Source organism: Leisingera sp. ANG-M7 (assembly GCF_000813965.1).
Lineage (GTDB): Bacteria > Pseudomonadota > Alphaproteobacteria > Rhodobacterales > Rhodobacteraceae > Leisingera.
The window spans coordinates 55,769-166,734 of record NZ_JWLI01000013.1; the positions used below are offsets into that span (position 1 = coordinate 55,769).

The 110,966-nt window shown below is 64.7% G+C and carries 106 protein-coding genes and 2 tRNA genes (1 of these 108 cut by a window edge); 43 read left to right on the forward strand and 65 right to left on the reverse strand.

Going from position 1 to position 110,966, the window contains the following annotated elements:
- Window positions 1–68: 68 nt before the first annotated feature.
- The 8 genes from RA26_RS15770 to RA26_RS22995 all read right to left on the reverse strand — a co-directional run bounded on the left by RA26_RS15770 (window position 69) and on the right by RA26_RS22995 (window position 4,908).
- The gene (locus RA26_RS15770; protein ID WP_039185160.1) at window positions 69–1,085 is read right to left on the reverse strand and encodes a tyrosine-type recombinase/integrase; all 1,017 of its coding nucleotides are present in this window, start codon (window positions 1,083–1,085) and stop codon (window positions 69–71) included.
- A gap of 269 nt (window positions 1,086–1,354) precedes the next feature.
- Window positions 1,355–1,429, reverse strand: a tRNA-Phe gene (locus tag RA26_RS15775).
- Window positions 1,430–1,510: 81 nt separating this feature from the next.
- Entirely contained in the window at window positions 1,511–1,714 is a 204-nt protein-coding gene (locus RA26_RS15780; protein ID WP_039185162.1) for a DNA gyrase inhibitor YacG, read from the reverse strand.
- Window positions 1,711–2,733 (reverse strand): ribonuclease E/G, encoded by a 1,023-nt coding sequence (locus RA26_RS15785; protein WP_039185164.1) that lies wholly within the window; start codon window positions 2,731–2,733, stop codon window positions 1,711–1,713. Before RA26_RS15785 ends, RA26_RS15780 begins: the two co-directional genes overlap by 4 nt.
- Window positions 2,730–3,311, reverse strand: a complete 582-nt coding sequence (locus tag RA26_RS15790; protein ID WP_039185167.1) for a Maf family protein — start codon at window positions 3,309–3,311, stop codon at window positions 2,730–2,732. Before RA26_RS15790 ends, RA26_RS15785 begins: the two co-directional genes overlap by 4 nt.
- A gap of 208 nt (window positions 3,312–3,519) precedes the next feature.
- The gene (gene infA, locus RA26_RS15795; protein WP_005978431.1) at window positions 3,520–3,738 is read right to left on the reverse strand and encodes a translation initiation factor IF-1; all 219 of its coding nucleotides are present in this window, start codon (window positions 3,736–3,738) and stop codon (window positions 3,520–3,522) included.
- An 83-nt stretch (window positions 3,739–3,821) separates the two neighbouring features.
- A complete protein-coding gene (locus RA26_RS15800; RefSeq protein WP_039185170.1) occupies window positions 3,822–4,700 on the reverse strand; it encodes a carbon-nitrogen hydrolase family protein in 879 nt (292 codons plus the stop codon).
- A 61-nt stretch (window positions 4,701–4,761) separates the two neighbouring features.
- Window positions 4,762–4,908 (reverse strand): hypothetical protein, encoded by a 147-nt coding sequence (locus RA26_RS22995; protein ID WP_193747629.1) that lies wholly within the window; start codon window positions 4,906–4,908, stop codon window positions 4,762–4,764.
- Window positions 4,909–4,956: 48 nt separating this feature from the next.
- Between RA26_RS22995 and RA26_RS15805 the strand changes: the two genes are divergently transcribed.
- Window positions 4,957–5,877 carry a hypothetical protein gene (locus RA26_RS15805; RefSeq protein ID WP_039185175.1) on the forward strand — a complete coding sequence of 307 codons (921 nt, stop codon included), beginning with the start codon at window positions 4,957–4,959 and terminating at the stop codon, window positions 5,875–5,877.
- A gap of 39 nt (window positions 5,878–5,916) precedes the next feature.
- On the opposite strand, the gene RA26_RS15810 is transcribed toward RA26_RS15805, so the two are convergent.
- Genes RA26_RS15810 through RA26_RS15825 form a run of 4 tightly spaced genes read right to left on the reverse strand, consistent with a single transcriptional unit; the run spans window position 5,917 to window position 7,837 of the window.
- Window positions 5,917–6,504, reverse strand: a complete 588-nt coding sequence (locus RA26_RS15810) for a GNAT family N-acetyltransferase (RefSeq protein ID WP_039185178.1) — start codon at window positions 6,502–6,504, stop codon at window positions 5,917–5,919.
- Window positions 6,501–6,899, reverse strand: a complete 399-nt coding sequence (locus RA26_RS15815; protein ID WP_039185182.1) for a ketosteroid isomerase-related protein — start codon at window positions 6,897–6,899, stop codon at window positions 6,501–6,503. Before RA26_RS15815 ends, RA26_RS15810 begins: the two co-directional genes overlap by 4 nt.
- On the reverse strand, window positions 6,896–7,354 hold the full coding sequence (locus RA26_RS15820) for an arsenate-mycothiol transferase ArsC (RefSeq protein ID WP_019295067.1): 459 nt from the start codon (window positions 7,352–7,354) through the stop codon (window positions 6,896–6,898). The genes RA26_RS15815 and RA26_RS15820 overlap by 4 nt, the downstream gene beginning before the upstream one ends.
- A 3-nt stretch (window positions 7,355–7,357) precedes the next feature.
- Entirely contained in the window at window positions 7,358–7,837 is a 480-nt protein-coding gene (locus RA26_RS15825) for a UPF0262 family protein (RefSeq protein WP_039185183.1), read from the reverse strand.
- 160 nt (window positions 7,838–7,997) lie between these two features.
- On the opposite strand from RA26_RS15825, the gene RA26_RS15830 reads away from it, so the two are divergent.
- Window positions 7,998–8,756, forward strand: a complete 759-nt coding sequence (locus RA26_RS15830) for an SDR family oxidoreductase (RefSeq protein WP_039185185.1) — start codon at window positions 7,998–8,000, stop codon at window positions 8,754–8,756.
- A gap of 81 nt (window positions 8,757–8,837) precedes the next feature.
- On the opposite strand, the gene hisD is transcribed toward RA26_RS15830, so the two are convergent.
- From hisD to RA26_RS23000, 5 genes are all read right to left on the reverse strand, one after another.
- On the reverse strand, window positions 8,838–10,139 hold the full coding sequence (gene hisD / locus RA26_RS15835; RefSeq protein ID WP_039185187.1) for a histidinol dehydrogenase: 1,302 nt from the start codon (window positions 10,137–10,139) through the stop codon (window positions 8,838–8,840).
- 157 nt (window positions 10,140–10,296) lie between these two features.
- Window positions 10,297–10,809: a GNAT family N-acetyltransferase gene (locus RA26_RS15840; protein WP_039185190.1), complete on the reverse strand. Its 513-nt coding sequence runs from the start codon at window positions 10,807–10,809 to the stop codon at window positions 10,297–10,299.
- Window positions 10,810–10,812: 3 nt separating this feature from the next.
- Window positions 10,813–11,289 (reverse strand): DUF2948 family protein, encoded by a 477-nt coding sequence (locus RA26_RS15845; RefSeq protein ID WP_039185192.1) that lies wholly within the window; start codon window positions 11,287–11,289, stop codon window positions 10,813–10,815.
- Window positions 11,286–12,557, reverse strand: coding sequence for a UDP-N-acetylglucosamine 1-carboxyvinyltransferase (murA, locus tag RA26_RS15850; RefSeq protein WP_039185195.1), 1,272 nt, complete (start codon window positions 12,555–12,557; stop codon window positions 11,286–11,288). Before murA ends, RA26_RS15845 begins: the two co-directional genes overlap by 4 nt.
- Window positions 12,558–12,563: 6 nt before the next feature.
- Entirely contained in the window at window positions 12,564–12,719 is a 156-nt protein-coding gene (locus RA26_RS23000) for a hypothetical protein (protein ID WP_193747630.1), read from the reverse strand.
- A gap of 85 nt (window positions 12,720–12,804) precedes the next feature.
- On the opposite strand from RA26_RS23000, the gene RA26_RS15855 reads away from it, so the two are divergent.
- From RA26_RS15855 to RA26_RS15885, 8 genes are all read left to right on the forward strand, one after another.
- A tRNA-Thr gene (locus RA26_RS15855) sits at window positions 12,805–12,879 on the forward strand.
- Window positions 12,880–13,269: 390 nt separating this feature from the next.
- Window positions 13,270–13,395: a hypothetical protein gene (locus RA26_RS23365; RefSeq protein ID WP_275041645.1), complete on the forward strand. Its 126-nt coding sequence runs from the start codon at window positions 13,270–13,272 to the stop codon at window positions 13,393–13,395.
- Window positions 13,396–13,475: 80 nt separating this feature from the next.
- Entirely contained in the window at window positions 13,476–13,625 is a 150-nt protein-coding gene (gene napE / locus RA26_RS15860) for a periplasmic nitrate reductase, NapE protein (protein WP_039185196.1), read from the forward strand.
- Between the two features lie 12 nt (window positions 13,626–13,637).
- The gene (locus tag RA26_RS15865; RefSeq protein ID WP_039185199.1) at window positions 13,638–14,153 is read left to right on the forward strand and encodes a ferredoxin-type protein NapF; all 516 of its coding nucleotides are present in this window, start codon (window positions 13,638–13,640) and stop codon (window positions 14,151–14,153) included.
- Entirely contained in the window at window positions 14,150–14,428 is a 279-nt protein-coding gene (locus RA26_RS15870; protein ID WP_019295057.1) for a chaperone NapD, read from the forward strand. The genes RA26_RS15865 and RA26_RS15870 overlap by 4 nt, the downstream gene beginning before the upstream one ends.
- Window positions 14,425–16,923 (forward strand): nitrate reductase catalytic subunit NapA, encoded by a 2,499-nt coding sequence (napA, locus tag RA26_RS15875; RefSeq protein WP_039146835.1) that lies wholly within the window; start codon window positions 14,425–14,427, stop codon window positions 16,921–16,923. The genes RA26_RS15870 and napA overlap by 4 nt, the downstream gene beginning before the upstream one ends.
- A gap of 8 nt (window positions 16,924–16,931) precedes the next feature.
- Window positions 16,932–17,414, forward strand: a complete 483-nt coding sequence (locus RA26_RS15880) for a nitrate reductase cytochrome c-type subunit (protein ID WP_039185202.1) — start codon at window positions 16,932–16,934, stop codon at window positions 17,412–17,414.
- Window positions 17,414–18,082, forward strand: a complete 669-nt coding sequence (locus RA26_RS15885) for a NapC/NirT family cytochrome c (protein ID WP_039185205.1) — start codon at window positions 17,414–17,416, stop codon at window positions 18,080–18,082. Before RA26_RS15880 ends, RA26_RS15885 begins: the two co-directional genes overlap by 1 nt.
- Window positions 18,083–18,163: 81 nt before the next feature.
- Here RA26_RS15885 and trhO read toward each other — a convergent pair whose 3' ends face one another.
- The gene (gene trhO, locus RA26_RS15890; RefSeq protein ID WP_039185208.1) at window positions 18,164–19,075 is read right to left on the reverse strand and encodes an oxygen-dependent tRNA uridine(34) hydroxylase TrhO; all 912 of its coding nucleotides are present in this window, start codon (window positions 19,073–19,075) and stop codon (window positions 18,164–18,166) included.
- Between the two features lie 178 nt (window positions 19,076–19,253).
- On the opposite strand from trhO, the gene pncA reads away from it, so the two are divergent.
- The 3 genes from pncA (at window position 19,254) to pncB (ending at window position 23,533) form a co-directional block, all read left to right on the forward strand.
- Window positions 19,254–19,850: a bifunctional nicotinamidase/pyrazinamidase gene (gene pncA, locus RA26_RS15895; protein WP_039185211.1), complete on the forward strand. Its 597-nt coding sequence runs from the start codon at window positions 19,254–19,256 to the stop codon at window positions 19,848–19,850.
- 69 nt (window positions 19,851–19,919) lie between these two features.
- Window positions 19,920–22,181, forward strand: coding sequence for a hybrid sensor histidine kinase/response regulator (locus RA26_RS15900; protein WP_039185212.1), 2,262 nt, complete (start codon window positions 19,920–19,922; stop codon window positions 22,179–22,181).
- Window positions 22,182–22,243: 62 nt separating this feature from the next.
- Window positions 22,244–23,533 (forward strand): nicotinate phosphoribosyltransferase, encoded by a 1,290-nt coding sequence (gene pncB, locus RA26_RS15905; protein ID WP_039185214.1) that lies wholly within the window; start codon window positions 22,244–22,246, stop codon window positions 23,531–23,533.
- Between the two features lie 119 nt (window positions 23,534–23,652).
- On the opposite strand, the gene RA26_RS15910 is transcribed toward pncB, so the two are convergent.
- The 4 genes from RA26_RS15910 to RA26_RS15925 are packed head-to-tail and all read right to left on the reverse strand — an operon-like array spanning window position 23,653 to window position 28,460.
- On the reverse strand, window positions 23,653–25,104 hold the full coding sequence (locus tag RA26_RS15910) for an aldehyde dehydrogenase family protein (protein ID WP_039185216.1): 1,452 nt from the start codon (window positions 25,102–25,104) through the stop codon (window positions 23,653–23,655).
- The gene (locus RA26_RS15915) at window positions 25,097–26,704 is read right to left on the reverse strand and encodes an ABC transporter ATP-binding protein (RefSeq protein WP_039185218.1); all 1,608 of its coding nucleotides are present in this window, start codon (window positions 26,702–26,704) and stop codon (window positions 25,097–25,099) included. The genes RA26_RS15910 and RA26_RS15915 overlap by 8 nt, the downstream gene beginning before the upstream one ends.
- Window positions 26,701–27,516: an ABC transporter permease gene (locus tag RA26_RS15920; RefSeq protein WP_039185221.1), complete on the reverse strand. Its 816-nt coding sequence runs from the start codon at window positions 27,514–27,516 to the stop codon at window positions 26,701–26,703. The genes RA26_RS15915 and RA26_RS15920 overlap by 4 nt, the downstream gene beginning before the upstream one ends.
- Window positions 27,513–28,460, reverse strand: a complete 948-nt coding sequence (locus tag RA26_RS15925; protein ID WP_039185444.1) for an ABC transporter permease — start codon at window positions 28,458–28,460, stop codon at window positions 27,513–27,515. The genes RA26_RS15920 and RA26_RS15925 overlap by 4 nt, the downstream gene beginning before the upstream one ends.
- A gap of 139 nt (window positions 28,461–28,599) precedes the next feature.
- Between RA26_RS15925 and RA26_RS15930 the strand changes: the two genes are divergently transcribed.
- Window positions 28,600–29,721, forward strand: coding sequence for an acetoin utilization protein AcuC (locus tag RA26_RS15930; protein WP_152612644.1), 1,122 nt, complete (start codon window positions 28,600–28,602; stop codon window positions 29,719–29,721).
- A gap of 39 nt (window positions 29,722–29,760) precedes the next feature.
- Here RA26_RS15930 and RA26_RS15935 read toward each other — a convergent pair whose 3' ends face one another.
- Together RA26_RS15935 and RA26_RS15940 are read right to left on the reverse strand one after the other, a co-directional pair.
- Window positions 29,761–30,843: a hypothetical protein gene (locus RA26_RS15935; protein WP_039185225.1), complete on the reverse strand. Its 1,083-nt coding sequence runs from the start codon at window positions 30,841–30,843 to the stop codon at window positions 29,761–29,763.
- Between the two features lie 65 nt (window positions 30,844–30,908).
- Window positions 30,909–32,387, reverse strand: coding sequence for an ABC transporter substrate-binding protein (locus RA26_RS15940; protein ID WP_039185228.1), 1,479 nt, complete (start codon window positions 32,385–32,387; stop codon window positions 30,909–30,911).
- Between the two features lie 166 nt (window positions 32,388–32,553).
- Here RA26_RS15940 and panB point away from each other — a divergent pair, with 166 nt between their 5' ends.
- From panB to glpK, 3 genes are all read left to right on the forward strand, one after another.
- Entirely contained in the window at window positions 32,554–33,384 is an 831-nt protein-coding gene (gene panB / locus RA26_RS15945; protein ID WP_039185231.1) for a 3-methyl-2-oxobutanoate hydroxymethyltransferase, read from the forward strand.
- An 8-nt stretch (window positions 33,385–33,392) separates the two neighbouring features.
- Window positions 33,393–34,253 carry a pantoate--beta-alanine ligase gene (gene panC / locus RA26_RS15950; protein ID WP_039185446.1) on the forward strand — a complete coding sequence of 287 codons (861 nt, stop codon included), beginning with the start codon at window positions 33,393–33,395 and terminating at the stop codon, window positions 34,251–34,253.
- 67 nt (window positions 34,254–34,320) lie between these two features.
- The gene (gene glpK, locus RA26_RS15955) at window positions 34,321–35,811 is read left to right on the forward strand and encodes a glycerol kinase GlpK (RefSeq protein ID WP_039185233.1); all 1,491 of its coding nucleotides are present in this window, start codon (window positions 34,321–34,323) and stop codon (window positions 35,809–35,811) included.
- Between the two features lie 248 nt (window positions 35,812–36,059).
- Here glpK and RA26_RS15960 read toward each other — a convergent pair whose 3' ends face one another.
- The 12 genes from RA26_RS15960 to RA26_RS16015 form a co-directional block, all read right to left on the reverse strand.
- Window positions 36,060–37,316, reverse strand: a complete 1,257-nt coding sequence (locus RA26_RS15960; protein WP_039185237.1) for a flavin-dependent oxidoreductase — start codon at window positions 37,314–37,316, stop codon at window positions 36,060–36,062.
- Between the two features lie 78 nt (window positions 37,317–37,394).
- Window positions 37,395–37,937, reverse strand: coding sequence for an isopentenyl-diphosphate Delta-isomerase (gene idi, locus RA26_RS15965; RefSeq protein ID WP_039185239.1), 543 nt, complete (start codon window positions 37,935–37,937; stop codon window positions 37,395–37,397).
- A 153-nt stretch (window positions 37,938–38,090) separates the two neighbouring features.
- On the reverse strand, window positions 38,091–38,567 hold the full coding sequence (locus RA26_RS15970; RefSeq protein WP_039185242.1) for a c-type cytochrome: 477 nt from the start codon (window positions 38,565–38,567) through the stop codon (window positions 38,091–38,093).
- A gap of 109 nt (window positions 38,568–38,676) precedes the next feature.
- On the reverse strand, window positions 38,677–39,699 hold the full coding sequence (locus RA26_RS15975; RefSeq protein WP_039185246.1) for a P1 family peptidase: 1,023 nt from the start codon (window positions 39,697–39,699) through the stop codon (window positions 38,677–38,679).
- An 81-nt stretch (window positions 39,700–39,780) separates the two neighbouring features.
- The gene (locus RA26_RS15980; RefSeq protein ID WP_039185248.1) at window positions 39,781–40,134 is read right to left on the reverse strand and encodes a cupin domain-containing protein; all 354 of its coding nucleotides are present in this window, start codon (window positions 40,132–40,134) and stop codon (window positions 39,781–39,783) included.
- A complete protein-coding gene (locus RA26_RS15985) occupies window positions 40,131–40,877 on the reverse strand; it encodes an SDR family oxidoreductase (RefSeq protein WP_039185250.1) in 747 nt (248 codons plus the stop codon). The genes RA26_RS15980 and RA26_RS15985 overlap by 4 nt, the downstream gene beginning before the upstream one ends.
- 75 nt (window positions 40,878–40,952) lie before the next feature.
- Window positions 40,953–41,372: an alternative ribosome rescue aminoacyl-tRNA hydrolase ArfB gene (gene arfB / locus RA26_RS15990; protein WP_039185252.1), complete on the reverse strand. Its 420-nt coding sequence runs from the start codon at window positions 41,370–41,372 to the stop codon at window positions 40,953–40,955.
- A gap of 263 nt (window positions 41,373–41,635) precedes the next feature.
- Window positions 41,636–42,271 (reverse strand): queuosine precursor transporter, encoded by a 636-nt coding sequence (locus RA26_RS15995; RefSeq protein ID WP_039185253.1) that lies wholly within the window; start codon window positions 42,269–42,271, stop codon window positions 41,636–41,638.
- A 196-nt stretch (window positions 42,272–42,467) separates the two neighbouring features.
- Window positions 42,468–43,379: an esterase-like activity of phytase family protein gene (locus tag RA26_RS16000; RefSeq protein WP_039185254.1), complete on the reverse strand. Its 912-nt coding sequence runs from the start codon at window positions 43,377–43,379 to the stop codon at window positions 42,468–42,470.
- A complete protein-coding gene (gene mepA, locus RA26_RS16005) occupies window positions 43,352–44,221 on the reverse strand; it encodes a penicillin-insensitive murein endopeptidase (protein ID WP_039185256.1) in 870 nt (289 codons plus the stop codon). The genes RA26_RS16000 and mepA overlap by 28 nt, the downstream gene beginning before the upstream one ends.
- On the reverse strand, window positions 44,218–45,582 hold the full coding sequence (locus RA26_RS16010; RefSeq protein WP_039185257.1) for an MFS transporter: 1,365 nt from the start codon (window positions 45,580–45,582) through the stop codon (window positions 44,218–44,220). Before RA26_RS16010 ends, mepA begins: the two co-directional genes overlap by 4 nt.
- A gap of 79 nt (window positions 45,583–45,661) precedes the next feature.
- Complete coding sequence (locus tag RA26_RS16015) at window positions 45,662–46,210, reverse strand: acyl-CoA thioesterase (RefSeq protein WP_039185258.1); 549 nt, start codon at window positions 46,208–46,210, stop codon at window positions 45,662–45,664.
- Between the two features lie 133 nt (window positions 46,211–46,343).
- Between RA26_RS16015 and RA26_RS16020 the strand changes: the two genes are divergently transcribed.
- The 3 genes from RA26_RS16020 (at window position 46,344) to yaaA (ending at window position 49,608) form a co-directional block, all read left to right on the forward strand.
- Window positions 46,344–46,631, forward strand: a complete 288-nt coding sequence (locus RA26_RS16020) for a YggT family protein (protein WP_019295027.1) — start codon at window positions 46,344–46,346, stop codon at window positions 46,629–46,631.
- Window positions 46,632–46,756: 125 nt separating this feature from the next.
- Entirely contained in the window at window positions 46,757–48,814 is a 2,058-nt protein-coding gene (gene recQ, locus RA26_RS16025; RefSeq protein ID WP_052272452.1) for a DNA helicase RecQ, read from the forward strand.
- Window positions 48,815–48,843: 29 nt separating this feature from the next.
- Entirely contained in the window at window positions 48,844–49,608 is a 765-nt protein-coding gene (gene yaaA, locus RA26_RS16030) for a peroxide stress protein YaaA (protein ID WP_039185260.1), read from the forward strand.
- 238 nt (window positions 49,609–49,846) lie between these two features.
- Here yaaA and RA26_RS16035 read toward each other — a convergent pair whose 3' ends face one another.
- On the reverse strand, window positions 49,847–52,150 hold the full coding sequence (locus tag RA26_RS16035) for a response regulator (protein WP_039185262.1): 2,304 nt from the start codon (window positions 52,148–52,150) through the stop codon (window positions 49,847–49,849).
- Window positions 52,151–52,300: 150 nt separating this feature from the next.
- On the opposite strand from RA26_RS16035, the gene RA26_RS16040 reads away from it, so the two are divergent.
- From RA26_RS16040 to RA26_RS16050, 3 genes are all read left to right on the forward strand, one after another.
- Window positions 52,301–57,751, forward strand: a complete 5,451-nt coding sequence (locus tag RA26_RS16040) for an alpha-2-macroglobulin family protein (protein ID WP_152612645.1) — start codon at window positions 52,301–52,303, stop codon at window positions 57,749–57,751.
- A 146-nt stretch (window positions 57,752–57,897) separates the two neighbouring features.
- On the forward strand, window positions 57,898–59,895 hold the full coding sequence (gene pbpC / locus RA26_RS16045) for a penicillin-binding protein 1C (protein ID WP_241482665.1): 1,998 nt from the start codon (window positions 57,898–57,900) through the stop codon (window positions 59,893–59,895).
- A gap of 27 nt (window positions 59,896–59,922) precedes the next feature.
- Window positions 59,923–60,771, forward strand: coding sequence for a 2-keto-4-pentenoate hydratase (locus RA26_RS16050; RefSeq protein WP_039185264.1), 849 nt, complete (start codon window positions 59,923–59,925; stop codon window positions 60,769–60,771).
- Window positions 60,772–60,916: 145 nt separating this feature from the next.
- On the opposite strand, the gene RA26_RS16055 is transcribed toward RA26_RS16050, so the two are convergent.
- From RA26_RS16055 to RA26_RS16070, 4 genes are read right to left on the reverse strand one after another with little or no spacing between them, the layout of a single operon-like run.
- Window positions 60,917–62,959 carry a membrane protein gene (locus tag RA26_RS16055; RefSeq protein ID WP_039185266.1) on the reverse strand — a complete coding sequence of 681 codons (2,043 nt, stop codon included), beginning with the start codon at window positions 62,957–62,959 and terminating at the stop codon, window positions 60,917–60,919.
- A gap of 10 nt (window positions 62,960–62,969) precedes the next feature.
- Window positions 62,970–65,777 carry a DUF4159 domain-containing protein gene (locus RA26_RS16060; RefSeq protein ID WP_039185267.1) on the reverse strand — a complete coding sequence of 936 codons (2,808 nt, stop codon included), beginning with the start codon at window positions 65,775–65,777 and terminating at the stop codon, window positions 62,970–62,972.
- Window positions 65,774–66,667 (reverse strand): DUF58 domain-containing protein, encoded by an 894-nt coding sequence (locus RA26_RS16065; RefSeq protein ID WP_039185270.1) that lies wholly within the window; start codon window positions 66,665–66,667, stop codon window positions 65,774–65,776. The genes RA26_RS16060 and RA26_RS16065 overlap by 4 nt, the downstream gene beginning before the upstream one ends.
- Window positions 66,664–67,671 carry an AAA family ATPase gene (locus RA26_RS16070; protein ID WP_039185272.1) on the reverse strand — a complete coding sequence of 336 codons (1,008 nt, stop codon included), beginning with the start codon at window positions 67,669–67,671 and terminating at the stop codon, window positions 66,664–66,666. Before RA26_RS16070 ends, RA26_RS16065 begins: the two co-directional genes overlap by 4 nt.
- 64 nt (window positions 67,672–67,735) lie before the next feature.
- On the opposite strand from RA26_RS16070, the gene RA26_RS16075 reads away from it, so the two are divergent.
- Window positions 67,736–68,320, forward strand: coding sequence for a DUF1285 domain-containing protein (locus tag RA26_RS16075; RefSeq protein ID WP_039185274.1), 585 nt, complete (start codon window positions 67,736–67,738; stop codon window positions 68,318–68,320).
- 3 nt (window positions 68,321–68,323) lie between these two features.
- Here the strand turns inward: RA26_RS16075 and RA26_RS16080 are convergent, their stop codons facing one another.
- Entirely contained in the window at window positions 68,324–68,638 is a 315-nt protein-coding gene (locus RA26_RS16080; protein WP_039185276.1) for a cupin domain-containing protein, read from the reverse strand.
- Window positions 68,639–68,851: 213 nt separating this feature from the next.
- On the opposite strand from RA26_RS16080, the gene RA26_RS16085 reads away from it, so the two are divergent.
- From RA26_RS16085 to RA26_RS16095, 3 genes are all read left to right on the forward strand, one after another.
- Window positions 68,852–69,604 carry a hydroxypyruvate isomerase family protein gene (locus tag RA26_RS16085; protein ID WP_039185278.1) on the forward strand — a complete coding sequence of 251 codons (753 nt, stop codon included), beginning with the start codon at window positions 68,852–68,854 and terminating at the stop codon, window positions 69,602–69,604.
- A gap of 106 nt (window positions 69,605–69,710) precedes the next feature.
- Window positions 69,711–69,947 (forward strand): DUF2798 domain-containing protein, encoded by a 237-nt coding sequence (locus RA26_RS16090; RefSeq protein WP_039185451.1) that lies wholly within the window; start codon window positions 69,711–69,713, stop codon window positions 69,945–69,947.
- Window positions 69,948–70,037: 90 nt separating this feature from the next.
- Window positions 70,038–70,274, forward strand: a complete 237-nt coding sequence (locus RA26_RS16095) for a DUF2798 domain-containing protein (protein WP_039185280.1) — start codon at window positions 70,038–70,040, stop codon at window positions 70,272–70,274.
- Between the two features lie 339 nt (window positions 70,275–70,613).
- On the opposite strand, the gene polA is transcribed toward RA26_RS16095, so the two are convergent.
- Window positions 70,614–73,421 carry a DNA polymerase I gene (polA, locus tag RA26_RS16100; protein ID WP_039185282.1) on the reverse strand — a complete coding sequence of 936 codons (2,808 nt, stop codon included), beginning with the start codon at window positions 73,419–73,421 and terminating at the stop codon, window positions 70,614–70,616.
- A 187-nt stretch (window positions 73,422–73,608) separates the two neighbouring features.
- Between polA and RA26_RS16105 the strand changes: the two genes are divergently transcribed.
- Window positions 73,609–73,974, forward strand: a complete 366-nt coding sequence (locus tag RA26_RS16105) for a hypothetical protein (protein WP_152612646.1) — start codon at window positions 73,609–73,611, stop codon at window positions 73,972–73,974.
- A gap of 19 nt (window positions 73,975–73,993) precedes the next feature.
- Here the strand turns inward: RA26_RS16105 and RA26_RS16110 are convergent, their stop codons facing one another.
- Entirely contained in the window at window positions 73,994–74,479 is a 486-nt protein-coding gene (locus tag RA26_RS16110) for a flavodoxin family protein (RefSeq protein WP_039185286.1), read from the reverse strand.
- Window positions 74,480–74,610: 131 nt separating this feature from the next.
- The gene (locus RA26_RS16115; protein ID WP_039185289.1) at window positions 74,611–74,793 is read right to left on the reverse strand and encodes a zinc-finger domain-containing protein; all 183 of its coding nucleotides are present in this window, start codon (window positions 74,791–74,793) and stop codon (window positions 74,611–74,613) included.
- A 71-nt stretch (window positions 74,794–74,864) separates the two neighbouring features.
- Here RA26_RS16115 and RA26_RS16120 point away from each other — a divergent pair, with 71 nt between their 5' ends.
- Entirely contained in the window at window positions 74,865–75,794 is a 930-nt protein-coding gene (locus tag RA26_RS16120) for an ABC transporter ATP-binding protein (RefSeq protein ID WP_039185292.1), read from the forward strand.
- Between the two features lie 92 nt (window positions 75,795–75,886).
- Here the strand turns inward: RA26_RS16120 and RA26_RS22740 are convergent, their stop codons facing one another.
- Both RA26_RS22740 and RA26_RS16125 read right to left on the reverse strand, forming a co-directional pair.
- On the reverse strand, window positions 75,887–76,189 hold the full coding sequence (locus tag RA26_RS22740) for a hypothetical protein (RefSeq protein ID WP_152612647.1): 303 nt from the start codon (window positions 76,187–76,189) through the stop codon (window positions 75,887–75,889).
- 128 nt (window positions 76,190–76,317) lie between these two features.
- The gene (locus RA26_RS16125; protein WP_039185295.1) at window positions 76,318–76,782 is read right to left on the reverse strand and encodes a DUF1203 domain-containing protein; all 465 of its coding nucleotides are present in this window, start codon (window positions 76,780–76,782) and stop codon (window positions 76,318–76,320) included.
- Window positions 76,783–77,003: 221 nt separating this feature from the next.
- On the opposite strand from RA26_RS16125, the gene RA26_RS16130 reads away from it, so the two are divergent.
- From RA26_RS16130 to RA26_RS16155, 6 genes are all read left to right on the forward strand, one after another.
- Window positions 77,004–79,931 carry an error-prone DNA polymerase gene (locus tag RA26_RS16130; protein ID WP_039185298.1) on the forward strand — a complete coding sequence of 976 codons (2,928 nt, stop codon included), beginning with the start codon at window positions 77,004–77,006 and terminating at the stop codon, window positions 79,929–79,931.
- A gap of 147 nt (window positions 79,932–80,078) precedes the next feature.
- Window positions 80,079–81,596: a 2,3-bisphosphoglycerate-independent phosphoglycerate mutase gene (gpmI, locus tag RA26_RS16135; protein ID WP_039185299.1), complete on the forward strand. Its 1,518-nt coding sequence runs from the start codon at window positions 80,079–80,081 to the stop codon at window positions 81,594–81,596.
- Window positions 81,593–82,726 carry a murein hydrolase activator EnvC family protein gene (locus RA26_RS16140; protein ID WP_039185303.1) on the forward strand — a complete coding sequence of 378 codons (1,134 nt, stop codon included), beginning with the start codon at window positions 81,593–81,595 and terminating at the stop codon, window positions 82,724–82,726. Before gpmI ends, RA26_RS16140 begins: the two co-directional genes overlap by 4 nt.
- Before the next feature lie 7 nt (window positions 82,727–82,733).
- On the forward strand, window positions 82,734–84,068 hold the full coding sequence (locus tag RA26_RS16145) for a S41 family peptidase (RefSeq protein WP_039185453.1): 1,335 nt from the start codon (window positions 82,734–82,736) through the stop codon (window positions 84,066–84,068).
- A gap of 1,086 nt (window positions 84,069–85,154) precedes the next feature.
- Window positions 85,155–86,219, forward strand: a complete 1,065-nt coding sequence (locus RA26_RS16150) for a bifunctional transcriptional activator/DNA repair enzyme AdaA (protein WP_039185305.1) — start codon at window positions 85,155–85,157, stop codon at window positions 86,217–86,219.
- Window positions 86,216–86,959, forward strand: coding sequence for an isocitrate lyase/PEP mutase family protein (locus RA26_RS16155; RefSeq protein WP_039185308.1), 744 nt, complete (start codon window positions 86,216–86,218; stop codon window positions 86,957–86,959). Before RA26_RS16150 ends, RA26_RS16155 begins: the two co-directional genes overlap by 4 nt.
- Window positions 86,960–86,977: 18 nt before the next feature.
- Here RA26_RS16155 and RA26_RS16160 read toward each other — a convergent pair whose 3' ends face one another.
- From RA26_RS16160 to RA26_RS16170, 3 genes are all read right to left on the reverse strand, one after another.
- Window positions 86,978–87,355 (reverse strand): hypothetical protein, encoded by a 378-nt coding sequence (locus RA26_RS16160; protein WP_039185311.1) that lies wholly within the window; start codon window positions 87,353–87,355, stop codon window positions 86,978–86,980.
- 27 nt (window positions 87,356–87,382) lie between these two features.
- Window positions 87,383–88,144, reverse strand: coding sequence for a DUF6478 family protein (locus tag RA26_RS16165; RefSeq protein ID WP_039185313.1), 762 nt, complete (start codon window positions 88,142–88,144; stop codon window positions 87,383–87,385).
- 82 nt (window positions 88,145–88,226) lie between these two features.
- The gene (locus RA26_RS16170) at window positions 88,227–88,919 is read right to left on the reverse strand and encodes a hypothetical protein (RefSeq protein ID WP_241482666.1); all 693 of its coding nucleotides are present in this window, start codon (window positions 88,917–88,919) and stop codon (window positions 88,227–88,229) included.
- 297 nt (window positions 88,920–89,216) lie between these two features.
- Between RA26_RS16170 and RA26_RS16175 the strand changes: the two genes are divergently transcribed.
- The 3 genes from RA26_RS16175 (at window position 89,217) to RA26_RS16185 (ending at window position 92,501) form a co-directional block, all read left to right on the forward strand.
- On the forward strand, window positions 89,217–90,107 hold the full coding sequence (locus RA26_RS16175) for a CPBP family intramembrane glutamic endopeptidase (RefSeq protein WP_039185316.1): 891 nt from the start codon (window positions 89,217–89,219) through the stop codon (window positions 90,105–90,107).
- Window positions 90,108–90,170: 63 nt separating this feature from the next.
- Window positions 90,171–91,121, forward strand: a complete 951-nt coding sequence (gene accD / locus RA26_RS16180) for an acetyl-CoA carboxylase, carboxyltransferase subunit beta (RefSeq protein ID WP_039185319.1) — start codon at window positions 90,171–90,173, stop codon at window positions 91,119–91,121.
- Window positions 91,122–91,232: 111 nt separating this feature from the next.
- Window positions 91,233–92,501 carry a bifunctional folylpolyglutamate synthase/dihydrofolate synthase gene (locus RA26_RS16185; protein WP_039185325.1) on the forward strand — a complete coding sequence of 423 codons (1,269 nt, stop codon included), beginning with the start codon at window positions 91,233–91,235 and terminating at the stop codon, window positions 92,499–92,501.
- 227 nt (window positions 92,502–92,728) lie between these two features.
- On the opposite strand, the gene RA26_RS16190 is transcribed toward RA26_RS16185, so the two are convergent.
- From RA26_RS16190 to RA26_RS16215, 6 genes are all read right to left on the reverse strand, one after another.
- Window positions 92,729–93,634 carry a bestrophin family protein gene (locus tag RA26_RS16190; RefSeq protein ID WP_039185327.1) on the reverse strand — a complete coding sequence of 302 codons (906 nt, stop codon included), beginning with the start codon at window positions 93,632–93,634 and terminating at the stop codon, window positions 92,729–92,731.
- On the reverse strand, window positions 93,631–94,707 hold the full coding sequence (gene zapE, locus RA26_RS16195) for a cell division protein ZapE (RefSeq protein ID WP_039185330.1): 1,077 nt from the start codon (window positions 94,705–94,707) through the stop codon (window positions 93,631–93,633). The genes RA26_RS16190 and zapE overlap by 4 nt, the downstream gene beginning before the upstream one ends.
- 65 nt (window positions 94,708–94,772) lie before the next feature.
- Window positions 94,773–95,669: a hypothetical protein gene (locus RA26_RS16200; RefSeq protein WP_039185333.1), complete on the reverse strand. Its 897-nt coding sequence runs from the start codon at window positions 95,667–95,669 to the stop codon at window positions 94,773–94,775.
- A 9-nt stretch (window positions 95,670–95,678) separates the two neighbouring features.
- Window positions 95,679–96,251, reverse strand: a complete 573-nt coding sequence (locus RA26_RS16205; protein WP_039185335.1) for an acyltransferase — start codon at window positions 96,249–96,251, stop codon at window positions 95,679–95,681.
- Entirely contained in the window at window positions 96,251–97,396 is a 1,146-nt protein-coding gene (gene rffA, locus RA26_RS16210; protein WP_039185337.1) for a dTDP-4-amino-4,6-dideoxygalactose transaminase, read from the reverse strand. Before rffA ends, RA26_RS16205 begins: the two co-directional genes overlap by 1 nt.
- A gap of 324 nt (window positions 97,397–97,720) precedes the next feature.
- Window positions 97,721–98,284, reverse strand: a complete 564-nt coding sequence (locus tag RA26_RS16215) for a carboxymuconolactone decarboxylase family protein (RefSeq protein ID WP_039185338.1) — start codon at window positions 98,282–98,284, stop codon at window positions 97,721–97,723.
- A gap of 157 nt (window positions 98,285–98,441) precedes the next feature.
- On the opposite strand from RA26_RS16215, the gene RA26_RS16220 reads away from it, so the two are divergent.
- Both RA26_RS16220 and RA26_RS16225 read left to right on the forward strand, forming a co-directional pair.
- A complete protein-coding gene (locus RA26_RS16220; protein WP_039185339.1) occupies window positions 98,442–99,044 on the forward strand; it encodes a TetR/AcrR family transcriptional regulator in 603 nt (200 codons plus the stop codon).
- A 129-nt stretch (window positions 99,045–99,173) separates the two neighbouring features.
- Entirely contained in the window at window positions 99,174–100,424 is a 1,251-nt protein-coding gene (locus tag RA26_RS16225; RefSeq protein ID WP_039185340.1) for an MFS transporter, read from the forward strand.
- An 84-nt stretch (window positions 100,425–100,508) separates the two neighbouring features.
- Here the strand turns inward: RA26_RS16225 and RA26_RS16230 are convergent, their stop codons facing one another.
- The 4 genes from RA26_RS16230 to RA26_RS16245 are packed head-to-tail and all read right to left on the reverse strand — an operon-like array spanning window position 100,509 to window position 103,971.
- The gene (locus tag RA26_RS16230; protein WP_039185342.1) at window positions 100,509–101,438 is read right to left on the reverse strand and encodes an alpha/beta fold hydrolase; all 930 of its coding nucleotides are present in this window, start codon (window positions 101,436–101,438) and stop codon (window positions 100,509–100,511) included.
- On the reverse strand, window positions 101,435–102,352 hold the full coding sequence (locus RA26_RS16235) for an ornithine cyclodeaminase family protein (RefSeq protein ID WP_039185344.1): 918 nt from the start codon (window positions 102,350–102,352) through the stop codon (window positions 101,435–101,437). The genes RA26_RS16230 and RA26_RS16235 overlap by 4 nt, the downstream gene beginning before the upstream one ends.
- A 30-nt stretch (window positions 102,353–102,382) precedes the next feature.
- Entirely contained in the window at window positions 102,383–103,003 is a 621-nt protein-coding gene (locus RA26_RS16240; protein ID WP_039185346.1) for an HAD family hydrolase, read from the reverse strand.
- 5 nt (window positions 103,004–103,008) lie between these two features.
- On the reverse strand, window positions 103,009–103,971 hold the full coding sequence (locus RA26_RS16245) for a DMT family transporter (protein ID WP_039185348.1): 963 nt from the start codon (window positions 103,969–103,971) through the stop codon (window positions 103,009–103,011).
- A 385-nt stretch (window positions 103,972–104,356) separates the two neighbouring features.
- Between RA26_RS16245 and RA26_RS16250 the strand changes: the two genes are divergently transcribed.
- A complete protein-coding gene (locus RA26_RS16250) occupies window positions 104,357–104,650 on the forward strand; it encodes a hypothetical protein (RefSeq protein WP_039185350.1) in 294 nt (97 codons plus the stop codon).
- Between the two features lie 33 nt (window positions 104,651–104,683).
- Here the strand turns inward: RA26_RS16250 and RA26_RS16255 are convergent, their stop codons facing one another.
- Genes RA26_RS16255 through fghA form a run of 3 tightly spaced genes read right to left on the reverse strand, consistent with a single transcriptional unit; the run spans window position 104,684 to window position 107,492 of the window.
- Entirely contained in the window at window positions 104,684–105,142 is a 459-nt protein-coding gene (locus RA26_RS16255) for a YaiI/YqxD family protein (RefSeq protein WP_039185352.1), read from the reverse strand.
- Window positions 105,139–106,641: a Si-specific NAD(P)(+) transhydrogenase gene (gene sthA, locus RA26_RS16260; protein ID WP_039185355.1), complete on the reverse strand. Its 1,503-nt coding sequence runs from the start codon at window positions 106,639–106,641 to the stop codon at window positions 105,139–105,141. The genes RA26_RS16255 and sthA overlap by 4 nt, the downstream gene beginning before the upstream one ends.
- A 17-nt stretch (window positions 106,642–106,658) precedes the next feature.
- A complete protein-coding gene (fghA, locus tag RA26_RS16265; protein ID WP_039185358.1) occupies window positions 106,659–107,492 on the reverse strand; it encodes an S-formylglutathione hydrolase in 834 nt (277 codons plus the stop codon).
- Window positions 107,493–107,669: 177 nt separating this feature from the next.
- On the opposite strand from fghA, the gene RA26_RS16270 reads away from it, so the two are divergent.
- A complete protein-coding gene (locus tag RA26_RS16270) occupies window positions 107,670–108,062 on the forward strand; it encodes a cupin domain-containing protein (RefSeq protein ID WP_446720180.1) in 393 nt (130 codons plus the stop codon).
- 9 nt (window positions 108,063–108,071) lie between these two features.
- On the opposite strand, the gene RA26_RS16275 is transcribed toward RA26_RS16270, so the two are convergent.
- Window positions 108,072–109,007, reverse strand: coding sequence for an AEC family transporter (locus RA26_RS16275; protein ID WP_039185360.1), 936 nt, complete (start codon window positions 109,005–109,007; stop codon window positions 108,072–108,074).
- A 271-nt stretch (window positions 109,008–109,278) separates the two neighbouring features.
- Entirely contained in the window at window positions 109,279–110,253 is a 975-nt protein-coding gene (mbfA, locus tag RA26_RS16280; RefSeq protein ID WP_039185362.1) for an iron exporter MbfA, read from the reverse strand.
- 137 nt (window positions 110,254–110,390) lie between these two features.
- Here mbfA and RA26_RS16285 point away from each other — a divergent pair, with 137 nt between their 5' ends.
- Window positions 110,391–110,966, forward strand: the 5' portion of a protein-coding gene (locus tag RA26_RS16285) for a TetR/AcrR family transcriptional regulator (protein ID WP_039185363.1). Its footprint extends 42 nt past the window's final position; only the first 576 of its 618 coding nucleotides appear in the window; the start codon lies at window positions 110,391–110,393; its stop codon lies off the right edge, out of view.

Here is a 110,966-nt window from a genome sequence, read left to right on the forward strand (position 1 = left end):
CTCAAAGTGAGTATCCACTGCACACCAGCTCAGCGACCGCTTCGGCAACACCAAACTAGCGTCGTTCCTCAGTCATCCCCACGGATCTGAAGATTTTCGATCAGCTCTTTCGTCGGGGCCATATTCTTCAGGTAGAAGCGCTCCAGCTGGTCCACCGACGTGCCAGCATTCTTGGCCAGGGTGTAGAGGTTCACCTTGCCCTGAGACCCTCTGAGGCGTGCCTGGATAGCATAGTGGCGCAGGGAGTATGGTGACAGCTTCCTGTCCTCATCCAGCAGCTCAGCCTTTTCCAGGATATGGTTGAACAGGCGGCGGGCCGTGTTGATGGCTGTCCTGCGGTTAGAATATTCCGGCATCCACACATAGCCGTTCCGATCCGGGCCACTCTCGTCGAACGGGTTCAGGGTCCCCTGGTAGAGGGGAACAGCCAAAGGCATGGTCACACTGGTGCGCCCGCCGGTTTTGCCGCCACGGACGTTCATTTCCAAGTGCGGCGGGTCGCCTTTGATCTGAATATCTTTGTGCTTCAGCCCGAACAGCTCGCCCTCTGTAGGCCGGAGGAACGTGTGAACGACAAAGCGGAACATCTTGGCGTGGTGGCCGGTGATCTGGACGCCACGGACGACATCCCCACGCTTGGCGCATTCGCCAGCAGCCTTCATGAACCGCTTGTACTCGTCGTCAGTAAAGGTATGGCGGGGCGTGTCCACGGTCTTCTGCTTAGGCATCACCGGCAGAACGTTCAGAATGCCGTCTTCCACCGCCAGAGTCAGAACTTTGCGTATGATGATTGTGTGTTTGGCCTTGGTCGATTCCGCCAACCGCTTTGGCCGATTCTCGTCCAGATGAATCAGGTAATCCCGAACCTTGCCGGTGGTGATCTTCGTGACGTCATACTTACCGAAATAGCAGATCAGCCCGTCCTTCGACCGGTTCAGCAGCTTGTTGTCCCCATCCGACCACTTGGACTTGCCCTTCTGAATGCCCATCAGCTTCTTGGCATAGTGTTCGAAGCTGGTGGCTTTCTTCTGAGCATGGTCGCTGTTGGCCTTGCTGCGGTATGAGTCGGCAAACTCATAGGCCACTTCAATTGCATCCAGCCTCGATGTCTCCTTGGACGACCGGTGGACATATTTCCCTGCCAGGGGGTCTCTGAAGCGGATGTAGTAGTAAGGGGTGCGACCTGTCTTGTAGATCGCCAGCCCCTTCCGGAGGTGTTTGATCGTTGTAATTCGATTTTCGGAATCTTTGGCCAAACCGAGCCCATATGAGAAGTGTATAACCGTGTATAACTTTTAGAGTCGGCTCCGATGATCATCAACGGGCGAAATTCTTCAGTTATATCAGAGTGTTATGGTGCCCGGGGGCGGAATCGAACCACCGACACGAGGATTTTCAATCCACTGCTCTACCCCTGAGCTACCCGGGCACGGGAAGGCTGATTGCCTTGGGTGGGGGCCTTCTATGCTCTGGGCGCGGCGGTGTCCAGAGGGTTTTTCAAAGAAAATCGCTAATGGCGTGTCTGCTGCGGCTTTTCTTCGGATGCCCGCGCGCGTTCCGCTTCTTCCAAAGCGTTTTCAATGTCTTCCGGGTCCTGGCTGGGCACCGCATAGGCGCCGGTCAGCCATTTCCCCAGGTCGATATCGGCGCAGCGCTTGGAGCAGAACGGGCGGTAGTTCTGTTGCGATTCCCCGCCGCAGACCGGACAGCTCATTTCAGCACCTCGCTCAGGGCAATCCGGCCGCGCTTGCGCTGCAATTCGTAGTGGCCAAGGTTGGTCCAGCCTGCCAGCACAGTTTCCTCGGAATCCGCCCGGAAAGCGGCACGAAGCGCGGTTTCAAACCCCCGGCGGTCCTTCTTTGGCATCGGAGCCAGGTCCAGCACGATCTGGCCGCCCAGGCCGCGCACCCGCAAGGCGCGGGGCAGGATCTTGGCAGCTGCCATATTGGCCTTCAGACCCGCCGCCATTGAGGTGTCGGACCCGGTGTTCACATCCACTGCCACCAGGGCGCGGGTCGGTTCGATGTACAGGAAGGCACCACCCGCCAGCGGCTCGCGGATGCCGCGTGCGGTGTCCAGAGCATCGAGCACGCCGAGGCGCTCAAACCCGCCAGGCTCGCGCTCCACGTCGGCGGGATCGACCCAGTCCCGCCAGGCCAGCAGATGCGGCGTGTCGCCTTCTGCCAGAACTTCCGGATCAGCCCCTTCGTCCTGCATCACTTGTGCCGCCAGCGCCGCCATTGCGGCCACGTCCTCGGCGATCTCTTCGCTGTCCGCACCGGCGCAGGCAGAGCGCAGGATCAGCCCGTAACCTGACTCACCCATCTCCTCATGGGCAATCTCCAGCAGCCGGTCACGCTCGTCCTCATCGCGGATACTGCGTGAGATATTCAGGCCCGGGGCCTCCGGCGTCACGATGGCATAGCGGCTCTTGAACAAGAGCTTCTGAGACACCGGAATGGCTTTGCCCGGCTCGGCGAAGCCGGACACTTGCACCAGGATCATCTGGCCCGGTGCCAGCCCCTTGACCTGGCGCAGGAAGGCCGGGCCGTCAGGCGTGGTCAGGAACATGCCGCCCTGGCCCTTGACCGGCCGGTCGGCGCGGGCGCGGTAGATGGTGCCGGGGGCAGGGGCATCGCTTTCGACCAGAAAGTCCTCCAGCTTGCCGTCCACCATAAGTGCTGCGGCTTCGCGGTCCTGGATGTGGTCGAGAATGATGGTGCGGCCCTTCATGCGGCGGCCTCCTGATAAAGCGGCAGGCCGGCGGCGCGCAGCAGGTTTGCGGTTTCAGAGAGCGGCAGCCCGACGATCCCGGTGAAGGATCCGCTGATCCACGGAATAAAGGCGCCCGCAGGCCCCTGAATGGCATAGGCGCCGGCCTTGCCCTCCCAGTCGCCGGTGGTGAGATAGGCGTTCAGTTCCTCGTCTGAGAGGTTTTTCATCTTCACCTGGCTGACCACGTCTTTTTCCCAGACGCGGTCCCCGCGGCGCACCGCAACGGCGGTGATCACCCGGTGGCGGCGGCCGGAAAGCGCCAGCAGAAACTCGGCGGCCTCGCCCGCATCGCGCGGTTTGCCCAGGATGCGGCGGCCAAGCGCAACGGTGGTGTCGGCGCAGAGAACAATATCGTCCGCCGCTGCTGGAACAGCTTCGGTCTTTTCCCGCGTGACCCGGGCGCAATAGGCGCGCGGCAGCTCGCCCTTTAGCGGTGTTTCGTCAGTTTCCGGCGGCCGCACAGCGTCGGGGTGCACGCCAAGTTGCGCCAGCAATTGCAGCCGGCGCGGGCTGCCTGATCCCAGAATGAATGCCATGCCGTGGCCCTCTTACCTCTTTGCGCCTGTCATAAGGCGAAATCCGCCAGCAGGAAAGCGGGCCGGGCCGTTTCCTCTTGCCTGAAATATCCCCGTCCCACTGCCTGGCAGGCGGCTTCGCCGCCGAGAAGGGGGGCGGCCGCCAGGCCGCTTCAAAACAAAAGCCCGGCAGAGTGCCGGGCCTTGATATTTCTTCCAGATCAAACGCTTACTTGAAGCGGTAGTTGATCCGGCCCTTGGTCAGGTCATAGGGGGTCATTTCCACCTGGACCTTGTCGCCAGCCAGAACACGGATGCGGTTCTTGCGCATCTTGCCTGCCGTGTGCGCGATGATCTCATGGCCGTTCTCAAGCTCGACCCGAAACGTCGCGTTAGGCAGGAGTTCCTTCACGACACCGGGAAATTCGAGCGTATCTTCCTTGGCCATGTTGTCTCCATCGTTGGGTTAACCCGCAAACTGCGGGACGTGCGCTTAAATGGGGTCATTTTCCCAATAATTCAAGGGCTCAATCAGCAAACTGCGGCCTTTGTGACCGATTTCACGCGAGGTATCTGCTCCTCCCAGTGCAGCCGGTTCAGCACGCCGCCATCCGCCCTTACATGGGCGATCGCTTCCAGGTCCGCTTCGCCGTAGGTCCAGCCCGGCTGGTTCAGCGCGCCCTCAGACAGCACCCCGGTACCGGGGAAGCCCTTGTCCGGCGGGCCGAAAATGCCACCGGTGCCGGTGTTCATGTCCACGGCTTCCGACCATTCATTGGCCCCGGTAATAGAGGCCATGGCGGTCACGCACTGGTTTTCAAGTGCCCGCGACATCGCGCCGATACGCACCCGCCAATAACCGGCCAGCGCCTCGGTGCAGGAGGGGACGAGAATCACGTCTGTCTCCGCCAGCGCGCGGCCCAGCAAGGGGAACTCGCTGTCATAGCAGATCAGCACCCCGATTCTCCCCAGGGCCGTGTCGAAGATCTTGAGCGGCCCGCCGCCCATGATGCCCCAATCCTCGCGCTCGAACCGGGTCATGATCTGCTTGTCCTGATGGTCCCGCTTGCCTGTGGGGGTGTAAAGCTCCGCCCGGTTTACTGGCCGGTCCAGTCCGGTGTTCACCGGGGCGGAGGCACCCAGGATAAGCACACCGTGTTCTGCAGCCAGTTTCAGGTGCAGCGCAGCCGCATCCTGCATCTTTTCTGACACCGAATGGATCGACTGTTCCAGATCTCCGGCAACCGTCGCGCCATCCAGCGTTGACAGCTCCATCGCGCCGTATTCGGGGAACACCAGCAGCTCGGCGCCATTACCGGCGGCCTCTGCAACCCAGGCGGCCAGCTTGTCTTCATATTGTGCCCAGCTGTCGAGCCAGTCGAGCGGATAGGCGGCGGTGGCAATTTTCATGCGGTCTCTCCGGCGGTCAGCGACCGCATCCCGGTGCGGTCATATTGCAGGAGTGCCCGCCCTAACGGCTCTGCGCAAGGCTGTGCGGCCCCTTGGTTTCATCCGGCGCCGGGCGCGCAGGAAAAAATCTCAAACAAAATGCACATTTTTGCAACGGAAACAGCCGGGTGCTGCGTTTCACCTTGGTGCTGCCCGGCAATTTGGCCATTCTCGCAGGCAGCGGATCATTTGATTTATTGAAAGAAGGACCACTCCCTTGGCGACCAAGCTTGATGACAAGAACCTGAAGGGCGTTATTGCCGACATCCCGAAAAAAGGCTTCCGCACCAAATTCTGGCGTGAATACCGTGCCGGCGCCTGCAAAGGCAGCGGTGTCGGTAAATACATGGACCTGCTGGAGAAACTGGGGGTGCCGCCGTCTGGCGACCCGGCCAAGGCGGATCTGGATAACATGCCGGAAATCGTTCAGGCCTTCAGCATGCTGGCCAACGCGATGCTCAAGGCGCGCGGCAAATGCGGCAAGCTGCAGTCCCACAGCCGGGAGCTGTGCCTGGCCTATGCCAAGCAGATCGAAAAACGTGAAGACGCGGCGGCAGATCTTGCCCGTAATGCGGACAAGATCAAGCAGAAGCAAATGGCGCAGCAGCTGAAGGCCGAGAAGGCCAACGAGGAAACCGACAAGCACCTGGCCAAGCTCAAGAAAGAGCACGAGGAAACCCGCAAGCTGATCCTCAAGGAAATCAAGGCGGCTGAGGTGCGCGGCAAGAAGATTGAGGCTGCCTGTCTGGATATTTCCAAGGATGTGAACGCTGCGCTGGCCAAATTGGACGCGATCAAGAAGGCTTGGAAAACCGCCTACAATAAGGAGGGCGCGGACCGCTCCAAAATCGAAGCCCAGGCCGACAAGGGCATTCGCGACCTGACCAAGGCCTACAAGATCGACGCGCATGCAAAGAACGTGAAGGGCGCCCTGCCCAAGCTGTTCAAGGAACTGGCCGAGAACTACAAGCAGTTCAAACAGGAAGACTTCAGCAAGAAGGAATATGTTGCGGCCGGCAAGGCGGTGACAGCGGCCAAGCGCACATTTGATGACGCCCGCGATTCCGTGAAGCTGTACGCAACTCAGCAGAAGATTGCGTTGGAAGAAGTGCAGGCGGCGCGGCCTGAAGGCGTCTGAACCAAAACAGACAGGCGCCCGTGCGGGCGCCTGTTTCCGTTACAGGTCCCGGATCCAGAATTGCAGCGGCTTGCTGGTTTCGCCGGGCTGATCCACATCCTTCCAGGAAAAATGCGCGATGGCGCCCTCCAGCGGGGCATAGCCGCGCTTGCGCCAGAACGGATCCAGCGGCGCGTAGTTCCCAGGTTGCATTGGATGATCCGCTGGGCGCTGCACGCTGCAAAACGCCGCCTTCTTGAACCCGTGCTTGCGGGCATGCGCTTCGCGCGCGTCAAAGAACCCGTGGCCCACGCCATGCCCGCGGTATTCCGGCAGCAGCACGGATTCGGCGCAATAGAAGACGTCATTCAGGTCAATTCCAGTGCCCTCAAACGCCGCTGCAAAATCATCCGCATGATCCGCCAGCGGCGCACCGGTGGAGGCGCCCACCAGAGTCTCGCCGTCAAAGGCCCCGACCACCACGGCGCGGGCGCTGTCGCGGTAGCTTTGCAGGTACTCCCGCTCATAGGCCGGATCGCCGTCGTACAGATACGGCCAGACGTGGAACACCTTGATCCGCAGGCGTGCCACATCGTCCAGCGCGGCCTCCAGCGCCGCGCCGGTCATCGCTGCAACCCGGATGGTCATCCGGCTGAGACCTGCGCGATCCAGTCCGCCAGGTTGTAATAGGTGGTGACGCGGGAAATCTTGCCGTCCTTCAGCTCAAAGAACGAGCCCGCAGGCAGGCGGTAGGTCTGCCCCTTGGCCTCGGGCAGGCCCTCATCCGTTTGCAGGTAAGTGCCGTTCACGATGAATTCCGCCGCCGCGCGGCTTCCGCCCTCTGCGGAAAAGATCACCATATCGGTAAGCTCTTCTTTGTAGCAGCGGTCCATATGGGCGCAGAACTCCGCGAATTTCTCCTTGCCCACCCGGATTTTGCCCTCGTTCACGTGATGGGCGATCTGCTCATCCAGGCAGTCCAGCATGGTGTCCGTGTCGCCGGCATTGAAGGCCGCGAAATAGCGCGCGATTGTATCGGTCATGTTCTCTCCGTCGGTTCACCCCAGCGGTTTTTCAGGTGCTGGATGATTTGATCCCGTGTTTGACGGTAGATATCTAGCTTGGCCTGCCGTGTCTCGCCGAGCCCGGTAGGGTCCATTATCGGCCAATATTCGACATCGAGGTGAAAAAAACGGGTCAGTTCCAGCGCCCGGCGCTGGCTGGCGGGCGACAGCGCCACCACCAGGTCAAAGGACGACAGGTCGTCGCCCCAGCGCTCCATCTCGTCAAAGGAGCGCGACCGGTGCCGCGACAGTTCGACATCGATCTCCTGGCACACCGCGATGGAGAAGCCGTCGATCTCCATGTCGTTCTTGACCCCGGCCGACTGCACATAGGTGCCGGTGCCATAGAATTTCTTCATGATGCCCTCCGCCATCGGAGAGCGGACCGAATTGTGGTCGCAACAGAACAGAACGGACTGCGGCAGCTCCTCCACGCGTCAGCCTCCGAAGTGCAGGACGCAGATCAGGGTGAACAGGCGGCGGGCGGTGTCGGTGTCGACCTCCGCTTTGCCTTCCAGCCTTTCCTGCAGAACCCGGCTGCCTTCGTTGTGGATGCCGCGCCGCGCCATGTCGATGGTCTCGATCTGGCTTGGTGGCATTGTCTTTACTGCGGTAAAATAGCTTTCGCAGATCTGGTAGTAGTCTTTGACGACCTGCCGGAATGGCGACAGCGAAAGATGGAACTCCGCCGCCTTTTCCCCGCCTTCGGTGTTGATATCAAAAACCAGCCGCTTGTCGCGGATTGCCAGCCCCAGGTGGTAGGGGCCAGCCGGAATATCGCGGTCTTCCCGTTGCGGCAGGGCAAAGCTGTTGTCCTCGATCAGGTCATAGATCGCCACCTTGCGCTCCTGCTCGATCTCGGGCGTCGGGGGCGGCAGGTTGCGGTCGTCAAGTTCGATATGGCTGATGCGGCTCATGGGGCTTTGTCTCTGATATGCGCAGGGGCGTCCGGCCATGAGTATCGCACCGCTCCGCCTGGGGCAATGCAGCAGCGGGCGTCAAACGCCTGCCCGTTTGCGGCAGTGCTTGACAGGCCACGCCCTCGCGACCAGCCTGCCGCCAGCAGGAGACAGCCACATGACAGCCCTTGAACAGTTTTCCCTCCATGGCCGCCGCGCGCTGGTGACCGGCTCCACTGACGGCCTCGGCTTCGCCGCGGCCCGCCTGCTGGCTGAGGCCGGGGCCGAGGTCTGGATCAATGGGCGCAGCCGGGCGCGGGTAGAAGATGCGCTCGCCAGGATGCCCGGCACCGCCCACACGCTGGTGCTGGACATCGCCGATGAAAATGCCGCCACTGCGGCAATGGCGCAGATCGCGCAGCAGGGCGGGCTCGACATCCTGGTCAACAACGTCGGCCAGCGCGACCGGCGCAGCCTGCCGGAATTCACCCGCGCCGATCTGCAAAAGCTGTGGGAGGTCGATCTGGTTTCGCCCTTCCGGCTGTCCCAGATGGCGGCGGCGCAGATGGCGCCCAAGGGCTGGGGCCGGATCATCAACATCTCGTCGATTGCCGGCCTCATCGCGCAACCGGGCGACGCCGCCTATACCACTGCCAAGGCCGGCATCAACGGTATGACCCGGGCACTGGCGGCAGAGCTTGGCGCTCAGGGAATTACCGTGAACGCAATTGCCCCGGGGTTCTTCAAAACCGCACCCAATATGGCTGCTGCTGCAGACCCTGCGATTGCAGAGAAGCTGAAAAACGCTACTGCACTGGGCCGCTGGGGCGAGCCGGAGGAATTGGCACCCGCCATCCTGTTCCTCGCATCACCTGCTGCGTCTTATATCACCGGGCAGGTGCTTGCTGTGGATGGCGGATATACTACGCACTATTGACAGTGCGCAGTGCTTCTTCTGGCCCCAAATATCCCGGGGTGAATGCGCGGCACGCGCAGAGGGGCAGCGCCCCTCCCAGCCTCAGCCGTTCAGCGCATCCAGACGTGCAGTCACGGACAGCCCGTGTGCCTCCAGACTCTCGCTTTTTGCCAGAACTTCTGCTGCAGGACCAATGGCGCGCAGCGAGTCCGGTGTCATCTGGCTAAGCGTCGTGCGCTTGAGAAAATCCATCACCGACAGGCCTGAAGAGAAGCGGGCTGAGCGTGCCGTCGGCAGCACATGGTTCGGGCCGCCGACATAATCGCCGATTGCTTCGGGTGTGTATTGGCCCAGGAAGATGGCACCCGCATGCACCGTCTTTTCGCTCAGGGCCACCGGATCGGCGACGCACAACTCCAAGTGCTCCGGCGCAATGCGGTTCGACAGCGCTGCGGCTTCATCAAGATCCCGCACCGTGATCACCGCGCCGAAGTCGCGCCAGGAGGCCCCGGCAATGGCGCGGCGCTCCAGCGTTTCCAGACGCTTCTCCACCGCCTCAGCCACCGCACGGCCAAAGGCTTCGTCGTCGGTAATCAGGAGCGACTGGGCGCTTTCGTCGTGTTCAGCCTGGCTCATCAGGTCCAGCGCGATCCAGTCCGGGTTGTTGTCCTTGTCCGCGATCACCAGGATTTCCGACGGGCCCGCAATCATGTCGATGCCAACCTTGCCGAACACCCGCCGCTTGGCCGCGGCGACAAATGCGTTGCCGGGGCCGGTGATCTTGTCGACCGGCGCGATTGTTTCAGTGCCATAGGCCAGCGCCGCCACCGCCTGCGCGCCGCCGACGCGGTATATCTCATCGACACCCGCCAACCGCGCCGCCAGCAGCACCAGCGGGTTCACTTGCCCGTCCGGCGTCGGCACCGTGATGGCCAGCCGCTCAACGCCCGCAACCTTGGCCGGGATCGCATTCATCAGCACCGAAGACGGGTAGGAGGCCAGCCCGCCCGGCACATACAGCCCGGCAGCAGAGACCGCCGACCAGCGCCAGCCCAGCGTTGCGCCGCTCTCGTCCGTCCACTGCGCATCCTTCGGCATCTGACGGCTGTGATAGGCGCGGATACGCTCCGCCGCCAGTTCCAGCGCTTCGCGTTCTTCAGCGGAAACCTCGGCGATGGCTGCATCCACCGCCGCCTCGGTAAAGCGCAGCTGCGCCGGGTCCAGTTCCAGCCGGTCGAACTTCGCCGTCAGCTCCACCAGCGCGGCATCGCCACGTGCGCGGACATCAGCGATGATCCCGGCCACGGTGGCGTCCACATCCGGGCTGTCCTCGCGCTTGGCGCCCAGCAGTGCAGTGAAGGACTGTTCAAAACCGGACTCAGAGGTGTTCAGAAACTGCGGCATCGGGATCTCCTTTGACCCCCGCATATCCGCATGGGCGCAGAGCCTCAAGAATTATGCGGGCCGGCGGTGCAATTGGACGCAAGCAGCAAGGGCGCTGCCCTTTTTGGCCTGGCGGCCAATTCAACCCGGGGTGCTCCGGACCAGAAAGAAGCGCAGCTCAGCGCAAAGCTTTACGCATCGGGATGCAGGGGGTTGCGCAGCACCCGCCGGTCTCCTCCGTGGCCTCCCAGCCGTGCTTGCGGTAGAAGTCCAGCGCTGTCCGGGTGGCGTCAAGGCGGCCCTCAGCATGGCCTTGCCGCTGCAGTTCCGCCTCCAGATGCGCGAGCATGGCGGTGCCAGTGCCCCGGCCGGCTGCGGCAGGGGCGACGTAAAGCAGGGAGATGGAGCCGTCCGGAGACAGCCCGCCCACGGCAACGGCCTCTCCGCCATGTTCAGCCAGCCAGTAGCACCCGGGTCCGGCGATCAAGCCGCGGATCTGCTCCGGCGTCTTGTCGACAGTCCATGCCGCGATGCGGGCGGCATCACCGCCGTGATCGGCCTGGCATAGACCGCGGATCGAGGCGATGAGCACCCGGCTGATGGCGAAGACATCAAAAACCGTGGCGCGGCGGATTTCCAGCGGTGCCGCCGGGGCGGCAAAGGCCTGGGAAATGCCGCGCTTGTTCTGCATGGCTCAGGCGCCGTGGTCCGGGGCCTTGCCAGACGGCGCCTGGTAAGGGCGGGTAACATCGCGCAGGGACACTTCCAGCGCTTCGACTGACAGGCGCAGGGCGCCGTCGCCGGCAAGGGTGAGTAGCACCTGGCCCGCACCATCCTCGCCCGGCTCGAAAGTGATCGAGAGCAGCGACAGGATCACGTCCTTATCCTTGCGGTCCACACCTTGCGAGGACACACCCAGCACGTTGTCGATCACCAGCAGCGACTGCACTCTTTCATAGGACCGGCCGCGGCGCTCGGCTGCGTCGCGGTCTTCCCAGCGGAACCGGTTCACCAGCAGCGCAAAGCGGCGCTCAGACGCGCGCCAGGTCATCTCGGTCACCGGAAGCACCGCGTCCTGCAGCAGCGAGGACAAGACTTTAAGGTCCTCTCCCTCCAGCGCGCCCAGATTCAGCGGCGCCTCGCGGCCGTCCTCGAAGCTGGCATCTGTCATGACTGTTCCTTAATCCGCTCGATTTTTGCACCGACACCGGACAGCTTGCGCACCACATGCTCATAGCCGCGGTCCAGGTGGTAGACCCGGCTGACCTTGGTTTCGCCTTCTGCCGCCATGCCGGCCAGAATCAGCGAGACAGAGGCGCGCAGGTCGGTGGCCATCACCGGCGCACCCTTCAGCTTCTCGACGCCGGTGACGGTGGCGTGGCCGCCGTGCACTTCGATCTCGGCGCCCATGCGCACCAGCTCCGGCGCATGCATAAAGCGGTTCTCAAAGATCTTCTCTTCCAGAACCGAGGTGCCTTCGGCGGTGCACATCAGCGCCATCATTTGCGCCTGCAGGTCGGTGGGGAAGCCGGGGAAGGGTTCGGTCACCACATCCACCGCGCGCACCCGGCCGTTCTTGCGGCAGACGGTCAGGCTGTTTTCGTTTTCGGTGATTTCAATGCCAGCGGCCTCCAGCTTGGCGCAGAAGCTTTCCAGCAGGCTGCGGCGGCCGCCCAGCAGCTCCACCTCGCCGCCGCAGATCGCGGGGGCCAGCATATAGGTGCCCAGTTCGATCCGGTCGGTCACCACCTGGTGGGTGGCGCCATGCAGCCGGTCGACGCCCTGGATGGTGATGTCGGGGGAGCCGTCGCCCTCAATCTGCGCACCCATCTTGCGCAGGCAATCGGCCAGATCGACGATTTCCGGCTCGCGCGCGGCGTTTTTGATGACGGTGGTGCCCTTGGCAAGTGTCGCCGCCATCATGATGTTCTCGGTCGCCCCGACGGAGGCAAAGCTCAGCTCCACCACCGCGCCTTTCAGGCCCTTGGGCGCCTTGGCATGCAGATAGCCGTCCTTCAGCTCAATCTCCGCCCCCAGCGCTTCCAGCCCGTGAATGTGCAGATCCATCGGGCGTGCACCGATGGCGCAGCCGCCGGGCAGTGACACAACAGCCTGGCCCAGCCGCGCCAGCATCGGACCCAGCACCAGGTTCGACGCGCGCATTTTCCGCACAATATCATAGTCGGCGACGTGGCTGGTCAGGTCATGGCTGGACATTGCCAGCACCTGGCCGTCCTGAAGGCTGGACACTTCGGCCCCCAGCGATTGCAGCAACAGCGTCATCGTCTTGATGTCGCTGAGGCGCGGCGCATTGGTCAGCGTCAGGGGCTCCTCGCTCAGCAAGGTTGCCGGCATCAGGGTGAGGCAGGCGTTCTTGGCGCCGGCAATCGGGATCTGCCCGTTCAGCGGGCCGTTGCCCGTTACCAGAATCGAATCCATCTGACGTTATTCTCCGCTCTTGCCCGTGTCCTGGTCCTGCTTGTCTGACCGCGCCTTGGCCTGTGCCTTGCGCCGGGCCATGTTAGCCTTGAGCGCTGCCTTCAGCCGGTCTTCGCGCGATGCAGCGGAACCGTCGTTTTTAGGTGATTTCTTCTCTGCCATAAGACTTCTCTAACTTAGTGCGAAAAAACCGTCCAGAATGCTCTTGCGCGCCTTCGCGTTTATGCCTAAAAGCCCCCTCACCGGCGCTGCTGTAGCTCAGAGGTAGAGCACTCCCTTGGTAAGGGAGAGGTCGAGAGTTCAATTCTCTCCAGCAGCACCATTAATCACTGAAATCGCTAAGTAATTTCGCATCAGATGGTGCAGCGCACTACCGTGTGTTCAGGGCTGATTTCTGCCTTTCCAAGGGTGCGGCGGGTCCTTGAGGAGACGTCTGGGAAGACAGTGCCGCTAAACGCGCCAGACGAATCGATGGCACGGATTCGGCGGTGCTGCCCAGCGCTGCGGACTGACCGCTCCCGACGCTGCAAATCCACCCAAAATCAAGTCCGTATCCGTCGCGGCATCACCGGTTTAGGCTCGCTGCCATGCGATAGATGCCGTCATGGCTGCCGAATCAGGCGCAGGCCGGTCTGTCCGGGCCTGATTGCGCCGTCGCAATTCAGTTTCAGCTTTTTGAATATTTATCTTTTTTAAAACAGCGGCCTGCGAAATGATTCAGATCAAGGTGGCGGCAACAGCACTTTTTGCATGGTGGCGCTGGCAGAGCCCAGCACGCAGGGGCGCGAAGATGTATCTGATTGCAACCTTTGATTGTTGTTCTGCTGAAATGGGTTAGGGTTTCCCTGCCATCGCCAGACAGATGAGCCGGTCTCGATCTGCTTTGGTGTATAATAGAAGCAGCCAAGGAGGACTCATATGTCCGAACAGCCAACCAAAGCCGAAGAGCGGAATACCTTTCTGTTCCTCGCGGTGATTCTGGCGCCGGTTCTGGCAGTGGGAATCGTCGGCGGATACGGCCTGATGATCTGGATCTCCCAGATCTTCCTGGGGCCGCCCACAGGTTAAGGGCCCAGGCCGATGCCAGCACACACCAGCACAGCCCCTTCGCGGCGCGCATTCCTGACCGGAAGGGTAGCCCGCCCGGATCCCGAGTTCCGCCCACCCTGGACGGATGAGGCCCGGGTGCAGGCCCATTGCACCAGCTGCAATGCCTGCGTGGAAAGCTGCCCGGAGAACATTATCGAGTTCGACAGCCGCAACCGACCGCGGATCAATTTCCGCGGCGGCGAATGCACCTTCTGCGCGGCTTGCGCCGAAGCCTGCCCCGAACCTGTGTTCGATCTGGAGCAGCCGGCGGCCTGGCCGGTCACGGTAGAGATCACCGGCAGCTGTCTGAACGCCGCCGGCATCGCTTGCCAGCTGTGCACCGATATCTGCGACCCGCGCGCCCTGCGGATGGACCTGTCGGTCCGCCCGGTCGGCGCCATTCAGGTGGACGCCGGCGCCTGCACCGGTTGCGGCGCTTGCCTTTCCGCTTGCCCGAACAACGCCATCGCGATCACCGATCCCCGCCAGCAAAGGAAGTCCGCGTGACAGAAGAAATCCATATCTCCAGCCTGCTGGTGCGCAGCGACCCGGCGCGGATGGAGGCCGTTCTGGCCGACATCAAATCCATGCCCCGCGCTGAAATTTCGCAAACCGATCCCTCGGGCAAGATCGTGGTCCTGTTCGAGGCCGACAGCGACCGGGCCATCGGCGATGCACTCGCCAAAATTCAGCTTCTCGACGGTGTCGCCAGTGCGGCGCTTGTCTTCCATCAAACCTGCGATGCGCAGGACCTCGCCATTGAAGAAGGAGTCCCCCAATGACCGGACTTACCCGCCGTGACGCCATCAAGGCGCAGGCCGCCGCCGCCGCGGCGCTTGCTGCCGGCCTGCCGGTTCCTGCGGCAGCGCAGAACCTTGTTACCGACGCAAACGTGACTGAGCTGAAATGGTCCAAGGCGGCCTGCCGCTTCTGCGGCACCGGCTGCTCGATCATGGTGGCCACCAAGGCCGGCCGCGTGGTCGCCACCCACGGCGACACCCAGGCAGAGGTCAACCGCGGCCTGAACTGCGTCAAGGGCTACTTCCTCTCGAAGATCATGTATGGCGCCGACCGCCTGACCACGCCGCTTTTGCGTAAAACCAACGGCGAATATGACAAGAACGGCGAATTCACCCCGGTTTCCTGGGATGAAGCCTTCGACATCATGGCCGAGAAGTGGAAGAAGACCCTGGCCGAGAAAGGCCCCGAGGGCATCGGCATGTTCGGCTCCGGCCAGTGGACCGTCTGGGAAGGCTATGCCGCATCCAAGCTGATGAAGGCGGGCTTCCGCTCCAACAACATCGACCCGAACGCGCGCCACTGCATGGCCTCTGCCGTGGGCGGCTTCATGCGCACTTTCGGCATCGACGAGCCGATGGGCTGCTATGACGACTTCGAGAACGCCGATGCCTTCGTGCTGTGGGGCTCGAACATGGCGGAGATGCACCCGATCCTGTGGACCCGCATCACCGACCGCCGCTTCAGCCATCCGCACGTCAAGGTGGCGGTGCTGTCAACCTTCACCCACCGCAGCTTCGACCTGGCGGACATCCCGGCGGTGTTCACCCCGCACACCGACCTGGTGATGCTGAACTACATCGCCAACTACATCATCCAGAACGGCGCGGTGAACGAGGACTTCGTCGCCAAGCACGTCAACTTCAAGCGCGGCAACCAGGACATCGGCTATGGCCTGCGCCCGGAGCACCCGCTGGAGCAGATGGCAGAGAACGCGGACAAGGCCGGCGGCGCCTCGGACATGACGTTTGAGGAATTTGCCGAGTTCGTCTCCGAGTACACGCTTGAAAAAGCGTCGGAAATGTCCGGCGTCCCGGCAGAGACCCTGGAGAAGATCGCCAAGCTCTATGCCGATCCGGATACCAAGGTCATGTCGCTCTGGACAATGGGCGTGAACCAGCACACCCGCGGTGTCTGGGTCAACAACATGATCTACAACATCCACCTGCTGACCGGTAAGATCTCCACTCCCGGCAACTCGCCGTTCTCGCTGACCGGCCAGCCCTCCGCCTGTGGCACCGCGCGCGAGGTCGGCACCTTTGCGCACCGCCTGCCCGCGGACATGGTGGTCAAGAACCCCGAGCACCGCGCCTATGCCGAGAAGATCTGGAAACTGCCTGAAGGCACCGTTCCGGGCTGGGTCGGCTCCCACGCGGTGAAACAGAACCGCGACCTGAAGGACGGCAAAATCAACTGCTACTGGGTTCAGGTGAACAACAACATGCAGGCCGCCCCCAACATGATGGAGGAAGGGCTGCCGGGCTACCGCAACCCCGACAACTTCATCGTGGTCTCGGACGCCTATCCGACGGTGACGGCTGAAGCTGCAGACCTGATCCTGCCCGCCGCCATGTGGGTAGAGAAGGAAGGCGCCTACGGCAACGCCGAGCGCCGCACCCAGTTCTGGTACCAGCTGGTCAACGCACCGGGTGAATCCAAGTCCGACCTGTGGCAGCTGGCGGAATTCTCCAAACGCTTCACCACCGATGAAGTCTGGCCGGCGGAAATCCTCGACGCCAATCCCGAATACAAGGGCAAGACCCTGTTCGAAGTGCTGTTTGCCAATGGAAAGGTCGATCAGTTCGAGCTGTCTGAAAAGGCCAAGGAATACGGCAACCACGAATCCGAGGACTTCGGCTTCTACATCCAGAAGGGCCTGTTCGAGGAATACGCCGAGTTCGGCCGCGGCAAGGCGCACGACCTGGCCCCGTTCGACACCTACCACGAGGTGCGCGGCCTGCGCTGGCCGGTGGTGGACGGCAAGGAAACCCGCTGGCGCTTCAAGGAAGGCTCCGACCCCTACGCGAAACCCGGATCGGACTATGATTTCTACGGCAAGCCCGACGGCAAGGCGGTGATCTTTGCGCTGCCCTACGAGCCGCCGGCGGAAAGCCCGGATGACGAATACCCGATGTGGCTGGCCACCGGCCGCGTGCTGGAGCACTGGCACTCTGGTTCCATGACCCAGCGGGTGCCGGAACTGTACCAGGCCGTCCCGGATGCGCTGTGCTACATGCACCCGGACGATGCCAAGGCGCAGGGCTTCCGGCGCGGCACCGAGGTGCGGATCATCTCGCGCCGCGGTGAAATCCGCACAAGGGTTGAGACCCGCGGCCGCAACAAGCCGCCCAAGGGTCTGGTCTTTGTGCCGTGGTTCGATGCGCGCCGGCTGATCAACAAGGTCACGCTGGACGCCACCGATCCGATCTCGAAACAGACGGATTTCAAGAAATGCGCAATCCGTATCGAAGCAGTGTGAGGCCCGTCATGAAACATCTCCGTCTCGCTATTCTGGCCGTTCCGGTCTTTCTGGCCTCGGCAGTTTTCGCCCAGGACGTTTCCCAGAATCAGGTCGCCACGCTGCGCAACACCGCGCCGCTGGACCAAGAGGGCGAAGCCACCCAGATCCCCGGCATCGTCAACACCGACATCCGCCAGGTGCGCAACTACCCGGATCAGCCGCCGCTGATCCCGCACAAGACCGACAACTACCAGGTCGATCTGAACTCCAACAAATGCCTGACCTGCCACAGCCGCACGGCCGTGGAGGTCAGCCAGGCGCCGATGATCTCTGTCACCCACTTCATGAACCGCGAGGGCCAGACCCTCGGCGCGGTCAGCCCTCGGCGCTATTTCTGCACCCAGTGCCACGTGGTGCAGACCAACGCCCGGCCGCTGGTCGAGAATGAGTTCGTCGATGTCGACAAGGTGATCGACTACGTCAAGGCACAGCAGGGCGGGGCGGACTGATGTGGGGTTTTCTGAAACGTCTCTGGTGGATCATCAGGCGGCCCAGCGCCTATTTCTCGCTCGGCTTTCTGACCATGGGCGGCTTTGTGATGGGGATTATTTTCTGGGGCGGATTCAACACCGCGCTTGAGGTCACCAACACAGAGGCCTTCTGCACCAGCTGCCACGAAATGCGCGACAACGTGTTCGAGGAGCTGAAGCCGACGATCCACTATTCCAACCGCTCCGGCGTGCGGGCCTCCTGTCCGGACTGCCACGTGCCGCACAACTGGACCAACAAGATCGCGCGCAAGATGCAGGCTTCCAAGGAGGTCTGGGGCAAGATCTTCGGCACCATCAACACGCGGGAGAAATTCCTGGAGCACCGGCTGGAACTGGCGCAGCACGAATGGGCGCGGCTTGAGGCGAATGACTCGCTGGAATGCCGCAACTGCCACTCGGATGAGTCAATGGACATCACCCGCCAGTCCAAGCGGGCCGCGGACGCGCATGAGCGCTTCCTGTTCACCGGCGAGAAGACCTGCATCAACTGCCACAAGGGCATCGCCCACCAGCTGCCCGACATGGCCGCAGCTGAAGGCGAGGATCACGCAGGCCTGCTGGCCCCGGCCCACGGTGAGGGCCTGCTGGCCAGCACCCGCAGCTACCTGGGCCTGAGCAGCGACTGACGCTGCCAGCCCCGCAAAACACGAAAAGGCCGCTGTCCCGATGGGCAGCGGCCTTTTTAGTGTCTGTTTTCAGGCTCAGCCTTACAGAGGGATGCTGCCCAGATGCTCCTCGCCGCGCGCGCGGGCCAGCTGCATCTGCTTCTGCCGCTCGCGGAACCGGACCTTGTCCTCTTCCGAGGTCTGATCGATGCACAGGTGGCAGCTGACGCCCTGCTCAAATTCGGGCCGCGCCTTGTCCTCCAGCAGGATCGGGCGGCGGCAGCCGTGGCACAGCTCATGCGGGCCTTCGACCAGCCCGTGGCCGACCGACACCCGGTTGTCGAACACAAAGCATTCGCCTTCCCAGGTGCTGTTCTCCGCCGGCATTTCCTCCAGGTAGCGCAGGATGCCGCCCTTCAGGTGATACACATCCTCCACCCCCTGGCCCAACAGGTAATTGGTCGACTTCTCGCAGCGGATGCCGCCGGTGCAGAACATCGCAACGCGCTTGTTGTGAAAGCGGTCCTTGTTCTCTTCCCACCAGGCGGGGAAATCGCGGAAAGACGCGGTCTTGGGGTCGATCGCGCCCTCGAAGGTGCCGATTGCCACTTCGTAGTCGTTGCGGGTGTCGATTAGCACCACATCGTCCTGCCGGATCAGGTCGTTCCACTCTTCCGGCTCGACGTAATGCCCGACAGAGGCCAGCGGATCGACGTCCGGCTGGCCCATCGTGACGATCTCTTTCTTCAGCCGCACTTTCATCTTGCCAAACGGCGGCTCGGCGGCGGTGGCCTCTTTCCATTCCAGCCCCGCACAGCCCGGCAGAGACTTGATATGCGCCAGCACCGCGTCGATGCCGGACCGAGGGCCTGCGATGGTGCCATTGATCCCTTCCTGCGCCAGCAGCAAGGAGCCTTTGACGTCCTGTGTCTGGCACAGGTCCAGCAGCGCCGGCCGGATCGCGGCGGGATCGGGGAAACGGGTGAAGTGATAGAGGGCAGCAATCGTGTACATGCCCCGCCCTTAGAACCATGCGCGAGGGTTTTCAAGTCAAAGAACCCGCCCCGCGGCACCAATAAAACAAGGGCTTTGGATGCATCTTTCCTGCCCTTCCGCGGTGTGCACCGCCAACAACAGTTCCCAAGGTCCGCCCGCACCGCTAGATATTGTGTGCGCAGTAAAGGAGATGCCGATGACCCAGGCCCTGATCGTTGTTGACGTGCAAAACGATTTCTGTCCCGGCGGCGCGCTGGCGGTGCCCGGCGGGGATGAGGTGGTGGAGCCGATCAACGCAATGATGGACCAGTTCGATGCCGTGATCCTGACACAGGATTGGCATCCGGCGGGGCATTCCTCCTTTGCCTCCTCGCATCCCGGCAAGTCGCCGTTTGAAACCACGGAAATGCCCTACGGCACCCAGGTGCTTTGGCCGGATCATTGTGTGCAAGGGTCCGATGGTGCCGCCTTTCACAAGGATCTGCGCACCGACGGCGACCTGATCATCCGCAAAGGCTTTCGCGCCGGGATCGACAGCTATTCCGGTTTTTTCGAGAATGACCAGACAACGCCCACCGGGCTGGAGGGATACCTGCGCAGCCGCGGCATCACAGGCGTGACACTGGCCGGGCTGGCCACCGATTTCTGCGTCGCCTTTACCGCGCTTGACGCGGCGCGGCTGGGGTTCGGCGTGACCGTGCAGCTGTCTGCTTGCCGTGCCATCGACCTGGAGGGCTCGCTTCAGACGGCGCTGTCGCAGATGGAACGCTCAGGGGTGGTTCTGCAATCCTGAGTTGAGGTTTCCAAATATTAACCAAATACGACTAACACTTGCAGGGAGTCCGGACAGCAAGGCTGACTGATGAACATAGGGAAGGGGCCGGTTGACGGCCCATTGGCCAGCTATGAAAGGAAGTACAGCTCGTTCGAGCTGATGATGCGCTATGCCAAGGGGCGGTCTAGAACCTTCTGGCCGCGCCAGGTCTTTGTGTTTGGTGTTTGCGTGCTGCTGGGGCTGGCAACGGACATTGCAATTGCTGCCATGGCGTTCGCGGCAGCCTTGATAGGCGACATCGCCGACAGTTACTGCCTGTGGCGCCTTCCGGCCCTGGCGGCGAAAGGTTTCCCTGAATCAAAACTGCGATTGCTGACAACGTTTTCCGCTGCTGTCTACGGCGCCGGAATGAGCATCTGCGCCACCTTGCCGTACTGGCCATGGGTGGAGGCCGGAATGGGCTCCGATCACCACCTGGACCTGCTGTTCTCCATCGCGGTTCTTGCAGGCATCGCAATGAATGCCGCAATCACCTTTCCTTACCACCGCGCGGCATCGCTTGTCTGGATGCTGTACTTCTGCACGGTCCCGGGCGTCATGCTCTGGGTCGATTCCACAGTGGGGGGAGGGATTACAACCGAATGGCTGCTGCATGCCGCCGGGGTCGCGACACTGACCGGCTATATGTTCTGGCTCGGGGCATACGGGCGCCGCACCTTTGAAAACACCCGCCAGTACAACCTCGCCACCGCCACCCAGCAGCAGGAGCTGGAAGCGGCAAACGCCCGCTTGCAGGAGCAGCAGATGGCGGCCCGGCGCCTGGCGCTGGTCGCGGAAAACGCCAATGACAGCGTGATGCTGATGGACCGGGAGGGGCGGATCACCTGGGTCAACGACAGTTTCACCCGTATCACCGGATACTCGTCAGAAGAAGCGCTGGGCCAGATGCCCGGCGATCTTCTGAACAGCGGCGAAACCGATCCCGGAACGATCAAGCTGCTGCAGGACAGTATCCGCTACGCCCAGCCGGTCCGGGTTGAAATCCGCAACCGCTGCAAGGACGGGCGCAAGGTCTGGATCGAAACCAGCCAGGTGCCGATGCTGAACAGCGACGGCAAACTGGAAACCCTGATTGCAGTGGAGCGCGACATTACCGCCGCCAAGGAAAACGCCCGCCAGCTGGAAAAGGCACGTGCCGCCGCTGAGGAGGGCGCCCGCGCCAAGTCGGACTTCCTGGCCACCATGAGCCACGAAATCCGCACCCCGATGAACGGGGTGATCGGCATGGCGCAGCTGTTGCGCGACAGCGGATTGAACGAAGATCAGGCGCTTTATGCCGATACCATTCTCAGTTCCGCCGACATGCTGCTGGCCCTGATCAACGATGTGCTCGACTTCTCCAAGATGGACGCTGAGGAACTCACGCTCAGCCCGGTCAACTTCGATCCCCGCACCTGTTTTGAAACCACCATCCGGCTGCTGCAGGCCCAGGCGGACGCCAAGGGGCTGGAACTGGCACTGGAGATCCAGGAAGACCTGCCTGCGCATCTGCACGGTGACGACCGGCGGATCCGGCAGATCCTGATGAACCTGGCCGGAAATGCCATCAAGTTCACCAAAAAGGGCCGGGTTTCGGTTTCGCTGGGCGGCGTGGCTGCGGCCGGCGGCTATGAGCTGACCTTCACGGTGACTGACACCGGCATCGGCATCGCCGAGGAAAAGCTGGGTGACGTGTTTGAGCGCTTCTCGCAGGCGGATGCCGCGATCAGCCGCCGCTTTGGCGGCACCGGCCTGGGGCTCGCCATCTCCCGCCGCCTGGCAGAGGCGATGGGCGGCAGCATCGCGGTTTCGTCCAAACTGGGCACCGGGTCCTGCTTTGCGGTGCGGTTGCACCTGCAGGACGCGCAGGCTGGTAATGCTGCGCAGCCGGAACCTGCAGATGCGCGCGACCCTTCAGCGCTGGGCGGGCTGCGGGTGCTGGTGGCAGAGGACAATGCCGTGAACCGGCTGCTGGTGGAGAAATTCCTGAGCGCAGCGCCTGTCGAACTGGCCTTCGCGCGCGATGGCCGCGAGGCGGTGGCACAGTTTGAATCCTTTGCGCCGGACGTCATCCTGATGGACATGTCTATGCCGGACATGGACGGGCTGGAAGCCACCCGCGCAATCCGCGCCTTGGTCCGGCCGCAGCCGGTGATTGTGGCGCTGACGGCCAATGCCTTTGATTCTGACCGCAAGGCCTGCCTAGCCGCGGGCATGGATGATTTCATGAGCAAACCCATCAGCAAACCCAAGCTTCTGGACCTGCTGGCCCGGCTGGCCCCGCAGGCGCAAAGCCGCCGCGCGGGCTGACCGCCTTGCCCCGGCTGCCGGGCTGTCCTATCAATCAGTGATCCTTATGCACGAGGCCGCCGGTGGACATTGCAACCCGCGTCTACAATCACAAATGGAAGATCGACCCGATCGTCCGGTCGCTGATTGATACTGATTTCTATAAGCTTCTGATGTGCCAGTCGGTGTTCCGCAACAAGCCGGACACCACCGTCACCTTTTCACTGATCAACCGCTCGGCGCATGTGCCGCTGGCCAAGCTGATCGACGAGGGCGAGCTGCGCGAACAGCTGGACCACATCCGCTCACTGTCCCTCAGCCGCGGCGAAAGCACCTGGCTCCGCGGCAACACCTTCTATGGCAAGCGGCAGATGTTCCGCCCCGACTTCATGGAGTGGTTCGAAGGGCTGCGCCTGCCGCCCTACCACCTGGAGCGCAAGGGTGATCAGTACGAACTGACGTTCGAGGGCAAGTGGCACGAGGTGATGCTGTGGGAAATCCCGGCACTCGCGGTGCTGATGGAGCTGCGCAGCCGGGCAGTGATCAACAGCATGGGCCGGTTTGAACTGCAGGTGCTGTACGCCCGCGCCATGACCCGCGTCTGGGAAAAGATCGAACGCTTGCGCGAGGTGGAGGAGCTCACCATCGCCGATTTCGGCACCCGCCGCCGCCATTCCTTCCTCTGGCAGGACTGGTGCGTGCAGGCGATGATCGAGGGGCTGGGCGACAAATTCACCGGCACCTCCAACTGTCTTATCGCTATGCGCCGCGAGGTGGAGGCGATCGGCACCAACGCCCATGAGCTGCCGATGGTCTATTCGGCGCTGGCAGAGAGTGACGCGGAACTGGCGCAGGCCCCCTACGACGTGCTGTCCGACTGGCATGATGAGCACGAGGGCAACCTGCGCATCATCCTGCCCGACACCTATGGCACCCAGGGATTCCTCGACCGCGCGCCGGACTGGCTGGCCGGCTGGACCGGCATCCGCATCGACAGCGGCGATCCGGCCAAGGGCGCCGAGGTGGCGATCAACTGGTGGAAAGCCCGCGGCGAGGATCCGGCAGAGAAACGGGTGATCTTCTCCGATGGCCTGGACGTGCAGCAGATCCAGGACCTGCACGCGCAGTTCTCGGACCGCACCAAGGTTTCCTTCGGCTGGGGCACGCTCTTGACCAACGACTTCCGCAAGCTGGTGCCGGATGACGCGCTGGCGCCGTTCTCGCTGGTCTGCAAGGCGGTTGCGGCCAACGGGCGGCCCACCGTGAAGCTGTCCGACAACCCGGAAAAGGCGATGGGTCCGGCAGAGGAAATCGTCCGCTACAAGCGTGTTTTCGGTGTCGGAGAGCAGGAACGGCAGGCGGTAATCGTTTGATAACACTTCGCCGGTCTAGCGGCGTGTATTCCTTGAAGAGGTACAATTAGTGGCAGCCTCTCTGCCCCAATGTTTCGCGCGCGAAACATTGGGGTAATAGTGCTGACCTAATTTCTACCCTAACCGTGATGCGCCGCCACGGTCTTCAGTTGCGAGAAACCGTAGAGCGCCTCAAACCCTTTTTCCCGCCCGTGGCCGGATTTTCCGACCCCGCCAAACGGCAGCTCCACCCCGCCGCCGGCGCCGTAGTTGTTGAGGAACACCTGGCCCGCGCGCAGGCGTTTTGCCAGCCGCATCTGCCGCGCCCCGTCGCGGGTCCAGACGCTGGCGACCAGGCCATAGTCGGTGGCATTGGCAATCCGCAGTGCGTCCTCCTCGGTGTCAAAGGGGATCAGCACCTGCACCGGGCCAAAGATCTCTTCGCGCGCCAGCACGTGATCCTCCGGCACATCGGCAAACAGGGTGGGGCGCACATAGGCGCCGCTTTCCGGGGCGTGCTCCACTATTGCCCCTTGCGCCGCCACCGGCAGGTCCGCGCCTTGTTTCAGGTAGTCCTCGACAATCTGCTTCTGCCGGCTGGAAATCAGCGGCCCGACCCGCAGGTCCTCTGCCGCCGGCCCCACGGTCAGCGCGCCATAGACTGCAGCCATCCGTGCCTTCACGTCTTCATAAATCCTGCGCTGCACCAGGATGCGCGAGGAGGCGGAACAGGTCTGGCCCGCGTTCTGGATGCCGGCGTTCACCAAAAACGGCAGGGCGGCTTCCAGATCTGCGTCGTCGAACACCAGCTGCGGGGACTTGCCGCCCAGCTCCAGCGTCACCGGCACCACATTGGCGCCCGCCGCCTGCTGCACCAGCGCGCCGGTTCTGACCGACCCGGTAAAGGAGATGTGATGCACGCCGGGATGCCCCGCCAGCGCCGCCCCGGCCTCTGCCCCCAGACCCGGCACCACGTTCAGCGCACCGGCGGGCAGCCCGGCCTCCATGGCGATATGGGCGAACGCCAGCGCGGTCAGGCAGGCCTCCTCCGCGGGTTTCAGCACGCAGGCGTTGCCCATTGCCAGCGCCGCCCCTACGGACCGGCCAATGATCTGCATCGGGTAATTCCAGGGCACGATATGCCCCGTCACCCCATGCGGCTCGCGCAGGGTATAGACGGTGTAGCCATCGAGATAGGGGATGGTCTCCCCCATCACCTTGTCCGCCGCGCCGCCGTAGAACTCGCAATAGCGCGCCAGCGCCACTGCGTCGGCGCGCGCCTGGGTCAGCGGCTTGCCCACGTCCATTGCCTCAATGGCGGCCAGCAGCTCCACCCGCTCCAGCACGAACTGGCCGATGCGGGTCAGGATGCGACCCCGCTCCAATGCGGTCATGCGGCCCCAGTCGCCGTCCAGCGCCGCCTCCGCCTCCAGCACTGCGGCCTCGATATCCGCCGCGCCGCCTCGGGGGATCTGGCAGATTTCGCTGCCGTCCGACGGGTTCACCAGCGGCAGAGTGCCGCCGCTGGCTGCGGGCAGCCACTTGCCGCCAATTAGGCAAAGCGCGGGATCGAACCAGAGGGGATCAGACATGCTGGGGGCTCCTTTCGGGATCGGAGAGATCGGGCAGCACCGGGGCTGCGGCAATCAGCTGGCGGGTGTAGGGGTGCTGCGGGTTAATGAACACGGCTTCGGTTTCGCCTTGCTCGACGATTTCGCCCTGTTTCATCACCAGGCAGCGGTCGGTGATCGTGCGCACCACGCTCAGGTCGTGGCTGATGAACAGGTAGGTCAGCGAGTAGGCCGCGCACAGCTCTGCCAGCAGGTCGAGTATGCGGGCGCGGACGGAGACGTCGAGGGCTGAGACCGCCTCGTCAAAGATGATCAGCTCCGGCCGTGTAATCAGGGCGCGGGCAATGGCGATGCGCTGGCGCTGGCCGCCGGAGAACTGGTGGATGTACTTGCCGGCATCCTCTGGTTTCAGCCCGACGGCAGTCAGGGTCTCGGCAATCAGATCTCTGCGCGCCGCCCCTGCCGGTGGATCTGGCAGTGTGTGGAACGGTTCAGTGATCAGCCGGTCCACGCGGTGGCGCGGGTTGAAGCTGCCGTAGGGGTCCTGGAACACCACCTGAACCTTGCGCCGAATCGCAGGTTTCAGGTGAGTCGTCACGGATTCCCCGTCCAACCGGATTTCTCCGCCCTGCAGCGGTTCCAAGCCAAGAATTGCCTTTGTTAGGGTCGATTTTCCGCAGCCCGACTCACCCACCAGTCCCAGCCGCTCACCGCGGTTCAGTGTGAAGGAGACATCCTTCACGGCGCGGAAGCTGCTAGGTTTGGCAAACAGCGAGGGGCGCGGTGTCTTGTAGTCGCGCACGGCGTTCCTGACCTCCAGCAAAGGTGCCGTGGCAGGTGGTTCCGGCAACGCCACCTGATGGCTGGAGGCTTCAAACAGCATCCGCGTGTAGGGATGGCGCATGTGGCGCAACAGCCAGTCCGTGTGGCCGGTCTCCACCACCTCGCCCTGGCGCATGACGGCAATCCGGTCCGCCAGATCCGCCACCACCGCCAGGTCGTGGGTGATGATCAGCAGTCCCATGCCATAGTCCTGCACCAGGTCCTTCAGCAGCGCCAGAATTTGCGCCTGGGTGGTCACGTCCAGCGCGGTTGTCGGTTCATCTGCAATCAGCAGCTTCGGGCGCAGGGCGATGGCCATCGCTATCACCACCCGCTGACGCTGGCCGCCCGACAGCTCGTGCGGATAGCGCGACAGCGGAAAGCGGTCAGAGGGCAGCCCGACCCGCTCCAGTACCTCCTGCGCGCGTGCCTCAGCCTGCGCGCGCGGCATTGCCTTGTGGATCAGGATGGTTTCCATCACCTGCGCGCCGATGGTTTTCACCGGGTTCAGCGCGGTCATCGGCTCCTGAAACACCATCCCGGCGGACTGGCCGCGGATGGTGCAAATGTGCGCTTCGGACTGCTCCAGCAGCTGGGTGCCGTCCAGGGTGACATATCCCTTGGCCTGCGCCAGTTCGGGCAGCAGTTGCATGATGGCCAGCGCGGTCATCGACTTGCCGGAGCCGCTTTCGCCGGTGACGGCAACAATTTCGCCGGGATCGACGTGAAGGGACACGTCCTTCAGCACCTGGAAGGCGCCGATGCTGACCGACAGATTGGTGACATCCAGCAGGGTCATGCGCGCGCCACCCTCAGTTTCGGATCCAGATAGTCGCGTAGGCCGTCACCCAGCAGGTTCAGCCCCAGCACAGTCAGGATGATTGCCATGCCGGGCACCAGGGCCAGATGCGGGGCAAAGCTGACCATGGTCTGCGCATCGGCCAGCATCCGCCCCCAGCTGGGGGTGGGCGGCTGCGCGCCAAGGCCGACATAGCTGAGGCCCGCCTCCGCCAGGATGCCGAGCGAGAACTGGATGGTGCCCTGCACGATCAGGAGGTTCATCACATTGGGCAGGATATGCTCAGCCGAGATCCGCGCCGCACCCTTGCCCGCGACGCGGGCGGCCAGGATGAACTCGCGTTCCCACAGGGACAGCGCCGCGCCGCGGGTGATGCGGGCAAAGACGGGGATGTTGAAGATGCCGATGGCGATGATGGCGTTGACGGCTCCTGCGCCCAGAACGGCGGTGATCAGGATGGCGATCACCAGCGAGGGGAAGGCAAAGACCAGATCGTTGCCGCGCATGATCAATTCATCCAGCCACGACCCCTTGCGCGCCGCGGCGGCCAGACCCAGCGGCACGCCTGCGCCCATGCCGATGCCGACGGCCACCAAGGCAACGGCGATGGAGGTGCGCGCGCCGACCATGATCATCGACATGAGGTCGCGGCCGAAATGATCGGTGCCCAGCCAGTGCTGTGCATTGGGTGTCTGCAGTTTGGCCGGGATGTTCATCGCCGCGTGGTCAAATGGGGTCCAGATGAAAGACAGTGCCGCTAGTAGCAGCACCAGAGAGGACAGCACGGCGCCAAGGATCAGGTTGCGGGTCATGTCCGGCTCCTGAGGCGCGGGTCCACCAGCGCATAGGCAAGGTCGACCAGGAAATTCACCGTGATGACGGCAAAGACCAAAAGCATCACCACTGATTCCACCACGATCAAATCGCGCGAGGAAATCGCCTGGAACACCAGCCGCCCGAGGCCGGGCAGGTAGAACACCTGTTCGATGATGATGGCGCCCGCCAGCAGGAAGGAGAACTGCAGCCCGATGATGGTCAGCACCGGGATCAAGGCATTGCGTACCCCGTGCCGCCACAGCGCCTGACGGCGGCTGAGGCCCTTGGCGCGGGCGGTGCGCATGAAATCTTCACCCAGAATGTCCAAGAGGGCAGAGCGCATCACCCGCGTCAGGATCGCCGCCTGCGGCAGGGCCAGCGCGATGGCGGGCAGGGTGAGCGCATGGAGACCGGCCCACAGCCCCGTGTCCCAGCCCGGAAACCCGCCAGCACCGAACCAGCGCAGGTTGATGGCAAACACCAGCACCAGCATCATCGCAAACCAGAAGTTCGGCACCGCAACCCCCAGCTGGGTTGCCCCCATCACCGCCATGTCACCCGGCTTGCCGCGGCGGGCGGCGGCGTAAATGCCCGCGGGAAAGGCAATCAGGGTCGACAGCGTCAGCGCATAAAGCGCCAGCGGCAGCGACACCCAAAGCCGGTCGGCGATCATCCCTGCGACCGGCGTGCGGTAGGTATAGGAGGTGCCGAAATCACCACTCAGCATCCCAGCGGCCCAGCTGAGGTAGCGGGCCAGTTTGCCCTGATCCAGCCCCAGCTCTGTCCGCAGTGCGGCGACGGTATCGGGCTGTGCATTGACCCCCAGCATGAAGGAAGCCGGATCACCCGGTGCCACCTCCACCACAAGGAAAATCACCAGCGAGGCAATAGCCAGGCTGAGAAACAGCGACACTAGGCGTTTCAGGGCATAACGCAGCATGGCTGCCACGTTAGGAGCCGGCGGAGGACGGGTCTAGTCTGCGGCAGAACGAAACCGGAGAAGGCAGGCAAAAAGGCGCAACGTCAAAGGGTTGAGGTGTGCCCTTTGGCATCCGGCAGAAACCGGCTATCACTGGGCCATGCTGTGCCGCCCCTTGTTCATCGGATCCGAAATCTACCGCGGCTCCTCCTATGGCCGCACCCATCCCTTGCGGGTGCCGCGGGTCTCGACCGTGATGGACCTGTCGCGTGCGCTGGGCTGGCTGCCGGACGCGGTCTATGTAAACTCCCCCCGCGCCAAACCTGCGGCGCTGGCTGCGTGGCACACACCCGAATATATCGCTGCGCTGCAGGCCGCGGAGGCGGCGCAGGAGGTCAGTGCAAAAGTGCGCGCGCGGCATCATCTGGGCACGATTTCGAACCCTGTGTTCCCGGAAATCTTCCGCCGCCCGGCCACCGCCGCGGGCGGGTCGATCCTGGCAGGGGAGCTGCTGGCGGATGGTGGCATTGTCTACAATCCGGCAGGCGGTACGCACCATGGGATGCCGGACCGCGCCAACGGGTTTTGCTATCTGAACGATCCGGTGCTGGCGATGCTGTCCCTGCGCCATCACGGCGCCCGGCGGATCGCATATGTGGACATCGACGCCCATCACGCCGACGGGGTGGAGCATGGATTTGCCGGCGACGCCGATTTGCTGATGATCTCGGTGCATGAGGAAAACCTCTGGCCCAAGACCGGCACGCTGGCCGATGACGCGGGCGGATCAGCGCTGAACCTGCCGGTGCCGCGGGGCTTCAACGATGACGAGATGGCGCATATCCGCGACGCGCTGATCCTGCCCGCGGTTGAGGCGTTTGGCCCGGATGCCATCGTGCTGCAATGCGGGGCGGATGCCGTCACCGAAGACCCGCTGCCGCATCTGGATCTGTCGAACAACGCCCATTGGGCGGTGGTGCGGGCGCTGATGGGAATGGCGCCGCGCTATCTGGTGCTGGGCGGCGGCGGCTATAATCCGTGGTCTGTGGGGCGGCTTTGGACCGGCGTCTGGGCTGCGCTGAACGGGTATAAGGTGCCGGAGAGGCTGCCTGCGGCAGGTGAGGCGGTACTGCGCGGGCTGGAGTTCAACGGCAACCGCCTGGGCCGCAACCCGCCGGAGCATTGGTTCACGACGCTGCGTGACCAGCCGCGGGGCGGGGAAGTGCGGCAGGAAATCCGGGAGCGCGTGGCCTATCTGCGGAACAGGCGTTTCAAGGGTTAGCGCGGTATCAGCGGAATGCCAGGCGCAGACCGCACCTCATTAAGATGTGACCAGGAACTTCAGCACTGCAAAGCCGACGATGGCCGCATAGCCGATGGGGTAGATCCACTTCAGCGCGTAGTTGTCGAGCTTCCGGGCCAGGGTCTCGCGCCCGGCCAGTTTAAGCCGGCGCAGCACCACATTGAAGACAATGACCGCACCGGTGGCAAGGAACATCCATTGCAGGACGAAATCAAGAAAGGTCAGGTATCCCAGCTTGGGCAGGTCCGCCGAAATCGCCCAGTTGAACGCCACAAAGACCAGCAGGTTCGCCCCCGAGATTTCGATCCGCTTGCGGTACTCGTCGAGGAAAAAGACCGACCAGCTGACGGCGATCAGCACGAGCATGGGGAGAAATACCCGGATCAGGTAGTAAGTGATGTGCCTGCTGCCCTCGAACACCAGCGTGATCTGGTCGCTGTCGTTCCCTGAAATCCCTTCGGCATTGGATTTGACCAGGCGTGCATTGCCAAGGATCCATTCCTCCTCGCCCAGCAGCCCGCCCAGCCCGGAATAGTCGTTCAGAGGGTGGTAGCGCACAAATTCCGCAGGCAGAACTGAGGCAACCTCGAATTGAAACCGCTGGGTGTCGAACGGGTATTTTCTGAAATCGAAATACGGGGCCTGCAGCGTCAGCGACGACTTTTCGACATAAACCACATGGCCGTCAGAGCGGACCCCGGCCGCGGATTGGTGGATCCAGCGGTTGGATTGCTGGTTCTGGATCACGAACACCGGGATGACAGCGCCGGCGGACTTGGCGTATTCCGCCAGGGCGTCGGGTTGGAAAATGCGGTAATTCCGCCCGAACGCGCCGGGATCAAAAGCCAGGGCCGGGTCTGTCCATTCGGCCCGGATGACCGCAACTGCACCATAATTTTCGGCTTTCTGGTCGACGTTGACGATCTGGTCGATCTTGATGCCAATGCCCACTTCCAGCGGTGTTTCCGGTGTACCGGTCAGACCTTCCAGGCTGCCTGAAAGCTCCGCCTGTGCGCTGGCGGTGCAGGCAAGGCAGGCAACACAAACCGCGGCCAGAGCCATAAGGCGGATGAGGGGCTGGAAGATACCGGAAACAATCATACTCAAGCTGCAATTCACAAGGGAAACCGCGAAGCCCGGCCAGCGAGGGCTTCGCGGCGGTACTGTTACTCCGCCCAGCTGAGTGCGCTGAGGTCGATGGCGGCAGTGGGCGCGTTTTCCCACAACCCCTGCAGCCCGGCCTTGGCCACACCCAGCTTGGCCAGCTGGAACAGGTAGCCGTTCACATAATCCGCCGCGATCATCTCCTGCGCCTCTTGCAGGATGGCGGTGCGGGCCTCCGGGTCGGTGGTGGTATTCAGCGTCGTCATCAGCTCCTGAAACGGCTTGCTGTCATACTGGAAGTAATAGTCTGGCCGGGCATAGATGCCGATGTCCATCGGCTCGGTATGGCTGATGATCGTGAGGCCGAAACTTTTGCCGCGGAACACGCTTTCCAGCCATTGCGCCCATTCCACGTTGATGATCTCGGCCTTGATCCCGACTGCCGCCAGCTGTGCGGCAACAATCTCGCCTCCGCGACGGGCATAGGATGGCGGCGGCAGGTGCAGGGTGGTCTCGAACCCGTCCGGGAAACCCGCCTCGGCCAGCAGCGCCTTGGCCTGTTCCGGGTCATAAGAGGAGCCCCCGGTCAGATCCTTGTACGCTGGGTTGTGCGGCGCGAAATGGGTGCCGATCGGGGTGCCGTAGCCGAACATGGCACCGTCGATGATCGCCTGCCGGTCGATCGCATGGGCCATGGCCTGCCGCACCCGGATGTCATCAAACGGCGGCTGCTTATTGTTGGTGGACAGGATCGTTTCGCCCTCGGTGGAGCCGACCAGCACCTGAAACCGCGGATCGGCGTCAAACTGGGGCAGGTTCTCCGGCGCCGGGAAATTGTCGAAGGCGTCGATATCCTCTGCCATCATCGCAGCGAACGCCGCGGTCGGGTCGGAGATGAACTTGAAGGTGGCAGAGGCCAGCGCTGGCTGTTCGCCCCAGTAGTCCGGGTTGCGCGCCAGCGTGATACGGTCGCCCTGCACCCATTCCTGGAAGGTATAGGCGCCGGTGCCGATGGGATTGGTCTTGATGTCTCCGATGCTTTCCGGTGCGACGATCACTGCATCGCCCCAGGCGAGGTTGAACAGCAGGCTGCCGTTTGGCGCCTCCAGCGTAATCTGCACCGTCTGCGGGTCTACCGCTTCCACCGCTGTGATCCCATCAAACAGCGCCTTCTGGGCATTGGTGCTGTCCTCCGCCCGGGCGCGGTCGAGAGAGAATTTCACGTCCGCCGCATCCATCGCGCTGCCGTCGTGAAAGGTCACGCCCTCGCGCAATTTGAATGTATAGACAATGCCGTCCCCGGAAATTTCCCAGCTCTCCGCCAGCCCGGGCACCACGGAGCCATCGCCCATGAAGCGCGTCAGCCCCTCAAAGATGTTGCTGTAGACCACCGAGTCGATGGCCTGCGCCGCGGCGCTGGTCGGGTCCAGATGCGGCGGTTCCAGCTGCAGGCCGATGGTGACGCTGTCCTTGGCCCAGGCGCCGCCCGCCACCAGCGCCAGCGCGGAACTGGCGGCAAAAACAAAGGATCTGAAACCCATCTGAAATCTCCCTGTGTGCAATCTGCGGGCCTGAAAACGGCGCCTATTGGAAACGAGTTTCCCTGTTTCCCGTGCGTAATCAAGGCCGGGCGGCATTTCGCGCACTGGAAGCACGCGGCGTTAATTGGTAATCCGTGTCCACTTACGAACCGCGGACAGGACAGCCATGAGCGCGACAGCCAAGAAACAGGCGCCCAACGCCGAAGACATCCGTGCCCGCAAGGGCGGCACCCCATTGGTGAGCCTGACGGCCTATACCACGCCGATGGCGCGGCTGATGGACAAGCATTGCGACTTCGTGCTGGTCGGCGACAGCGTCGGCATGGTGCTGCACGGGCTGACCTCCACGCTGGGCGTGACGATGGAAATGATGATCCTGCACGGCCAGGCGGTTGCGCGCGGTCTGAGCCAGGCGATGCTGGTCATCGATATGCCCTTCGGCTCCTACGAGGAAGGCCCGCAGCAGGCGTTCCGCAACGCCGCGCGGCTGATGGCGGAAACCGGCTGCGCCGCGGTCAAGCTGGAAGGCGGCGTCGAGATGGCCGAAACCATCCGCTTTTTGGTCAAGCGCGGCATCCCGGTGATGGCCCACATCGGCCTGACGCCGCAGTCGATCAACACCCTGGGCGGCTACAAGGTGCAGGGCCGCGATGCGCAAGGCGACGCCGTGCTGGCCGATGCCCGCGCGGTGGCAGATGCCGGAGCGTTTTCCGTGGTGCTGGAGAAGGTGCCGCAGAAACTGGCCGACAAGATTACCGCAGAGGTCGCAATTCCCACCATCGGCATCGGTGCCAGCGCCGGCTGTGACGGGCAGATCCTGGTGGTTGATGACATGCTGGGCTTCTTCACCGCCTTCAAACCGAAATTTGTCAAACGCTACACTGACCTTGGCCCGCTGGCAGAGGCCGGGATTGCCGAATACGCCGCCGAAGTGCGCGCCCGCAGCTTCCCCGCGGCAGAGCACGTCTTTGCCGATCAAGCGCCCTCCAAAGGATGAGTGCCGGCATGACCGCCCCGATCCTCCGCCGCCTGCCAGACCTGCGCGCCAAGACAGGTGAATGGCGCCGCAACGGTGAAACCATCGGTCTGGTGCCGACCATGGGCGCGCTGCACGCCGGCCATCTGTCGCTGGTGGAGGCCGCCAAACAGGCTTGCGACCGCGTGATCGTGACCATCTTCGTGAATCCCAAGCAGTTCAACAACCCGGAGGATCTGGCGAACTATCCGCGCACCGAGAACGAGGACGCGGAAAAGCTTGCCCCCTACGGTGTTGACCTGATCTATGTGCCGGACCCGGACCAGATCTACCCCGACGGCTATGCCACCAATGTTTCTGTTGGCGGCAGCATCACCGCGGTGATGGAAGGCCCCTTCCGCCCCGGACATTTCGATGGCGTGGCAACGGTGGTTGCCAAGCTGTTCCTGCAGACCAGCGCGGACAAGGCGTTCTTTGGCCAGAAGGACTATCAGCAGCTGATGGTGGTGACCCGCATGGCCCGTGATCTGGACATCCCGATTGAGGTCATTGGCTGCGAAACTGTGCGCGAGCCGTCGGGCCTCGCCATGTCCTCGCGCAATCTGCGCCTGTCGGAGGAGGCTTTGGCCAAGGCTGCGGCGTTGAATGCGGCCATGCGCGAAGCCGCCGCCAAGGCATCGGAGGGCGACTCCTGGGCGCCGCTGGAGGCCGCCGCGCGGCAGGCACTGGCTGAGGCAGGGTTTGGTGATGTGGAATATTTCGACCTGCGCTGCGCCGAAACGCTGGAGGCGCTGGACACTCCAACCCGTCCGGCACGCCTGCTGGCCGCGGCCTGGATGGATGGCATCCGCCTGATCGACAATATCGCAGTATCCAAACTAAAATTTTAGTAGGGGCTGGTAGCGGTAGCACCTTTGCGTTTATTGTCCCCGGTCAGAGGAGACTGGAGGGCAGCCGATGACCTATATTCTGGCAATTGATCAGGGCACCACGTCGACCCGGGCAATCCTGTTTGATGCAGGCATGCAGGTCGCGGGCACCGCGCAGCAGGAGTTCACACAGCATTACCCGCAAGCGGGCTGGGTGGAGCATGACCCGGAGGAGATCTGGGAAACCACCGTCGCGGTCTGCCGCAAGGTGATGGCGGATCTGGATGTCTCCGCCGCGGATATCGCGGGCATCGGCATCACCAACCAGCGCGAAACCACCGTGGTCTGGGACAAGGCCAGCGGCAAGGCGATCCACAACGCCATCGTCTGGCAGGACCGCCGCACCGCCGCCATCTGCGAGCAGCTGCGCGCGGCGGGCCACGCGGAAATGGTGGCGGACCGCACCGGGCTGCTGCTTGATCCCTATTTCTCCGGCACCAAGGTGAAATGGATCCTCGACACCGTTCCCGGCGCGCGCGACCGCGCCGCGGCAGGCGATCTGCTGTTTGGCACCGTGGACAGTTTCCTGATCTGGCGCCTGACCGGCGGTGCGTCGCATGTGACGGACGCCACCAATGCCGCGCGCACGTTGATGTATGACATCCGCAAGGGCCGCTGGAGCCGCACCATCAGCGACCTTCTGGACGTGCCGCAGCAGATGCTGCCGGAGGTGAAGGACAGCGCCGCTGATTTCGGCACCACAGATCCGGAGATCCTTGGCGGCCCGGTTCCAATCCTGGGCGTGGCGGGCGACCAGCAGGCGGCCACCATCGGCCAGGCCTGTTTCCAGCCGGGGATGATGAAATCCACCTACGGGACGGGGTGCTTTGCGCTCTTGAACACCGGGGATGAGCCGGTTGTGTCCAAGAACCGGATGCTGACCACCATCGCCTATCAGCTGGACGGCAAGCCGACCTATGCGCTGGAAGGCTCGATCTTCATTGCCGGTGCCGCAGTACAATGGCTGCGCGACGGGCTGGGGATCATCGAGCAGGCTTCGGAATCGGGCGAGCTGGCCCTGCGCGCCGACCCGGGCCAGGACGTGATCCTGGTGCCCGCCTTCACCGGACTTGGCGCGCCTTACTGGGAGCCGGAATGCCGCGGCGGCATGTTCGGCCTCACCCGCAATTCCGGCCCGGCGGAGTTCGCCCGCGCCGCGCTGCAAAGCGTCGCCTACCAGACCCGCGATCTCTATGAGGCGATGCGCGCTGATTGGGAGGACGACAGCCACCACACCGTGACCCTGCGCGTCGATGGCGGCATGAGCGCCAGCGACTGGACCATGCAGAGCCTGTCGGACATCCTGGGCGCTGCCGTCGACCGTCCGGTGATGCAGGAAACCACGGCACTGGGCGCTGCTTGGCTGGCCGGGATGCGCGCTGGGATCTATCCGGACCAGACCGGGTTTGCGGATACCTGGAAGCTCGACCGCCAGTTTTCACCCTTGATGCAGCCTGCGGCGCGGCAGGCGGCCTACGCTCGCTGGCAGCGCGCGGTGCAGGCCGTGATCGGCGTCTGAATGCAGCGTGACGGGGCAGGGCGGGGGCTCCCGCCTGCTCTGCCGCATTCAATGAATGCGCCTCACAGTTGGGCGTGGCGCCGCGCTTTGCGCGGCGATTTTCTTTGCTGAGAAGCGCATGGAAGGGCAGGTCTGTCCTTCCATGCGCCGTTTCGGGTGTGTTCGGGCCCATGTGTGCCTCAAGGGTAAACCGTGCCTCCGGCACGGCGGCTGCGCCGCCCTTGACCCGCACATGGGCTGGGAGGGCTTCAGCTCACGCGGGTGCCTGCCAGGATGGTTGGGGCGCGTGCATTCAAGTCTTCGATCGAGAAACCCGCAATGGATTTGTACTTGGCGGCATGAGCGGCCAGCTCCGCCTGCGGGATCACCTCACTGATGTCTCCGAAGTCTCCGCCGCAGAGGTCCTCAACCCGCTGCAGCACCCCGTCCGGCCCGCCGCCCGCGCGGTTGGCGAGGCCCACCGCTGTTGTCACTGGGCGCACCTCTGCCTCATAGGCCTCGAGCGCCGCGGCAATCACCCCGTGCTCCAGCAGTTTCGCGCCAATCACCCGCGCGTCGACGATGGCCTGGCTGGCGCCGTTTGACCCTACCGGGTAGGTCGGATGCGCGGCGTCGCCCATCAGGGTGGTGTTGCCTTGGGTCCAGCCCGCCAGCGGGTCGCGGTCCACCATCGGATATTCATAGACCACTTCTGCGCCGCGGATCAGGGCAGGCACGTCGATCCAATCGAACTGCCAGTCCGCAAAATCCGGCAGGAATTCAGAGATGTCGGCAGGCCGGTTCCAGTCCTCCCGCCGCCAGGGCGCGGAGGGACCAAAGCTCTTCTCCGCAATCCAATTCATCGTCACGCGGCCGTCTGCATCCGGCTGGGAGATGGGATAGGCCACCAGCCGCAGATGGTCATGGCCGATCATCGCCATGGCCGCGCCGCCCTTGAAGGCGGGAGCTTGGGTGGTGGCCCGCCACAAGATGCGGCCATTCCAGATGGGGGCGCCCTCATCCGGCACCATCTGCGCGCGCAGAGCAGAGTGGATACCGTCCGCGGCCACAACCATTGATCCTTCGAACCGCCGCCCGTCCGCCAGCAGCAGCACCACGCCGCCGTCCGTGTTTTCAAACCCCGCCGCCCGCGCGCCGGTCTCAATACAGTCCGTACCGGCACGTTCTGCCAGAACGCGGTGGAGCATCATCTGCAACGCGCCCCGGTGCACCGAATACTGCGGCCAGGCATAGCCCGCGCCGGTGCCGCGCGGCTCCTCCCAGATCGTTTTTCCCAGCTTGCTGTAAAACCCCAGCTGCCGGGTCCTGACACCGATCGCGTCCAGCTCTGCCTCCAGCCCCAGATCGAACAGCTCCCGCACGGCGTTGGGCTGCAGGTTGATGCCAACGCCCATCGGCTTCAGCTCTCGCGCCGCCTCGAAGATTCGGAACGGCACCCCGATCTGATGCAGCGTCAGCCCCAGGGTGAGCCCGGCAATACCGCCGCCGGCGATGAGGATGGTCATGGTAAGTGTGCTCCCTAATTTTGTGCGCAGAGAACCACGGCATACGGGGCGGGGCAAGCAGTCAGGAAGGGAAAGCGGTCAGCGCCGTCCGCCGATGATCAGGTCGGGTCCAAAGATCACGTCGGCGTAGTTGTGCAGGTAGATCTTCAGCCACGGGGTGAAGCGCTCCGGGTGGCGGCTCACCTCTGCCAAGAGGTCGTGATAGTCGACCCAGCGGGTTTCCATCACTTCATCGGGGTTGGCGGCAATCCGCAGCGGCCGGTGGGCATGGGCCAGGAACACATCCACCGCCTCGTGTTCAACCAGCCCGTTGCCGACATCGGCGCGGTATTCCAGGTGGTGGCGGAATTCGGGGTAGAGGCCAGTGAGCCCCAACTCCTCATCCATCCGCCGCACCGCGCAGGCCGAGGGCTGTTCGTCCCACATAGGATGGGTGCAGCAGGTGTTCGCCCAGAGGCCGGGAGTGTGGTATTTCCCCATCGCGCGGCGCTGCATCAGGATTTCCACACCCTTCACAACAAAGACGGAGACCGCCTTGTGCTTCAGCCCGCGCTCATGCGCGGCCAGCTTGTCGACCGGGGTCAATTCACCGTTCACCCAGGCGGGGATCATGTGGCTCATGCTGTGTCCGTGACGGTATTTTGTTCTGCGGTCTGCCGCATTTCGACAGCTTTGAAAACTACCGCTAACGTCTGCGGGCACGGAAAGCAATTACGCGAAAAGCCGCGGCCAAAATGCCGCGGCTTCACAGCCGTCAATGACGGTTTCGAGCGCTTATTCGGTGGCAGCTTCTGCGCCTTCATCAGCAGCGGCTTCCGCTGCCGGTGCTTCTTCGGCCGGGGCCGGGCTGTGGCTGGCCAGGAAGGCATAGATGTCCTCGCCGCCCTTCTTCAGGCGGAACGACATTTTCGACTTGGCCTTGGCATTGCCGGTTTCAGCTTGCAGGAATTTCTTGGGGTCTGCGGCGAAGGCGATGAATTTCTCTTCGTCCCACACCAGCCCTGCTTCACCTGCCGCGACCAGGTCATCGCCGTAATTGAATCCCTCGACGGTGCCTGCCTGACGGCCGGCCAGGCCCCACAGGTTCGGGCCGGTCTTACCGCCCTTGACGATTACATCGCCTGCGTCGGACACCACCATGTGGCACGACTTGCACTTGTTGAACCCCTTCTCGCCTTTAGCCGGATCGCCTTCGGCAAAGGCAGGGGCTGCGAGGAGGCCGAAAATGGCGGCGGTCATAAGAGGTTTCATATTGCTTGCTCCAGTTCTGAGTTGGCAGATGTGACTCATGATTTATTACCCGGCGGTGTCAACCGGCAGTTTGACGCGCATCAAAGTCTTGGCAGGAAGCTGCGTTAATTCACGGATCAGCCCAGCAGGGCAGCAGATCACCTGGTTCGGGCCGGGCGTGATAGACCGCCCGGGCGATGGCACGGCTGAGGCACAGCGCGGCCGCATGGCAGATTGGCCCCAGTTCCGACTCTGGTGCTTCCAGCGCCCGAGCGCCGGCGCTGGCGGCAAAGACCAGATCGCCGTCGCCGGGGGAATGGGCAGGCACGATGGCGCGGCCGATGCCGTCATGAGCCGCGGTGGCCAGCCGCTGGCATTGCGCTTTGGAGAGTGCCGCGTCGGTGGCAACGATGGCGATGGTGGTATTGGCGCGTTCAGGTGGCAGCGGTGCGCCGCCCAGTTTCTGGATCGCTTCGATCTTGCGGCTCTGCTGGCTGCGGCCCAGTCCGCCAGCGGTATCAGGCCCGATCCCGCCGAATTCATCGCCGATTTCAAACGGGGCGGCCCAGAAATGCCGCTCCCCCGGAGTGGTCACAGCTCCCAGCGGATTGACAGCCACAAGCGCACCAACGGTGACGCCGCTGTCCAGAACCAGCGATGCAGAGCCCAACCCGCCCTTCAACATCGCCGTCAGCGCACCAGTGCCGGCGCCTGCGGTGCCAAGTTCGAATTCTTCCGCCGCCGCCTCAAAAGCCGCCCGGCCCAGGGCGCGGTAAGGATTCTGCTGCCACGCCTTGTCCCCGCCATTCAGCAGGTCAAACAGGATGGCCCCCGGCACCAGCGGCACCCGCACCGGGCCGACCGGAAAGCCCCTGTCCGCGTCATGCAGCGCGTCCATCACACCGGAGCAGGCATCCAGCCCGAAGGCAGAGCCGCCCGACAGCACCAGCGCATCGATCATGGCGACCGATTTGTCGGGTGCCAGCAGATCGGTCTCCCGCGTGCCCGGCGCACCGCCCATCACATGCACCGAAGCGGTGAAGGGCTGGTCTGCTGTCAGCACCGTGGTGCCGGATTTCAGCGCTGCATCCTGGGCGTTGCCAACCAGCAGGCCGGGCACATCGGTGATCAGGTTTCTGGGGCCGGGGAGCATGATGGCTGTCCTTTCCGATTGGAAGCGCGCTGGTGCGCGCGGCCTCCGGCGGGAGTATTTGGTGAAAGATGAGAGGCCGGGTCAGATCCGAGGCTTGGGGGCGGCGGTTGCTGCATCACCGGTGTTAGGTTCGCCTTTCGGCTCTATCAGCAGCACCTTGCATTCCCGTTCGGCGCGGGGGCGGTGGCTGACGCCCTTGGGCACGACGAACAATTCGCCCGCCCGCACGGTTTGCGGCGGCTCGCCCTCGATATCCATCACCATCTCTCCTTCCAGCACCAGAAAGAAATCGTCGGTGTCCGGGTGATGATGAAACGGAAACTCGCCCTGAAACTTCACCACCATCACGTCGTTTCCATTGAAGTCCGCCACCACATGCGGGTCCCAGTGGCTGGAGAACATCGCCAGCTTTTCTGCCAGGTTCACGGTCTTCATATGCAGCGCCCTCCATCCACTTCCATAGCGACTCCAGTCACCATGCTTGCCTCGTCCGAGCACAGGAAGCAGGCGGCGTTGCCCATGTCCTCCGGCGTCGAAAACCGGCCGATCGGGATGGTGGAGAGGAACTTGGCGCGCATTTCCGGCGTGTCCTCGCCCATGAAGGATTTGAGCAGCGGGGTTTCCCCTGCCACCGGGTTGATTGCATTCACACGCACCCCGTGCGGCGCCAGCTCCACCGCCATGGTCTTGGTGGCCGTGATCATCCAGCCCTTGGAGGCGTTGTACCAGTTGAGATTGGGGCGCGGCGACACGCCGGCGGTGGAGGCGACGTTCAGGATCGCACCGCGCCGGTTGGCTTTCATATGCGGCACCAGCGCGCGGGCGGTCAGGTAGACCGACTTCACGTTGACGCCCAGCACCCGGTCGAAATCCGCCTCGCTGATCTCCTCAAGGGGGCTGGGCAGATGGGTGACGCCTGCGTTGTTCACCAGGATATCTAGCTGCCCGAAGGCCGCCAGCGCCGCCTCTGCCAATGCGTTGACCGATGAGCCATCCGCGACATTTACCGTCTGCGCAACCGCGTTGCTGCCCAGCTCCGCTGCCATCGCCTCTGCTGCGGCGGTGTTGATGTCGGCGATCATCACCCGGGCGCCTTCCGCCAGGAACTTGCGCACGATGCCCGCGCCAAAGCCTGAGGCACCGCCGGTCACGATGGCGGTTTTTCCGTCCAGCCGCATGATTTTCCTCCCGCATTGATTGGCGCCAGCATGGGGTGGAGAGAAGCGCTGTGCAATCCCTGGAGGCAGGACGGGTCAATCCGGGTCGATCTTACCGCGCGTCGCTTTCAATTCGCCGCGCTGTTTCTTGGCGTCCAGCCGCCGCCGGACCGAGCCGCGGGTGGGTTTGGTGGCGATCCGCCGTTTCGGTGCCACCAGCGCCTTGCGCACCAGCTCCGCCAGCCGCTCGCGCACGATCTCGCGGTTTCTTTGCTGGGACCGCGTCTCGTCACATTGCAGGATGATGGCGCCGTCCTTGGTCCAGCGGCGGCCTGCCAGCCGTTTCAGCCGCGATTTGACTGCAGGTGCGAGCGCGGGCGAACGCTCCGCCTCGAACCTCAGTTCGACTGCGGTCGCCACCTTGTTCACATTCTGCCCGCCGGGACCCGAGGCGCGGATGAAGCTCTCGGTCATTTCCCAGTCCTGCAGGGTAATCTGGTCGTCGATGCGGATCATGGATGCGGCGTTTTGCGGAAGGGGATCTTAAAATCGAAAGGGCTGTTCCACACGCGGGGAACAGCCCTTCGAGATGATAGGAGGTGCACCGGTTAGGTCAGCACCAATTCAGGTCTCTATACGTACCAAGGGCTGCCTCGGCCGCACTCCTTCTGAACTGTTCCGGCACTGCTCTCCATAGCTTCTCTAGACAATGGGCACCTCCTTTCTGATGTTTCGTGTAAGTCCAGCCTGCCACAGATTCGGCAGATGTCAAAACAAAATCATGTGGTCTTTGCGGAGAGCTTACGCACGATGATGCGGAAGGGCACAAGCGCGAGCAATGCCAGCGACAATTTCACCAGCCAGTCTGCAAAGGCCAGCGAGACCCAATAGGGCACCACCGGCCCCTGTCCGATCAGGGGCAGCATGTCGCCCGCCCAGGACACGTCATTGGCCGGTTCGATCCAAGCGAGCGAGACGGAAAAGGCGACGGTGAAGAAGATCGCGGTATCCACGGTAGAGCCGATAAGGGTGGAGGCCAGCGGCGCCCGCCACCATTTCCCTTCGCGCAGGGCGGAGAAGATGGCGACGTCCAGCATCTGCGCCGTCAGGAACGCGAGGCCGGAGCCAAGCGCGATGCGCAGGGTCACCGCCGGGTAAGTGAAGCCATCGCCCTGCAGCATGATCTGCGTGCCGATCAGCGAGCAGATCACCCCGGTGATAAAGCCCGCCACCACGACCTTGCGCGCGGCGGCGGCGCCATAGACGCGGTTCATCACATCGGTGACCAGAAAGGCCACCGGATAGGTGAAGGCGCCCCAGGTCAGCCAGTTGCCGAAAAGGAATTGCACCAGGACATTGGAGGCCACCACCACGGCGGCCATGGCAAGAATGCCGGGAATATGCGAGCGGGTCATGCGCGGGATCCGTTAGTTTCGGGGCTGCGAAGAAGGTTGCGCAGCGGCAAAAGACCGGCCCCTTTAAACTGCTTGGGCCTGGTCCGCAAGGTTTCCGCTTGCAGGAAAAGGGGAACCTCCCGCCCGCGTCGGGTGCCTTCTGCGAAGACCCCCTTGCGGTTGGGCCAGGCGCCGCTGGCGCGGCGCAGGGGCTGTTTCAGCGCGGCAGGGCGTATTCCACCAGCTCGGTGCGCTGCACCGGCAGAAAATTGTCGTCGGATACCATTGTGGCGAACATCCTGCCGGCCGCGTCGGCCCAGACCGAAAGGCCTTCGAGATTGTCATGGGTGCCGGGGCCGGTCTGCAGCAGCATGGTTTCATTCTCCGGGCCGGCGGCGGTGATATCCCAGCGCCGCAACCGGCTGCGGAAGCCAAGCAGGGTCAGGTCGCGCTCCAGCAGGTAGAACCGCCCGTCAGGTCCGAAATCCGCATCCACGGGCAGGAAGCCGCCGCGCGGCGGCAGGCTGAAGGGCCGGCTCCAGCGGCTGCTGTTCCAGCGCCAGACCGGGATCTGGCCGTGTTTGTCAAAGGCGCGCTCCGGCAGGGTATAAAGGTGGCCGCGGGCATTGATCGCCAGCGTCTCCAGCGACTTGTTAAGCGGCAGTTTGCGGAACGCCTTGGGCCGCGGCAGCACCTTGGCCCGACCGTCAGGGCGGCGGTAGCGGGCGACCCGCGCGGCCCCCTCAAAGGAGATGTAGCGGCTGCCGTCCGGCGCGATGGCAAGGCCTTCGCTGTCGCCGGCAAAGCCAGTCAGCATCTTGCCGGTTGAAGCGCGCAGCCCGTGTGCCGAATGCGCCGTCACGCCGGAAATCAGCCCGTCCTTGCGCTGAAGAGAGGTGGTCACCAAGGTGGCCCGGTCGCTGAGCACCGTCATTTCCCGTCCGCCGGCGCTGATCTTCAGCGCCGAGAAGCCGCCAAACCAGGGTTGTTTCAGCTTCCATGTATAGCTGCCCAAAAACTGCGCCTTGCTGATTGCCGGCGCTGGACGGCTGGCAGCAAAAGCCGCCGCCGCCAGGCCGGCTGCAGCGGCAAAGGCCAGGGTCAGTTTGATTGCAGAACGGCGGCGCATTGCTGGGGCAGGTCCGAAAGGGTGTAATCCCGTCTCGGTTTAGGCTTTGGCGCGTTCGGGTCAACCGGTTTCGGCGGCGGCGGGTTCAGAATGTCATTGACCCAGCGCTGTGCATCGGCGCAGCCGTCGCCCTTGGGTGGGGCCGCCTGGTCGACACAGCCGCGGGCGCCGCGCGGGCAATTCAGCCGCACATGGAAGTGGTAGTGATGCCCCCACCAGGGCCGGATCTTGCGCAGCCAGCGGCGGTCGCCCTTCTCGTCGTTGCACATCTGCACCTTGGCGCCGGGAAAGACAAAGATCCGCGCCACCCGCCTGTCCTGGGCAGCGGCCTTCAGGATCTCGTGATGCGCCCGCGTCCAGCTGGCGTTCACATAGGCGCCCTTGGCCCGGCGCATGGAGATCGAGGAGATGTTTTCCCGCGCGCTGCGGCTGAGGTTCAGCCTGTCCGGCGGCCGCATCCAGATGTCGATGTCCAGCCCGATCTGATGGCTGCGGTGGCCCGACAGCATCGGCCCGCCGCGCGGCTGGCTGATGTCACCGATGTAAAGCCCCTTCCAGCCGCGCTGTTTCGCGGCCACTCGGCTCAGGTCCTTGACGAAGTCGATCGCTGCGGGGTGGCCCCAGTTGCGGTTGCGGCTCAGCCGCATCGCCTGCCAGGTGGGGCCGGTCTCGGGCAGCTGCTCAGCACCGGCGACGCAGCCCTTGGCGTAGGAGCCGAACGGCGCGGGTTTTTGCTGCGAGGCGCTCGGCTTGGCCCCAAACAGCGCCTTGGCGGGAGTCTGCGCGCTGGCTGGAACAGACAGCCCCGCCACTGCCAGGCAAATGGCTAGTAACAGTCTCAATTCTGATCTCCTTCTCCTTGAACCCAAAGTAACAGTACCAATCCGATCAGAAACAGGCCGATGACTGGGGTGATCCCCAGCCGGGCACTGCCGGTGACAGTTGTTGCAACGCCGATCATCATCGGCGCCAGAAAGGCGGTGGCGCGCCCCGACAGGCCATAAAGGCCAAAGCTCTCAGTCGCCTTGGCCGGGTCGGTGTGGCGCACCATCAGGCTGCGGCTGGCGGATTGCAGGATGCCGCCAAAGCCGCCGATCAGCACGCCGCAGCCAAAGAACACGGCGTCCGGCAGTTTCGACCCTTCAGGAAGAGAAATGCCGAAAATCTGGTCGCGCGACATGCTCACAATGGTCAGGCAGACTAGGCTCAGCACCAGAATAGAGAGGATGATCACCGGCTTTGGCCCGAATTTCCGGTCTGCCTTGCCGCCGATCCAGCAGAATAGGGTGGCTGCCAGCGCCGCCACGATGCCAAAGACGCCAATGAGAGTGATCTGCCAGCCCAGCACCAGCTTGGCGTAGACCCCGCCAAAGCCATAGAGCCCGTTGAGCGCATCGCGGTATAGCATCGAGGAGCCAAGATAGCTGGCGAGGCTGACCCGGTTGCGCAGGTTCTTCACTGATTGCACCACCAGCGCCACCGCCTGTCCCACCGTGCCGCGCTGGCCGGTGGCGCGGCCTTCGCGCACCCACAGGAAATAGGGGATCATGAAAACGGCGAACCACAGTGCGGTGAAGGGCCCGACAGCGCGGGTGCCCTCGCGCGCTTCGGCGTCCAGGCCGAACAGGGGGCTGAGGCCGATCAGGGTCCTGCCGCTGGCCTGCTCGACAAACAGCAGGAGCATGATGAACAGCGAAATCACCCCGCCGAGGTAGCCAAAAGCAAAGCCGGAGCCGGAGACGTTGCCCACATCCTCCTTGCCGGCCAGCGAGGGCAGCTGCGCATTGACAAAGATCAGCGCAAACTCCGCCCCGATAAAGCCGAAACCGAAACTGACCAGCATCCACCACAGGTTGCTGCCCGCCGGGTCCATGAACCACAACCCGCCGGCGCCCAGAATATACATCAGCGAAAACATCATGATCCAGGGCCGCCGCCGCCCGGAGATATCGGCCAGCGCTCCCATGAACGGCGCGCCGAAGCCGATGATCAGGCCGGTCACGGTCAGGCATAGCGACCAGATAGTCTGCGCCTGCGCCTTGGCGGCCTCATCGTCCAGGCCCTGGCCCATGAAATACTCCGCCGCGACAGCGGCAAAAAACGGGCTAAAAACAAAGGTGACCAGCAGGGTGTGATAGGGCTGGCTGGCCCAGTCAAAGAACCACCACCCCCAGATGCGCTTGCGCATGGATACCTGCTGCATGCCCGCCCTCTTGTTATCCGGGCGCAGGAATTACGGGTCTGCACCCTCTTGCCTTCAGGTATGGCAGGCGGGCAGGGGCCTAGGCAAGCCCGTCCTGCATCGGCGGCCAGGGCCGGCCGCCATCCGCCGCGCACCAGTCCTTGATCCAGCCGGGCAGTTCCGGCGAGGCTTCTGCGTCCTGCCCCAGCGCTGCCAGCACTTTTTCAGGCGGCACGATGCCGTTGCGGTCCGTCACTGCGGTGCGCAGCATCACATGGCTGGCGCAATCGCCGTTCTTCTTCCACATCGACTGCTCGACGTAGATGAACTTGCCGTCCCAGCCCGCGGTGCGGCTGCGCATCTCGAACTTTTCAAATCCCCGGATGCGGCGGCGGTAGCGCACGGACGAGCCCGCCACCGTCAGCCCCCAGCGCTGCTGGCGCAGCGCCTTGATCAGCCCCACCCGCTGCGCCAGCATGGTGCGCCCCAGATCATACAGCGTCATGGTGCGGCCGTTGTTCAGCTCCATCCACATGTCCAGGTCCCAGGGCCAGCAAATATGGCTGGAGACATGCATGCCGGTGATCGGCAGCGGCTCCATCCGGCTGGCCAGAACGGTATCCTTGATCAGGCGGAATATCGGGTACATCGGCGCACGCTCCTTGATGGCATGTGCCCGTGATGCCACCCGTTTACAGCACGTCAACCGCAACCTCGCGGAAGCCTTGCGCATTTCGCCGCGTCTGCTTACCTGTGAGGCTGTTCGAAAGAGGGAAATACCGATGGTCTCGCTGTTCCAAATCCTGATGCTGATCCTGGACGTGGTCTGGTTCTTCATCATTGCCCATGTGATCATGAGCTGGCTGATCAACTTCCAGGTCCTGAACCTGCACCAGCAGCTGGTGGGGCAGATCTGGTACGGCCTGAACCGGATACTGGAGCCGCTCTATGCGCCGGTGCGCCGCATCCTGCCCAACATGGGCGGCATTGATCTGGCGCCGCTGGCGGTGCTGATCGGCGTCTATGCGCTGCGCATCATCCTGGTGAACAACGTCTCGGCGTTCTACTGATCTGAAAATCTCCGGCCCGGTATTTCCTGCCGGGCTTTTAACCTGCGGGCCTTGCCGCCCCATGCCTCCTGTGGGATTGTGCCTGCCAAAGAAGAGCAGCACTGACCACGAGGCCCTCCGCCCCCATGACGGATATGACCGCCCTCAGCGGCGCGACTCTCATTCTGCGCGAGATTTTCGGCTTTGACGCTTTCCGCCCGGGGCAGGAGGAGATCGTCGACGCCGTGACTGCCGGGGAAAACGTGCTGGCGATCATGCCCACCGGCGGCGGCAAGTCGCTGTGCTATCAGCTTCCCGCACTGCTGCGCGACGGCATCACCGTGGTGATCTCCCCCCTCATTGCGCTGATGCGCGATCAGGTCCGCGCGTTGCAGGAGGCGGGCGTCACCGCAGGAGCGCTGACCTCCGGCAACACCGAGGAAGAGACCGAACAGGTCTGGGAGGCAATCGAGGCCGGGCGGCTCAAGCTCCTTTACATGGCGCCCGAGCGTCTCGCCTCCGGTGCCGCCATGGGCATGCTGCGCCGGATCGGTGTCAGCCTGATCGCGGTCGATGAGGCGCACTGTGTCAGCCAATGGGGCCATGACTTCCGCCCCGACTACCTGCGCATTGGCGAGCTGCGCCGCGCCCTGGGCGTGCCGCTGGCCGCCTTCACCGCCACTGCGGACCAGGAAACCCAGGAAGAGATCGTCCAGAAGCTGTTCGACGGAGAGGCCCCCCGCAGCTTCCTGCGCGGTTTTGACCGACCCAACATCCATCTGGCCTTCGGCGCCAAGGACAGCCCCCGCCGCCAGATCCTGGAGTTTGCCGCCGCCCGAAAGGGCCAGTCCGGCATCGTCTACTGCGGCACCCGCGCTAAGACCGAGGCGCTGTCAGCCGCTCTGCGCGAAGCTGGCCATTCCGCCTGCTTCTACCACGGCGGCATGGAGGCCGAGGACCGCCGCATCGTCGAAACCCGTTTCGCGCGCGAAGACGGGCTGATCGTGGTCGCCACCGTCGCCTTTGGCATGGGCATCGACAAGCCCGACATCCGCTGGGTCGCCCATGCCGACCTGCCGAAATCCATCGAGGCCTACTACCAGGAAATCGGCCGTGCGGGCCGCGACGGCGCGCCAGCGGAGACGCTGACCCTGTTCGGTCCCGACGATATCCGCCTGCGCCGCTCGCAGATCGACGAGGGCCTCGCTCCGCCCGAACGCCGCGCCGCCGATCACGCCCGCCTGAACGCGCTCTTGGGCCTTGCCGAGGCGCTGCACTGCCGCCGCCAGAAACTGCTGGGGTATTTCGGCGAAGAGGCACAGCCTTGCGGCAATTGCGATCTTTGCGACACACCCGCCGATGTGTTTGACGGCACCACAGTGGTTCGAAAGGCGCTGTCGGCAGTTCTGCGGACAGAGGAATGGTTCGGTTCCGGCCATCTGATCGACATCCTGCTGGGTGCCGACAACGAGCGGATCCGCGCCAAGCGCCATGACGAACTGTCGGTCTACGGCTGCGGCAAGGAATTCGGCAAGCGCCAGTGGCAGGCGGTGTTTAGGCAGATGATGGGCCATGACCTGCTGCGCCCCGACCCGGAACGCCACGGAGCCCTGCGGTTTACCGAGGCAGCGCTGCCGATTCTGCGCGGTGAGCAGTCCATTGAGCTGCGCCGCGACACCATCAAATCCGCCGACCGCCGCCCGGCGGTCAAGGCGCTGGTCTCCGAGGAGGACGCGCCTCTGCTGTCCGCGCTCAAGGCCAAGCGCCGGGCGCTGGCCGAGGCGCAGAAGGTGCCAGCCTATGTGATCTTCCCAGACCGCACTCTGATCGAGATGGCAGAGGCACGCCCGGAAACGCTGGACCAGATGGCGCGCATCAATGGCGTCGGCGCCAAGAAGCTGGAACGCTACGGCGATGATTTTCTGAGCGTGATCACCGGCGCGGCAGAACAAGTGCACCCGGCACGCCGTAAACTTGCCGGCCGGGAATCCGGCTCTGTCTATGACGGGCTCTTGGAAGTGCAGGCTCAGCTGGCGCGCGGCGAATGCGGCACCCTGAAGCCGCTCAGCTGCTCGGCGTCCCTGCTGGCGAAAGTCGCCCAGATGCGCAGCGATGACGAGGCCGGCATCACAAGGCTGTTAGGGGAGCGCCGCGCCGAACGTTTCGCGGCGGCCTTTCTGGACGTCCTGCGCGGCGCGGGCTAGGGTCGCGCCAAGAGCAGAAGGGGGCAGATATGCTGGTAGTAACCTCTCCGGCCAAAAAGCTGGACTGGGCGGAACGGGATCAGGAAATGACCTGGCCCGCGCTGCATGATGACGCGGTGGCATTGGCAGAGGTGGCCCGCGGACAATCCGTGGCCGATCTGATGAAGCTGATGCACATCAGCGAAGATCTCGCCAAACTGAACCATGCCCGGTTTCAGGATTTCGCCGCCGACCCCAAGACAGACGCCACCCGCCCGGCGGCACTTGCCTTTGCCGGCGACACCTACCAGGGGTTGGAAGCCGCCTCGCTGGACGGTGATGAAATGGCCTGGGCGCAGGAGCACTTCCGCATCCTTTCAGGGCTTTACGGTGTGCTGCGCCCCTTGGATGCGATGCAGCCCTACCGGCTGGAAATGGGTTCGCGCCTGAAGAATCCGCGCGGCAAGAACCTGTATGAGTTCTGGGGCAGCCGGATTTCCGAGGCCCTGAATGCGCAAGCAGAGACCGTCCGCGCAGAGGTGCTGGTGAACTGTGCCAGCCAGGAATATTTCGGCGCGGTCGATCTGGCGGCGCTGAAGCCGCGGGTGGTCACGCCGGTGTTCATGGAAGACAAGAACGGCACCCCCAAGGTGGTGAGCTTCTATGCCAAACGCGCCCGCGGCGCGATGGCGCGCTACATCATCCAAGGCCGGCTGAGCGATGCGGAGAGCCTCAAGGACTTCGATGCCGGCGGCTATGCCTACCAGCCGCAGATGTCGGAGCCGGACAAACCGGTTTTCCTGCGCAAGGCCTGATCCGCGGCAAAGGGGCAGCTCCCGCCCGTTCCGGCATATTCAAGGAATGCACAGTCCCGGTTGGGCGCGGCCGCTGCGCCCTCGGGCGCAGGAGAACCTTGGGAGGTTTTGCCGGGTCTGGCGGTGGTCTGAGAGCAATGGCTGCCGCGGCGTTTATCCCGCGCTGGGCCCTGATCTTTTTCCCGCCGGGGCGGCCGAGACAGGAATGCTCCATCACTGGAGGCAGGCTTGTGCCTGCTTAGGGCGCGTTGCCCGCCGCGGATTGGGCGGGAGCACTCTCTACCTCAACAGGCTGGATACCCGCAGGCGCGTGGCTTCGGATCTGGTCATGGATCAGCGCCTTGCGCAGCGGTTTGGTCAGGTAGTGGTCCAGCCCGGCGGCCAGTATACCCTCGGAATCGCCTGCCATCGCATGCGCAGTCAGCGCCACAACAGGCACACGGCTGCCGGTCCCTGCCTCCAGCCTGCGGATTTCCATCGTGGCTTCCTTGCCGTCCATCATCGGCATCGAGATGTCCATGAAAATCAGATCGGGGCGGTAGGTCTTGAAGGCCTCGACCGCCTCCAGTCCGTTGTTGGCAAATTGCAGCTCAATGTTCAGCTCCTTCACGATTTTGCTGAACACCAGCTGGTTGGTCTTGTTGTCCTCCGCTGCCAGCACGCGCAATTTGCGGATCGCCGGGGCCGCGGGCGCGGCAGGAGCTGCCGGTGCCGCGGCCACTGGCGCGGGAGGGGGGGGCGTCTGGGGCGGCACGGGCGCTGCTGCTGCTGCGGAAGCGGCTGCCGCGGGGCGTATATCCGGACCTGTGGTTTCGCCGCTCAGCCGGGCCAGCTGGCTGAACAGGTCATCGCGCGGGGCCGGGCTTTGCAGCACACCGCTGACCAGCTGCCGCAGATCGGACCCGATGGCGGCATGCGGGCTGGAATTCAGCAGCAGGACCGGCACCCCGGTCCAGCCGTAGGACTTGAGGTCGCGGGCCAGCTGCAAGCCGTCCAGCCCCGGCAGGTTGTGGCCGCTCAGCACCAGGCTGATACCGCCCTGCATCGCTGCCAGTGCCTCCGCCGCGGTGCCAGCTGTGGTCACCTTGAGGCCCAGCATCTGCAAATGCTTCTGCAGGATCTCGCAGTTCAGCGGCACATCGTCCACCAGCAGCACATGGCGCAGGCTTCCGGGCAGTTTCGGCAGTGTCTGTTCTGCTGCGCCACCAACCACAGGCAGTGGCAGCCGGAAGCCGAAACAGGACCCCTTACCCTCTTCGCTGTCCACCCAGATTTCGCCGCCCATCATCTCGATCAGCCGCTTGGAGATCGCCAGCCCCAGCCCGGTGCCTTCGAACTTGCGGTTGCGCTCATCCTCAACCTGATTGAATTCGCCGAACACGTGTTCCAGCTTCTCTGCTGGAATGCCGATCCCGGTGTCCTCAATTGTGACATGCACCGCGCATTGCCCGTCTTCGGGCGAGGTGATGCCGGTCACCCGCAGGGTCACATGGCCCTCCTTGGTGAATTTCACCGCATTGCCGGCCAGGTTCGTCAGCACCTGCCGGATCCGGCCCGGGTCGCCTACGAACCGCGTCGGCAGGAACAGGTCGTAATCCACCAGCAGCGCCAGACCCTTGTCGCGGGCGGTTGGCTGCAGCAGCATCACCACCTCATGCAGGCTGCGCTCCAGATCAAACTCCTGCGGATGCAGCTCAAGCTTGTCGGCCTCGATCTTGGAGTAGTCCAGCACGTCGTTGATGATGACCAGCAGCGCCTCGCCCGAGTTCTTGATGGTTTTGGCGTAGAGCTGCTGCTCCTCGTTCAGCTCTGTATCGTTCAATAGTTCGGCCATGCCGACGACCCCGTTCATCGGGGTGCGGATCTCGTGGCTCATGTTGGCGAGGAAGGCGGATTTGGCGCGGTTTGCCGCTTCGGCCCGAGCGCGCGCATCCTGCAGTTCCTGCTCATAGCGCACTGTCGAGGTGATATCGAGCGCCAGTGTGACCACATCGCCGCCGTGACCGCGCTGATCGATCAGCCGCAGGTACCGCTCATCCCAAAGCTGGACCACCACCGGTTCCGGGGAATCGCAATGCCAGCGCTCTGACATCATCGCATGCCAGTCCCGGGCCTTCATGCTGCCGGTGCTGATCAGCCCCTCTTCAATCAGCAGCTCCAGGATCCGCTCATAGGTGATTCCCGGCGTGACCTCTTCCAGCCCGTCAAAGATGTTGAGGTAGGCGGCATTGGCACCGATCAGGTGCCCCGCTGCGTCAAAGAAGGCAAAGCCGTCCTGAAACGCCTGGATCGAATGCCACAGCCGCCGTTCGGCGGTTTCGATCTTCTCGTTGGCGGTGTGCAGGTCGGATTTCACCTTGGCGTTTTCGTCGCGCACGGTGGCGACCTCGGCCTGAGTCTGGCCGATTTGCTTGGTCAGCGCCAGCGCGTGGCGGCCCAGCTTGCGGTTGGCAGCGGACAGCTCAGCCTGCTTCAGCTCAAGCAGCCGTTCAGCGGCGAGCCGTGCCCGCCGTTCTTCCGCAAGTTTGTCAGCAAGGCTCATCCCTGCGAACTCCGCAATCCATCACCGCAAAAAGGCGCGCAGCAATTTCTGCGCGCAGGGCAGCCGCGCTGCTCTCTCTTTTTGTTACGCTGAGGAATCTTGCTATGACGTTAAGCCCGTGCCAGCCTGACACCAGTATTGGAGGGTGCCATGCCGCGTCTGTTTGCTTCTGCTTTTCTATATTTTATTGCTTTTATTACGTTTCTGCCGACTGCCGAGGCGCAGCAGGCGGTTCCTGAGTTTGGTTACCGCTCATACGCGGATACCGATTTTTTCGGCTCTGATCTGCAACCGCTGTTTGATACAGACATCGAGTCATGCGCCCGGGCCTGCACGGCACAAGCGGACTGTGCGGGTTTTGTATTCAATCAACGGGCGAACGCCTGTTTCCCAAAGTCCGCGATGGGGCAGTCCAGCCCGTATGCAGGCGCCCTGTCCGCGGTAAAACAGTCTGCTGCGCCCGGGCTGGCAGCGGCGGCTGTGCCCCGTGCTGCGCGGCTGGATTTCCTGCCGGAACAGGAACTGCAGCGCGCGGCAGGCCTCTCCCGCACCTTGGGTCTGAACTATCCGCTAGACACCAATGACGCTGGTGAAGCCCGCGCCGCCGCCCGCAGCCTGCGGCGGGACGGTGCGCCCCTCGCTGCCCTGCGCTGGATGGCCCAGGCTATTGTGCTGGAAGATGAGACCGCGGATTGGACAGAATTTTCAAGAATTTTGCTGGGCGCCGCCAAGGACAGCAACAGCCGCAGCCAGCAGCGCCGCCACCGCACGCAGGCGTTTTCCGCGGCGTTGAACGGCTACCTGCGCGCCAAGGAGCCCGAGGCGCAGGCCCGGGCGCTGCGTCAGGCGGCAGAGGCGGTTGAGACGCTGGGCCGCGGGCGGGACATGCTGCCGCTCCTGCATCTGGCGGAGGAGATCATTCCGCTCAAGGCCAATGCCGAACTGCTGAACTATGCGATCCGCAAATACGGCTTCCGCGTCACCTCGAGCACGGTGGAAAGCGACAGCGCTGCGCCGCGCATCTGCGCCGAATTCTCGGAAGATCTGGAACAGGCCGGCACCGATTACGAAAATTACGTCCGTATGGATGAGGCCAGTCTCGCCGTCACCGCCCAGGGCCGCCAGCTGTGTGTGGACGGGGTGGAGCACGGCAAGCGCTACCGCATCACCCTGCGCCGCGGCCTGCCTGCGGCCAGCGGCGAGCAGCTGCTGAAGGATGTGGAACTGACCCACTATGTCCGTGACCGGTCCCCGCAGGTCCGCTTCCCGGGCCGCGCCTATGTGCTGCCCGCGGGCGGTCAGGCCGCACTGCCGGTGGAGACGGTGAATGTCACAGACCTGGACCTGCGCCTGCGCCGGGTCAGCAGCCGCAATGTGCTGCGCACCCTGCAGGAGGGGTACTTTGCCAAGCCGCTCTCCCAGTGGGAGGATGAGCATTTCGCTGCGAGTATTGCCGAGGAAATCTGGACCGGCAGTGCCAGCGTCGACACCGCCATCAACCAGATGATGACCAGCCGCCTGCCGCTGGACGATGCGCTGACCGGGCAAAAGACGCCGGGGCTTTACGCCCTCACCGCCCGGGTGCCGGGCGCTGATCCCTATGACGATGCCGGCGCCACCCAGTGGTTCGTGCTGACCGGCCTTGGCCTCAGCACCATGTCCGGCAGCGATGGCCTGCATGTTCAGGTGCAGGGGCTGCGCGATGCCAAACCGCAGGCGGATGCCGAGGTCAGCCTGATCTCTGCCGCCAACGAGGTTCTGGCGACCGCCAGCAGCGACGCCAGCGGTTACGTGCATTTTGCCCACGGCCTTACCCGCGGCACCGGCGGCGCGACACCGGCTTTGATCACCGCACGGGCAGGGGAGGGCGACTTCACCTTCCTGCCGCTGAACGATGCCGCCTTTGACCTCTCTGACCGCGGCGTTTCGGGCCGTCCCGCCCCAGGGCCGGTGGATGTGTTCCTGGCGACCACCCGCGGCGCTTTCCGCGCCGGGGAAACCGTGCATGTGACCGCGCTGGCCCGTGACAGCAAGGCGCAAGCCATCGACGGTCTGCCGCTGACCGCAGTCCTGTTGCGCCCGGACGGGGTGGAATACACCCGCCAGACCTCCGCCGCGGGCCATCAGGGCGGCCATGTCTTTGCCCTTGCCACCGGTCCAGCCGCCCCGCGCGGCACCTGGCGGATCGAGATCAAGAGCGACCTCAAGGCACCGGCGCTGGCCAGCCGTCAGATCCTGGTTGAGGATTTCCTGCCCGAGCGCATCGACTTTACCCAGCAGGTTGCCAACGCAGACGCCCTCCAGCCCGGCGGCGCAGCGCAGATCGACCTGCAGGCCGACTACTTGTTCGGCGCCCCCGGCGCGGGCCTGAAGGTGGAGGGCAGCCTCCGCCTTACCGCCGCCAGCACTCTCGAACAGTGGCCCGGCTTCCGCTTCGGCCGCTATGACGAGGCCTCCTCCGCCCAGACTGAGTATTTCGGAGGCGAAGAAACCGGCACAGACGGCAGCGCTGTCATTGCCGCCAGCCTCCCCGCCGCCACACCGGCTGAGGGTAAGCCGCTGCTCGCCACTCTCACCACCCGTGTGGCTGACGGATCTGCCCGCCCGGTGGAGCGCTCCATGGAATTGCCGGTCCGCCCGTCCGGTCCGGTCATTGGCATCAAACCCATGTTTGATGAGGTCGCGGCAGAAGGCTCAGAAGCCGGCTTCGAGCTCATCGCCCTCGCTCCGGACCTGACCCCGATGCCGATGCGGGTCAAATGGACCCTGAACCGGGTCGAGACCCGCTACCAGTGGTATCAGCTCTACGGCAACTGGAACTGGGAGCCCATCACCCGGCGCACCCGCATCGCCACCGGCGAGGCGCAGCTGGGCAGCGACCCGCTTGCGCTCTCCCAGCCCGTCGATTGGGGCCGCTACGAACTGGTGGTGGAGCGTCTTGACGGCGCCTATGCCTCCGCCGCCTATGATTTCTATGCTGGCTGGTACGCGCCCGAAGGCAGCACCGAGACACCCGCCCGGCTGGAGCTGTCGCTGGATAACGAAAGCTATGCCCCCGGTGACACCGCCCGCCTGCGTATCGTGCCGCAGGCAGCCGGCACGGCGCTGGTCTCGGTGGTCTCCAACCATCTGATCCACCGCATGGCGGTGGAGGTCCTGGCCGGCGAAACTGTGATCCCGCTGGAGGTGACGCAGGATTGGGGCAGCGGTGCCTATGTGACCGCAACCGTGATCCAGCCCGTGGCTGGCGACCGTGGCCGCACCCCGCTGCGTGCCCTGGGCCTCGCCCACGCCAGCGTCACCCAGCCCGGCCAGCAGCTGCAGGTCGCCATTGACGTCCCCGAGGTGGCCCGTCCGCGCGGCACCCAAGTGGCGAAACTCCGCGTGGATGGCGCGGCTGAGGGCGAGGAGGTCTGGCTGACCGTCGCTGCCGTAGACCTCGGCATCCTTAACCTCACCGGCTTCACCAGCCCCGATCCCAGCGCGCATTACTACGGCCAGCGCCGCTTAGGCGTGGAACTGCGCGATGTTTATGGCCGCCTCATCGACCCCGGCAACGGTGCGATGGGCCGTATCCGCTCCGGCGGTGACGCCGGCAGCGGCATGAAGTTGCAATCGCCGCCGCCAACGCAGGATCTGGTGGCGCTGTTCTCTGGCCCTTTGCAGGTGGACGCAAACGGCGAGGCGGAATTCCCCCTGACGCTCCCCGCCTTCAACGGCACCGTGCGGCTGATGGCGGTCGCCTGGTCGGGCAAGGCCGTGGGCCAGGCAGAGGCCGACATGCTGGTGCGCGACCCGGTGGTGGTCACCGCCTCGCTGCCGCGCTTCCTGGCGCCGGGCGATCAAAGCCGCGCCCGGATCGAGATCGTGCACGCCGACGGCCCTGCCGGAGACATGCAACTGACCGCCAGCACCGCAGGCGGCCTGACACTAGGCAGCCTGCCTGCCTCCGTCACCTTGCAGGAACAAGGCAAGACTGTGCTGGAACTGCCGGTCACAGCAGAAAACGTTGGCGACCACCAGCTGACCCTCACCCTCACTACGCCCGACGGGCAGGAGCTGCAGCAGACCCTGCGGATGCCGGTCCGTGCCAATGATCCGGTGGTATCACAGACCCGCCGCTTCACCCTGGCGGCGGGCGATACCTTCCTGTTCAGCAAGGACGTCTTCACAGGCCTGCGCCCCGGCACTGCGCGTGCCACCATTTCCTCCGGCCCGCTGGCAAAATTCGACGTGCCGGGCCTCTTGGCGGAACTGGACCAGTATCCCTATGGCTGCACCGAGCAGGTGACCTCCAAGGCGCTGCCGCTCCTCTACCTCAGCAGTGTCGCCCAAGCCGCAGGTCTGGGCAACGGCCCAGCGGTGGAGGCCCGAATCAACGCGGCTATCCGCAAGGTGCTGACCCGGCAGGCCCCCAGCGGCGCTTTTGGTCTCTGGCGCGCGGACAGCGGCGAGTTCTGGCTGGATGCCTATGCCAGCGACTTCCTCAGTCGCGCCCGTGCCCAAGGGTATGAGGTGCCGCAGCAGGCCTTCGCGCAGGCAATGGACAATCTGCGCAACCGCATCAACTACGCCCCTGATTTCGACATCGGCGGTGAGGAGATTGCCTATGCCCTGCTGGTGCTGGCCCGCGAAGGCGCGGCCCAGATGGGCGACCTGCGCTATTATGCGGATGTGAAGGGCGATGCCTTTGCCACCCCTCTTGCTGCTGCTCAGCTGGGCGCCGCGCTCGCGGCCTATGGGGATCAGCGCCGGGCGGACCGGATGTTCGCCCGCGCAGCGCAGATGTTCGGCAGCGAGGGGGAGGATGAAGCCCGCCTCTGGCGCGCCGATTTCGGCACCCGCCTGCGCGACACCGCCGGCGTTCTGGCATTGGCGGCAGAGGCCGGATCAGAGGCCGTTGACCGCACCAGCCTCTCGGCGCGGCTCTCGAATGCCAGCGGCTACCGCTCCACCCAGGAGTCCGCCTGGACCCTGATGGCCGCCCATGCGCTGACCCAAAATCCTGAGGACTCGGGCCTGCTGGTCAATGGTCAACCCGTTCAGGGCCCGTTTGTGCAGGCCGCAGACGGTCAGAACACGCCGGAAATGGCCCTGACCGCCGCCAATGGGCGCAGCGCGGAGATCACCCTCACCACGCTCGGCGTGCCTCAGCTTGCGCCCGCAGCGGGCGGCTTCGGCTACACGATTGAGCGCAGCTACTTCACGCTGGAAGGTCAGGCACTGGACGTGCAGTCCATGCAAACTGGCGCGCGGTTTGTGGCTGTCTTACGGGTGAAACCGCATGAAAAGACCGGCGCGCGGCTGATGATCAACGATCCGCTGCCCGCGGGGTTCGAGATCGACAACCCCAACCTCCTGCGCTCCGGCGACCTGCGCGACCTCGACTGGCTGAACCCGGCAGAGGCTGAGCACGCCGAGTTCCGCAGCGACCGCTTCCTGGCGGCGGTGAATGTGCGTGACGCCTCGCCGGTGACGCTGGCCTATGTGGTCCGCGCGGTGACGCCCGGCGTGTTCCACCATCCGGCGGCCTCGGCCGAGGACATGTACCGCCCCGCCTACCGCGCCCGCACCGGCACGGGGCGTGTCGAAGTCAGGTGAGACGCCTGTTCAACAGAACCGAGGGCATTGCCCGTCCGCGGGGGGGCGAGTATCGCCCGCCCAGGGGGGCGGACGGGCGATGCCCGGCCTATCGGCCAGGCAAAAAGTGGCAATGGGGTGCTCTAACCCTAGCGCTGCTGATTGCGGTGACGTTCGCCGCCTATCGCGCCTTTGACACTTGGATTGAACGCACAGATCTCCCGCTCACTCTCGCGGAAACCTCCACCGAAATCCTCGACCGCAACGGCAAGCTCTTGCGCGCCTACTCCGTGGACGACGGCCTCTGGCGCCTCGCCGTCCAGCCCGCCGACGTCGACCCGCGCTTCCTGCAGATGCTCTTGCGCTACGAGGACAAGCGCTTCCGCTCCCACGCCGGCGTCGATCCCATCGCCCTGATCCGCGCCGCGGGACAGGCGCTGTTGAACGGCCGCACAGTCTCCGGTGGCTCCACCCTCACCATGCAGGTGGCGCGCCTGCTGGAAGACGGCACCACCGGCCGCTGGTCCGGCAAACTGCGCCAGATGCGCGTCGCACTGGCGCTGGAACGCCGCCTCAGCAAGGATCAGATCCTCACCCTCTACCTGACCCATGCCCCCTATGGCGGCGCGGCAGAGGGCATCCGCGCCGCCGCCTTCAGCTGGTTCGGCAAGGAGCCGAGACGCCTGACCCCGGCTGAGGCCGCGCTGCTGGTGGCCCTTCCGCAAAGCCCCGAGCGCCGCCGCCCGGACCGCTTCCCCCAGGCCGCCAGCGATGCCCGCGACCGGGTGCTGGAGCGCATGCAGCACCAGGGTATCCTGACCGGGGAACAGGCTGAGGCCGCCCGCCGCACCCCGCTGCCGCACCGCATGGCCGCCTTCCCGCGCCTTGCCCCGCATCTGGCGGACCGGGTGGCAGCCCGGCACCCCGGCCAGCGCCAGGTGCGCCTAACCCTCGACGGCGCGGTGCAGGTGCGGATGGAAACCCTGCTGGCTGAGGCAGCCCGCCGCACTGGCCCGCGCCTCTCTGCCGCCCTCATCGCCGCCGACCATCAGACAGGTGAGGTTCTGGCGATGGCTGGCTCCCCCGGTTACTCCGACGCCACCCGCCGCGGCTTTGTCGACATGACCCAGGCGATCCGCTCTCCCGGCTCCACCCTGAAACCGCTGATCTACGGCCTCGCCTTTGACCAGGGTCTGGCGCATCCGGAAACCCTGATCCATGACGGCCCGGTCAACTTTTCAGGTTACGCGCCGCAGAACTTTGACGGTGAATTCCGCGGCGACATAACCGTGCGCGAGGCGCTGCATTTGTCCCTCAATATCCCCGTGGTGAAACTGACGCAGGAGCTTGGTCCGGCGCGGGTGATGGCCTCGCTGCGGGCCGTCGGTGCTAAGCCTGAGCTGCCCGGCGGTGCGCCCGGGCTGGCGCTGTCACTCGGCGGTCTCGGCATCAGCCTGCAGGACATGGTGCAGCTTTACGCCGGGCTGGCGGCAGGCGGGCAGGGACCGCGCCTTCGCGTGATGCAAGGCGTGGCGCCGCAGCCCGCAGGCCGCCTCACTTCCCCGGAAGCCGCCTGGCAGGTGGCAGACATCCTGCGCGGCCTGCCGGTGCCCGCAGGCGCGCGGGCCGGCACCATCGCCTATAAAACCGGCACCTCCTACGGCCACCGCGATGCCTGGGCAATCGGCTGGGACGGGCGCCATGTGATCGGCGTCTGGATGGGCCGCGCGGACGGCACGCCGGTGCCCGGCATCTTCGGCGGCGATCTGGCCGCGCCGGTGCTGTTTGAAGCCTTCGGATGGCTGAAGCCCGCGCTCGACCCGCTGCCGCCGCCACCGCCCGCCACGCTGATTGTCAGCTCTGCCGCTTTGCCGCCGCCCTTGCAGCGCTTCCGCCCCCGCGATGCGGCCTTTTCCGAACCGGCAGACGCGCCCGAACTGATCTTCCCGCCCAAAGGCGCCCGGCTGATGCTGCAGGGCGCGGACCTGACGCTGAAACTCCGTGGCGGCACCGCGCCGTTTCTCGTGATAGCAAACGGCCTGCCGGTGCTGTCCGGCCAGCGCCGCCGCGAGTTCTCCCTGCCCAGCCCAGGCCCCGGTTTTTCCTCGCTGGTGATTGTCGATGGTGCGGGCCGCTCCGACCGGGTTAACCTGCGGATTGATTGATCGCCAATTTCATCCCGAGGCCCTTTCATGCTGAAACTCCTTCTTGCCGCCTGCGCCATCGCCCTTACGGCCCCCGCCGCCTGGGCGGCCTGCGCCACAGACGCCGAAATCGCCGCATTCGTGGACAGCTACACCGCCAAGACCCCGGCCCAGGCGCTCTCCCCCGGGGGCAGCATGGCCGATGCGCTATGCACCCAGGCCAAAATCGCCGTTGCGCTGGAACCGCATATGGGGCCAGTGATTGGCTACAAGGCCGGCCTCACCAGCAAACCCGCGCAGGAGCGTTTCGGCGCCACAGAGCCGGTGCGGGGCCTGCTGTATCAGAACATGATGCTGCAGGACGGCGCCACGCTGGACGCGCCTTGGGGGGCCATCCCGATGGTCGAGGCCGACCTTGTGCTGGTGGTCGCGGATGCGGGGCTCAACAGCGCCGCCACGCCGGAGGAGGCCCTAGCCCATATCTCCGCCATCCGCCCCTTCATCGAACTGCCTGACCTGACGCTTGCCAAGGATCAGCCCTTCACTCCGGAAACTATCACCGCAATGGGGGTCGGCACCCGTCTCGGAGTCCTCAGTGAGCCGGTGCCGGTTGAAGACACGGCAGAGATGGCCCGGATGCTGGAGGAGATGACGGTCACAATGCGTGATGCAGCGGGCGGCGTGCTGGTGCAGGCACCGGGCCGGGCGGTGCTGGGCAACCCGGTCAACGCCGCCCTGTGGCTGCGCTCCAAGGGCGTAGAGTTCAAACCGGGCGATCTGATCTCGGTGGGCTCCTTCGGCCCGCTGTTCCCGCCGCAGGCAGGCAAGGGCGGGGTCAGCGTGACCTATGAGGGTCTGCCGGGCAACCCGGTGGTGCAGGTGTTCTTCAAGGAGTAATCCGCTGCCGCCTGGATAAGGTGTTTCGCTTCGGGCTGTGCCCGAAGCGACCCGCGCCGCGCCTCTGGCGCGGCGCTTGGCCTAACCAGAATGGCTTCCGCAAGGAAGCCGGAATGGGCGGGAGCGCCCCGGCGGTGTGCGCCGCCTACCGCCGCCCCTCGCGCAGCCAGCCTGCGAGGAGGAAGAAGGACGCCAGCAGCAGCGCCAGCCAGCCGGGCAGCAGCGGGCCTTGGCTGACCGAAAGCGTCTCATAAGCCTCCCGCGGGGTCAGGCCGATCCAGCCGCGCCCGGAGGCAGGCCGCCCGGGCCGCACGCTGCGCAAGGCTGGCATCCCGTCCTCCAGACGCAGGATACCACCGCGCAGGGGCGCCAGCACCGGCGTCAGCACAGACCCGGTGGCAATGGTTTCCTCGAACTCCTTGGGTGCGGCAGGCCCAAGCCCCACCACGGTGCTCTCTTCGCCCTCTTCCAGACGGTACAGCCCCGGCTCCGGCCCTTCATAGCGGGTTTCCCACTGGCCCGGCGCGGTTTGGCGCAGCTCCAGCGCCACGGTGGTTCCATCGGGTGCGGTCACCGTCACCGGCCCGGCACCGCCCGCCAGCGTGCGGCGCAGGATGCGCATCCGCTGGCCGGAGACCTCAGCCCACAGCGCCTCTTCCTCCAGCTCCGGCTCTTTCATCATCCAATGGGCAAGACGGCGCAGAAGTTCCAGCTGCGGCCCGCCGCCCTCGTATCCGCGGCTCCACAGCCAGGCGTGGTCAGAGGCCAGCAGGGCAACCCGGCCCTCACCCACCCGGTTCAGCACCAGAAGCGGCCGTTCGCCGGCACCGCTCATCAGCACATGGCCCTCCGGCGTCCTCAGCTCGATCTGGCGCAGCCAGCGGCCCCAGTCTGCAGCGCTCTCCAGGCCCGAAGTCACCGGATGCTGCTTGCCCAGATCGGTCACTTCCGGGCGGTAGGCCTCCTCCAGCACCCGCGCCGAGGGTTCCGCAGGCAGGATCAGCGACAGGGGCGATCGGTAGATGCTGTCGGCGCTGGCAAAATCGGGCCCGGCCGCCACCAGAACCGCGCCGCCGCCCATCGCGTAATTGGCCACATTGTCCAGGTAGACCGCCGGCAGGATGCCGCGCCGCTTGTAGCGGTCAAAAATGATCAGGTCGAAATCCTCTATCTTCTCCAGGAACAGCTCGCGGGTGGGGAAGGCGATCAGCGACAGCTCCTCCACCGGCACGCCGTCCTGCTTCTCCGGCGGGCGCAGGATGGTGAAATGCACCAGATCCACTGCGCTGTCGGACTTCAGCAGGTTGCGCCAGGTGCGTCCGCCCGCGTGCGGCTCGCCCGACACAAGCAAGACCCGCAGCCGGTCGCGCACCCCGTTGATCTGCACCAGCGCCTGATTGTTGCGCGCGGTCAGCTCACCCGGCTCCTCCGGCACAGAGAACTGGATCACGTTGCGCCCGCCGTGCTGCAGCACCATCGGCAGCTCGAAATCCACGCCCACCGGCAGGGCAAAGCGCTGCGGCGGCCCGCCCGCGACCGAGAGCTCAAGGTCGGCAAAGCCGCCCTGCACCGGCACGGCGCCCTGATCCTCGATCCTCAGCGTCAGCTTGACCGGCTCGCCGATGATGGCAAAACCGGGGGCGTTCTTGACGATCAGGCGCCGGTCCCAGTCGTCTTCGCGGCCGGTCAGCAGCAGGTGCATCGGGGCGGGCAGGTTCACCGGCTGATCGGCGTCATGCGCCTGCCCGTCACTCAGGGCGATGATCCCCGCCACCCGCGCCCGCGGCTCATCCGCCAGCGCCTGCGCAACCGCTGCCATGAGCCGGGTGCCCTCGTCGCCCTCGCCATCCGGCACGGTGACCCAGCGCACATCAGTGTTTGGACGGTCCGCCAGCGCGGCCTTCAGCTGGCTGCGGGCACGCGCCATCTGCCCGGGACGGTCCCGCAGCTGCTGGCTGGCGGTCTGGTCCTCTGCCACGATCACGATGTCGCTCAGGGGCGCGCGGTCCTCGCTCTGATGTACTGGACCAGACAGGGCCGCCAGCAGCACCAGTGCGGCCAGCGCCCGCAGCGCCCAGCCGGACAGCCCTTTCCACAACCCCAGCAGCAAGGCGGCCAGGGTCACCGCGCCTGCGGCCCAGATCACGGGCCAGGGCACCAGCGGGTCAAACAGGATCGTCTGTGTCATCGCAGCACTCCTATTGCCCCAGCCGGTCCAGCAGGGCCGGCACATGCACCTGGTCGGATTTGTAGTTTCCGGTCAGCACATGCATCACCAGGTTGACGCCGAACCGGAACGCCAGTTCCCGCTGCCGCTCGCCCGCATAACCGCGCCCGACCGGCAGCAAGGGCCGGCCGTTATCATCCACCGCCCAGGCCGCGGCCCAGTCGTTGCCGCCGATCACCACCGGCGTCACCCCGTCGTTGAGGTTGCGGAAGGGGATGCCCTCGGCCTGTTCCGCATCCGGCGGCGCCGCCTCGACCCAGACCGGGCCGCGCCCATGGCGGCCGGGAAAAGCCTGCAGCAGGTAGAAGGCGCGGGTCAGCACATGGTCCTGCGGCACCACCTCCAGCGGCGGAATGTCCAGCGGAAGCGCAATCTGCTGCAGCCGCCGCGCCGCCGGGCTGGTCGCGCCAGAGGCCGCCAGGTCCGCATCGCGGGTATCAAAAAGGATCATCCCGCCCGACCGAAGATAGGTGTTCAGCTTTGCATAAGCCTCGGAGGAGGGCAGCGGCTGATCGCGGGTGACAGGCCAGTAGAGCAGCGGATAAAACGCCAGTTCATCGCGCTCCAGATCAACAGCTGCCGGCGCGGTGGGCTCGACCGAAGTGCGGAAGAACAGCGTGTCCGTCAGCCCGCGCAGGCCTGCCGCCGCGACCCGGTCCACCTGCGCGTCGCCGGTCAGCACATGCGCCAGCACCAGTTCCGAGGCAATGGCCGCCGCCTGCAGGTCATCTTCGGTTTGCGCTTGCGAGGGGGCGGGCAGGGCGGCGTCCTGCGCCCTCAGCTCCTGCGCGGGAACCAGCGCCGCCAGACCCAGTGCTGCCGCCAGTGCCGCTGTCCGGGCGCGGCCCAGCAGGCCGGAAACCGCCAGCGTGCCTAGAACGTCCAGCGCCAGAAGCCCCAGCGCCAGCGTCAGCAGTGTGCCGCCCAGCGGCAGCTCCTGCGGCGCGCCATAGCCGCTGACCGCAACCGAGGCAGGCCAGCGCGCGGCCGTCAGCTCATCATCCGGGCGCAGCACATTGCGCGCCAGCATCCGCCGACCGCCGTCATAAACCCCGGGCCGCAGCTCCGGCCCCGCGGGTGCCGCCACCAGATCCGGGCCTGCCACACCGGGCAGCGTCTCTGCGGCCTCCAGCCGGCCGAAACCGTCCAGAACCTCGACCGGCGTCCAGGTGGTGCCTTCCAGATCCTCTGCCTTGGGCTGCGCGGCTGAGGAGGAGACCGCCAGCCGCTCCAGCATCGACACGAACAGGCCCGACAGCGGCAGGCTGCTCCACTCTGCGTTGGCGGTCACGTGAAACAGCACCACCTGGCCTTGGCCCAGCGTCTTGCGGGTAACCAGGGGCGTGCCGTCCGCCAGTTCCGCAATCACCCGGCCGGCCAGCTCCGGATCCGGCTGCGCCACCACCTGCGAGCTGATCGAGACCTCCTGCGGCACTTCCAGCCCGTAGAACGGCGAGTCTTCGCCAAAGGGCGCCAGCGTCTTCGGCTCGCCCCAGCTCATGGCGCCGCCGATGCTGCGGCCGCCAATCCGTAGGCGCACCGGCATCAAGGGTTCTTCACCGCTGCGCGCGGTGTCGCTGGCCGCCAGCCGGGGCCCGGCAAAGCGCAAGAGCAGGCCACCGTTCTCAACCCATTCAATAACCGCCTCTTCCTGCGCGGGCGCCAGCCGCGCCACGTCGGCCAGCACGATCACATCGGGGTTGGCAGGCAGCAGATCCCGCAGCGCGCCTTCCAGCAACTCGGCTGAGGGCGCCAGCGCCTGGCGCAGGTAATGCAGCGGCGACAAGAGGGCGAGGCCCTCATCGGCGCTTTGCGAGGAGACCAGCGCCACCTCCCGCCGTCTTAACGAGTCATCGGTCAGCGCCACCGCGCCTGCCGATTTCACGCCGCTGATTTCAAACCGTGACAGCCGCGCGCGCAGCTCTGCCGGCAGCGACAGTTCGGCAGTGGCCTCGCGCCCGCCATCGGCAAACCGCAGCGGCAGCGAGGTCAGGCTGCGCTCGGTGCCGCCTGGATCCTTGCCCTGCGCCACCACGGAGACCTCCTGCGCCGGCCCGCCGCGGCTGCGCTGCACTGTCAGTTCAATGGTTCCGCCGGTGTAGCTTGCAAGCATCAGGCCCAAGACTGGCAAGGGCTGCTCAAAAACCTCTACTTCGCCGCGCTGCCCCAGCGCCTCGATCAACCCGTCGCGGCCCGGATAATCCAACCCGTCGCTGAACCACACAGTGTCAAACCCGCCCTCGGCGGCGCCAATTGCCTCCAGCGCGTGCGCCAGCTGCTCCGGACCCGGCTGCCAGGGCAGCGGCGCCAGCCCGGCCAGCTGCCGTTGCCAGCCGCTTGCGGCGCGGAACTGCAGGGGTTCCGGTGCGCTCAGGCGCAGGACCGCCACCGGGCGTTCCGCCCGCCCGGCCTCGTCCAGTTGCACCGCGGCCTGGGCGCTGGTCTGTTTCCAGCCCGCCGCGCCGCCCCAGCTGGCGTCCATCACGATCAGCAGCGGCCCGCTGCCGCCCGCATCCTCGGTCGCGGGGTTCAGCACCGGCCCGGCCAAGCCGATGATCGCCGCGGCCACCGCCAGAAGGCGCAGCAGCAGCAGCCACCACGGCGTGCGGTCCGACAGGCTCTCGTCATCCTTCAGCCCCAGCAGCAGCGTCACCGCCGGGAACGGCTGGCGCTTCGGCGCAGGCGGGATCGCCCGTAACAGCAGCCACAGCACCGGCAGGGCCAGCAAGCCCAGCAGCAGCCAGGGCGCGGTAAAGCCGATGCCTGCAATCATGGTCATGGCGCGGTCCGTTCCAGTGCATGGTAAAGCCACATCAGCGCCGCCTGCGCCGGATCGCCCGTGTGATGCTGCCCGAACCGCCAGCCGGCCTCCCGGCAGAGCCGCTCCAGCGCGTCCCGCCGCTCTGCCAGCCGGTCCAGATAGCGCTCCTGCAGGGCAGAGGCCTTCAGTGTTTCATGTGTGACACCGCCCGCGATGCTCTGAAACAGCGTGCGGCCTGCGAATGGGAAAGCCTCCTCTGCCGGGTCCAGCACCTGCAAGAGCACCCCCCGCACCCCGCGTGCGGCGGCCTTGGACAGCGCCTGCTCCATCGGCTCATAGGGCCCCAGGAAATCCGAGATGAACAAGGCGCGCGCATGCGGGATCAGCGCCCGGTGGCCGGGCGGGGCGTAATCCTCTGCATCGTCGTTCATCAGGGCCTCTGCCAGACGCAGGACCTGCACATTGCCGCGCCGGGGCGGCAGGGTGCCGCCCGTCAGGCCCACGCGTTCGCCGCCCTGCACCATCAGCACCGCGGCGGCGAGGCCCAAGAGCCGCGCGCGCTCTGCCTTCTGCGGCAGCTTGGGCGCGGAGGCAAAGCGCATCGAGGCGCCGGTATCCACCCACAGATGCACCGTCTGGGCAATCTGCCACTCGCGCTCGCGCACATATTGCACGTCGCCCATTGCCGAACGCCTGTGGTCGATCATCCGGCGGCTGTCGCCGGCCTGCGCCGGGCGGTACTGCCAGAAATCATCCCCTGTTCCAGCCCGGCGGCGGCCATGCTCGCCCATCAGGACAGAGCCTGCCAGATGCCGCGCCTGCACCAAGAGCGGCGGCAGGGCGCTGGCCTCGGCCTCCGCCCGGTGCCGCAATCCGGTTGCAGCGTCAGAGGCCGCAGGCCTCGTCACGCGGCGGCCCCGGTCCGGGCCAGTTCGCTCGCGGTTTCCTCGATCAGCGCTGCCAGGCTCTCACCCCGCGCCCTGGCGGCAAAGTTCAGCTGCATCCGGTGGCTGAGGACCGGTTTCGCCATGTCCAGCACGTCCTCTGCGTTGGGCGCCAGCCGCCCCTCCAGCAGCGCCCGTGCCCGTACCGCAAGCATCAAGGCCTGCGCCGCCCGCGGGCCCGGCCCCCAGGCCACGGTTTGCGCCACATGGTCAGAGACGCCAGGCTCGTCGGGCCGGAAGGCGCGCACCAGGTCCAGAATCATTTCGACGACCGATTCTCCCACCGGCATCCGCCGCAGCAGGGTCTGCGCTGCGATCAGCTCAGCGGCGGTAAACACCTGATAGGCCTTGTCTTCCTCAACGCCGGTGGTCGCCAGCAGGATATCCCGCTCAGTCGCGCGGTCCGGGTAATTCACGTCGATCTGCAACAGGAACCGGTCCAGCTGCGCCTCCGGCAGCGGATAGGTGCCTTCCTGCTCAATCGGGTTCTGGGTCGCCAGCACATGGAACGGCGCCCCAAGGGAGCGGTCCTCGCCCGCCACCGTCACCTCCCGCTCCTGCATCGCCTGCAGCAGCGCCGATTGGGTGCGCGGGCTGGCGCGGTTGATCTCATCGGCCATCAGCAGCTGGCAGAACACCGGCCCCGGCACAAAGCGGAACGACCGGTGGCCGTCCTGGCCCGTATCCAGCACCTCGGATCCCAGAATGTCGGCGGGCATCAGGTCCGGTGTGAACTGAATGCGGTTGCCATCCAGCCCCATCACCGTGCTGAGGGTTTCCACCAGCCGGGTCTTGCCCAGTCCTGGCAGGCCGATCAGCAGCCCATGGCCGCCGCACAGCAGCACCGACAGTGTGAGGTCCACCACCCGCTCCTGTCCGATAAAGCGTTTGGTGATCGACGCGCGCGCCTCTTGCAGCTTGGCTTCCAGCGCTTCGATACCACCCAGCAGATCGTCCGTTTCAGGCATGACATTCCTCGTTTCCCGGATATATGCTGTTACTCTATCGTGCTGACAGGAAATGGCAAAAGCAATGAGCGGACAAAAACCCGTGACCCCCGATGCCGAAGGCCTTGCCGCGGCGGCAAAAGCGGCCGGAAAGGGCAAGGGATTGCCGCCCGTCCACCTGTGGAACCCGCCGTTCTGCGGTGATCTGGACATCCGCATCGCCCGCGACGGTGCGTGGTACTACCTCGGCACGCCCTTCACCCGGTTCGAGCTGGTCAAGCTGTTTGCCTCTATTCTCAAGCTGGAAGACGGCAAGTATTACCTTGTGACCCCGGTTGAAAAGGTCGGCATCACCGTTGAGAACGCGCCCTTTGTGGCGGTGGATTTCGATGTGGCCGGGCAGGGGCGCGATCAGGTGATCACCTTCACCACCAACATCGGCGACAGTGCCGCAGCCGGGCCGGACCACATGATCCGGGCAGAGCGCGACCCCGAATCCGGCGAACCATCCCCCTACGTCATGATCCGCGCGGGCCTTGAGGCGCTGATCGACCGCAAGAGCTTCTACCGGCTGGCGGATCTGGGCGAACACTATGACGGCTGGTTCGGTGTCTGGTCCGGCGGCAAGTTCTTCCCGCTGATTCCGTCTGCTGAACTGGACGGGGATTGAACCTCAGCTGGAGGGAGCCTTCTCCAGCAGCTCGGTTTCGACAAAAGCACAAGCAAAGCTATTTCCGTTGATGACATCGTGCTCGATTCCGGCTTGGCGGAAGTAGGGCACCCCGTGCTGCATCACAGCTTCTGTACGCGACCCGTCCGGGTGCACGATTTCCAAAACCCCGTCAATCAGCGGTACTACGACATAATCGAATTCGTGCCGGTGCCAGCCTGTGTTGTCGCCCCGCTTGGCAAAATGCCACTCGGTCACGCGGACCCGGCTGTTGTCAATTCTGGTGACCGGCTTGGCAGTTCCCTTCGTATCGCACATGGCACCCTCCAGTGATGGGGCCAGCCTAGGCCAGCTGCGGGCCGGGGCGTTATCTCCACTTGCGCGCGCCAATGCTGCCAGTTGCCAGATTGCCGGGCGGTAAAAACCAGCCCGCCTTCGGTTAACGAAAGTTAAATAGGAAAATTCTGCACTTTTGACGACTTGGCTGCCCCGCCGCACGGCGCTAGACCATCAGTCAACAAGGAGAATCCTATGCCCCGCTTCGCGGCCAATATCTCGCTGCTGTTTGCTGAGCTGCCCTATCTCGACCGGTTCCAGGCCGCGGCGGCTGCCGGCTTTGACGCGGTGGAGATCCTCTATCCTTATGAAATCGCCGCCAAGGAAACCCAGCGCGCGCTGATGGCCAACGGGCTGCGGCTCCTGCTGATCAACGCGCCGCCCCCGAATTACACCGGCGGTATGCCCGGCTATGCGGCGGTTCCCGAAGGCGTCGACCGGTTTCAGCGCGACATCCGCCGGGTGCTGCGCTACGCCGAGGCGCTGAAGGCGGGCAAGATCCACGTGATGGCGGGCTACGCCAAAGGCGATACGGCGCAGCAGACCTTCATCGAGAACCTGCAATGGGCCGCCGACCGCGCGCCGGAACAGCAGTTCACCATCGAACCGCTGAACAGCGGCGATCAGCCCGGCTATTTCCTTGACGATTACAACCTGGCAATCGACGTGCTGGATGTGGTCGACCGGCCCAACGTCGGCCTGCAGTATGACGCCTACCACGCGCAGATGATCCACGGCGACGCGCTCAAAGTGTGGGAGACTTTCGGCCCGCGTGCCGTGCATGTGCAGATCGGCGCCGCGCCGGGCCGCTGCGAACCGGGCACCGGGCCGGTGGATTTCCAGGAGCTGTTCGAAGCCATCGACGCCAGCGGCTATGGCGGCTGGGTCAGCGCCGAATACACCCCCTCGACCCGCCGCACCGAGGACAGCCTGGGCTGGATGGGCTGACCGCCCGCCCGGCCAGCCTGCGCAGACATCTGTGCAGCGGCGCAGATTGTTTCTCATTCACGGCACCGCATATCTCCGGCAGCACCCCGCTGCCAAGGAGACCGCCATGATCCCCGCCCGCTTTGCCCCGCTTCTGTCCGGCTTCCTGATGTCGATGATGATGTCCTCGATCGTGTCGGGCATATCCACCCTGCGGGTTGCCGGCGCAGGCGAGGGCTTTGCCGCCGCCTGGCTCACCGCCTGGGCTTACAGCTGGCCGGTGGCCTTTCCGGTTGTGCTGATGGTGGCACCGCTGGTGCGCCGGATCGTGGCCATCGCCATCCGCCCGCCGGATGCGGCATGATGCCCGCGGCACGGCGAAATACATATTCGTTAATTGAAATGTGTATTCCGGCACGGCATAAGGTGCCGCAACAGTTAAAGGATCCCGCCCATGCTCCCTGCCCGTTTTGCACCCGTGCTGTTCAGCCTGATCCTGTCAGGGATGATGTCCTTCATCGTCACCGGTGTCGCGACCTGGAAGGCGCTGGGTTTCGGCACAGGTTTCGGCAATGCCTGGATGCAGGCCTGGAGCCTGAGCTGGCCGATTGCCTTCGCTGTCGCCTTCACCGCCGCACCCCTGGTGCGCAGGCTGGTTGCCAAGCTGGTCAAGCAGCCCGCGGGCAGCTGAAACGGGGCGGTAAAAGGGCAGGGAAACTCCCGCCCGCCGCAAGCTGCACCAAAGATGCAGCAACTCCGGTTGGGCGCGGCGCCGCTGGCGCGGCGCACAGAGATTTCGCTGAGAAGCCCCTAAGGGCAGGTCTGCCCTTGAGGGGCGCTGCCGATTGTTTTCAGGGCGGGCCGCGTCAAGGGCAAGCCGCGCTGGCCGCGCGGAGGCTGCGCCTCCCTTGACCCGGCGTGGCGAGGGTGCGGCACAATCCGCGCCGCGCCAGCGGCGCCATGCCCAACGGGATGAGGTCGTCAGATCGAAGCCGGGCGGGAGCGCCCCGCCGGCCTAGGCAAATCTGCCTCAGTGCGCTTCGGCCCAGTTCGAACCGCGGCCTGCGTCCACCACCAGCTTGACGTCCAGATGCACCGCCGGATCGGCGGCGTTTTCCATCACCTGGCGCGCGGTTTCGATGGTCTCCTCCACGGCCGCCTCCGGCACTTCGAACAGCAGTTCGTCGTGCACCTGCAGCAGCATCCGGGCGGGCAGATGGGCAATCGCCTCCGGCATCCGGATCATTGCCCGGCGGATTACGTCTGCCGCGGTGCCCTGAATGGGTGCGTTGATCGCGGCGCGTTTGGCAAAGCCCGCCTTCGGCCCCTTCGCGTTAATTTCCGCGGTGTGGATCTTGCGCCCGAACAGGGTCTGCACATAGCCATGCTCCTTGGCGAACTCGACGGTGCTGTCCATGTACTTGCGGATGCCCGGGAAGCGCTCGAAATAGCGGTCAATGAACCCCTGCGCGTCCTTGCGCGGAATGCGCAGGTTGCGGGCCAGGCCAAAGCCCGAGATGCCGTAGATCACACCAAAGTTGATCGCCTTGGCCTGACGGCGGATTTCCGGCGTCATCTCCTCCAGCGGCACCTCGAACATCTCCGACGCGGTCATCGCGTGAATGTCGACGCCTTCGGCAAAGGCCTGTTTCAGCGCATCGATCCCGGCCATATGCGCCAGGATCCGCAACTCGATCTGGCTGTAGTCGAGCGACAGCAGAACATTGCCCTCTTCCGCCACAAAGGCCTCGCGGATGCGGCGGCCTTCCTCGGTGCGCACCGGAATATTCTGCAGGTTCGGATCGGTCGAGGCCATGCGCCCGGTGCTGGCCCCGGTCTGGGCATAAGACGTATGCACCCGGCCGGTGTCGGGATTGATATGGTCCTGCAGCGCGTCCGTGTAGGTCGATTTCAGCTTGGAAAGCTGCCGCCAGTCCAGCACCCGCGCGGGCAGGTCGTGTTCCGTCGCCAGATCCTCCAGGATATCCGCGCCGGTGGCATATGCGCCGGTCTTGCCCTTCTTGCCGCCTTCCAGCCCCATCTTGTCAAACAGGATCTCGCCCAGCTGCTTGGGCGAGCCGACGTTGAAGGTCTCGCCCGCGAGTTCATGGATCTCCGCCTCCAGCCCGGCCATCTTCTGCGCGAACGCATTGGACATGCGCGAGAGCGTATCGCGGTCCACCTTGATGCCGTTGCGCTCCATATCCGCCAGCACGGGCACCAGCGGCCGTTCCAGCGTTTCATAGACCGTCGTGACCCGCTCCTGATGCAATTGCGGCTTGAAGACCTGCCACAGGCGCAGGGTGATATCGGCATCCTCAGCCGCATAAGGCACTGCGTCCTCAATCGGCACCCGGTCAAAGGTGATCGCCGATTTGCCGGTCCCCAACAGCGGTTTGATCGGGATTGGGGTGTGATCCAGATAGCGTTCGGACAGCGTATCCATGCCATGCCCGTGCATGCCAGCGTGCAGCGCATAGGATATCAGCATGGTGTCGTCGATCGGCGCCACGTCCACCCCGTACCGGTGCAGGATCTTGGCGTCGTATTTCATGTTCTGGCCGATCTTCAGGACCGCCGGATCCTCCAGCACCGGTTTCAGCAGCGCGACGGCTTCGTCCAGCGGCATCTGCCCTTCGGACAGGCCCTCGCCGCCGAACAGATCATCGCCCCCGGCCTTATGCGCCAAGGGGATGTAGCAGGCCTCGCCCGCTTCCACGCACAGCGAGATGCCGACCAGATCGACGACCATTTCATCGAGACCCGTGGTCTCGGTATCCACCGCCACCCAGCCGCGCTCGCGGATGCGGTCGATCCAGACCTGCAGCGCGCCTGCGTCGCGGACGCATTCGTATTTCTCTTTGTCGAACGGCACCGCTTCCGGCGCTGCCGCCGCACTGGCCGCCGCTGCGGCGGGGGCCTCCGGGATCGCCGGCGCCTCCATGCCCAGCTGATCCGCCATGCGTTTCGACAGCGTGCGGAACTCCATCTCAGAAAGGAACGTCAGCAGGGTGTCCGCATCCGGCTCCTTCACCTCCAGATCATCCAGAGTGAAATCCAGCGCCATATTGCAGTCGAGCTGCACCAGCTTTTTGCTGAGCTCGATCTGGTCCCGCTTCTCGATCAGCGTCTGGCGGCGCTTGGGCTGCTTGATCTCTTCGGCGCGGTCCAGCAGCTCCTCCAAGGAGCCGAATTCGTTGATCAGCAGCGCGGCGGTCTTGATCCCGATCCCCGGCGCACCCGGCACGTTATCAACCGAGTCGCCCGCCAGCGCTTGCACATCGACCACCCGGTCGGGGCCGACGCCGAACTTTTCCACCACACCGTCGCTGTCGATGCGCTTGTTCTTCATCGCGTCCAGCATCTCGACGCCGCCGCCGACCAGCTGCATCAGGTCCTTGTCGGAGGAAATGATGGTGCAGCGCCCACCCGCATTGCGCGCCTGATGCGCCAGCGTTGCGATGATGTCGTCAGCCTCGAAACCCTCGATCTCCTTGCAGGCGATGTTGAAGGCACGGGTCGCCTCGCGGGTCAGCGGGAACTGCGGCACCAGATCCTCCGGCGCGGGCGGGCGGTTGGCCTTGTACAAATCGTACATCTCGTTGCGGAACGACTTGCCGGAATAGTCGAAAATCACCGCCACATGGGTCGGCGCATCCGGGCCCTTGTTGTCCTCCACCTGCTTGAACAGCATGTTGCAGAAGCCCGCGACCGCGCCGATCGGCAGCCCGTCGGATTTCCGCGTGAGCGGCGGCAGCGCGTGATAGGCGCGGAAGATGAAGGCCGAGCCGTCGATCAGATGCAGATGGCAGCCCTTGCCGAATTGTGTCCCGCTCATTGTGCTGCTCCCCGGTTCTTTCGCGCGTGGTGGTTTGGACAGTGTTATTCAGTATCCAGCCGCCATCCGCAATCGCCCTGTTGCCCGCTGCTGCCACCCGCATGGGCACAATCCGGCGCACAGGGATGTGATCCGCTGCCGCGGCCGGGCAGTTGCCCCCGCGCGGACCCCGTGCCTATCTGATGTCATGCGATGGATCCTTCTCATAGGCTTGCTTGCGGCGCTGTCCGGCTGCCGCGACGAGGTCCGGATGCTCACGGCTGAGGAACTGCAGGCGTTCTTCACCCATGACCGCAAAATCTCCTTCACCCGGCTGGCGTTGTCCGGCACCGCGGTCCTGCGGACAGACGGCACCTTTGAGGTCACGATCCCGCGGCTGGGAGAGGACACAGGCACCTGGCGGCTGGACGGGGACAGAATCTGCAGCCGCTGGGCAGAATTCCGCAAGGGCCAGGAACTGTGTGCCCTGGCCGGAGCGCTGCCGGACGGCACCTACCGCGGCATGTTTGCCGCCTCCGGCACCCGGCTGGGCGATTTCTGGTTTGTCAAATGAGACGTCCTGACCGGCAGGCTCAAAACACCCCCATCGCCAGACCAGCCCCCAGGGCCAGCCCCAGCTCGCGGCAGGCCTCCAGCTGATCCTCCGGGATCACCTTCTGCGCCAGAATGGCCTCGGGCGTCTGCGCATGGGTGCAGATGATCAGCGGCGCCTGCACCTCTTTCAGGCGCCAGCCGGTGGCGATCCGGGCGCATTGCCGCGCCGCGTTCTCCCCGTCCGACCCGGCGCAGACCATCTGCGCATAAGGACGCCCCTCGATCTGTCCCAGAACCGGGTAATAACAGCGGTCAAAGAACTCTTTCATCTGGCCGGACAGCGCCGCCAGGTTCTCCGGCGCGCAGAAGAGATAGCCATCCGCCGCCAGCAGATCCTCCGGCCCTGTATCTTCGGCCCGCATCAGAACCGTCGGGGTCTCACCGCGCGCAGCCTCAAACGCGGCCTCCGCCATCCGGCGGCTGCCGCCGGTGCGTGAGTGGTAGACGATCAGAAGCTGTGCCATTTCCGCTGCCCGCGCTTGTTTCCCGCACCGGACACTACCGGACGCAGGCAAATTTCTTCAAAGAAATTTGGCCGGAAAATTCGAATTTTCCGGTTCCCGGACACGGTCCGTGAAACCTTGGGCGGCCCGGATCACTCCGCCGCCTTGGCCGCGTCCTCATAGATGAACTTGCAGTCGCAATAGGGGCATTCCACGAACCCTTCGGCCTCGGGGATCTGCAGATAGACCCGCGGATGCCCCAGCGCGCCTTCGCTGCCGTCGCACGCAACCTTGCGGCTGTTCACAATCTTGGTTTCCGGCGCTTCGGTGCTCATGGCTGGCAGTCCTTTCACTTTTCGGCTAGGCGCTTTTATGAGCCAAGGAAAAACCGGGGGCAAGAGCGGCGATGAGTGCGGACGCAATCCAGATCAAAGCTTTGCGAAAAATCTACAAGGGCCACAAGGGCCAGCCGGAGAAGCACGCGCTCAAGGGCGTCGACCTGACAGTGCCGCGCGGCTCTGTCTTCGGCCTGCTGGGGCCGAACGGCGCAGGCAAATCGACGATGATCAACATCCTCGCAGGCCTCGTGCGCAAGACCTCCGGCTCGGTCTCGATCTGGGGCTTTGACCAGGACGCAAACCCGCGCCAGAGCCGCGCTGCCATCGGCGTCATGCCGCAGGAGCTGAACCTCGACCCGTTCTTCACCCCGCGCGGCGCGCTGGAGGTGCAGGCGGGCCTTTACGGCGTGCCGAAAGGTGAACGCCACAGCGACGAGATCCTGCGGATGATCGGTCTGGAGGACAAGGCAGAGGCCTATGCGCGGACCCTGAGCGGCGGCATGCGGCGGCGGCTCCTCTTGGGCAAGGCGCTGGTCCACCGCCCGTCGGTTCTGGTGCTGGATGAACCCACCGCGGGCGTCGATATCGAGCTGCGCCAGATACTGTGGGAGAACATCCGCAAGTTGAACGCGCAGGGCATGACCATCATCCTCACCACCCACTACCTGGAGGAGGCCGAGGAGATGTGCGACGAGATCGCCATCATCAACCAGGGCGAGGTGGTGGCACGCGATACCAAGTCCAGCCTCTTGGGCCGGCTGGACGCCAAAACCATGGTGGTGCAGCCCGCGGTGCCCGTGACGGTGCTGCCGCAGGGGGCGGGCATCGAGGCGGACTTGCGCGAAGACGGCGCTGTCGCGTTGCGCTACCGCAGCCAGGCGACCAGCGCCGAGGAGGTGCTGGCCGCGGTGCATGCGGCGGGGATTTCGATCCGCGACGTGAAGACCGAGGAAGCCGATCTGGAGGATGTGTTCCTGTCGCTGACCAAGGCGGGGTGAGAGGGAGGCTTCTGCCTGGTGACCGGGTGCGGGACTTTACTGCCGTCCGCAGTTACTGCTTCAATTTCCGGTTTGGCTTGTCTCGCCGCATTTCACTCTCTCGGCAACTTATCTGCAATCGCTTTGAATTGCTCTGCACTGAAACCTGTTAATATTGGCATTTCCCAATCAAAGAACCGCTTGTCTGATATTGCATGGAGAATGAGTGATCTAATGCCAAGCATTTCCGAAGAATTTAGGCCTGTATTAGGAACTACATGGCGCACCGAGCTAGCAATTTTCGTTGCGCAGTTAGTCGGATCATCGGAGCAAAGCACAAGCTCATTTGAATCATCTAGATCAGTGATTGCTTTTCCAATCGCTTGTATCAGGGCTATCTGATCGTCCTGTGTCATCTTAGCTCCTTCTGATATAGAACGCCGAAGTAGACATTGGCTGCAATGCAGAAAGTTCTCAAAGTGGGCTCAGTTCTGCCGTTGGCTGACGGAGTGAGATACCGCAGCCGCCGCCCGCCGCCAACCCCTCACCCCCGGTCAATCCGCGCCTGGTAGCAGTTGTTGCGCGACGACCGGATGTGGATGTAGTCCACCTGCTCATCGGCAAAGATCGCCTCGGCCTGCGCCATCATCTCTGCCTGCGGGATGACAATGCCGGTGCCGTAAACGATGCGGTGCCCGGCGCTGTAGCCCTTGATCAGATAGTCCGGCGCGTTTTCCAGCACCTCCGGCACTTCCGTCCCTTCATGCCGATCGCAAGGGTCTGCGCACAGAAAAATCGGCCCGGTCTCGGCATAGGGCTGCGCCGCGGGAAAGGGGCGGTGGGCGAGGATCAGCATTTCCTTGCCCTCGGGAATGTACCGCAGGCAGTGGCGGCAGGGGTTGCCGCCGCCGTCGGACACTGTGCGCTCCGGCATCTGGGCGTGGGCGTCAGGGCCGCCTTCCTGCAGGGCGCGGACGATATCGGTGGGCAGGGCGGTGATTTTGGTCATCGGGTTTCTCCTTTGCTGCCAGCACCCTGCCCGAACCGCAGGGCGGCAATCGACCCGGATCTTGCGCATCCCGCAGTGAGTTGGAGTAAAGTCCTCCTGCCCGCCGCGCAGGCATTGGTTTGCCCTGCGGCCGTTGGGCCGGGGCGCCGCGCGGACGCGCGGCGCGGCACCGCATTCCAGCAGGACTCCACATGAGAACAAAACGGGAATATCATGTCTGCATGTTTGCCGAATTCGCCTGCCTTTCGAACTTCACCTTCCTCACCGGCGCCTCCCATCCGGAGGAATACGCCGCCCGCGCGCTGGAATTGGGGCTCGGCGCCTTTGCCATCGCGGATGAAAACTCGGTGGCGGGCATCGTGCGCGCCCATGCGGCGTGCCGCGACATCGCGCGACGGGTGCGGGAGCGGCAGGCCTGGGACCGCACGCACACCCCCATCGGCCCGCCGCGGCCCGCGGGCATTCCGCAGCCCGCCTCCTTCCCGGTTTACGAAACCGTGCGGCTGATCCCGGCAGCAAAGCTGATCCTCACCGACGCGCCGGAGGTGATCGCGCTGCCGGTGACCCGCGTGGGCTGGGGCAGCCTGACCCGGCTGCTCTCAACCGGACGGCTCAGGGCGCAAAAGGGCAGCTGCACCCTGCACCTTGCCGACCTCCTGGAATTCGCTGACGGCCTCCACCTGCTGCTGCTGCCGCAAACGCAGCATCTGCCCGGCGGCGCGGATGGATGGGCGCCGCATATGGACGGGCTGACGCGCCGCTTTGGCTCCCGCATGCACCTGATGATGGCGCCCGCCTATGACGGCGGCGACCGGGCGCGCTTTGCGCAGCTGGCAGAGCTGGCCGCCCGTCTGAACCTGCCCCCCTTGGCCAGCGCCGCGCCCAAAATGCACCACGGCAGCCGCCGCCGCCTGGGGGATGTGCTGACGGCCATCCGCCTGCGCTGCAAGGTCGAAACCCTGGGCCGCGCCGCCATGGCCAACGCGGAGCAGCGCCTGCGCTCGGACGCGGAAATGCGCCGCCTGTTCCGCGGCTATGAGGCAGCGGTGGATAATGCCGCCCATCTGGCAGCGCAGCTGACCTTCTCGCTGGATGAGCTGCGCTATGACTACCCGGACGAGGGCCGCGAACAGGAAACCCCACCGCAGCGCCTGCGCAGGCTGGCGGAGGAAGGCCTCAGCTGGCGCTACCCGGGCGGTGCGCCCGACAAGGTGCGCCAGCTTCTGGAGCATGAACTCGCCCTGATCGCCAAGCTGAAATACGACCCCTATTTCCTCACCGTGCGCGACATCGTCGCCTTTGCCCGCTCCCGCGGGATCCTCTGCCAGGGCCGCGGCTCGGCGGCAAACTCGGTGGTCTGCTACTGCCTGGGCGTCACCTCCGTCAGCCCGGAACTGGGCACCATGGTGTTCGAGCGTTTCGTTTCCGAGGCCCGCGACGAGCCGCCCGACATCGACGTGGATTTCGAGCATGAGCGGCGCGAGGAGGTGATCCAGTGGATCTATGAACGCTACGGCCGCCACCGCGCGGGGCTTTGCGCCACGGTGATCCACTACCGCGGCAAACGCGCCATCCGCGAGGTGGGCCGCGCCATGGGCCTGACCGAGGACACCATCTCTGCCATGTCCTCGCAGCTCTGGGGTTTTTTCAGCAGCAAAGGGGTAGAGGCCGAGCGGATGCGCGAGATCGGGCTGGACCCGGACAGCCGCCGCCTGCAGCTGACCCTGCAGCTGGTGGAGCAGATCATCGGCTTCCCGCGCCACCTCAGCCAGCATGTGGGCGGTTTTATCATAACCCAAGGCCGCTTGGATGAGCTGGTGCCCATTGAAAATGCCACCATGGAGGGCCGTACGGTCATCTGCTGGGACAAGGACGACATCGACACGCTGGGCATTCTCAAGGTCGATGTGCTGTCGCTGGGCATGCTTACCTGCATCCGCAAGGCGTTTGATCTGATGCGCCAGCACCACCAGCTGGACTACAGCCTGGCCACCCTGCCGCCGGAGGACCCGGCGGTCTACAATATGCTGTGCCGCGCCGACAGCATCGGCGTCTTTCAGGTCGAGAGCCGGGCGCAGATGAACTTCCTGCCCCGGATGCGGCCGCGCAATTTCTATGATCTGGTGATCGAGGTGGCCATTGTCCGCCCCGGCCCGATCCAGGGCGACATGGTGCACCCCTATATCCGCCGCCGCAATGGCGAGGAACCGGTGCATTTCCCCTCCGACGCGCTGGGCGAGGTGCTGGGCAAGACCCTCGGCGTGCCGCTGTTTCAGGAGCAGGCGATGCAGATCGCCATCGTTGGCGCGGGCTTCACGCCGGAGCAGGCAGACCGGCTGCGGCGGTCCTTGGCGACCTTCAAGAAGCACGGCAACGTCAGCGAATTCCGCTCTCTGTTCCTGCGCGGCATGGCCAGGAACGGCTATGATCAGGAGTTCTCCGAACGCTGCTTTTCCCAGATCGAGGGCTTCGGCTCCTACGGCTTTCCCGAAAGCCATGCCGCCAGCTTCGCGCTGCTGGTCTATGCCTCGGCCTGGATTAAATGCCACCATCCGGGGATCTTTGCCTGCGCGCTGCTGAATGCGCAGCCGATGGGGTTCTACGCGCCCGCCCAGATCGTCCGCGATGCCCGCGCGCACGGCGTCGAGGTGCGCCCGGTCTGCATCAACAACTCCTACTGGGACAATGTGATGGAACCGGACGGCCACGGCGGCCTGGCGCTGCGGCTGGGGTTCCGGCAGGTGAAGGGCCTGCGCGACGAGGACGCCGCCTGGCTCACGGCCGCGCGCGGCAACGGTTATCACGAGGTGGAGGATGTCTGGCGCAAGGCCGGCATTGCGCCGCCGGTGATCGAGCGGCTGGCAGAAGCCGATGCCTTTGCCGCGCTCGGCCTCAACCGGCGCGAGGCCTTGTGGGCCGCCAAGGCGATCACCGCCCGCAAACCGCTGCCGCTGTTTGCCCGCGAGCTGGAGGGCGAGGGGATCTATGAACCGGCCGCCGACCTGCCGCAGATGGGTCTGGGCGAGGAGGTGGTGGAGGATTACGTCGCCATGCGCCTGTCCCTGCGGGCCCATCCGGTGGCGCTGATCCGGCATCTGCTGACGCCGCAGGACACGGGCGGCAGTCCAGGGGGCGGGCCGGGCGATTGAGTATTTGGGGAAAGATGAAGCGGCGTTGCCGGGGTGCCGCGCCCTGATAACGCCAACTGTGGCAGGAAAGCCGGTTCACCCCGGCGCGGCAAGGCGTTAGAAGGCTTGCGAACATTGCCTAATCTTGCCCTGCCCCGGAGCTGATCCATGACCGCACCCAAACCCGTTGTCCTGTGCATTCTCGATGGCTGGGGCAGCGGCGAGCCCGGCAAGGCCAACGCGCCATATCTGGCGCAGACCCCGGCTTTTGATGCGATCATGGCCAAGGGGCCAAGCGCCAGGCTGATCACCCACGGGCCGGATGTGGGCCTGCCGACCGGGCAGATGGGCAATTCCGAGGTCGGCCACACCAACATCGGCGCAGGCCGGGTGGTGGCGATGGACCTGGGCCAGATCGACCTGGCGATCGAGGACGGCAGCTTCTTTGAAAACGCGGCGCTGCAGGACTTTATCGCGCAGCTGAAGGACAGCGGCGGCGCGGCGCATCTGATGGGGCTGGTCTCTGACGGCGGTGTGCACGGCCATATCAACCACATCCTGGCGGCGGTGAAAGCCATTCACGAGGCCGGGGTGCCGGTCTGGCTGCACGCGATCACCGACGGGCGCGATGTGGCGCCGAAATCGGCCTTCCGCCACTTCCGGCGGCTGGAGGAAAAACTGCCCGAAGGCGTGCGCATTGCCACCGTCACCGGGCGCTATTTCGCGATGGACCGCGACAACCGCTGGGGTCGAGTGAGCGAAGCCTATGATGCGATGATTCACGCCAAGGGGCGGCCCGGCCAGACCGCCCACAGCGCGGTGGACCATGCCTATAACCAGTCGGAAACCGATGAATTCATTGCTGCCACAGTGCTGGAAGGGTTTGAGGGCGTGAAGGACGGCGACGGGTTTTTCTGCCTCAATTTCCGCGCCGACCGCGCGCGGGAAATCCTGCGCGCCATCGGCGAGCCGGGGTTTGCGGAGTTCGACGCCGGCCAGCGCCCGAACCTGGCAGCGCTGATGGGCATGGTGGAATATTCCGATGCCCACAATGATTACATGACCACCGCCTACCCGAAGGCGGCGATTGTCAACACGCTGGGTGCTTGGGTCGCCCAGCACGGCAAGACCCAGTTCCGCCTGGCCGAGACCGAGAAATACCCGCATGTGACGTTCTTCCTCAATGGCGGCAAGGAAGAGCCGGAAGAGGGTGAAGACCGTTTCATGCCGAAGTCTCCCAACGTGGCGACCTATGACTTGCAGCCGGAGATGTCGGCACCGGAAGTGACGGAGAAATTCGTCGAGGCGATCGAGGCGGGCTATGACCTCATTGTCACCAACTACGCCAACCCCGACATGGTGGGCCACACTGGCGATCTGAAGGCCGCGATCCGCGCCTGCGAGGCGGTGGACCAGGGGCTGGCCAAGGTGGTCGCGGCGCTGGAGAAGGCAGGCGGCGCGATGATCGTCACCGCCGATCACGGCAACTGCGAGGTGATGGTGGACCCGGAAACCGGCGGCGCCCACACTGCCCACACGCTGAACCTGGTGCCGGTGGCGCTGGTCGGCGGGCCGGAGGGCGCGCAGCTGCGCGATGGCCGCCTGGCCGATCTGGCACCCACCATCCTGGAACTGATGGGGCTGGAGAAACCGGCTGAGATGACCGGGGAGAGCCTGCTGTCATGATCCGGCGCGCGGGCCTTGTGCTGCTGGCCGTGCTGGCTGCGCCGCTGCAGGCGGCAGCGGATCCGGCAGAGGCCGCGCGGGACGCGGCAGAGCAGCTGGAGATGGCCTCGGTCAAGCTGCAGGAGGCTGACAGTTCCCGCGACCGGGTGAAGGCGCTGACCTCTACCGTGCAGGCCTATGAGGCGGGGCTTGCGGCGATGCGCGACGGCTTGCGCCGGGTGGCGCGGCGCGAGGGGCAGCTGAGCGCCCAGCTGGCGGCGCGGCAGGAGGAGGTCTCCGGCCTTCTGGGGATCATCCAGACCATTGAAACCTCGCCGCCGCCGGTGCTGATGGTGCATCCTTCCGGGCCTTTGGGCGCGGCGCGGTCTGCGATGATGCTGGCAGAGGTGACGCCGGCGCTGCAGGCACGGGCGCAGGTGCTGAAGGCGGATCTGGATGAGGTGCAGAGCTTGCGCCTGCTGCAGCAGAACGCCGCGAAGACGCTGGAAGAGGGGCTGGCGGGCGTGCAGAGCGCCCGGGTGCAGCTGTCCACCGCCATTGCCGACCGCACCACATTGCCGAAACGCTTTACCGAGGATCCGGTGCGCACTGCGATCCTGATCTCTTCGACCGAGACGCTGTCGGGTTTTGCCGACGGGCTGGCGGAGATTGCCGATGGCGGGATTGCCGCCAGTGAGGCCGACATCAGCGGTTTGCGCGGCACGCTGCCGTTGCCGGTGGAGGGGCTGGTGCTGCGCGGTTACGGCGAGCGCGATGCCGCGGGCATTGCCCGGCCCGGCTGGCTGATTGCCGCCCGCCCCCGGGCGCTGGTCACATCGCCCACCGCAGCCACCATCCGCTATCGCGGGCCGCTGCTGGACCTGGGCAACGTGGTGATTCTGGAGCCGCAGCCGGAGACGCTGTTTGTGCTGTCGGGCCTGGCCGAGGTCTTTGGCGAGGCGGGGCAGGTGATCCCCGAGGGCACCCCTGTCGGTCTGATGAGCGGAGAAAACCCGAAACCGGACGCAATTCTGTCAACAAGCGGTGAAGGGGGTGGAACTGACCGGACAGAAACGCTCTATATAGAAGTGAGAATGGACAACAGCCCGGTGGACCCCGAAACGTGGTTCCGCACTGGAAAAGGTGGATGAAGGCTTGATGAAGAAATTTGCGATGGCCGCCGTCGGCGGCACGCTGGCAGGGATCGTGGCGACAACCTATGTGGCGGGCCCCTTGCTGGCGCAGGAAGGCGTGCGCGAGGCAAACGTCTATGAGCAGTTGGACCTGTTCGGCGACATCTTCGAGCGCATCCGTGCGCAATATGTCGAGGAAGTCGACGAGAAGGAGCTGATCGAGGCAGCGATCAGCGGCATGCTGGCCTCGCTGGATCCGCATTCCAGCTACCTGTCGCCGGATGACGCGGCCAGCATGCGGGTGCAGACCCGTGGCGAGTTCGGCGGCCTGGGGATTGAGGTCACCCAGGAAGAGGGCTTTGTCAAAGTTGTCTCCCCGATCGACGGCACCCCGGCAGATGAGGCCGGGATGGAAGCCGGCGATTTCATCACCCATGTGGACGGCGAAAGCGTTCTGGGCCTGTCGCTGGACGACGCGGTGGAGCTGATGCGCGGGCCGGTCGGTTCGGAAATCGTGATCACCGTGGTGCGTGAGGGCGAGGCGGAACCGTTTGATGTCTCGATCATCCGCGACACCATCAAGCTGACCGCTGTGCGTGCCCGCACCGAGGGCGACACCGTGGTGATGCGGATAACCACCTTCAACGACCAGACCACGCCGAACCTCGAGGAAAACCTCAAGAAGCAGATCGAGGAAGCCGGCGGCATAGATAATGTCAACGGCATCGTGCTGGACCTGCGCAACAATCCGGGCGGTTTGCTGACCCAGGCGATCAAGGTGGCCGACAGCTTCCTGGAATCCGGTGAAATCGTCTCCACCCGCGGCCGCGACCCGGAAGACGGCGAGCGGTTCAACGCAACGCCGGGCGATCTGGCGGAAGGCAAGCCGATCGTGGTGCTGATCAACGGCGGTTCGGCCTCAGCGTCGGAAATCGTTGCGGGTGCGCTGCAGGACCACCGCCGCGCCATCGTGGTGGGCACCAAGTCGTTCGGCAAGGGCTCGGTCCAGACCGTGATGCCGCTGAAGGGCGAGGGCGCGATGCGCCTGACCACAGCGCGCTACTACACGCCGTCGGGCCGCTCGATCCAGGCGCTGGGCGTCTCGCCCGACATCGTGGTGGCGCAGCCGCGCCGGACCGCGGCGGCTGAGGAAGACAACGACTCGTCCACCCGCCGGTCGCGTTCGGAAGCCGACCTGCGCGGCAGCCTGAACAACGACAGCCTGTCCGAGGATGAAATCCGCCAGATCGAGGAAGAACGCGAGAAGGCCGAGAAAGCCGCGGAACTGCGCGAGCAGGATTACCAGCTGGCCTATGCCATCGACATCCTGAAGGGGATGGTGGCGCTGGGGCCGAAATAAGGCCCGCGCAAACACGCATCAGGAAGGGGCCGTCCGGTTGGGCGGCCTTTTTCGTTTTTCAACTAGCCGCCGGGTCTGGCGGGGCTTGAGTGCTGTGCCGTTTATGCGCTGTGTCCCAGTTAAGGGGGCGGCGCCGCCGGGTAGAGAATGGACAGACCCCGCCGGGGGCCTGCTCGGACAGGATTTCCTGAACGACCCCCTTTTTATCAGGGCCGGTCTCCGGGTGATACGCAGGCAGCTCCACAGATGCCTGCGCCTTGTATCATGGCCCGTGCGCAGAGCCATGGCGGGGGATCGATCAGGGGGCAGTCTGGCAAAAACGGATGAGTATCGCGTGAAGGCACCGTACGGTGGGTGCGCAACACCTTGGCGGAAGTGAACTTTCCCGCCCGGAACAAGGCGCGCAGCGCCGCCGGGCGAGCGCCTGCCCGCCCGCACGGGCTGGCGCTTTGGCGGACGTAGTGTTCCATTGAGAGCTCGTACGGACGCGGCTGGGATAAACTGCCCCACGCAAGCGTTGCAGCGCCACCCCGCGGGCAGGCGCCCGCCCTTATGGGAGACAGGAATTGCGTAATGACATCTGGGTGCAGAAAATACCTAGCCAAGCAATTCAACTTGCAGCTTGGTCCGCTCTGCTAATAAGCTATGGGTGCTAGACCAAGCTGGTAGCAAAGCGGACCTCCGCCGGAGCCAGTTTCGCCGGGCAGCCACCATATCTGGTGCTGTCCGGCTCCACACTTCAAGGATCTATGGTTCTCCTCTGCATGTCCAGCATTAGAGAGCATCCATCCACAGGCATCTAGCAAGCTTCTGAAAAGGCGAAAGTTTTCTTCCTGCTCTGCTTCCGGGTTGTTTTGTTCGCTTACTTACACAGTAGAGAAAGTTTGCCGTTAGATTTTCTTCTGTGCGCTTGTAATCCGGTAAATTTAGCAATTCTTGATTCGGCACTGGCAGCTTCAGCCGACAAAGAGTGTGCAAATGGTTGAAAGTTGAAACTGACTGGCATGCCCGTATTCTCGCGTCTTCGTGACAATAAACGCCCGATATCCGGCGTACTGACGGAGCGGGCTGGGCTATGGTCGCACCATGATGTTCGACCTGCCTGATTCCCGCACGCTGTACCAGGCGCTGCTAGACCGCGACGCCGCCTATGAGGGGCGCGCCTATGTCGGCGTGACCTCCACCGGCATTTTCTGCCGGCTGACCTGCCCGGCGCGCAAGCCGAAGTATGAGAACTGCCGCTTCCATGCCACGCCGGGCGATTGCATCGAGGCGGGGTTCCGCGCCTGCAAGCGCTGCAAGCCCTTGGCGGCGGCGGCGGGCGATGACCCGATGGTGCAGGATCTGCTGGCGCGGCTGGAGGCGCGGCCCGCGTACCGCTGGGGAGAGGATGATCTGCTGCGGCTGGGGCTGGATGCGTCCACCGTGCGGCGCGCCTTCAAGCGGCATTTCGGCATGACCTTCCTGGAGATGGCGCGGCAGCGGCGGTTGCGCGAGGGGTTCACGGCGCTGAAGGCCGGCGAGCCGGTAATTGCGGCGCAGATTGATGCAGGTTTCGAAAGCGCCAGCGCCTTCCGCGCGGCTTTCGCGAAACTGGTGGGGATTGCGCCCGGGGCGTTCCGCAAGGATGCGCTGCTCTTGGCGGATTGGATCGACACGCCCCTGGGCGCGATGATTGCGATCAGCTGTGCCCATCAGTTGCACCTGTTGGAGTTTGCCGACCGCAAGGCGCTGCCGCGGGAGGTGGCCAAGCTGCAAAAGGCGCAGCCCGGCGGCCTGGGTTTTGGCCGCACGGCACCGACAGAGCAGATTGCAGAGGAGCTGCGCCACTTCTTTGCAGGCGAGGGCGCGGATTTCCAGACCCCGCTGGCGCTGCACGGCACCGCGTTTGAGCGCGAGGTCTGGCGCTATCTGCTGACCATCCCGGCAGGCGAGACCCGCAGCTATTCGCAGATCGCGCGGGAGCTGGGCCGGGCCTCAGCCACCCGGGCGGTGGCGCGGGCCAACGGCTCCAACCAGCTGGCGCTGGTGGTACCCTGCCATAGGGTGCTGTCAGCTGATGGATCGCTGACCGGCTATGGCGGGGGCCTATGGCGCAAGCAGCGGCTGATTGAGATTGAAACAGGCTACAGACAGAGGATTTCAGCATGACATATTCTGAGCGCGCGCGCGGATTTGCGGCGCTGCATCAGCCGGGCAATCCGGTGGTGCTTTACAACATTTGGGATGCGGGCAGCGCCAAGGCGATTGCCGGGGCGGGTGCGTCGGCATTGGCGACCGGCAGCTTCCCGGTGGCAGCTGCACAGGGGTTCCCGGACGGAGAGAAGGTGCCGCTGGAGTTTGTGCTGGGCAATGCGGAACGCATCGTGGCCGCCACAGACCTGCCGGTGACGATTGATTTCGAGGGCGGATACGCCCGCGAACCGGAGCAGCTGACCGCCAATGTGAAGCGGCTGGCAGAGACCGGTGCGGTGGGGCTGAACTTTGAGGATCAGGTGGTCGGCGGCGACGGGCTCTATGATGTCGAAGAGCAGGCGCGGCGGGTGGCTGCGGTGCGGGCGGCCCATGCGGACATCTTTGTGAATGCCCGCACGGATCTGTTTCTGAAGGAAAAAGATGCTTCCAAACACGCGGGCCTGGTGCCAGAGGCGCTGGAGCGCGTGGCGGCCTATGCGGCGGCCGGCGGTAACGGGTTCTTTGTGCCGGGGCTGACCGATCCGGATCTGATTGCGCGGGTCTGCGAGGGCAGCCCCGTGCCGGTCAACACGATGATGCGCGGCATCACGCTGGAGACCGCACGGCAGGCGGGTGTGGCGCGCTGCAGCTATGGCCCGATCCCGCATGCGAAACTGATGCAGGTACTGACGGAGCATTTCCAGGCGCTGGAATAGGCGTTCAGGGGCAGGCCCCTACATCGTTTCGAGGCAGTGGCGGCGGAAGGCGCGTTTCAGCATATCGAGCTCGGCGCGCAGCAGTTCCACTTCGGCGCGCAGGTCGTCCGCCACTGCCTCGCCCGCGATCAGGGTGAAATCGCCCAGCCGGGTGCTGTCTGCGGCATCGAAGATCACGAAGGTCTGCACCCCGTCGGCCACGGCCTCCGGCGGCACTGGCACGGCTACCAGCCAGTCGCCGTCTTTCTGGCCCTCGGTCAGAACCACGTCCCTGACAGGCTGATCCTGGAACATCACGGTAATATCTGGCCGTGCGCCGGTGACGGGGGCTTTGCTGATCTTGCCCTCCCATATGCCGTTGCGGAAGCGGATCTTGGTCAGTGTCAGGCTGCTCATGTCGGGTCACTCATGGGGCAGGGTTCCTCAGATCGCCGCGCGGCGGTGGCGCGAGAAGGTCAGGTCGCGCAGGACCACCTGGTTCAGGTCGGGGGCTTCAAAGATCAGGTCGAGCCAGATCTTCTCGATCCGTTTTTCGTTCAGCTTGGAATAGGCGAGGTCGAATTCGACCACGATGTTCTTGTCGTCCTGGGGCAGCTCGCGCACCAGCTGTTCGGTGTTGGGGCCGTGCTGGATGTTGAGGCGGGCGAAGATCTCGATCGGCTTCTCGGATTCGATGATGCTGTCGATGCGCAGCAGGTGCTGGCGGGTGATGCCTTGCACGGCCTCGGGCGGGAGGTCGATCACCAGCGACAGGAAGGAGCCGTCGAACTTGAACACATCCATGCGCAGGCCGAAGGGGGCAAGGTCCTCCTCGCGGGTATTGCGGAGCTGGCGCAGGGTCAGTTCGGAAACGCTGCAGTCGTGGAACAGCTGCACCTCATCGCCCAGGCGGGCCTTGGGCGGGACTTCCGCAAGACCGCGTTCCGGCAAGGGGCCGCGCCACATCTGAGGCCGCCAGGACCAGTCGGTGCCATGCGGGCGCGGAAAGAAGGAAGAGCCGATCTGCGGCAGCGCCAGGCGGCCGTCGGCGGTGTGGATCAGCCGGTCCAGATGGGTGCGCAGCTGGCGTGCCTGATTGCGCTGGCGGCGCAGTTCCGACAGCGGCGCGCGCGAGGATTCTTCAGCCGCCGCGCGCCAGCGGCGCAGGCTGCGCAGGTGAAACAACCGGTCCATGATCCTGCCCATCGTGCTCTCTCTTGCCTGTTAAAAGGTCTTGCTTGCCCGTCCTGCCCCGTTGCGGGGCTGGCGGCAGTGTAACCGGGCGCGGCTATTGAAATAAACCGGCAATCCGCTGGCGCAGCCCGCGTTTTTTGCCTGTCTCTTCTGCGCTGTCAGCCGCCGGTGCCTGCAGCTCAGCCGGGCGAGGCTGCGGGCGCAGGCCCGGTGCGGGAGCTGCGGAGACGGGGCGCGGCGGGACCGCCGCGGTTTCCAGCGATGGCAGGGTGGAGGCCTCCAGCGTGCGGTGGGTCATCTCGTTCAGCAGGGCGGCGCCGTGGCCGCCAAGCGCCCGGCTGCCCTCGGGCGCATAAAGCGCCAGTGCGACAAGGTGGCGGTCGAGTACGAAAGCACCGCGCCAGTGCACCGGGCTGGCGCTGTCGGCGACGGCGCCGGGGAACTCCAGCTTGACCAGCGGCAGGAGCTGGTCCTCACGGGTTTCAAGCACTTTGGCGTCGGGGAACATAGCGGCGATGTCGGCGGCCTGCGGAGCGGCGGCAGCGGGTTTGGCCGGGCCGATCGAGGCGGTGAGCACCGCCGACTTACGGGCGCCGAACCAGTTCTGACGCCCCATGCGGCTGCAATGGGCCAGAAGTGCAAAGCCGCCGTCCTTGTCGGTCTGGCTGCTGCGCCGGTCGAAACAATAGGCTCCGGGTGCGGCCAGCAGCACATCGCCGCCACCAAAGGACATCACCTGCATCCCGGCCTGCGGCGCCTGGCTGGCGGTGCGGGAGGCAAAGGGCATGCCTTGGGGCGCCGGGCTGCATCCCGCCACTGCGAAGGCAGCGAGCACGCACGCCGCCGCCGTGCCGCGCCGCGTGGGCGCCTTTCCGCCGGGCGCGGCAAAAGGCACGGGTTTCCCGTTGCTTGTTCTGATCACTGCTGGTCCTGCCGGTCTTGTTTTTTACGGGAATCATTACGGAGCGGGGACCGGGGCGGCAAGGCTGAACCGCCGGCAGGCGTGCCTGACTTGCCTTGGCGTTGCAGCAATGCATAACGTGGGCCGGATTGCCGCCGGATCCTGATGCGGCGCGGAGGACCTATGCACGACAGGCACAGTTACAGGGCGCATGAGGCGCTGGTGCGCTACGCCCGGCACCAGCCGGCGCTGTGGCGGTTGATGCTGGGTCTGGTGCTGGTGGCCTCGGTCAGCTTTGCCCTGACGGCGGCGCTGCAGGTGGTGGTGGCGGGGATGTTCCCGGGCGACTGGCTGCTGGGGCTGGCCGATGGCAGCACACCGGGCGCGATGCTGGTGCTCTTGGGCAGCTTTGCCTTTCTGTCGCTGGGGGTGGCGATGGCGGCGCGGCTGTTCCACCAGCGCGGCTTTGCCACCGTGACGGGCCATCTGCGCCCGCTGGCGCATCAGTTCGGCCGGGTCAGCCTGTTTCTCTTGGGTCTCAGCCTGCTGCTGATGGCGCTGCCGCCCTATGACATGGGGCCGCCGATGACCCGGAACCTGCCGTTCTGGACCTGGTTCGGCCTGCTGCCGCTGTCTATCGCCGCGGTGCTGGTGCAGACCGGATCGGAGGAGATCCTGTTCCGCGGTTATATCCAGCAGGCGCTGGCGGCGCGGTTCCGCCACCCTGCGGTCTGGCTGCTGGGGCCCTCTGCGCTGTTTGCACTGGGCCATTACCTGCCGACCGAGGCCGGGGACAACGCGCTGGTGATCACCGCCTGGGCCGGGCTGTTCGGGGTGCTGATGGCGGACCTGACGGCGCGGGCCGGCACCCTCGGCCCGGCAATGGCGGTGCATTTCTTTAACAACGTCACTGCTCTGTTGCTGTTCGGCTCCCCCACCAGCCTCAATGGGCTGGCGCTCTATCTGATCCCCTTTGATCTGGCGGATGTGCAGGCGCTGCGGCCGTGGATGGCGGTGGATTTCCTTCTGATGAGTGTCAGCTGGCTTTGCGCGCGGCTTGCCATACGCCGCTGATTGCAATTGCGGCAAATGCGCCTTATCTGGGGGACAAACCGCGCCCCCGGAGAGGCAAGCAATATGAACTGGATCACCAACTACGTCCGGCCCAAGATCAACTCGATCTTTTCGCGCCGCGAAGTGCCCGAGAACCTTTGGCAGAAATGCGATGAATGCGGCACCATGCTGTTTCACCGCGAGCTGAGCGACAATCAGAACGTCTGCACCAGCTGCGGCCATCACATGAACATCACCCCGCGCGACCGTTTCATCGCACTGTTTGATGGCGGTGTGTTCACCGAGGTCGCGGTGCCGGAGCCGCTGGCCGATCCCTTGAAGTTCAAGGATCAGAAGAAATACCCCGAGCGGATCAAGGCGGCGCAGAAGAAGACCGGCGAGAAAGACGCGATGCTGGTGGCCGCGGGCGAGATCGGCCGCACGCCCATTATCGCTGCCGCGCAGGACTTCTCCTACATGGGCGGTTCGATGGGCATGTATGTGGGCAATGCCATCATCGCTGCGGCTGAGGAGGCCGTGAAGCTGGGCCGCCCGCTGGTGCTGTTCTCCGCCGCTGGCGGTGCGCGGATGCAGGAAGGCATTCTGTCGCTGATGCAGATGCCGCGCACCACCGTTGCGGTGGAGATGCTGAAAGAGGCGGGGCTGCCCTATATCGTGGTGCTGACCCATCCGACCACCGGCGGTGTTACGGCGTCTTATGCGATGCTGGGCGATGTGCATATCGCCGAGCCGAACGCGCTCATCTGCTTTGCAGGCCCCCGGGTGATCGAGCAGACCATCCGCGAGAAGCTGCCGGACGGCTTCCAGCGCGCTGAGTATCTGCTGGATCACGGCATGCTGGACCGGGTGACCCCGCGCACCGAGATGCGCGAAGAGCTGATCACCATTATCCGGATGCTGATGGGGCTGCCGCCGCAGGTGGCGGGCGATCTGCCCGCACCGGAGAAGGAAGAGGCGCCCAAGGCCGCAAATGCGCCGGCGGATGGCGCAGTCAGCGAAGAAGCTGCCGAGTAAACCGGTTTAAACAGATACGCATGGCCGAGAAGGCCGGTCAGCGCCCGTCCCTTCCAGGGCGGGCGCTGTTCTTTGCCGCCCAAGACACTCCGACCTGACAGGACCAGGCTGATGACCCAGACCTCCGACGCGATCCTCGCCCGCATGATGGCGCTGCACCCCAAGATCATCGACCTGACGCTGGACCGGGTCTGGCGGCTGCTGGCGGCGCTGGATAATCCGCAGGAAAACCTGCCGCCGGTGATCCACCTGGCGGGCACCAACGGCAAGGGGTCCACCCAGGCGATGATCCGGGCGGGCCTTGAGGGGATGGGCAAGAGCGTGCACGCCTATACCTCGCCGCATCTGGCGCGGTTCCATGAGCGGATCCGGCTTGCGGGGGAGTTGATCTCCGAGGCACATCTGACCGAGGTGCTGGACGAGTGCTATGCCAAGAACGGCGGCGAGAACATCACCTATTTCGAGATCACCACGGTGGCGGGCCTCTTGGCGTTTTCACGTACGCCTGCGGATTACACGCTGCTGGAGGTTGGGCTGGGCGGACGTCTGGACGCCACCAACGTGATCACGCCGGAGGTGTCTGTGATCACCCCCATTTCCATCGACCACGAGCAGTTTCTGGGCAACACGCTGGCCAAGATCGCAGGCGAAAAGGCGGGCATCATCAAGCGCGGCGTGCCGGTTGTGGTTGGCCCGCAGCCCGACGAGGCGACGGAGGTGATCGAAGCCACCGCTGCCCGTCTCGGTGCGCCGCTGATTGCCTATGGCCAGCATTGGCATGTCTGCGAAGAACGCGGCCGGCTGGTGTTCCAGGATGAAAACGGCCTGCTGGATCTGCCGCTGCCCGCGCTTTTGGGTGCGCATCAGATCCAGAACGCCGGTGCTGCGCTGGCGGCTCTGCGCCATCTGGGCGCGGATGAGGCCGCCTGCGAGGCGGCCATGGTGAACGCCGAATGGCCCGCGCGGATGCAGAAGCTAAAAACGGGCCCGCTGATCGCAGCGGCGCCGGAGGCTGAACTGTGGCTGGACGGCGGCCACAACGCTGCGGCCGGCGTGGCGCTGGCGGATGTGCTGGCAAAACTGCCGGCACGCCCCACCCATCTGATCTGCGGCATGCTGAACACCAAGGACGTGAGCGGCTACATGGCCCCGCTGGCGCCGCATGTGGCCAGCCTGACCGCGATTTCGATCCCGGATGAGGTGAACACGCTGAGCGCAGAAGAGACCGAGGCCGCGGCCAAGTCCGTGGGCATCAAGGCCGGCACGGCGGAGAACACCCTGGCAGCGCTGCAGGCAGTTGTGGCCAAGGACCCGCAGGCGCGGGTGCTGATCTGCGGCTCGCTGTATCTGGCGGGCCATGTCCTGCGCGAAAACGGCTAAGGCTTACGGCTGCGGCGGGGGAGGCTCTCCCGCCCGGCTTCGACCTGCCGGTCTCACCCCGTTGGGCCGGGCGCCGCTGGCGCGGCGCCGCCGCTTTTTCATCTTTCCGGAAGTCCTCCGGGGGTGAGAAAGCTTCCCGGAAACTGTTCGGGGGACAGTTTCGCTTTCGAACGGGCGGAGCCCGCCGGCAGGCCGAAGGGGCAGTGCCCCCTTCTTCCCTCCGCCCCCTAATCCAGAACGTAGTCCACAGGCTCCAGCCTGGGCGGCGCTTCGCGGCCCAGGGCGTTGCAGACCGAGATTTCCATCACCCGGCACATGGCGCTGAGCGGCACTGAATTGGCCTGTTTGCGGAACGGGTGCTCCAACTCATGCGTGACCTCGGCGAGGCCGAAAAACACATAGGCCACCACAGCGGCCACCAGCGGCTCGAACCAGCCGGCGCTGTCCAGCAAGGCAAAGGGCAAGAGCAGGCAGTAGAGATACGTGGTGCGCCAGACCAGCAAGGAGTAGACGAAGGGCAGCGGCGTGGTCAGCAGCCGCTCGTTCCCGGCCTGGGCGGCGGGGAAGGCGGCCAGCCGTTCGGCAAGCGCGCGCTGGCCGAAGCCGTCGATGCGGCCGTCCTCCGCCATCTCGCGCAGGCGGGTGGCGATGTCCCGCAGGGCCGCGTTGGGGCCGTTGGGGTCCCGTATCAGCTGCTCTGCCGCCTCCGGCCCGATCCAATGCCCCACCGTCTCCCGCACCTCATCGCCGCGCAGCTGGGCGCGGTGCAGGTGATGGAAGGCGAGGATGCGGGTCAGGATGAAGTCCTCGTCGGGACCTTTGCCCGCGAAGATCCGCAGTTCCTGCGCCAGGCTGCGCACGTCGGAGACCATGCGGCCCCAGATCCGCCGCGCCTCCCACCAGCGGTCATAGGCGGCGTTGTTGCGGAAGCTGAGAAACAGCGACAGCGACAGGCCGAAGACCCCCATCGCAGCGATGGAAATCTGCGGCATCTCAAAGGCATAACGGTCAAGCACCAGCACCAGGAGCGCCCAGAGCGCGGCGCCGATGATGTTGGGCAGGATGCGCGGCACCACCGATCCGTTCAGGATCAGGAAGATTTCGCGGCGCCGGGGCGTATCGCGGACGATCATGGGGTTTCGCTGCCCCAGTCCTTGTCCTGCATTTCGCGCAGGCGGGAGGCGGTGCGTTCGAATTCAAAGGTGCCCTCGCCCTCGACATAGAGCATTTCGGGCTGCGCCGCCGCTGAACAGATCAGCCGCACCTTGGCCTCGTACAAGGCGTCGATCAAGGTCACGAAGCGCTTGGCTTCGTTGAAGTTGTTGCGGCTGAGGCGGGGGATGTCCTCCAGAACCAGCACCTTCACCTCCTCGGCGATGGCAAGGTAGTCGCCCGGCCCCAGCATTTTGCCGCAGAGGTCATAGAAGGTTGCGCGCGCCACCCCGTTGCGGAAAGCGGGCAGGGTGACCTCGCGGCCCTTCACCTCCAGCGTCAGCGGCTGCGCCGCGCCGCCGCCCGACAGATCCTGCCAGATCGCGCGGATCTGTGCGCGGGCCTCGCCGTCCACGGGGGCGAAATAGACCTGCGCGCCGGTCAGCCGGTCCTGCCGGTAATCGGTGGTGCTGACCATTTCATGCACCGCCATATGCTCCTTGATCAGATCGATAAAGGGCAGGAACAGCTGGCGGTTGAGGCCGTTTTTGTAGAGGTCGTCCGGTACCCGGTTGGAGGTGGTGATCACCGTGACACCAGCGGCAAACAGCGCCTCGAACAGGCGGCCGACGATCATCGCATCGGTGATGTCGGTGATCTGCATCTCGTCAAAGGCCAGCAGGCGCACGGATTCTGCGACCTCGGCCGCCGCCGGGGCCAGCGCGTCCTCGACGCCGTCCTGGCGGGCCTGATGCATCCGGGTGTGGATTTCCTGCATGAAGGCGTGGAAATGCACCCGGCGCGAAGGGATATCGCCGAGGCTGTCGACAAACAGGTCCATCAGCATCGACTTGCCGCGCCCGACCCCGCCCCAGAGGTAGAGCCCCTGCACTGCTTCAAACTCCGCCTTGCGGAAGAAGCCGCGTTTCACCGGCGGAGCCATCAGGCCTTCGGCGATGCGGTCGAAATGAGGAAGCACGGCTTCCTGTGCCGGGTCGGGCTTCAATTCGCCCGCGTCGATTTTCTGCCGGTAAAGCGCGCTCAAATGGGTCATGGCACAGGGATAGCGCGGGGCGCGGGGGATGGGAAGCACAGGATTGGGGGCGGCAAGCCGGCGGGTCAGCGGAACCTGTCCTGCGTCAAGGCGATGAAGTTTTCCACTGTCTTCAGCCCGCGGTCTTCCTGCTCCTGCAGCAGTCCGGCGACCAGATGGCGGGTTGCTGCTGCGTGCTCCAGCTCAGCTGCGCTGGTGCCATAGGCAATGCCGTAGCGCCCCAGTTCGTGGTTCCGGGTCCATTCCGCGCGGCTGGCGTAGACCCCGGGGATCACCACGCTCTGGCAGCCGCAGATGGCGGCATACTGGGAATAGAAGGTGGCCTCGTCATAGGAGTAGAAAGTGTCGCAGCGGTTGAAGATCTCTGCGATTTCTTCATGCGACAGGCCGTCGATCGGAATGGCGTTTTCCGTCTCGGGGATGCGGTCCTTGTGCGCGCCCTTGCGGACGATGTAGCAGGCCCCGCTGCGGCCGGCACGGTTCTGGTTCCGGTAGGCCGGGTTGCGGCGCCACAGGAACAGTTCCGGCGCGCCGCCGGTGATATCCGGGATGTCGGACATTTTGCCGGCGCAGAAGAACATCTCCCCTTCGGTGAACTCAAAGGGGTCCTTGATGCCGGGTGTGTAAAGCAGCCAGCGGGCAATATTCCGGGCACCCAGAGGATTGCCCAGGGTTACCTCAGGGTAGACGACGATGCTGGACCGGGTGAAATCCGCGGGCGTTGCAACCGGCGTGTTGAGGGCGGGGTTTGTTGCAAACGGGGCTGGCCGAAAGCGTGAGCGGCGCAGCCGGGCCTTCAAGGCCGCCACCATTCCTGAAGGCGGTTGCTGGTGCCAGGGCCAGAGCATGGCCTTCTGTCCCAGCGCATTCAGCGCGTTGACCAGCTCGTGCAGAAAGATGCAGCCGCCGCTGTCGGGATCGTAAGGGGGGGCGTAAACCAGGTAGGCCGGGCGGTTCATCATGCAGTTTCCTCAGCCTTGCGAAGCCGCTTCGGAAGCGCGGTAACGCCGTTCCAGTTCCAGCAGGTCCCTGCTGCGGTCCTTGATCCTGCGGGCGGGCACGCCGGCATAGACCATCCAGGCATCCGCAGGCTTCAGCACAAGTGACATCGCCCCGACACAGCAGCCCTCGCCCAGATCAGCGCCGGGGGCAATGACCGTGCCGGCACCCACAATGCAGTGCCTGCCGATGTGCACCGGGGCCAAGGTTTCGGATTTGTAGTCCGCGGGCACTGTCGGGTTGGTCATGGTCGCACCGCTGTAGTCATCCGATTGGGCAAAGACCGACACCCGGTAGGCGAGGCCGGAAAAGTCCGCCATCGTGATGCCGGGGGTGCCGCCGGCCAGCAGGCAGAAGGGGGCAATATGCACATTGCGGCCCAGGCTGATGCCGCCTGAAATCACGCAGAAATCATCAATCCGGCTGTTGTCGCCGATGTGCATCCTGTGCACCTCGTAAAGCGATGCCTTGTCGCTGATCCTGACGTTGGTGCCGAGAGACGCAAATCCCATCTGCGCAAGCGTTTCCTGCGGGTAATAGGCCATCAGGGGTTCCGCTGCAGCCAGCTGCGGGCTGTCTCAATCACAGTTTCGATGCTGCTGCCAAGCGCGAAGAACATCGGCAGGCGGACCAGGCGCGCGGAAATATCGTTGGTCACCGGCAGATCGCCGGCGCTGCGGCCATAGCGCAGGCCCGCGGGCGCCGAATGCAGCGGCACATAGTGGAACGGGGTGATGATGCCTGCCTCGCGCATGCCGGAGATGAAGGCGTCGCGGTCGTCCAGGTCGCGCATCAGCAGATAGAACATATGCCCGTTGCCGGTGGTGTCCGGCGGTGTCTTGGGCAGGGTGACGCGGCCTGCGGCCTCAAGGTCGGTGAAGGCCTCGCAGTAGCGGTCATAGAGCGCCAGCCGGGTTTTCAGAATTGAGTCCGACTGTTCCAGCTGGCCATAGAGGAAGGCGGCGATCAGCTCCCCCGGCAGGAAGGAGGAGCCGATGTCGACCCAAGTATATTTGTCCACCTGGCCGCGCAGGAAACGGGAGCGGTTGGTGCCTTTCTCGCGGATGATCTCGGCCCGTTCCACAAGGTCGGGGCGGGTCAGGGTGAGGGCACCGCCCTCGCCGCTGATGATGTTCTTGGTCTCATGAAAGCTGAAGGTCGCCATATCGCCCAGCGAGCCTGCCGGGCAGCCCTTGTAGGTGGAGCCAAAGGCCTGTGCCGCATCCTCCACCAGCACCAGATTATGGGCGCGGGCGATCTCTGCCAGCCGGTCCATGTCGGCGGGGAAGCCCGCGTAATGCACCGCAAAGATGGCGCGGGTTCGGGTGCTGATGGCGGCGGCGGCTTTTTCCGGGTCGATGTTGAGCGTTTCAGGGTCGATGTCCACGAATACCGGCACCGCACCGCGCAGGGCGACGGCATTGGCGGTGGAAACAAAGGTGAACGAGGGCATGATCACCTCATCCCCCGGCTGCAGATCGCAAAGCAGCGCCGCCATTTCCAGCGCAGCGGTGCAGGAATGGGTCAGCAGCGCCGCATCAGCGCCGGTCTTTTCCGCGATCTGGGCGTTGCATAGATGGGTGAACCGCCCGTCACCGGACAGCTGCCCGTATTCCAGCGCCTCCTGGATATGCGCCAGCTCCCCGCCGATCATCGAGGGTTTGTTAAAAGGGATTTTCGCTGTGCCCATGTGCCAGCCCGCCTCGCTTGATCTTCGCCGACCTTTATATTGGCTTTGCCGCAAGCCGCAAGGGAACCGGGGGCAGGGCTGGCGCGGCAGGAGGGAGCTTGCCTGTTGCTGGCGGCGCTGGGTTTCCCGGTCCCGGTCCAGATTGTTCTGCAAATTGCCCGCCTCGCTTTGGCAGGTGATGTGTGGTCAGGCGAGGCGTTGAGGACGGGAAGCCAGGGCGTTGAATGAGGCAGTGTCAGGCCGGGCAGCAGAGGCCCGGCCTGTTGTATTCGCATCGCTTCGGCGATTGGCGGCGCTGGCAGAAAGCCGCAACCGCCGCGCCGGTTATTCGGCTGCCTGGGCGGGTTGCCATGCAAAGGGTTGGAACATCTTGTCCACCGGAGTGTGGGCCAGGTGATTGGTGTAGTTCGACATCACTTTCTGGGCATAGCCAAGAATGACCCCCAGCATGTTGCGGGTGCTGAAGCCGGCCGCGAGAAAGGCCTGCATATCCTGTTCAGAGACATGGCCGCGGTCCCGCACCATTGTCAGGGTAAAGTCGCGCAGAGCCTCAAGGCGGGCGTTGGGCAGCGGGGTCCCGTCGCGCAGGGCATTGCCGATGGCATCATCGACATTCATGCTTTTGGCGATGGCAGTGTGGGCAGGCACGCAGTAGCCGCAGCCGTTTTCAACGTTGATTGCCTGCCAGACAACGGTGAGCTCCTCGGCGGTAAAGCCTGAGTCCACGAATTGCGCATGCACGGCATGGTAGGATTTCAGAAGTTCCGGGGCCTCGGCCATGACGGCGTAGAGGCCGGGAATGGCACCATAGGCCTTCTTGGCATTTTCCAGAAGTTCCCGGCTGGCTTCGGGGGCGGTGGTTTCGTCGTGCATTGTGAAATTGGTCATCTTGGATCCTGTGGTTGGCTATGTTGCGTCCTGTCCAGGCAATATGGTGAGTTTGAGTGATTGCTCAATGGGGAAAATTGAGTGATCACTCAAATGTGACATTCTGGGGGGCATTAGCGGCAAGACAAAGCGGGAAATCTGGCGTATTCATCGGGCCATGCCACGCGCGCAGCCATATGACCGTGATGCCGCATTGGACGCGGCGCTGACCCTTTTCTGGCGAAAAGGGTATTACGCGACGTCGCTGAAAGACATCGAAGCAGCGCTGAACATGAAGCCGGGCAGCATCTATGCTGCCTTCAACAGCAAGGAAACACTGTTTGGCCTGACGCTGGAGCGGTACTTCCGCAAACAGCATGCGGATTTTGTATCGACGCTCAAGGCGGCGGCGTCACCGCTGCAGGGGCTGGCAGACTATCTGCGCCGCTTTGCCCGGCTGCCGCTGGATGATCCGCAGCGCAGCAGCTGCATGCTGGTCAAGACGCTTCTTGGCGCCACCGAGCAGGACGCCAAGCTGGGGGAGCTTGCAGGGCAGTACATCGATCAGATGATTGCCGAAATGGCTGCAGCGTTTGAGCAGGCAAAGCAGCTGGGGGAGTTGCCCGGCGAGGCTGATGCAGCTCATTTGGCGCGCCGGTATCAGGCTGATCTGACTGCCTTGGGGTTTGAGGCCTCCCGGCGGATCAGCCGCGAGGAGCTGGCGGTTTCAGCCGAGGAGCTGGCGCAGAAAGTCGAGGCTATGCGCGTGAGGCAGACCTAGGCTTCGCGGTATCGTGCAGGCCGTTCGCGGCGCCTCACATCAAAATTTCTTAAGGGTGCGCTCAAAAATCCTGATTTGACCGGGCAGCAATTTTCCCTGAGGGTTCACCGGCTTATCAGGAGAGAGCCGATGGACCGTCCCGCGCCGCTGTTTACACCCGTTTTGATCGTCGGCTGCATCATCATCATGGTGAGCTTTGCGGTGCGCGCCTCCTTCGGCGTCTTTCAGATCCCGATTGCGGAGGAGTTCGGCTGGCTGCGCTCGGAGTTCTCCTTGGCGATTGCCATCCAGAACCTGGCCTGGGGTATCGGGCAGCCGATCTTCGGCGCCATTGCCGAGAAGATCGGCGACCGCAAGGCGATCATCATGGGGGCGGTTGTCTATGCCGCCGGGCTGGTGCTGAGCGCCTGGTCAACGACCCCGTTTGAGATGCAATCCTATGAGTGGCTGGTGGGCTTTGGCATTGCTGGCACCGGGTTCGGCGTGGTGCTGGCGGTGGTTGGTCGCGCCAGTTCCGACGAAAACCGGTCCATGTCGCTGGCGATTGTCACTGCGGCAGGCTCTGCCGGGCAGATCTTTGGCGCCCCGACGGCGGAGTGGCTGCTGGGCTTCCTGCCCTGGCAGACGATTTTCCTGCTGTTTGCGGGCGTGGTGCTGGCGCTGATTGCGCTGCTGCCGCTGATGCGGGCGCCGGAGGCAGCCAGTAAGATGGAGCTGGAAGAGAGCATGGGCGCGATCCTGAAGAAGGCGTTCAAGGATCCGTCTTACACGCTGATCTTCCTGGGCTTTTTCAGCTGCGGTTACCAGCTGGCCTTTGTCACCGCGCATTTCCCGGCCTTTGTCACCGAGATGTGCGGGCCGATCCTGCCGGGGGGCGCGCTGCATTCGATCGGGATCACCACCACCTCGGCGCTGGGGGCGGCGGCGATTTCGCTGATCGGCGCGGCCAACGTCGGCGGCACGCTGCTGGCGGGCTACCTGGGCAAGCGGTACTCCAAGAAATACCTGCTGGCGGCGATTTATACCGGGCGCACCATTGCGGCGGCGGCCTTCATCCTGTTCCCGATCACGCCGCTGAGCGTCATCATCTTCTCTGTCGCGATGGGCTCCTTGTGGCTGGCGACGGTGCCGCTGACCTCAGGGCTGGTCGCGCATATCTATGGCCTGCGTTATATGGGGACGCTCTATGGCATCGTGTTCTTCAGCCACCAGCTGGGCAGCTTCCTGGGCGTTTGGCTGGGCGGGCGGATGTATGATGCCTATGGCGATTACACCCTGGTCTGGTGGATCGGTGTCGGCGTCGGGGCGTTCAGCGCAATTGTTCACCTGCCGGTGAAGGAGCGGCCGCTGGCGCAGCCGGCAGTCCCGGCGGCAGCGTAACACGGCTGGCCCGCCTGGAGGCGGGCTGTGCGTTGCAGGTAGTATCGACCTGAAAGGCGCTGCCGCCGCGCCCAGCCGTTGCTGTCAGAGCAACCCGCGGCGGTGGTTTGCCGCGATGATCTCCAGCACGTCCTCGGTGTGGGTATAGGGCAGGCCGTGGCCGGCGCCGGGGACCTCCTCCTGGCGGACAGAGCGGGCGCGCTCGGCCAGGCGGCCGGCGGCGGTCTGCGGGATCACCGCGTCGTCCTGTCCCCAGATCGCCAGCGCGGGCACGCCTTTCTGGTGCAGGCCGCGCAGTTCCGCGGTGAAATCCTCGTTCAGGATGCCGCGCAGCGAGGCGAGCACGGCAGGGATGAAGCCGCGGTACTGCAATTCCTGCTGCTGCAGGTCGACGATGCCGGGCACCGAGGAAGGGAGATTGCGCTCAGCCTCGGTGCCGCGGAGGTGCAGGGACGGGTAGATCGCGTGCATCAGCCAGTCCCCGATCAGCGGAACATGGCGGATGATCTGCGTCACCCGGTCCGGGCTGCGCCCGAAACCGGCAGGTGCCAGCAGGATCATCTCGCGCAGGCGTTCGGGATGGGCCGCGGCAAAGGCGGTGGCGATGGCGCCGCCCATGGAATAGCCGATCAGCGTGATATCATCGCCGGCCTCCTGGTCCTCCAGCAGCTTCTCCAGCTGGCTGAGGAAGAAGGCGCGGTCCTGCGGGCCGGAGGGCCGGTCCGAGTAGCCGCGGCCGTAGAGATCGTAGGTCAGCACCCGGTAGCCCATCGCGCCCAGCCCCTTGGCAATGCCGTTCCACACGAAGGACGGCGTGGTAAGCCCGTGCACGCAAACTGCGACGGGACCGCGATGCGGGCCGGTCCAGCGGTAGTGGGTGCAGCCGCCGGGCAGCTGCGCCAGCGCGCCGGGGGCGGTCTGCCGGGCCTGGGCAGTCATCGGCTTACGCAGCCGCTCGCGCAGGAAAGGAGCCAGGGTGATGGCAAGGACGGCAAGGAGCAGCAGCCAGATCATGTTCGGGCCTTCCACTTTTGCAGGATGTGGTGGCTGGCCATCAGGTCGAGATGGGCGCCGCCGCCGTTCTTGAACAAGGTGATCTGCGACGGGTCATAGGCGGGGAACCGGCTGAGGCTGTAGAAGTCCGCCAGCACATCGCTGCGCTGGATGGTGCCTTCGGCCAGCGGGATCTTGAATTCGCCGATGTGGTCCAGCGTGGTGCCGAAGCTGTCGCAGTAGATCTGCGCGCGCTTCAGGGCAACGTCGTCGGCTTCGCGCATATCGGGGCGGTAGGCGCCGATCAGGTTGAGGTGCTGGCCGGCGCTGAGCCATTCGCCCTTGATCACCGGATCCGAGGACATGGTGCAGGTGACGATGATGCCAGCGGCACGCACCGCCGGTTCCAGATCGGGGGCGTGTTTGGTGCCGGGGTACTGGGCACAGAGTTCCTGCGCCTTGGGAGCGGTGCGGTTCCAGACACGGATCTGTGCCTGCGGGAAACCGGCCGAGAACGCCTCGATCAAGGAGCCGCCAACGCTGCCTGCGCCGACGATCAGCACTTCGCGGGCGTCCGGGTCGGCCAGCCGCAGCGCACCCAGCAGGCTGTCGCCCGCGGTTTTCCACTTGGTCACCAGGTGGAAATCCACCAGCGCCTCCAGCGTGCCGTCGGCGTCGGAATAGAGGCACACCGAGCCGTTGATCATCGGCTTGTCGGCCTCCGGATTGCCGGGGAAGACATTGGCGGTCTTTACCGCCAGCCCCATGCCGTCGATCCAGGCGGAGCGGCTGAGCAGCGTGTCGGATCCGCGGTAGAGGAAGGTGTCGCCGATCTCTGCCTTGGGCAGATCGTGGCTGGCGGCCAGCGCCGTGGCAAAGCTGACCCAGTCGAGCAGTGCCTCGCCCTCGTCAAAGCCTATGATCGGGATGGTCATGGACGCGTTATCCTCCTGTTGCGGGCCGTCTCAGGCGGCGTCTTGTCCGGTCAGCAGCCCGGCCTGGACCAGCCGCGCCGCGAACGGCGCGGGGGCGGTGAACAGATGGGTCTGCCAGCCGCGCGCATCGGCGGCCTCGATGTTTTCCGGGCGGTCGTCGGTGAACAGCAGCCGGTCCGGCGCCACCCCGGTTTCGCGTTCGAGAATTGCATAGATTTCCGGTTCCGGCTTGATGCATTTCAGATGCGCGGAGACAAATGTGCGGTCAAAGTCACGTAAGGCGGGGTAGGCGGCGCAGGCGATTTCGAAGGTTTCAGCGCCGAAGTTGCTGAGGGCGAAAACCGGCGTGCCCTTGGCCTGAAGCGCCTGCATCAGGCGGACGGAATGGGGAATTTCGCGCGGGACCATCTGCAGCCAGCAATCGTGCCACCAGCGGATTTCCTCGCGCCACTCCGGGTGCTGCTCTGCCAGCGCATAAACGCTGCCGCGGAAGGGGTGGCCGCGGTCGACGTTCAGGTTCATTCCGTGCAGCGGCACCTGGTCGAACAGCTGCTTGCGGCGGGCGGCGCCGATGCGGCTGTCGTAGAAGCGTTCCGGCTCCCACTCGATCAGCACGCGGCCAATGTCGAAGACGACGGCGTCAATGGGCATCGCGTTCATCCTTCTACGCGCGGGCGGGGCCGCGGGGCGGGGCGGTTACGGCGGGTCTCGCGCCAGACGGAGACCAGGCCCGAGGCAATGATCAGGGCGCTGCCGGACCAGACCTGCAGGTCGGGCCATTCGTTGAAGATCAGCACGCCCCAGAGGACCGACATCGGCATGGCGATGTACTCAAAGGGTGCCGCCAGCGCCGCCTCGTTCATGCGGTAGGCCTGGCTGACCAGATAGCCGCCGGCGGAGCCTGCGATGCCGACGCCGATCAGATAGGGCCAGTCCTGTGGCGCGGGCCAGATCCAGGCGCGCAGGATGAAGTCAAAGGCGGGGCTGTCGCCGGTGGCAAAACGCCCGTCCCCGAAGATCAGCCCGGCCAGCGCGCTGAGCAGCAGAAAGCCCAGCATCGGGTAGAAGGCGAGTGTCGCGCCGGCCTCGCTGCCGCCTGCGCGGCGGGTCAGCACATGCAGGGTGGCATAGCCGCAGGCGCCAAGGAGCGGCAGGATCGCGGCAGGCTGGAACGTGTCGGCACCGGGGCGCATGATGATCAGCACGCCCAGGAACCCGGCCACCACCGCGCCCCAGCGCCAGGGGCCGGGGCGTTCGCCCAGGAATAGCGCCGACAGGGTGGTGACGATGAGGGGCGTGGCAAAGGCGATGGCGACGGCTTCGGCCAGCGGCAGCAGGGTGAGGCCGGTGAAGAAGCAGATGTTGGCGAAGAACACCACCAGGCAGCGCAGCAGGTGCAGTTTTGGCTGGTGGGTGCGCAGCAGGTGATAGCCGCCCTCCAGCGGCATGATGATGGCGAGCATCACCGCAACCGCGATGACAGAGCGGAACAGCACCATTTCATAGAGCGGATAGTCGCCGGACAGGAATTTGAAGATCATGTCGATGACAGAGAAGGCAATGCCGGCACCGGCGGCGGCAAACAGGCCGGGTACGCTGACCTTCATCTCTGCGCTCATGCCGTTGCCCTCCCGTCTCCTGCCCTTGATCAGTGGCGGATTTGATCTGACCGGGCAATGGGCCGGGGCGGAAAAATGCAATTTTTCCGGGCAAAATTCCGGGCCGGAATTTTAGGCCGCGGAACGCTGGGGTTAGGTGATTGGGGAGGGGATGGATTTCCTGCTGAGAAGCGGTTCAGGTGCAGGCCTGCCCCTGAACGCGCCTGTTCGAGTGTGGGGCGGCCTGATCCCGCGTCAAGGCCACGCCGTGCTGAGGCACGGTCCGCTGGCGCGGAGCCTTGACCCGGGCGCAGGCCTGTGGGGTAATAAGCAGGCCGGAGCTACTGGCTTGACGGCGCTATGCCGCGAAGACTGACAAGCTGGAAATTTTAATCAGAGTATTGATATGGAAGCAGAAATCACAGCGCACGCCAATGGTGCTGCCTGGCAATTGCTGCCGCAAAGCGGGGTGGCCGGAATAGCGCTAGCAGTCTTGTTCCTCTATCTGTTTTTTAGGCACTTGATGTTTGTTCTTATGGTTGTGGATATCTTGCTGGGGTTTCTACGGCGGTTCAGCTGGTTTCCCAAAGAGGGCAGCCGACTGAAGGCTTTTGGGCATTGGGTGACTGCTTTGGTCTTGTTTGCCGGCTACCTGGTTGCCGCCATGCAATTTGGCTGGATCGAATTTGTGCCCGTTTAGAAGCGGAGCTATGAGCCTGCAAAATGGGCAGGCTTAGCGGCCCGCCTTGGCCGCGCGCAGTTCGCGCTCCAGCGCATCCAGAAACCGCGAGCGGTCGGCCTTGGTGAAGCCCTTTCCGCCGCCCTGCATGCCCAGCGGGTTGGCGGCGCGCAGGTCGGCCATCAGGTCGCGCATCGCGAGCTGCTGGCCGATGTTGGCCTGGGTGAACCGCTCGCCGTTGTGGCGCAGCACGCGGGCGCCGGCCTCGATGCATTTTGCAGCGAGCGGGATGTCGCCCGTCACCACCACATCGCCCGGCCCGCAGCGCTCTGCGATCCACATGTCGGCCACATCGGCGCCCTCGGCCACGATCACGGTTTCCACCAGCGGGTTCTGCGAAGGGCGCAGCCCGCCGTTGGACACCACGAACATGCGCAGACCGTGGCGGGTGGCGACCCGCTCGGCCTCCTGCTTCACAGGGCAGGCGTCGGCGTCGATGTAGAGGGCGGTCACTCTGCCGCCTTCTTCTCTGCCTCGGGGGCTTTTTCCGCCTTGGCCTCCGCTTTGGGTGCGGGTTTGGTCTTGCGGGCGGGTTTCTTCACCTTGAACTCTTCCGGGATCGGCATCCGGTTGAAGGCGTCGAGACCGGCGATCTTGTAGGCTTCGGCCAGGGTCGGGTAGTTGAAAGTGTTCTGCACGAAGTAGTCCACCGTGCCCTTGAGGTTCAACACCGCCTGGGCGATGTGAATGAGCTCCGTCGCGCCTTCGCCGACGATCTGCACGCCCAGCACCCGGCGGGTTTTCAGTGAGAACAGCATTTTCAGCATGCCGTGCTCCAGTCCCATGATATGGCCGCGGGAGGTTTCGCGGAAGCGGGCGACGCCGACCTCGTAAGGGATGCCGCGCTCTTTCAGCTCTTCCTCGGACATGCCGCAAGTGGACATCTCCGGCACCGAGTAGATGCCATAGGGGTACCAGGGGCTTTCCGGCAGGGTCGGGGTTTCCAGCGCGTGGCAGGCGGCAACGCGGCCCTGCTGCAGCGAGGTGGAGGCGAGCGACGGGTGGCCGATCACATCGCCCGCGGCATAGATATGCGGCACCTCGGTCTGGTAGGTCTTGCGGTCCACGCTGAGGCGGCCGCGGTGGTCGGTCTTGAGGCCAACAGCCTCAAGGTTCAGGGCGGAGGTGGCGCCCATCCGGCCGGCTGCAAAGAGCAGCATTTCAGAACGCACATGGCGGCCGTTTTCGAGGGTGACTTCGACATGCTCGCCTGCGTCCTCGATGCTTTCGACCGCGGAGCCGAGCCGCAGGTCTACGCCGTTTTCGCGGATCTGGTGGGTGAAGTCCTGGATCAGGGTCTTGTCGATGAAGTCGAGGAAGGTCTCGCGCGGTTCAATCAGAGTGACGCGCACGTCCAGGGCGGAGAACATGGTGGCGTATTCCACCCCGATCACACCGGCGCCGATCACGGTGAGGGAGCGCGGGATCTCGGCCATCTCCAGGAATTCGTCGCCGTCCACAACGGTCCTGCCGTTGAAGGGCACATATTCCGGGCGGTAGGTCTTGGTGCCGGTGGAGATCAGGAATTTCTCTGCCGTCAGCCGGGTGGTCTCGCCTGCTTCGGTGGCGACCTCGACCTCGTTCGGGCCGATGAATTTCGCCAGCCCCAGCAGGGTGTCCACATGGTTGCGGTTGAACTGGTGCTCCAGCACGTCGACCTCGTAGTCGAGGGTCATATGCAGGCGCGCCTTGAGGTCGTTGGCCTCGATCTGGTCTTTCACCCGGTAGGAGCGGCCGTAGAACGAGCGTTCGCGCCAGCCGGAGAGGTTCAGCACGGTTTCGCGCAGGGTCTTCGACGGGATGGTGCCGGTGTGCACCGACACGCCCCCCAGCCGGTCCTTGCGGTCGATCACCAGCACCCGGCGGTGCAGTTTGCCCGCCTGGATGGCGGCGGCGCGGCCCGAGGGGCCGGAGCCGATGATGATCAGGTCATAATCAAAGTCTTCACTCATGGCCGCGTCCTTTGGTCTTAGTTCTGGTACAGCGCGTCGGCGTGGAAGGAGACGTGCTCCTCCATGAAAGTCGACACGAAGAAATAGCTGTGGTCATAGCCCTGCTGCATCCGCAGGGTGGCCTGCTGGCGGCGTTCGGCGACGGCGTGGGCCAGCGCTTCGGGCTTCAGGAGGTCGATGAACTGGTCGGAGGTGCCGGTGTCGATCAGGACCGGGCCGTCAAAACCCTTTTCCCGCATCAGGAGGGTGGCGTCATGCTTGGCCCAGGCGGCTTCATCGTCGCCCAAGTAGGCGCTCAGCTGCTTGCGGCCCCAATCCGATGCGGTCGGGTTGGAGATCGGCGCAAAAGCGGAAACCGACTTGTAGCGGCCCGGCAGGTTCATCGCCAGTGTCAGTGCGCCGTGGCCGCCCATGGAGTGGCCGGTGATCGCCTGGCGGTCCAGGTCGATGGCGAAGTTCTCGCCCAAGAATGCGGGCAGTTCCTCGGCCACGTAGTCCCACATGCGGAAATGCGGCGCCCAGGGGTTTTGCGTGGCGTTCACGTAGAAGCCTGCGCCCTGGCCCAGGTCATAGGCGTCGTCATCGGCCACGCCCTCGCCGCGGGGCGAGGTGTCGGGGAAGACGATGGCGATGCCCTGCTCGGCGCACCACGCCTGGGCGCCCGCCTTGGTCATGGCGTTTTCATGGGTGCAGGTGAGGCCCGAGAGGTACCACAGCACCGGCACCGGACCGTCCTTGGCTTCCTCCGGCAGGAACAGGCCAAAGGTCATGTCGCCGCCGGTGGCGCTGCTGGCGTGTTTGTAGACGCCCTGGGTGCCGCCAAAGGCGCGGTTCTCGGAAACGGTTTCCATGGGTGAGGCTCCTCAAAATCTGTTAGCCCTATCGCTATCCGCAGTTGGCCTCAGGGTCCAGCGGATGGGCGGCAGCAATGCCGGTTTTTGCGGCACAAGGATTGCGAATTCGCAAACAATCGGGGGTTTCTCCGCCGGGAGGGTGCCGCATTTGCGCAAGGGAGTGCTGGACAGCCAGTGCGAAAACCGGGACAGTCCGCCGCCAAGGCAAGAGGGAGGCACAGTGCCAAGAGCGATTTTCTGAGACTGACACCGGAGGCCGCGGAGGCGGAGGTTGAGCGTCCGGCAGCGGAGAAGGTGCTTGCAGGCGATCCGGTCTTCACCACCTGGAACGCGGAGGAGCGGGACGGGCTTTACTGCGGCATCTGGCAGTCGACGCCGGGCAAGTGGTGGATTTCCTATGACGAGTGGGAATACTGCCGGATCCTGCAGGGGCGCTCGGTGATCACCAGCGATGACGGCAGTGAGTATGCGCTGGCTGCAGGCGACAGCTTCATCCTGCGGCCCGGTTTCAGCGGCACCTGGGAGGTGATTGAGACCACCTGCAAGGATTATGTGATCCGGCTCTGATCCGGAGGGTCAGGAGACCCAGGCGATCACGGCCGGCACGGTGACGATTGACACCACGGTGGAGATGAAGATGGCGGCGGAGGCCCGGTGCGGGGCCACGCCGTAGTGCTGCGCCAGCATGTAGACATTGCCCGCCACCGGCAGCGATGCAGCAGCGATGGCAACGGCGGCAGAGAACGGCGCCGCCGGGATCAGCCACAGCACGGCGACGGCGACGCAGGCTGGGTGCAGTACCAGCTTGGCAAAACTGAGCCAGCCGGAGATATGCACCCGTTCTGCCGATTTGGAGGCCAGCGAGGCGCCGATGGCAAAGAGCGCGCCGGGGGTGGCGGCACCGCCGAGGATGGTGAGGAAATCGTTTGCGGGTTCCGGGATCGGCAGCGCAGAGGCCGACCAGGCGAGGCCCGCAACGATGGACAGGATCATCGGGTTTTTCAGCAGGCCCAGCCCCACCAGTTTCAGGGTCGCCGGACCCAGGTTCGATCCTTGGCCCTGGCCGCGGCCTGCGTTGATCAGAATGACGATCAGCGAAGAAAACACCACCAGATCAACGCTGAGCACCACCATCATCGGCGCCACCGAGGCCGGGCCGAACAGGATCGCCATCATTGGCAGGCCCAGGAAACCGACATTGCCGATCGCCGCGCATTGCGCCTCCACCGCTGCGGTGGGCACGTCCAGACCGCGGGCCATGGCGACAGCTGTCACCAGCAAATAGACCGCCAGCGTGCCGGCCAGGTAGCCGAGGATCAGCGTGGGGTCGAAGACCTCGGCAAAGGACAGGTTGGCGGCAAAGCCGAAGATCATCGCCGACAGCGGGAAGTAGAAGACGAAACGGGTGAGGTAGGCGGTGGCTTCCTCGGTGAAAAACCGGCTGCGCCCGGCCCAGTAGCCAAGGCCGATGATTGCGAAGAAGGGCAGGGTGCGGAAGAAGATCTCGGCCATGAGGATTGGTAACAAGAGCTGACCAATTGGCAAAGGCTGTTTTTGGGCAGGTTTTGAACGGGCAGGGGTGTGCTCCCGCCCGTTCATGGGCAGTCTGGGGACTGCCCTTCACAGTTGGGCGTGGCCCTGTGCTGCGCACAGGGCAGGGGATTTCTGCTGAGAATTCCGGTTCAATGACATGCACCCGCAGCGCGCCAGCGCTGCCGGGCCCAACCGGGGAGGGCAGCCTTTGGCTGTTCCGGAGCGGGCGGGAGAGCCTGCGCTGCTGAACTCAGCCGCTGCCGATCAGCATGCCGGCACCCAGCACCAGCGCGCCGCCCAGCACCACCTGCAGGGTCGCGCGCCAGAACGGGGTTTCCATGAACTTGTTCTGGATCCAGGCGATGGCCCAGAGCTCAACAAAGACGATCAGCAGCGCCAGGGTGGTGGCGGTCCAGAAGTCCGGGATCAGGTAGGGCAAGGCGTGGCCGAGGCCGCCGACGGTGGTCATGATGCCGGAGGCCAGTCCGCGTTTGACGGGGGAGCCGCGGCCTGACAGTTCGCCATCATCCGAGGCCGCCTCTGTAAAGCCCATCGAGATCCCCGCCCCGACCGAGGCCGCCATGCCGACCAGGAAGGTGGTCCAGGTGTCCTGGGTGGCAAAGGCGGTGGCGAAGATCGGCGCCAGAGTGGAAACCGAGCCATCCATCAGCCCGGCCAGCCCCGGCTGCACCCAGGTCAGCACGAACTGGCGGTGGGCGGCGCGGTCCTCCTCTGCGCGGGTGCCGTCGTCCAGATGCGCCTCCTGCAGCTCACCGGCGCGGGCCTGGTGGCCGGCCTCGGCAGCGGCGAGGTCGCCCAGCAATTTGCGCGTCGCGGCGTCCTGGGTGCGGGCGGCGGCGGCGGTGTAAAACCGTTCGGCGTCGCGCTCCATCGCGCGGGCCTCATCGCGGATGCGGTCGAGGCTCAGGTTCTCCATCAGCCAGACCGGACGGCGGGCATAGTAGCCCGCCACATGCTCGCGCCGGATCAGCGGGATCGCCGGGCCGAACCGCGCCTCGTGCAGGGCAATGAGCTGGGCGCGGTGTCCGTCTTCCTCAGCCGCCATGCCGTCGAACATCGCGGCAGAGGCGGAATATTCGCTGCGCAGCCGCTCGCCGTAGCCGCGGTAGATGCGCGCATCGTCCTCCTCCGACGAGATCGCGAGGGCGAGGATTTCCTGTTCTGACAAGTCCTTGAAATGCTTGCGCTGAGTGAAAAACCGCATCTGCCGCCCCTCAATTTAGAATAATTCTAAATATAACGGTTCCGCGAGGGAGCACAAGATGATGCGGGTTCTGCTGTTGCAATGGGGCGGCGCAGGCTACATTAGGCCCAGACCCCCACGCAGCCAACGGAGCCCGCATGAACCAGCAAGCCAGCGTCCTGCGCACCGGCCGGAAATTCGATCAGGTCCTGGACGGCGCGCGCGAGGTGTTTCTGGCGGACGGGTTTGAGGGTGCGAGCGTCGACAAGATCGCCAAGGCGGCTGGCGTCTCCAAGGCGACGCTCTACAGCTATTTCCCCGACAAGCGGGTCTTATTCATGGAAGTGGTGCGCTCTGCCTGCGTGCAGCAGGCGGATGCATCGCTGGACCTGACGCCGGGCAGCTGCGGGCCGCGGGATGTGCTGCGGGCGGCGGCGGAGCGGGTGCACGGGGTGCTGCTGGGTGGCTTCAGCCTGCAGCTGTTCCGTATCTTCGTGGCAGAGGCCGACAGGTTCCCGGAGCTGGGGCCGATGTTTTATGAAAGCGGCCCGATGGTGCTGCATGGCGAGATCCGCGATTATATCGAGGCCGCGGCGGCGCGCGGCGAGCTGAAGATCGCGGATGCCGATCTGGCCGCGGCGCAGTTCATCGAGCTGTGCAAGGCCGATGTGTTCCTGCGGTTCCTGTTCAAGATCGACACTGAATTCTCTGAGGCTGAGCGTGAGCGGGTGATC

Bases quoted from the DNA above. Each gene is read 5' to 3' on its own strand.
- RA26_RS15780 (WP_039185162.1), bottom strand. From the start codon at position 1,714: ATGAGCTGTCCGGTCTGCGGCGGGGAATCGCAACAGAACTACCGCCCG.
- RA26_RS15785 (WP_039185164.1), bottom strand. From the start codon at position 2,733: ATGAAGGGCCGCACCATCATTCTCGACCACATCCAGGACCGCGAAGCC.
- RA26_RS15790 (WP_039185167.1), bottom strand. From the start codon at position 3,311: ATGGCATTCATTCTGGGATCAGGCAGCCCGCGCCGGCTGCAATTGCTG.
- infA (WP_005978431.1), bottom strand. From the start codon at position 3,738: ATGGCCAAGGAAGATACGCTCGAATTTCCCGGTGTCGTGAAGGAACTC.
- RA26_RS15800 (WP_039185170.1), bottom strand. From the start codon at position 4,700: ATGAAAATTGCCACCGCCGCCTATCCGCTCGACTGGCTCGACAGCTGG.
- RA26_RS22995 (WP_193747629.1), bottom strand. From the start codon at position 4,908: ATGGCCAAATTGCCGGGCAGCACCAAGGTGAAACGCAGCACCCGGCTG.
- RA26_RS15810 (WP_039185178.1), bottom strand. From the start codon at position 6,504: ATGACCATCCGGGTTGCAGCGATGACCGGCGCGGCGCTGGAGGCCGCG.
- RA26_RS15815 (WP_039185182.1), bottom strand. From the start codon at position 6,899: ATGACCGATACAATCGCGCGCTATTTCGCGGCCTTCAATGCCGGCGAC.
- RA26_RS15825 (WP_039185183.1), bottom strand. From the start codon at position 7,837: ATGAGCCGCATCAGCCATATCGAACTTGACGACCGCAACCTGCCGCCC.
- RA26_RS15830 (WP_039185185.1), top strand. From the start codon at position 7,998: ATGACAGCCCTTGAACAGTTTTCCCTCCATGGCCGCCGCGCGCTGGTG.
- hisD (WP_039185187.1), bottom strand. From the start codon at position 10,139: ATGCCGCAGTTTCTGAACACCTCTGAGTCCGGTTTTGAACAGTCCTTC.
- RA26_RS15840 (WP_039185190.1), bottom strand. From the start codon at position 10,809: ATGCAGAACAAGCGCGGCATTTCCCAGGCCTTTGCCGCCCCGGCGGCA.
- RA26_RS15845 (WP_039185192.1), bottom strand. From the start codon at position 11,289: ATGACAGATGCCAGCTTCGAGGACGGCCGCGAGGCGCCGCTGAATCTG.
- murA (WP_039185195.1), bottom strand. From the start codon at position 12,557: ATGGATTCGATTCTGGTAACGGGCAACGGCCCGCTGAACGGGCAGATC.
- RA26_RS23000 (WP_193747630.1), bottom strand. From the start codon at position 12,719: ATGGCAGAGAAGAAATCACCTAAAAACGACGGTTCCGCTGCATCGCGC.
- RA26_RS23365 (WP_275041645.1), top strand. From the start codon at position 13,270: ATGATTCAGATCAAGGTGGCGGCAACAGCACTTTTTGCATGGTGGCGC.
- napE (WP_039185196.1), top strand. From the start codon at position 13,476: ATGTCCGAACAGCCAACCAAAGCCGAAGAGCGGAATACCTTTCTGTTC.
- RA26_RS15865 (WP_039185199.1), top strand. From the start codon at position 13,638: ATGCCAGCACACACCAGCACAGCCCCTTCGCGGCGCGCATTCCTGACC.
- napA (WP_039146835.1), top strand. From the start codon at position 14,425: ATGACCGGACTTACCCGCCGTGACGCCATCAAGGCGCAGGCCGCCGCC.
- RA26_RS15880 (WP_039185202.1), top strand. From the start codon at position 16,932: ATGAAACATCTCCGTCTCGCTATTCTGGCCGTTCCGGTCTTTCTGGCC.
- RA26_RS15885 (WP_039185205.1), top strand. From the start codon at position 17,414: ATGTGGGGTTTTCTGAAACGTCTCTGGTGGATCATCAGGCGGCCCAGC.
- trhO (WP_039185208.1), bottom strand. From the start codon at position 19,075: ATGTACACGATTGCTGCCCTCTATCACTTCACCCGTTTCCCCGATCCC.
- pncA (WP_039185211.1), top strand. From the start codon at position 19,254: ATGACCCAGGCCCTGATCGTTGTTGACGTGCAAAACGATTTCTGTCCC.
- RA26_RS15900 (WP_039185212.1), top strand. From the start codon at position 19,920: ATGAACATAGGGAAGGGGCCGGTTGACGGCCCATTGGCCAGCTATGAA.
- RA26_RS15910 (WP_039185216.1), bottom strand. From the start codon at position 25,104: ATGTCTGATCCCCTCTGGTTCGATCCCGCGCTTTGCCTAATTGGCGGC.
- RA26_RS15915 (WP_039185218.1), bottom strand. From the start codon at position 26,704: ATGACCCTGCTGGATGTCACCAATCTGTCGGTCAGCATCGGCGCCTTC.
- RA26_RS15920 (WP_039185221.1), bottom strand. From the start codon at position 27,516: ATGACCCGCAACCTGATCCTTGGCGCCGTGCTGTCCTCTCTGGTGCTG.
- RA26_RS15925 (WP_039185444.1), bottom strand. From the start codon at position 28,460: ATGCTGCGTTATGCCCTGAAACGCCTAGTGTCGCTGTTTCTCAGCCTG.
- RA26_RS15930 (WP_152612644.1), top strand. From the start codon at position 28,600: ATGCTGTGCCGCCCCTTGTTCATCGGATCCGAAATCTACCGCGGCTCC.
- RA26_RS15935 (WP_039185225.1), bottom strand. From the start codon at position 30,843: ATGATTGTTTCCGGTATCTTCCAGCCCCTCATCCGCCTTATGGCTCTG.
- RA26_RS15940 (WP_039185228.1), bottom strand. From the start codon at position 32,387: ATGGGTTTCAGATCCTTTGTTTTTGCCGCCAGTTCCGCGCTGGCGCTG.
- panB (WP_039185231.1), top strand. From the start codon at position 32,554: ATGAGCGCGACAGCCAAGAAACAGGCGCCCAACGCCGAAGACATCCGT.
- panC (WP_039185446.1), top strand. From the start codon at position 33,393: ATGACCGCCCCGATCCTCCGCCGCCTGCCAGACCTGCGCGCCAAGACA.
- glpK (WP_039185233.1), top strand. From the start codon at position 34,321: ATGACCTATATTCTGGCAATTGATCAGGGCACCACGTCGACCCGGGCA.
- RA26_RS15960 (WP_039185237.1), bottom strand. From the start codon at position 37,316: ATGACCATCCTCATCGCCGGCGGCGGTATTGCCGGGCTCACCCTGGGG.
- idi (WP_039185239.1), bottom strand. From the start codon at position 37,937: ATGAGCCACATGATCCCCGCCTGGGTGAACGGTGAATTGACCCCGGTC.
- RA26_RS15970 (WP_039185242.1), bottom strand. From the start codon at position 38,567: ATGAAACCTCTTATGACCGCCGCCATTTTCGGCCTCCTCGCAGCCCCT.
- RA26_RS15975 (WP_039185246.1), bottom strand. From the start codon at position 39,699: ATGCTCCCCGGCCCCAGAAACCTGATCACCGATGTGCCCGGCCTGCTG.
- RA26_RS15980 (WP_039185248.1), bottom strand. From the start codon at position 40,134: ATGAAGACCGTGAACCTGGCAGAAAAGCTGGCGATGTTCTCCAGCCAC.
- RA26_RS15985 (WP_039185250.1), bottom strand. From the start codon at position 40,877: ATGCGGCTGGACGGAAAAACCGCCATCGTGACCGGCGGTGCCTCAGGC.
- arfB (WP_039185252.1), bottom strand. From the start codon at position 41,372: ATGATCCGCATCGACGACCAGATTACCCTGCAGGACTGGGAAATGACC.
- RA26_RS15995 (WP_039185253.1), bottom strand. From the start codon at position 42,271: ATGACCCGCTCGCATATTCCCGGCATTCTTGCCATGGCCGCCGTGGTG.
- RA26_RS16000 (WP_039185254.1), bottom strand. From the start codon at position 43,379: ATGCGCCGCCGTTCTGCAATCAAACTGACCCTGGCCTTTGCCGCTGCA.
- RA26_RS16010 (WP_039185257.1), bottom strand. From the start codon at position 45,582: ATGCAGCAGGTATCCATGCGCAAGCGCATCTGGGGGTGGTGGTTCTTT.
- RA26_RS16015 (WP_039185258.1), bottom strand. From the start codon at position 46,210: ATGTACCCGATATTCCGCCTGATCAAGGATACCGTTCTGGCCAGCCGG.
- RA26_RS16020 (WP_019295027.1), top strand. From the start codon at position 46,344: ATGGTCTCGCTGTTCCAAATCCTGATGCTGATCCTGGACGTGGTCTGG.
- recQ (WP_052272452.1), top strand. From the start codon at position 46,757: ATGACGGATATGACCGCCCTCAGCGGCGCGACTCTCATTCTGCGCGAG.
- yaaA (WP_039185260.1), top strand. From the start codon at position 48,844: ATGCTGGTAGTAACCTCTCCGGCCAAAAAGCTGGACTGGGCGGAACGG.
- RA26_RS16035 (WP_039185262.1), bottom strand. From the start codon at position 52,150: ATGAGCCTTGCTGACAAACTTGCGGAAGAACGGCGGGCACGGCTCGCC.
- RA26_RS16040 (WP_152612645.1), top strand. From the start codon at position 52,301: ATGCCGCGTCTGTTTGCTTCTGCTTTTCTATATTTTATTGCTTTTATT.
- RA26_RS16050 (WP_039185264.1), top strand. From the start codon at position 59,923: ATGCTGAAACTCCTTCTTGCCGCCTGCGCCATCGCCCTTACGGCCCCC.
- RA26_RS16055 (WP_039185266.1), bottom strand. From the start codon at position 62,959: ATGACACAGACGATCCTGTTTGACCCGCTGGTGCCCTGGCCCGTGATC.
- RA26_RS16060 (WP_039185267.1), bottom strand. From the start codon at position 65,777: ATGACCATGATTGCAGGCATCGGCTTTACCGCGCCCTGGCTGCTGCTG.
- RA26_RS16070 (WP_039185272.1), bottom strand. From the start codon at position 67,671: ATGCCTGAAACGGACGATCTGCTGGGTGGTATCGAAGCGCTGGAAGCC.
- RA26_RS16075 (WP_039185274.1), top strand. From the start codon at position 67,736: ATGAGCGGACAAAAACCCGTGACCCCCGATGCCGAAGGCCTTGCCGCG.
- RA26_RS16080 (WP_039185276.1), bottom strand. From the start codon at position 68,638: ATGTGCGATACGAAGGGAACTGCCAAGCCGGTCACCAGAATTGACAAC.
- RA26_RS16085 (WP_039185278.1), top strand. From the start codon at position 68,852: ATGCCCCGCTTCGCGGCCAATATCTCGCTGCTGTTTGCTGAGCTGCCC.
- RA26_RS16090 (WP_039185451.1), top strand. From the start codon at position 69,711: ATGATCCCCGCCCGCTTTGCCCCGCTTCTGTCCGGCTTCCTGATGTCG.
- RA26_RS16095 (WP_039185280.1), top strand. From the start codon at position 70,038: ATGCTCCCTGCCCGTTTTGCACCCGTGCTGTTCAGCCTGATCCTGTCA.
- polA (WP_039185282.1), bottom strand. From the start codon at position 73,421: ATGAGCGGGACACAATTCGGCAAGGGCTGCCATCTGCATCTGATCGAC.
- RA26_RS16105 (WP_152612646.1), top strand. From the start codon at position 73,609: ATGCGATGGATCCTTCTCATAGGCTTGCTTGCGGCGCTGTCCGGCTGC.
- RA26_RS16110 (WP_039185286.1), bottom strand. From the start codon at position 74,479: ATGGCACAGCTTCTGATCGTCTACCACTCACGCACCGGCGGCAGCCGC.
- RA26_RS16115 (WP_039185289.1), bottom strand. From the start codon at position 74,793: ATGAGCACCGAAGCGCCGGAAACCAAGATTGTGAACAGCCGCAAGGTT.
- RA26_RS16120 (WP_039185292.1), top strand. From the start codon at position 74,865: ATGAGTGCGGACGCAATCCAGATCAAAGCTTTGCGAAAAATCTACAAG.
- RA26_RS22740 (WP_152612647.1), bottom strand. From the start codon at position 76,189: ATGACACAGGACGATCAGATAGCCCTGATACAAGCGATTGGAAAAGCA.
- RA26_RS16125 (WP_039185295.1), bottom strand. From the start codon at position 76,782: ATGACCAAAATCACCGCCCTGCCCACCGATATCGTCCGCGCCCTGCAG.
- RA26_RS16130 (WP_039185298.1), top strand. From the start codon at position 77,004: ATGTTTGCCGAATTCGCCTGCCTTTCGAACTTCACCTTCCTCACCGGC.
- gpmI (WP_039185299.1), top strand. From the start codon at position 80,079: ATGACCGCACCCAAACCCGTTGTCCTGTGCATTCTCGATGGCTGGGGC.
- RA26_RS16140 (WP_039185303.1), top strand. From the start codon at position 81,593: ATGATCCGGCGCGCGGGCCTTGTGCTGCTGGCCGTGCTGGCTGCGCCG.
- RA26_RS16145 (WP_039185453.1), top strand. From the start codon at position 82,734: ATGAAGAAATTTGCGATGGCCGCCGTCGGCGGCACGCTGGCAGGGATC.
- RA26_RS16150 (WP_039185305.1), top strand. From the start codon at position 85,155: ATGATGTTCGACCTGCCTGATTCCCGCACGCTGTACCAGGCGCTGCTA.
- RA26_RS16155 (WP_039185308.1), top strand. From the start codon at position 86,216: ATGACATATTCTGAGCGCGCGCGCGGATTTGCGGCGCTGCATCAGCCG.
- RA26_RS16160 (WP_039185311.1), bottom strand. From the start codon at position 87,355: ATGAGCAGCCTGACACTGACCAAGATCCGCTTCCGCAACGGCATATGG.
- RA26_RS16165 (WP_039185313.1), bottom strand. From the start codon at position 88,144: ATGGGCAGGATCATGGACCGGTTGTTTCACCTGCGCAGCCTGCGCCGC.
- RA26_RS16170 (WP_241482666.1), bottom strand. From the start codon at position 88,919: ATGCCCTTTGCCTCCCGCACCGCCAGCCAGGCGCCGCAGGCCGGGATG.
- RA26_RS16175 (WP_039185316.1), top strand. From the start codon at position 89,217: ATGCACGACAGGCACAGTTACAGGGCGCATGAGGCGCTGGTGCGCTAC.
- accD (WP_039185319.1), top strand. From the start codon at position 90,171: ATGAACTGGATCACCAACTACGTCCGGCCCAAGATCAACTCGATCTTT.
- RA26_RS16185 (WP_039185325.1), top strand. From the start codon at position 91,233: ATGACCCAGACCTCCGACGCGATCCTCGCCCGCATGATGGCGCTGCAC.
- RA26_RS16190 (WP_039185327.1), bottom strand. From the start codon at position 93,634: ATGATCGTCCGCGATACGCCCCGGCGCCGCGAAATCTTCCTGATCCTG.
- zapE (WP_039185330.1), bottom strand. From the start codon at position 94,707: ATGACCCATTTGAGCGCGCTTTACCGGCAGAAAATCGACGCGGGCGAA.
- RA26_RS16200 (WP_039185333.1), bottom strand. From the start codon at position 95,669: ATGATGAACCGCCCGGCCTACCTGGTTTACGCCCCCCCTTACGATCCC.
- RA26_RS16205 (WP_039185335.1), bottom strand. From the start codon at position 96,251: ATGGCCTATTACCCGCAGGAAACGCTTGCGCAGATGGGATTTGCGTCT.
- rffA (WP_039185337.1), bottom strand. From the start codon at position 97,396: ATGGGCACAGCGAAAATCCCTTTTAACAAACCCTCGATGATCGGCGGG.
- RA26_RS16215 (WP_039185338.1), bottom strand. From the start codon at position 98,284: ATGACCAATTTCACAATGCACGACGAAACCACCGCCCCCGAAGCCAGC.
- RA26_RS16220 (WP_039185339.1), top strand. From the start codon at position 98,442: ATGCCACGCGCGCAGCCATATGACCGTGATGCCGCATTGGACGCGGCG.
- RA26_RS16225 (WP_039185340.1), top strand. From the start codon at position 99,174: ATGGACCGTCCCGCGCCGCTGTTTACACCCGTTTTGATCGTCGGCTGC.
- RA26_RS16230 (WP_039185342.1), bottom strand. From the start codon at position 101,438: ATGATCTGGCTGCTGCTCCTTGCCGTCCTTGCCATCACCCTGGCTCCT.
- RA26_RS16235 (WP_039185344.1), bottom strand. From the start codon at position 102,352: ATGACCATCCCGATCATAGGCTTTGACGAGGGCGAGGCACTGCTCGAC.
- RA26_RS16240 (WP_039185346.1), bottom strand. From the start codon at position 103,003: ATGCCCATTGACGCCGTCGTCTTCGACATTGGCCGCGTGCTGATCGAG.
- RA26_RS16245 (WP_039185348.1), bottom strand. From the start codon at position 103,971: ATGAGCGCAGAGATGAAGGTCAGCGTACCCGGCCTGTTTGCCGCCGCC.
- RA26_RS16250 (WP_039185350.1), top strand. From the start codon at position 104,357: ATGGAAGCAGAAATCACAGCGCACGCCAATGGTGCTGCCTGGCAATTG.
- sthA (WP_039185355.1), bottom strand. From the start codon at position 106,641: ATGAGTGAAGACTTTGATTATGACCTGATCATCATCGGCTCCGGCCCC.
- fghA (WP_039185358.1), bottom strand. From the start codon at position 107,492: ATGGAAACCGTTTCCGAGAACCGCGCCTTTGGCGGCACCCAGGGCGTC.
- RA26_RS16275 (WP_039185360.1), bottom strand. From the start codon at position 109,007: ATGGCCGAGATCTTCTTCCGCACCCTGCCCTTCTTCGCAATCATCGGC.
- mbfA (WP_039185362.1), bottom strand. From the start codon at position 110,253: ATGCGGTTTTTCACTCAGCGCAAGCATTTCAAGGACTTGTCAGAACAG.